Origin of the sequence: Martelella limonii, from assembly GCF_013344475.1 — a bacterium.
GTDB lineage: Bacteria > Pseudomonadota > Alphaproteobacteria > Rhizobiales > Rhizobiaceae > Martelella > Martelella limonii.
Genome location: NZ_JABUOU010000009.1, coordinates 109,741 through 205,816, shown reverse-complemented (window position 1 = coordinate 205,816; position 96,076 = coordinate 109,741). Strand labels below are relative to the sequence as shown.

The following is a 96,076-nucleotide window of genomic DNA, read 5'->3' as shown; positions in this document are numbered from 1 at the left end:
CGTAGGCGCGGAACTCGCCGAAGAACTTCGTGATCGCAGCCGTCAGCGACGTCTTGCCATGGTCAACGTGGCCGATCGTGCCGATGTTTACGTGCGGTTTGCTCCGCTCAAACTTTGCTTTTGCCATGTGAAATGCTTCCTGTAACTGGTAACACGGATGCCCCGGCGAACCGGTTTAGTGCCGCCGTTTAAGGCTTTCGGACGCAATAAGCAAGAGCTAAGTGGAAAGAGGCCGATCTTAGGGAGCGCTACGTCCGGCCGGTGCCCGCGCTTGGTTTTCAAGGAAGCGAAGCGCGACGTGTGCCGCGCCATATTCCATTGTTTTCATTCGGGAAACACTATCTCGCGGACTAGACGGCACGTTCGATGCCCGGACCCCTGTTTCCGGAAACCACCCGGTTGCGGCCAAGGCGCTTGGCGGAGTAGAGCGCGCTGTCGGTCAGGGCGTAAAGCGCCTCATAGCCTCGCTCCACGCGCATCGTCGCAACGCCCGCGCTGCAGGTGAACGGCGTGTCCCCTCCAAGCGCTGACATCGCGTTCTCTCGAAAATGCGCGCTGATCCGCTCCGCCATGGCGAGCGCCCCGAGATTGTCGAGGCCGACCGAAAAGATGGCGAATTCGTCCCCGCCGATCCGGCCAACCACATCGGTTCCACGCGACTGGTTCAGCAGGATCTGCCCGAAGGTCATCAGCACGCGGTCTCCCGCAGGATGCCCGCGGCTGTCGTTGATCGTCTTGAAATTATCGATATCGAGCAGCGTCAGCGAGAGGACCGTGTCCGTCCGCTCGTGATAGAACGACGACACGGCCCGGTCGAAGCCTGCACGGTTCAACACCCCCGTCAGATGATCCCTGTCCCGCAGCGAGTTGAGATTATTGAGCGACTCGACGAAGTGCGCTGCCAGTACCTCGAGCGCCAGCACCATTGCCAGAAGCAGGCTGTACATCTGCAGGAACTGCCAGAAAATCGAGCCCGGCGCGGTGATCTGGTTGGTGTAGAGCAGGCCGAGCGTCCGCACGATATGCATCACGCCGAGCACCACCAGTGTGCAGAATATCATCTTGTCATGGATGGTGTCTTCACGATGGATCCAGAATCGCGAGATGACGATCAGCATGTACAGGAAAAGACCCGTATTGATTGCAATCGTCCGGATTTCGACGGAGGCCAGGAAATAGGGAATGCAATAGACTGCCAGCAGAATGACAAAGGCGATCGCGTTTCCTGCGAGCCCGAAAGACTTGCCGCGCCGCTCCAGCAGCGCCTCCCCAAGCAACACCTGGCAAAGGATGAAAGTGCCGTTTGCGAGAGGCAGGATCAGATCATCCGAGAACCGGCCGCGCAGCAGCATCAAGCAAAAGCCGATCGCGAGTGCGATATAGGCTGCAGACAGCACGAGAAGGTAGAAACGGCGCGCGCCGGTGAGCCAAGCGACGATAAAGCTGACTGCCAGGATCAGGACCCCGCCTGGCACGATGATACCCTGCATGATTGTCATCGGCTCAACTCCGAAAGCGATCCACCCCTGTCGCAATCCATGCATTGCAGGTCAACGCACGACCACGAAACTCCGACGCTTCAGAAAAGCGCGACTTACCACTACGCAGCCATAAGTGGAAAATCTAAAAATTTCCACGGCGCGATACAAATAAGGCTAGAATATTCGAAAAATCTGGAGCGGGTAGCGGGAATCGAACCCGCGTATTCAGCTTGGAAGGCTGCTGCTCTACCATTGAGCTATACCCGCGGAACTCAACAGGCCCGGTGGTGGAGGAGGTTGGATTCGAACCAACGTAGACTAAGTCAACGGATTTACAGTCCGTCCGTTTTAACCACTCACGCACTCCTCCAGTACCAGCCTGGATGGCGGCCATGCCGCCGATCGTCGCTTGCAGTTTCCAGCGCGCTTCGATCTGCGCCGCGTATATGACCGGCGGATGACGCTCTGTCAACACGGCGTCCCAGAAAAATCTGCTGAAAAATCATCTTGCCGGAAAAGCGTGCGCGCGGCAGTGCAAAACCGGCGCAATTGACCTAGCCGCAAGCCATCCCCCGCTCTATAAAAAGACCATGACCAAAAAACACGACCGCGACGGCTCTGCCAAAGACACCCATTACGCCAAACTCAGACGCGCCCATCGCGATGCGAAGCGCACGCGCGGCGAATTGCCTGCAATGCCGGAAAAACGCGGCAGGAAAGGCCCTGCCGGCCCGTTGCCGGTCGAGGACAACGAGGTCCTGCTCTATGGCCTCCACACCGTACGCGCGGCGATTGAAAATCCGGAACGCAGGCTGATTGCGCTGAAGATCACCCAGAATGCACATGCCCGTCTCACCGACGGACTTGAGCTGCCGGAAAGCCTGCCGGTCGAATTCGTCCGCCCGAAGGAGATCGACGACATTCTCGGCGAGGACGCGATCCATCAGGGTGTGATGCTGAAGGCGGAGGCGCTGCCCGTGCGCAAGCTCGATGCGCTGGACGAAAGCCCCCTCCTCCTTGTGCTCGACCAGGTCACCGATCCGCACAATGTCGGCGCGATCCTGCGTTCGGCTGTCGCCTTTGCCGCAGGCGCGGTAATCACCACCATGCGCCACAGCCCCGCCGAATCGGGCGTGCTCGCCAAATCCGCATCCGGCGCGCTCGAACATATTCCCTACATCCAGATCACCAATCTGGCGAAGGCGCTGGAAGAGCTGCACGCGATGGGCTTCATCACCATCGGCCTCGATTCGGAAGGGCCGGCCGTACTCGAGGAAAGCCTCAGCGGCCAGAAGATCGCGCTCGTTCTTGGCGCCGAGGGCAAGGGTCTGCGCCAGAAGACGCGCGAAACCGTGACCACGCTCGCCCGCCTCGACATGCCGGGTGAAATCAAGTCGCTCAATGTCTCCAACGCATCTGCAATCTCGCTTTACGCCGCCCGCCAGTTTCTTGCCCGCAGCTGAGAGAGAGCGCCGATGCATATCGTCTTTACCGATCTCGACGGCACATTGCTCGATCACGAGACCTATTCCTTCGAGCCCGCGCGGCCCGCGCTGGAACGTTTGAAGATGCTTGAAATTCCGCTTGTTCTTGCCAGCAGCAAGACCGAGGCGGAGATGCGCCCGCTGGCAGCCGCCATCGGCATCGACTATCCGATGATCGTCGAAAACGGCGCAGGCATCGTCAACATGCCGGACGGGAACACCGAACAGGACGGTGTTTATGATCGTCTGCGCGGCCTGCTTGCGGCGATGGATCCGGCGCTCTCCCGCCACTATCAGGGCTTTGGCGACTGGAGCGACGAGGACGTGGCGGACAAGACAGGCATGACGCTTGCAAATGCGTGCCTTGCCCGCAAGCGCCGTTTTTCCGAGCCAGGGCTCTGGTCGGGAAGCGAGGAAGAACGCGAAGCCTTTGCAGCGGTTCTCGAAGAGCACGGTTTTCAGGCGGTCCAGGGCGGGCGCTTCTTCACACTGATGCCGAAGACATCAAAGGCCGAGGCGATGGCGCGGATCGCCAAAAGCTACACCGGGCAGTCTGACGCTTCGGTGGTGACCGTCGCGCTCGGCGATGCGCCGAATGATGCAGCGATGCTGGAGCAGGCAGATATCGGCTTCATCATCGCCAATCCGGCGCATGCGGAGATGCCGGTCTCGGCGCGCGAAAAGGCCGGTTTCATCAAGCGCTCCAGCCGTCCGGGCCCTGCCGGCTGGAACGACATGATATTGCAATTATTCACATAATATAGTCGTAATCGAAGAAGTGACACCCAATCGGCACTCCCGATTCCCGGAGACGCCGCAAGCACAAAATCAGGAGCGTCGCCTTGGCTGACTTTCATCAAAATGGCGTTGTCGCAACGCTCCATAATCTGCGTGAACGTTCGCTTCATCGCGTCGAACGCGAACTGACCAGTTTTTCGGCGACCCGCCCCATCACGCTGATCCTGCCCTCGCTGTTTTCCGAGCTGGAAGCCGAAGCGCTCGACAACATCGTCAAGCACCTTTCCGAAGTTCCCTATATCTCGAACATCATCATCGGCCTCGACCGGGCGGACGAGGCGCAGTATCGCTATGCGCTGAAATATTTCAGCCGCCTGCCGCAGAACCATGTCGTGCTCTGGAATGATGGTCCGCGGCTGAAGGCGATCCACGAACGCCTCGATGAGGCAGCACTTGCGCCGAAGGAACCCGGCAAGGGCCGCAATGTCTGGTATTGCATCGGCCATGTGCTCGGCGCGCGCAACTCTTCCGTGGTGGCGCTGCATGATTGCGACATTGTCACCTATTCCCGCGAGATGCTGGCCCGTCTGGTCTACCCTGTCACCAACCCCGCCTTCCCTTACGTCTTCTCCAAGGGGTACTATCCCCGTATCGCGGACGGATCGCTGAATGGCCGGGTGACCCGCCTTCTGGTGACGCCGCTGCTGCTGGCGCTGGAAAAGACCATCGGCCATCAGCCCTACATCGATTACCTGAAGGCCTTCCGCTATCCGCTTGCGGGCGAATTCGCGATGCGCACCCATATCCTTCCCGACCTTCGTATTCCGTGGGACTGGGGACTGGAAATCGGCGTGCTTTCCGAACTCTGGCGCAATTATTCAAACACGGCGATCTGTCAGGTCGATATCTCGGATGCCTATGACCACAAGCATCAGCCGCTTTCTGCCGACGATGCCAAGGCGGGGCTGTCGCGCATGTCGACCGATATCTGCAAGGCGGTGATCCGCAAGCTTGCGACCGATGGCGTCGTCTTTTCCCAGGAAACGCTGCGCACGACCAAGGCGGCCTATTATCGCACCGCGCTCGATCTCGTGGAAATCTACCACAATGACGCCCGCATGAACGGTCTTTCGACCGACCGCCACAAGGAAGAACAGGCCGTCGAGCTGTTTGCAACCAATCTGATCGAGGCCGGAAACTCCTTCCTGGAGGAGCCGGACAAGACGCCGCTGATGCCGCGGTGGAACCGCGTGCTGAGCGCGCTGCCCGACATTCTGGACGACATCCAGTCGGCCGTTGACGCCGACATGAAGGAATATTCCTGACCGGACGTCCGGATAAGGTCTCCGTCATTCCGGAATGGAAGGACGGGTGAGGCCTTAGCCGAGGCTTCAACGCATCGAAATGACGGGAGTGGCCGAGCCGCAGGCAGTCGCCAGCGCCGGCTTTTCAACGCGCATGCCTTGCGCACACAAACAGGTTGTAAGCTACACCCATACCAGTCTAGAGATATATTCCACCAGCCGGTTTGTGTGCTGGTGAATATCAGGACCTTTGTTCGTTATGTCTGATCTCTGGTGGATGCCGTGGTAACGCGCACAATCCTGTCTTTGACCGGTCCCGGGATCGTGCTCGCATTCAGTTGCGCCTTTGCCATGTTCTGGCTGGTCGAAAGACGTCTGCATTATCTGCCGGTGCTGGCGCTTGCCTGCCTGCTGTTCTCGCTGGGTTCGCTCTCTCAGATTCTCTACTGGCCGGATGATGTCGGCTTGAACACGCTCGTTTCCGGCGCACTCTACACCATTGCTGTGTTGCTCAGCGTTCAGGGCATGCTGCTCCGCGCGGGAAAGCCATTCGCATGGTGGCTTTGCATTGCCGTCGTCGCAGTCATGACCGGCCTGCTGTGGTACTATTTCTACGTCGACCGGAACCTTGTCGCCAGGGTCTACATCCAGAATTTCGGCTATGGCCTGATCATGCTTCTGACGGCGGTTCGCCTCGGCGGACCGGCCGCTATCCGCGGCGTGGATCGGGTCTTGTTCTGGGTCCTTCTGCTGTTTTCGCTCCACTTCTTTCCCCGAACCATCCTGACCTCAAGTGCCGGAAAGGCGCCGGGCGCCGAAGTCTTTGCGAATACGATGTTCTGGCAGGCAATGCTGTTTTCGATCGGCATTCTGGCTGCCATGTTAGCGCTTACACTCCTTTTTGCCGCCTTTGCCGATGTTCTGGGCGATGTGCGGCATGAGCGCGACTACGACGCCCTGACCGGAGTCCTGAACAGGCGCGGCTTCGGCGACCGGATCAACACGCAACTGGCCGATCTCGGTGCCCCTGTCTCGCTTGTTCTGTGTGACATCGATCATTTCAAAAGCATCAACGACCTTTACGGCCACGATATGGGCGATGCGGTGTTGGAAGATGTGGGCATGGTTCTCAGCCAGAATGCCCGCAGGCACGATATTATCGGCCGTCTGGGCGGCGAGGAGTTCGCCATTCTGATGCCGGAAACCGACGATCAGGCCGCGCGTCAATTCGCGGAACGGCTTCGGCTTGCTGTAGAAAGCCACCAGTATCGGCTTCCGACTTTCGCAACCCGCGTCACGGCAAGCTTCGGCGTCGCAACGCATGGGCCAAGCTGCAACTGGGACGCCTTGTTCAAAAGCGCAGATGCGCGCCTCTACATCGCCAAGAGAGGCGGTCGCAACCGCGTGATCGACACAGACGGCGAGATCGTGGACGCCCCTGCAAGAAGCCTGCAGAACAAGGCCGTCTGAACCTCCATCGATCCGGTTCTAGACAAGCGGCTGTCGCGGGCTGGACGCCCCAGGGAACACGCTAATGGCGGGAATCGGCGTTCTTCCATTCCGGCAGCGGAAAGATCGCGTCATAGGCCCAGTTGAAGCCGAGCGCATAGACCATGTAGAAAAGCGCGAAAGACACGTCCATCAGCAGCGCGTGCCACAGCGAGATGCCCAGATACCAGGCGATGAACGGCATCAGCACGACGAGCAGGCCCAGTTCGAACAACACGGCATGCACGATCCGGGAAGGCAGGGCCTTTTCGGTCGAGCCGTAAAGGCCCTGCATGCCGCGGTCGAAGGCATAATTATAGACCATGTTCCAGAGTGCAGCGAGGATTGCGCTGGCGACGCTCACCACGCCGATATCCTGCATCGGCATATGAAACACCAGCGCCCCGAGCGGGACGACCAGAATCAGCGCGATGATTTCGAAGCTGAGGGCGTGACGAAGACGGTCGAGAGGGGAGCGCATGGGGAACCTCAAAACAGGCGCCGGGTCGTCCCGGCAATTTACCACTTCGGAGAGGTCGTCCTCACGGCCACTCAGATAAAGGCCGAATCGCCGTTTTTCAAGCTTGCCGGCATGATGGAGGATCAGGCCGGAGCACGCGCCATCAATCCCCTCGCCCGATCGGCTTCAGCCACAAGCCTGGCGAAGCATCAACAGCAAGGTGGTGACTTTGGCAATGCGCTCTCGAACCGCAAGCGCAAGCCAGCAAAACCCGGTTTCTGTTTTGCCTCGGTCAAATATAGTTGAGAAGAAAATGGCGCGCTCGAAGAGATTCGAACTCCTGACCCCCAGATTCGTAGTCTGGTGCTCTATCCAGCTGAGCTACGAGCGCTTGCCTTTTCGCGGCGCCGCAAGTTGTCTGCGGCGTGCGAATGGGCTTCTAGAACCTTGCGATTTGGATTGCAAGCGGATTTCGGAAAATTGTTGTCATTTTCCTGAAACAGTTGTCGCCGTCACGGCTTGAAGCCTTGTGGAACGGTTATCCGCCGGCCGCATTTTCTTCGCGGAAGCGCCCCAGATTCGCGGGCCTGTCGGGGATTTCGATCCGGAACAGCGTGCCCTGCCCCGCCTTTTCCACAAGCCCGATCGTACCGCCATGAGCCAGCACGAGTTCGCGCGCGATCGCAAGTCCGAGACCCGTTCCGCCGCTGCGCGCCGATCCGCGAAAGGCGGCGAACAGGTTTTCGCGCGCCTTCTGCGGCATGCCGGGCCCGGTATCGTCGATCGTCAGCGAAACGACGCTGCCATGGCGCTGGGCGGACACGGTGAGGCAGTTGAGCGATGATTCGGCCCGGGCCTGCTGGGCGAGCGCCTCCACGCTGTTGCGGCAGATGTTGAAGACCACCCGGAAGAGCTGCTCGGGATCGGCGTCGATCGAGAGCCCTTCGGGAACCCTGTTGATCCACTCGATCGCGGTATCGGCGGACAGGTCGAGATAGTCGTGCACATCATTGATAAGCAGCTGGAGGTCGACCATGCGGCGGCTGGGCTCGGCTTCGGCAACCTGCCCGTAGCTCAGCACCGAGCGCGAATAGGCCGCCGCCCGGTCGATGGCGCGCAGAAGCTTCGGGGCCACACGCTTGACGACGGGGTCATCGATCCCGGCAATGCGGTCCGACATCAGTTGCGCGGACGAGAGGATGTTGCGCATGTCGTGATTGATCTTGGAGACGGCGAGACCGAGCTCGGCCATCCGCTGCTGCTGGCGCAGCGTCTTCTGCAGTTCTTTCTGCATCGTCGCCAGATGACGCCCGGCGATTGCAAGTTCGTCACCCTCCTCGGAAGGGCGAAATACGCTTTCGGGTCTGTCGGGATGCTCGGAAAACGCCTGCATGTTGGCGATCTGCCGACGCAGCGGGCGCACCAGCATCGAATTCAGACGGAAGAAGATCAGCATCGCCGTCACGGAAGATAACAGGATGCTGAGCAGAAAGATGTTGCGCGCATAGATCAGCTGGGCATGCCGCAGCGCATCGTCCGACATCACAAGTTCGATGATCGCATCGCTGTCGCCAATGTGACCGAGCACGCGGATGGCCCTGCCGCCGCCGAACAACAGTTCGTCGAAGGCATCGATGACCGCCTCGACCGGGCCGACATCGTCGAGATCGTAGGTCGCGCTGATTTCTGGCGGCATGTCGGCGATCGCGAGCAACTGCGACATGCCGTCCTTGCGCAGCACGATCGCCTTCGTGCCGGTCGCCATCAGCGTGTCGTTCTGGAGTTCGCGCGGCAGCGCCAGCGGCTGGAGGCCGTCGATCACGGTCACGGCGGCAGCAGCCGTGTTCAGGCGGTCATCGAGCCATCTGAGCCGCATGCTGGCAAGCGAGGGCACGAAGAACACGATTTCGGCAAACATGATGATGGCAACGGTCAGCGTCAGGATCCGGCCTTTCAGACCGTCGAGGAAGCGCGGCATGGCAATGCCGGGCGCATCTGCATCGCCTGCTGCCTTCTGCCTGCCCAAAGGACGGTATTCGGACCGCATCCGCGCTCTCCGGTTCGACGAGGTCGCATTTCAGGCGCCCGGCGCCCGAATGCGAAAACCTTTCGCAGCACTGAAATTCGCCGCGTGATTGACAATTCGCGCCGCTTTCCCTTATAAGCCGCGCAGTTTCGGCTCTGCGGCCTTCTAGTTTGCGGGGCGGACTGACATCAACCACACGCTTAACCGGCTTCGGCCGGTTTCCAAGAAGGGCCGCACACCGCGGTATTAAAACAAATGTCTACCAAGCGTACATATCAGCCTTCCAAACTCGTTCGCAAGCGCCGCCACGGCTTCCGTTCGCGCATGGCAACCAAGGGCGGCCGCAAGGTTCTCTCGGCTCGCCGCGCACGCGGCCGCAAGCGTCTTTCGGCTTAAGGGCTTTACGCCCTTATGTCCGGGCCCGATGAAAAGGCCGATGCCGGACGGCTCAAGACCCGTCCCCAGTTTCTCGCCGTACAAAAGGGCGAGCGGCGCAAGGGTCCACTTTTTCTGCTGGAAGTTCTAGACCGACGCGAGCCCGATGAGGCGCCTCGCGTCGGTTTTACTGTTACCAAACGGCAGGGGAATGCCGTCAAACGCAACCGCATCCGAAGACGGCTGAAAGAGGCGGTTCGCCTCAAGGCTCAGTTTGCAATGCAGCCCGGTTGCGATTATGTCATCGTGGGCCGCAGCGAAGTGCTGGACGCATCGTTTGCGCGGCTTGTCGACACGCTGGAATCGCGGATCTCGAACCCGCCTCAAATCCGACGGAGCCGCACGGCTTCCGCACCAGGAAATAAAGATGGAAAATAACCGCAATTCTATGATCGCGATCGGCTTGACGGTCCTGATCGTCATTGCCTGGCAGTTCTTCTACATGGGACCGCGCCTGGAAGCCCAGCGCCAGGCCCGTGAGGAAGCAGCGCTTCAGCAGCAGCAGACCCAGGAGCAGACGGTCACCACCGATGGAACGGCGCCTGCCGTCACCGGCGGCGCCCAGACCGGCGACGCGGTTTTTTCCCAGGCGGGCGCCCAGCAGGCCACGGCGCCTCGGGTCAAGATCGATACGCCTTCGCTCGAAGGCTCGATCAACCTTGCCGGCGCGCGCATCGACGACATCAAGCTCAAGGACTATCACGTCACCGTCGACCCCACGAGCCCGATCGTCACCCTTTTCTCTCCGGCAAATACGGAGAACGCCTATTTTGCAGAACTGGGCTTCGTCCAGGGCGACAATTCCGGCAACGTGCCTGGCCCGCAGACAGTCTGGACGCTTGAAGATGGCGATCAGCTGACGCCGTCGACGCCCGTCGTGCTGTCCTATACCAACGAATCGGGACTGAAGTTCACGCGTACCCTTTCGATCGACGACAAGTACATGATCACCGTCGACGACAAGGTGACCAACAATGCCGACAAGCAGGCATCGGTCACGCCCTATGGCCGGATCACCCGCTTCAGCCTTCCCGACGAGCCCTCGGCCTGGGTTCTGCATGAAGGCTTCCTCGGCGTTTTCGGCGCGGATGCCGGATTGACCGAAAACACCTACAAGGCGATCGGCAAGGAAAACGAGAGCTACGACAATGTGACCGGTGGCTGGTTTGGCGTCACCGACAAATATTGGGGCACGGCCGTCATTCCGCAGGCCAACGTCAATTACGATGCCCGCTTCTCGCACTTCAATGACGGCCGCCCGCGCTATCAGGCGGATTATTCCGACAACAATCCGCTGGTGATCGCGCCCGGCCAGTCCGCCGACCTGAAGACCATGGTGTTTGCCGGCGCCAAGGAAACCAACACGCTGACGGCCTACGAGAAGCAGTACAGCATTCCGCTTTTCGACCGCATGATCGACTGGGGATGGCTGTGGTTCATCACCAAGCCGCTGTTCCAGCTGATGGACTTCATCTACCATCAGGTCGGCAATTTCGGCGTCGCGATCCTGATCACCACGGTCATCATCAAGCTGATCTTCTTCCCGCTCGCCTCCAAGCAGTATGCCTCCATGGCCAACATGAAGCGCATGCAGCCCAAGATGAACGAGCTGAAGGAGCAGTATGGCGACGACCGCATGGGCCTGCAGAAGGCGATGATGGAACTCTACAAGAAGGAGAAGATCAATCCGGTCGCCGGCTGCTGGCCGATGCTGATCCAGATCCCGATCTTCTTCGCGCTCTACAAGGTTCTCTACGTCACCATCGAAATGCGGCATGCCCCGTTCTTCGGCTGGATTCATGACCTTTCCGCGCCAGATCCGACCACCATCTTCAACCTGTTCGGCCTGCTGCCCTGGTCCGTGCCTGCAATGCTGATGATCGGCGCATGGCCCATCATCATGGGCATCACCATGTGGATGCAGATGCGCATGAACCCGACGCCGCCCGACAAGACCCAGGCGATGATCTTCAACTGGATGCCGGTGGTCTTCACCTTCATGCTGGCGAAGTTCCCGGCTGGTCTGGTGATCTACTACGCCTGGAACAACTCGCTCTCGATCCTTCAGCAGTCGATCATCATGAAGCGCCACGGCGTGAAGATCGAACTGTTCGACAACCTGAAGGGCGTCTTCCGCAAGAAGAAAGCCGCCTCGGAATAAGACGAAGCGGGCCGGCCGCAAGGTCCCGGCCCGCCGTCATGCCCGGCTGAAGGCGGGATGGCGGAGGAAATCACGGTTGAGCCGGAAATGAAGCCGGTTTGGCCCGAAAGTGCGCCCGGCAGTCTTGCCGGGCTTTTTGTTGATGGTAAGTATCGGGACATGACCCAGCCAATCGCTCAAGACGTATCGCTCTTCGCACGCCCCTGGATTTTCATCCGCGGTGTCCCGTCGATGAAATTCCTGCCGCCGGAAGGCCCGGCGGAGGTGGCGTTCGCAGGCCGCTCCAATGTCGGCAAGTCCTCACTGATCAACGCCCTGGTCACCCAGAAGGGTCTGGCGCGCACATCGAACACGCCGGGACGCACCCAGGAGCTCAACTATTTCGTTCCCGACGGCTATTCCGGCGAAGGCGAGGATCTGCCGCCCATGGCGCTCGTGGACATGCCGGGTTACGGCTACGCGCAGGCGCCGAAGGACCAGGTCGAGCAATGGACCAAGCTGGTCTTCGATTACCTGCGCGGCCGCGCCACGCTGAAGCGCGTCTATGTGCTGATCGACGCCCGCCACGGCATCAAGAAGAACGACGAGGAGGTGCTCGACCTTCTCGACAAGGCAGCCGTTTCCTATCAGATCGTGCTGACCAAGGCGGACAAGATCAAGCCGCCGGCCGTTGCCAAGCTGATGACCGCGACGCTCGAGAAGATCCGCAAGCGCCCGGCGGCCTATCCCTTCGTGCTGGCGACCTCATCCGAAAAGCACGCGGGGCTTGATGATCTGCGCAACGCGATCACCGAGACGATCAACACCTGAAAAGCGGAGACATGCCGCCCCAGCGGGCGGCTTCGTTTACACCTGCTAGGATGGTTTTCGGCGATCCTGAGGCCTGCCGTTTCAGGCGTACCAGGATGTATCCGGAACTTGCCGACGGGAAAAAATGTGCCGCCCGCGTCCGTCGGAATCACGACGGTATCCTTGGCTGCGCAATGACCGTGCAAAACTTCATCAAACGGTAATGTTGAGAGCCCATTTCAGGGTGATGCCAGCGCGATATGAAGCGCGAGAAGAGTTTCCTCTCCGGAAACTTTGCGCTAAAAGGCGGCTCAGCGAAGTGCACCGGGGAATTTCATGTCACAGTCGGAAAGCGAACATCAGGCGCGGCTTCTGGTTCAGGCCCTGCCCTATATGCAGAAATACGAGAACAAGACGATTGTCGTGAAATATGGCGGCCATGCCATGGGCGACAGCGAGCTTGGCCAGGCCTTTGCCAGCGATATTGCGCTGTTGAAGCAGTCGGGCGTCAACCCGATCGTGGTGCATGGCGGCGGCCCGCAGATCGGCAGCATGCTGAAGCGGATGGGCATTGAATCGAAATTCGAAGGCGGCCTGCGCGTGACTGACCAGGCGACGGTCGAGATCGTCGAAATGGTGCTCGCCGGCTCGATCAACAAGGAAATCGTCGCGCTGATCAACCAGACCGGCGAATGGGCGATCGGCCTTTGCGGCAAGGACGGCAACATGGTGTTCGCCGAAAAGGCCAAGAAGACCGTGGTCGATCCCGATTCCAACATCGAGCGCGTCCTCGATCTCGGTTTCGTGGGAGAAGTCGTCACTGTCGACACCACGCTTCTGGACCTTCTCGCCAAGTCCGAGATGATCCCGGTGATCGCGCCTGTTGCCCCCGGGCGTCAAGGCGAGACCTATAACATCAACGCCGATACCTTTGCCGGCGCAATTGCCGGCGCGCTTCGCGCCACGCGCCTGCTGTTCCTGACGGACGTTCCCGGCGTTCTCGACAAGAATGGCGAACTGATCAAGGAACTCTCGGTCTCCGAAGCGCGCAATCTCATTCTGGACGGCACGGTCTCGGGCGGCATGATCCCGAAGGTGGAAACCTGCATCGAGGCGATCGAGGCCGGTGTCGAGGGCGTCGTCATCCTCAACGGCAAGACCAAGCACTCGGTGCTTCTGGAAATCCTGACCAAGGGCGGGGCCGGCACGCTGATCGTGCCCTGATCTAAGCTTCGATCAATCGCCTACAAGATGAATGCCGCGCTCGCCCTGCAAGCGCGGCATTTCTCATTCAGGCGATATGGGGTTCGTCGCTGATCGCTTCGGCTGGCCCGCTCTGGCCGGGAAGAAGCAAGGTCAGCCCCACCACGATGACATAGGCGATCAGATTGTAGATCATCGCCCCGGCAAAGGCATCGACATAGGCCGCATGCTGTGCAGTCCCGGCTTTAAGCAGGCTGGCCAGATGGGAAAAGAAAATCTCGCTGATGATCGCGATGCCGAAGGCACCACCGAGCTGCTGCACCGCCTGAAGCGCGCCGGAGGCAGACCCGGCCTCCCGATGCGGTACGCCTGCGAGCACAAGCTGGAAGATCGAGGCGATCGCCATGCCGAGACCGAGCCCCGCCGTCAGCAGCGGTCCGAACACCGCCCAGTGTGAAATCGTATCCTGCACCGAAAGCACATAGAGACGAAGCCAGAATATGCCGGCCGCCAGCATGATCATGCCGGCGATCATCCTCAGCTTCAGCGCGTGATGGCCGAAGCGGCCATTGGCGAACGACGCCACCAGCACGCCGAGCGAGAACGGCACCGTCGTCAAACCGGATTTGAGCGGATCGAAACCGAAACCGACCTGCAGAAAGATCGCTAAGCAGAGAAAGAAACCAGGCAGCGTGGAGAAGAACACCAGCGCCAGCAAACCACCGGTCATGAAGTTGCGGTTTGAGATCAGGCCGTAGGAGAGAAGCTGCGGCCTTGCCAACCGGTTCTGCCGCCGCTCCCAGAACACGAACAGGCCGAGCACCGGCATGGCGGCGATCATCATGGCAAAGCACCATGCAGGCCATCCGAAAGTGCGCCCCTCGACCAGCGGAAAGATCAGCAGGAACATGGCCGATGCGATCAACGCGATCCCGCCATAGTCGTTGCGCTCTCCCGCATGACCTGCGGTGGAAGGCACAAGCTTCCATCCGGCGAAGACGGCGAACACGCCGATCGGCAGATTGATCAGGAAGATCGCGCGCCAGCCGAGGCCGAAGACATCATGATCGATCAGAAGGCCGCCGATGATGGGCCCGCTGACGGTGGCGATGCCCGCCATCATGCCGAAGAAGGAGAAGGCGCGCGCCCTTTCCTTCGGCGAGAACATCACCTGCGCCAGGGCCAGCACCTGCGGCGTCATCATCGCGGCCGAAAAGCCCTGGAACAGACGGGCGCCGATCAGCATCACGATGTTGGTCGACAGGCCGCAAAGCGCCGAGCCGATGGTAAAGCAGGTCACCCCGATCATGAACATCCGCTTGCGCCCGACGATATCGCCGAGCCTGCCGAAGGGAAGCAGGGCAAGGGCGAACATCAGCACATAGCCCGCCACCACCCATTCGATATCGGAGTTCGACGCGCCGAGGCTCCGCTGGATCGAGGGCAGCGCCACGTTGACGATGGTGACGTCGAGCATGTTCATGAAGACGGCGCACAAAAGCACCGCAAGCGCCACCCAGCGTTCCGGATATGGCTCGTCCTTGGCTTCGGTCGTTGCGGTATTCACGGAAAAGCCTCCTTCACGCATGGCGTGCGCTGCGACGCTTCATCCGGGACGCGGATGGCGTCATTTCTGCCGCACCAATCTGTGGTTACCACAAGCATCGCGCGTGGCAAGAATGATATCGGCAAAAGCACCCGGAACAGAATAGGACCGGCCTTGCACTCACACAGACAAATGCCTCCATGAGAGCCTGATTTTCCTTTAAAAAAGCCGCAAATAGCCTATTTTATAAGGCAATCAGCATGCAACATGACGATGCAAGCGCCGACCGCCGCCGGAAGGATGCAGTTTGACGACATATTATCTCGCGGTGATGGTCTTTTCCGGCCTCATTCTCCTCGCCGCTCTTTCCAGTGCACTTGCATTCCGCTTCGGCGCACCGCTGCTGCTTCTCTTCCTGGGCGTCGGCGTTCTCGCCGGTACGGATGGCTTCGGCATCGAGTTCGACAACAACGCGCTGACCTTTTATGTCGGCTCGCTCGCGCTTGCGGTCATTCTGTTCGATTCCGGCTTCGGGACATCTCTCAAGACCTTCAAGACCAGTCTTGTGCCAGCCCTGCTGCTTGCGACCGTCGGCGTGTTGGTGACCGCCGGCCTTGTGGCGCTTGCCGCCACCGTGATCCTGAAGCTGACGCTTCTGGAAGGCTTCCTGCTCGGCGCGATTGTCGCCTCGACCGATGCGGCGGCGGTGTTCTTCCTGATGCGGATCGGCGGCATCCGGGTGATCGACCGGGTCAGCGCCACGCTCGAGGTCGAGTCCGGCATCAACGATCCGATGGCGATCTTTCTCACGATGTCGCTGGTCTCGCTGCTTTCGGTCAAGTCCAGCGGTCATGCCGATGCGCTTTCGATGGCGCTCGATTTCGCGCAGCAGATCGGCTTCGGTCTCTTCTTCGGCCTGATCGGCGGCGCGATCACCGTGCTGATCGCCAACAAGTTCAGCCTCAACCGCGGCCTGGCGCCGATTCTCGTGCTGGCGGCAGCGCTGCTGATCTTCTCGGCAACGGGTGCTGCAGGCGGCAGCGGGTTCATGGCGGTCTATGTCGCGGGCCTGGTCGCCGGCAACCGCCATATCCGCTTCGATGGCGCCATCAGGCGTTTCCAGGAGGGGATGACCTGGCTTGCGCAGATCATCATGTTCCTGCTGCTCGGACTTCTCGCAACCCCGCGCAACTTCCCGGAGATATTCCTGCCGGCCTTTGCGATGGCGCTGTTTCTGGTGTTCGTCGCCCGCCCCGTCGCGGTCTGGCTGTGTCTCTGGATGTTCAACTATCGCCCTCGGGAGACCAACTTCATCGCCTGGATCGGCCTCAGGGGCGCCGCCTCCATTCTGCTTGCCATCCTGCCAAGCCTATACGGGGTGGAAAATGCCGGGCGCATCTTCAATCTCGTCTTTATCATGGTGGTGGTATCGCTGATCCTGCAGGGCTGGATGCTGGCGCCTTTCGCGCGCTTCCTGAAGCTGGTGCAGCCGAAGAAGAGCGGCGCGCTGGAAACCGTCGATATCGAACTCCATGCCAAAGCCAAGCACGAATTGCTGGTCTACCGCCTTGCCGAAGGCGCGCCGGTGCTGAAGGGCGCATCGATACCGCGCTGGGCGATCCCGTCGCTCGTCGTGCGCGACGGGATTTCGATGCGTTACTTCTATGTCGGAAACCTCAAGGCAGGGGATTATCTCTACCTCTTCGTCATTCCGGGCATGTCCTATCTGCTGGACCAGCTTTTTGCCGACGCCTCAGTGACTGAGGGCGGAAGCGAAGAGCCGCTGCTCGGCACGGATATCCTTTTGCCCGATCGACCGCTGAAGGAGCTGCGCGCCATCGATCCCGCCGTCGACATCCCCGACGACAAGGAGGACATGCGGCTTGCCGACTACATGAAGCACGAGCTGGGCGGCAAGCCGGTGATCGCCGACCGCCTTCATATCGGACCGCTGGCGCTGATCGTGCGCGATGCCGACGCCGAGCACAATATCATCTCGATCGGCGTCTGGCGGGAGCCTGCGGGAGAGCGGACGAGGCCGCTGCTGCATGGACTGTTCCGCTTCCTTGGCAGAATGCGCAGAAAGATGCGGCGGTAGTCCGTTTTCGCGGCTGCCGCATTGCCGAGTGGGCGGTTTTTGACTAGGTATCAAACCGTCATTTCACGATCCCCCTGCCGGAAGCGCGATCTTCCGGCGGGCAAATCCTGGCCCTCTCCAAGGGCCACCGCAAACATGCAAGAGGATGCCCATGCCAGCCTTCAAGACCCTCGACGACCTGCCAGACCTTACCGGCAAGCGCGTCCTTGTGCGCGTCGATCTGAACGTTCCCTTCGCAGATGGCCGGGTGACCGACACCACCCGCATCGAGCGCGTCGCGCCGACGATCCAGGAGCTTTCCCGCAAGGGCGCGAAGGTCATCCTGATGGCCCATTTCGGCCGCCCGAAGGGCGAAGTCGTTGCGGACATGTCGCTGAGGCCGATCGTTCACGCCGTCGAGGAGGTTCTCGACCACGCCGTGAGTTTCGCCGATGACTGCATCGGAGAAGCCGCTGAAAAGGCGATCGCCGAGATGCGTACCGGCGACGTGCTGCTGCTCGAAAACACCCGCTTCCACAAGGGTGAGGAAAAGAACGATCCGGCCTTCGTCGAAGCGCTCGCCAAAAATGGCGACATCTATGTCAACGATGCGTTTTCCGCAGCGCATCGTGCCCACGCCTCCACCGAAGGCCTTGCCCACCACATGCCGGCCTATGCCGGGCGCACCATGCAGGCAGAGCTTGAGGCGCTGGAAAGCGGCCTCGGCGATCCCAAGCGCCCCGTGGTCGCAATCGTCGGCGGCGCCAAGGTGTCCACCAAGATCGACCTTCTCGAAAATCTGCTCGACAAGGTCGATGCGCTCGTGATCGGTGGCGGCATGGCCAACACCTTCGTTGCGGCCAAGGGCATCGATGTCGGCAAATCGCTTTGCGAGCACGACCTCGCCGATACCGCGCGCACCATCATGGCGAAGGCTGAGAAGACCGGCTGCGCCATCGTGCTGCCGGAAGACGGCGTCGTTGCCAGCGAGTTCAAGGCCAATGCCGCCAACGAAACCGTGGCGATCGATGCCATTCTCGCCGACCAGATGATGCTCGATATCGGACCGGAATCGGTCAAGGCTATCAATGGGTGGATCGAAAAGGCGGAAACGCTGGTGTGGAACGGCCCGCTCGGCGCATTCGAGATCGAACCCTTTGACCAGGCAACCGTGTCCGCCGCGAAATTTGCGGCCGAGCGCACCAGGGCCGGCAAGCTGGTTTCCGTTGCCGGCGGCGGCGACACGGTTTCGGCGCTCAACCACGCTGGCGTCAAGGATGACTTCAGCTATGTCTCCACCGCAGGCGGCGCCTTCCTCGAATGGATGGAAGGCAAGGTCTTGCCGGGCGTTGCGGTCCTGAAGAAGTAAGCGCTTCGAGCCTTGCAGGAAAATAAAAAGCCGGACCCGCAAGGGCCCGGCTCAGAATGTTGACGAACCTGTCCCTAAGCTCTGCGTCATCCTCGTGCTTGACAAGAGGATCCAGGCGGCAAGGTCAATCACCGTATTAACACTTGGGAAAGTCACTCACTTTGAGCCGCCTGGATGCTCGGATCAAGTCCGAGCATGACCCCTGTGGATGAAACTGGCCTGAGTGGGCTCTCAGAAGTAATGGCTTTGTCGGCAGTCTGAGCCGGACCCGCAAGGGCCCGGCTTTTTCTTTTTTGAACAATCTCAGAAGGTCTGGGTCAGCGATATCTTGAACGTGCGTCCCGGCTCCGAATAGAACCGTTCGGGCTGGGTCATGGTCGTATCCTGCAGATCGAGGGCGTTATAGTAGGTCTGGTCGAACAGGTTGTAGACGCCTGCCTGCACCAGAAGACCATCGAAGCGCTCGGGGGACCACCAGCCGGTGACATCCACGATGCCATAGCCCGGAGCCTTGAAGGTGGCCGTCGAGCCATCCGGCACCTTGGCCGACAGGATCCAGTTTGCGTTGGCACCCCAGGTATCGACATTGTAGCCGCCGCCGATCACCGCCTTCAGCGGCGCCACAGAACCGAGGATCTCGTTGGTATCCATGTTGAAACCGCGCGCGAAAGCGAGCGAGGCGTGCATATCGAAACCGTTGACGAAGGACTTCTGATAGCTTGCCTCCACGCCCGCAATCTCGACATTGTCGATATTGACGGTCTGGGTGATTCCGAGCGGATAGAGCCCGGCGTCAAAGCCGAGATCAAGGGGGTCGACCGACTGGGTGTCGATGAAATCCTTGTAACGGCTGTAGAAGGCGGAAAGCCGGCCGCCATCATCGTCATCGCCGAAATTGGCGCCGATTTCGACGCCCCAGCTCGTTTCCGGCTCGAGGTCGGGATTGCCGATCCTCAGATAGCTGCCCGGAGAACCGTAGTCGACATAGAGTTCGCCCGGCGTCGGCGCGCGGAAGGCGGTCGAAATCTGACCATAGAGCTGGGTAAAGCCGTTGAGGTCATAGGTGGCCAGGAGCTTCGGCGAGATATGCCAGTCGCTCTGGCCTTCGGGGAGTCCGTTGTAATTCGGATTCCGGGTGTAGCTCTCGGTCTCCTGCGGGTCGTACTTATACCAGTCGAAACGCACGCCCGGCGTCAGCGCAAATCCGCTGTCGCCGAAGACGATTTCATCCTGCGCATAAACGCCCAGAACATAGCCGTTCACGTCGGGGGTGTCGGACTGGTTGGTGTGCAGGAAGCTGCAGGTGCTGAACGGGCGGAAAGGACCCGGGCCGCAATTGTCGACGCCGCTCGAATACTGGCTGGTCTGCGAGTAATAGAAATCGCCGCCAAGGGTGAAGGTATGGTCGAGCGCGCCGGTGTCGAAGCTCTTTTCCGCCCAGCCGGACCAGCCATAGCGCTCGTCCTCCGTATTGGATGTACGCGCATATTCGCCGAAGGGCGCAGTGCCGCGTGAGGAAAGGCGGGTGCCGGAGGTGCCGCTTTCGCGTTCGCTCCTGAGCCAGTAGAACGTGCTGAAGGCCTGATCGATCAGACCGTCATCGGCAATGGCTTCGTAATTGTAGTCGATCGAGACACGGTCGCGATGCGTGTCTTCCGTGCCATCCCAGTTGTCGAGCGCATATGTCGTGCCCTGGTCCGTCAGGAGTTCGATGTCCTTGTTGCGGTCGTAGCGCTCGACCGTGAGGCCGATCGTGTGGGCCTCCAGGATGTTCTGACGGATCTTGAACAGCAGGTTGTTTTCGTCGAAGGTCGCCGGGTTGGGCTCGCTGCGCGTTGCGCCGTAACCGCCGACGGTACCCTGGTTCTGCATCTCATGGCCGGTCGCGATATCGCCCTGGAACAGGAGTGCGGTATTGCCGGACTGGACCGCAAAAGCGCCTTCGCCGTCAACGCTGTTATCGGCACTGTCATAGGTAAAGCCGACGCGCCCGCCATATCCCTTTTCCGGGTCGATCAGATCTTCCGGCTCAAGCGTCCGCAGCACGACCGTGCCGCCCAGCGAACCGCTGCCGGAACGCGAGCTGTCCGAGCCGCGCACGATATCAATCGTCGCGATCGAATCAAAACTGAATGCATTTCCGCCGCCATTGGCATCGGAGCGCGCGGTGTCATCGAGATAGGGCATCTGGATGCCATCGATCACGGTGGAAACGCGCGGTCCCTGCATGCCGCGAATATTGACCGAACCCGCATCATCGCCAACGAAGGTGACGCCCGGCTCGAGCACACGGGTGAAATCGCCGAAATCGCTGACGATATTGCGGTCGAGATCCTCACGGGTGTTTTCAGTGGCAAGCGGCGTATCGGCAATGCCCTGCTTGCCGGCCGACGTCGTCACCGTGACCTTCGGCAGGACCGTCGTCGAAGTGTCCGCGCTCTCCTGAGCGGGAGTAGCCGTTGCAAGGCCAAGCGTCGCCAGAGCCGTGAACGATGCCAGTATATGCGAAATACGCATCACCAATTCCTCTTGTTCGTGAAAGAACCTGGCTGGCTGGCGAACGGCTGTGCGTACTGGCTGGCTGGGCATGTATCCCGGCGCGCGGCCGGTGCTGGATCAGTCGCTATTAAACATGACTTTTATTGTCAAGATATATCGCCCGGCTTTTGACACATTTGTGCATGCATCAGCGGTCCCGGCTGCCGGAAACCTGTATCTCTTCGCAAAATCGGGCTATGCTCGGCCGCACTATTTGCAGGGATGAAAAGAATGCGTATCGCCCGTCGGGTTCTGTCTGTTTTCGCGATAGCCGCTGCAGGCAGTGCGCTTTATCTTGGCGCATTGCAGCTCACGGGCAACTTCCACGAGGTGAAGGCTGGCGAACTCTACCGCTCGGCCCAGCCGGATGCCGCCGCCCTCGCCGGCTATATCGAGCGGTACGGCATCAAGACGGTGATCAACCTGCGCGGTGCCAAACCGGGCAAGGCCTGGTACGACACCGAGGTCGCGACCGCCGGGCAAGCCGGTATCACCCATATCGATTTCGCGATGTCCGACCGAAGAGCCCTTGAGCCCGAGCGCAGCATGGAACTGCTGGCGCTGATGCGCGATGCCGAAAAGCCGATCCTGATCCACTGCAAGGCAGGCGCGGACCGCACCGGTCTCGCCTCCGTCCTCTATCTGCAGCAGCTGGGCGGCATCGACGAGGAGACCGCCGAATGGCAGCTCTCGCCGCTATACGGCCACGTCGCCCTTCCCGGCATCGGGCCTTACGCGATGGACAGCACATGGGAAGGGCTCGAGAAAATTTTCGGGCTGGACAGCTAGACCATTCGAGGACGTGGATACCGGTCAACCACTCGGAAGTGCGTAAAACAAAGAGCCTCCGCGAAAAGCGGAATTTCAGAATACCGACAGATCCATCATGCCTCACTGGAGTCATCCTCGGGTTTGACCCGAGGATCCAGGCAGATTGGCGCAGCGTCCGAAAATACCTTGAACATCCAATGGTCAGCTCACTATGGATGCTCGGCTCAAGCCCGAGCAGGACACCTTGGTTCAGGGTTGGCAGTAGTCAAAACCTCTGCGATCCCGGCTTTGAGACACGCCGAGGCTCCTCGAAAAGCGGAATCCTTCTACACCGCAAACCGGCCGCGCTCTTCCCTGAAACGCCGCGCGAGAAACCCGCGAATGAGCGCTATGCGGGCGAGATTGCCGGTGTCTGGATGCGACAGAAGGTGATAGGCGCGGCGAAATCCGACCGCTGGCAGGATGCGCACCAGCCCCTTGATATCGCGCGCCACGAAATCATGCAGGATGCCAAGGCCAACCCCGGCCCGCACCGCCTCCATCTGGCCGGCAACGCCTGCGCAGCGAAACTGCCGTCCGGCAAAGCGGGCCAGATGCCCGGCATAATTCAGCGATGAAGCATAGGCATAATCTTCCACGCCCGTGACGACAGCGTGGTCGGCGAGCGCCTCCTCCGATTCAGGAATACCGAAGCGCGCGAGATAGTCCTCGGACGCGTAGACGCCGAGCGTGTAGTCCGCAAGCCGTGAAACCACCAGCCGCCCCTCCCCCGGCGGATCGAGCGTGATCGCAAGATCGGCCTCCCGCTTGGAGAGCGAGAATGTGCGCGGCAACGGCACCAACTCGACGATCAGGCCGGGATGTTCATCCATCAGCTGCCCAAGTTCGGCTGCCAGGAAATAGGTGCCGAGCCCGTCGGGCGCACCGACGCGCACTGTGCCGGAAAGGCTCGCGCCGCGCGCGCGGGTATCCTCGGCGATGCCCAGTATCTCGGTTTCCACCCGCTCCGCCACCGCAAGCAGCCGTTCGCCCGCCTCCGTCAGCGTCGAACCGGACGGTCGCCGTTCGAACAGCGGCTCGCCGAGCGTCTCCTCCAGCGCGTTGAGCCGCCGGGCAACCGTTGCATGGTTGAGCGCAAGCGCCTGCGCCGCCGCGAGAATTTGCCCGCGCCGCGCCACTGCCAGAAATACCCGCAAATGATCCCAATCCATTCGCGGACTTTAATTTTCGCACAATGGATTTGTCAATTATCCTGTTTCTTTGCGAAAATTAATAAGCGAAGCTGAAAACATCATATTCATGCCGTTCCCCTATCGTGAACGGCAAGACACAGGAGGATCATTTCATGAAGGCCATTCAGCATTTTGTCGGCGGCAAGCCCTTTGCAGGAACCAGCACCCGCACCGTGCCGACCTACAACCCCGCAACCGGCGAGCAGAGCGGCGAACTGTCGCTTGCCAGCACCGCCGATGTCCGCGCTGCCGTGGAGACCGCAAAGGCTGCCTTTCCGGAGTGGTCGGCAACGACGCCGCTTCGCCGCGCCCGCATTCTCAACAAGTTCCTCTCGATCATGGAAGACCGGATCGAGGAAATGGCTGCCGTCATCACCGCCGAACACGGCAAGGTGCATTCCGACGCGCTGGGCGAAATCCAGCGCGGCATGGAAGTCGTGGAATTCGCGACCGGCGCCCCCCAGCTTCTGAAGAGCGAATACACCGAAAATGTCGGCACGGGCGTCGACAGCTATGCGATCCGCCAGCCGCTCGGCGTCGTTGCCGGCATCACGCCGTTCAACTTCCCGGCCATGGTGCCGATGTGGATGTTCCCGATCGCGCTTGCCGCCGGCAACTGCTTCGTGCTGAAGCCGTCGGAACGCGACCCGTCCGCCTCTCTGCTGATCGCCGCGTGGCTGAAGGAAGCGGGCCTGCCGGATGGCGTCTTCAACGTGGTGCAGGGCGACAAGGAAGCCGTCGACGCGCTGTTGAATGATCCCGATATCGAGGCCGTCTCCTTCGTCGGCTCGACCCCGATCGCCCGCTACATCTACACCACCGCAACCGCCAACGGCAAACGCTGCCAGGCGCTCGGCGGCGCCAAGAACCACATGATCGTGATGCCCGACGCCGACATGGACCAGGCCGCCGACGCGCTGATGGGCGCCGCCTTCGGTTCCGCCGGCGAACGCTGCATGGCGATCTCGGTTGCGGTTCCGGTCGGCGACGAGACGGCCGACAAGCTGATCGATAAGCTGAAACCCCGCATCGCAGCGCTGAAGGTCGGCCCCGGCACCGATCCGGACGCCGATATGGGTCCGCTGGTGACGGCGGCAGCCCTCGAGCGCGTGACCGGCTACATCGATTCGGGCGTCGAGGAAGGCGCCGAACTGGTGGTCGACGGCCGCGATCTGAAGCTCCAGGGCTACGAGAACGGCTATTTCGTCGGCGCGACGCTTTTCGACAAGGTCACCACCGACATGAAGATCTACAAGGAAGAGATTTTCGGCCCGGTTCTCTCCGTCGCCCGCGCCAAGAGCTATGACGAGGCCGCCGAGTGGATCAACGACCACGAATTCGGCAACGGCACCGCGATCTTCACCCGCGACGGCGACGCTGCCCGTGAATTCGCCCACAAGATCAAGGTCGGCATGGTCGGCGTCAACGTGCCGATCCCGGTCCCGATGGCGTTCCACTCCTTCGGCGGCTGGAAGGCATCGCTCTTCGGCGACCATCATATGCACGGCCCCGAGGGTCTGCGCTTCTACACCCGCCTGAAGACCATCACCCAGCGCTGGCCCAAGGGAATCCGCGCCGGCGCCGAATTCTCGATGCCGACGATGAAATGATCAGGTAGTCGCGGAAGTCATTCGCGCGACTTCATGAAAACGAGGATCGGCCGGGGTGCAAGACGTGCCCCGGCCGATCACTGCTTCCGAGACGCATCCTCGTACTTTACGGCGACAATGACGTTTTCCGCCGAGGTATGGGTGTTCGATGTCGCGGATATGCCGAAGCCGACATTTCCGGTGACCTTCGTCACAGCCTCGGCAACGGCACTCAGGCTTGTATCCACGCCAGCCTTCAATTCTACCGAAACATCGATGTCCGCCATGATGGCCTGCGTAATGATAACGCCGTGTTCAAGTGTATTCGGGCAGAATTCACGCGCCAGAGACTGCGCAAGGCTGATATCCTCGGACCCGATCAGGATGTGCCGCGCGTCCACTGTCATGGTGACGCTCTTGACATATTGATTAACACTTTTCTCGGATCTCAAGGACGCCACACCGGGGATCTCTATATCCGAACTTCCCTGCCCGCTGATATTCTGGGTGAAAACCCTGTTAAACGTGCTGTTGACTTCACTGTTGACCTTCGGTCTGCACGGGGCGGGAAAAACGACGCGTTCAAGTCCGCCGCGTTTCACCGGCGGTAGTTTCACGATCCCATCGGAGAGATATATCCGTCCGGGCGCATATGCAGAAGATGCAGGCGCCGTTTCCAGATAGGTTGGATAGTTCTCGGCAAGTGTATCATGCAGGCTTTTGCCGCATCCACTCAATGTTAGGACGCAAGCCGTCGCTGCGAATAGTCCAATCTTCCCCATAATGCCCCCGCTTTGAGAAAAGAAAACTGCCAATGTTTGCTGCCAATGTTTGCTGGAAGACAATTTAAGCATCAATGGCACTGAATAGAAACCCTGCCCATCTCCGGCATATCGCCTGTTCGGATAAGGGAATAAATTTCACGGACATTTTGACCTCCCGATTTTTATGCTATCAGGATGCCACTAGAGCGACAGGGGCGTCTGCGAAAGCGGGCTGAGATGAACCCTTGGAACCTGATCCGGATCATACCGGCGGAGGGAGTCACTCGGGCCTTTCCGCAACCGGCGCCCGGGTTTCCTCCGCAACACAAGGAGGAACGCATTGGCCGATCTCGCCCCCATCCTGAAGAAGATGCGCGACGATGCGCCGCTCGTGCAGTGCATCACCAATTACGTCGCGATGAACGTGACTGCCAATGTGCTGCTCGCAGCCGGCGCCTCGCCCGCCATGGTGCACGCCGAGGAGGAGGCCGGTGACTTTGCCGGCATCGCCGCGGCGCTTCTGGTCAATATCGGCACGCTGTCCCCGCAATGGCTTGCCGGGATGAAAGCCGCAATTGCGACCGCCAACCGCCTGAACACCCCATGGGTGCTCGATCCCGTTGCCCATTTCGCGACACCGTTTCGCAGTGCGGCCGCGCGCGAGATCCTCGACCTCGGTCCAACCATCCTGCGCGGCAATGCATCCGAAATCCTGGCCTTTTCGGGCGCGACCAGCGCCGGCAAGGGCGTGGATGCAGGAGACAGCGTCGCCGCTGCGGAAGAGACGGCCATCGCCCTTGCCCGCGAGCGCGGCATGGTGGTGGCGGTCACCGGTGCGCGCGACTTCGTCACCGATGGCACACGCCACGTCCGCATTGGCGGCGGATCGGCGCTGATGCCCAGGGTGACGGCCCTTGGCTGTGCGTTGAGCGGTCTCGTCGGCGCATATGCCGGAAGCTTGCGCGACGACGCCTTCATGGCGACAGTGGCAGCCCTCTGCCAATACGGCATAGCCGGCGCCCGGGCCGCGTCGGAAGCTGACGGGCCAGGTTCGTTTCAGGTCCGCTTCCTCGACGCACTCGCAGCCGTAACCCCCGACGATCTTGCACGTGAAGCGGAGCTGGAAACACTGTGACCTTCGATCTTTCCCTATATCTCGTGCTCGATCCGGAGCTTTGCGGCGAATACGGCATGGTCGTCACCACCCGCGATGCGATCGAAGGCGGCGCGACCATCGTGCAACTCCGGATGAAGCACGCCACCACCCGGGAGCGCATCGACATGGGCCTTGCGCTGAAGGAGATCACTGCCGGAAGTCCGGCGAAGCTGATCATCAATGATGATGTCGAGGCGGCGATCGCGGTTGGCGCCGATGGCGTTCATGTGGGCCAGGAAGACGGCGACCCGAAGGAGGTTCGCGCGCGCATCGGTCCGGACATGATCCTCGGCGTTTCGGTCAACGGTCTTGCCGTCGCGAAGGCCTTCGATCCGGCGGGCATCGATTATGTCGGCGCCGGGCCGGTCTTCGCCACCGGCACCAAACCCGACCACGCGCTCCCCGTCGGCTTCGACGGCCTTGCCGAGATGATTACGATCTGCGGCCTGCCGGCGGTCGCGATCGGCGGGCTCAAGGCCGAGCATGCCGCAGCCACATTCGCCGCTGGCGCAGACGGCATCGCCGTCGTTTCCGCCGTTTGCGGCAGACCCGACCCCAGACAGGCGACCGCAGAGCTCGCCGCTGCCATCCGGAAGGCAAGACAATGATTGCTAACATTCTTACGATCGCCGGCTCGGACCCCTCCGGCGGCGCCGGCATCCAGGCCGACCTCAAGGCGTTTTCGGCGCGCGGCACCTATGGCATGGCCGCCCTGACGGCGCTGACGGCGCAGAACACCCGGGGCGTCACCAGCGTCCACCAGGTGCCGGCGACCTTTGTTGCCGAACAGATCGCGGCAATATTCGAAGACGTCAGGGTAGACGCCATCAAAATCGGCATGATTGCCAATGCCGGGATTGCAATGGCGATCGCGGACAGCCTGCGCCCGCATGTCTCTGTCCCGGTCGTGCTCGATCCGGTGATGGTCGCCAAGGGTGGACACCGCTTGCTGCCGGAAGACGCGGTGAGCGCCCTGAAGGAACATCTGTTAACGCTTTCAGCCCTGTTGACGCCGAACCTTCCCGAGGCGGCGGCGCTGCTTGACGAGGATGTTGCGACCGACCGCGAGCAGATGATCGCGCAAGGCAAGGCGCTGCGCTTGCTCGGACCACAGGCGGTGCTGATGAAGGGCGGCCATCTTGAGGGTGCCGAAAGTCCGGACCTGTTGGTGACGGCCGCAGGCCATCAATGGATCGAGGGCGCGCGCATCGAAACCGCCAATACCCATGGCACAGGCTGCACGCTTTCAAGCGCGATCGCCGCCGAAATCGGCAAGGGCGCCACGCTCCCCGATGCCGTCATGACCGCCAAGGCCTATGTTGCAGACGCGATCGCCGCCTCAGGCCATCTCGAGGTCGGCAGCGGACATGGGCCGACCCATCACTTTCATGCACTGTGGGGCGATGTCACCAAAACGTGATGACCGGAAGCCCCGCTCAGGGCGCATCCCATCTTTCCTCCGTCAGTCTTGGCTCTAGCTTCCGACCGGTGGCTGCGTATACTGCAGTCAGATCAACAATGGAGGCTGTGGATGAAAAAGGGTTTCATGATTGCCGGCGCTGTCGCGCTCTGTCTGAGCGCGGGGTTTGCGGTTGCCGAGGACGCACCGCAGATGCTGCGCCAGGACGACATGAAGGCGATCGGCAAGGCGATGGGACAGCTCGGCGCCATCGCAAAGGGGCAGAACGCCTACGATCCGGTCGTCGTTCAGGGCGCGCTTTCGTCCATCTCCGACAATATCCGCGATTTCCCGACGCATTTTCCCGACGATTCGATGACCGGCGAAGGCAGCGAGGCAAGCCCCGCGATCTGGGAAAACATGGATGATTTCAAGGCGCAGGCACAGAAGCTCGCAGACGAGGCAGACACGCTTCTCGCCGACCTGCCTGCTGATCAGGCCGAAGTGGGCGCTGCGATGAAGACGCTCGGCGCAAGCTGCGCGGCCTGTCACAAGCTTTATCGCGTTCAGAACTGATAGAGCGCCTTCGCGGCGGAGACTGGGGGAACCGGCATGAAGAAGCTGACGATCATCGTGCTGGTTGTCGCCGCCCTGTTCATGGGGGCGGCCTTTGCGGTCGCCCTCACGCCGCCCAAGCTTGATGCTGAAGACGTCCAGAATCTTGCCGAGGGCGATCCGGTGAATGGCGAGCGGATGTTCTGGGCCGGCGGTTGCGCCGGCTGCCACGCCGCTCCCGGCACGACCGGCGATGACCGTCTCGCCCTTGCGGGCGGATATGCCATTCAAAGCGATTTCGGAACGTTCTATGCTCCCAACATCTCGCCCGACAAGGAGCATGGCATAGGCGACTGGTCGTTCCTCGATTTCGCGAATGCGGTGCGCAAGGGCGTCGATCCGCATGGCAAGAACCTTTACCCGTCCTTCCCCTACCCGTCCTATGTGCGCATGAGCGACCAGGACGTGAAGGACCTGCACAGCTACATCATGACGCTGCCGGAGAGCGCCACGCCGAGCAAACCGCATGACGTGGACTTCCCCTTCAACATCCGCATGGCGGTGTCATTCTGGAAGAAGCTGTTTTTCTCCAACGAACCGCGCGTTGCGCTTGCCGATGCCTCGCCAGAAATCATGCGCGGGCAATATCTCGTGGAAGGCCCCGGCCATTGCGGCGAATGCCATACGCCGCGCGACAGCCTGGGCGGACCCGAATACGACAAATGGCTGGCCGGCGGGCCGAATCCGGATGGCGAGGGCACGATCCCAGACATCACGCCCGGCTCCAAGGAAATCGGCAACTGGACGGAGGCTGAAATCGCCGACTATCTCGAAACCGGCTTCACCCCGGATTTCGACACGGTCGGCGGCTCCATGGTCGAGGTTCAGCAGAACCTCTCCCACCTGCCCCGTTCCGATCTCGAAGCCATCGCCGCCTATCTTAAGGCCATACCGGCGCGCTGACCGGCTCAATCGGCCAGAAGCTGCGTATAGCGCATGCCGGTGACGGGCCGGGCGATGAAGTCCATCTGCTGGTAGAAACGATGTGCGCCGAGATTGCCGGTTGCCGCGCTTACCGACAGGTAGCTGCAGCCCGCAGCCTTTGCGAAATCGCGCGCACGGGCGATGAGGTGCTGGCCAACGCCGTGGTTGCGGTGGCCGTCACGTACGAACAGGTGGTGCAGGTCCATGCCGCGCCGGCCCTGTTGCGCGCGGTAGAGCGGCGTCAGCAGAGCGTAGCCCAGAAGCTCGGCGCCGGCATCTGCAACGAGTGCGCTCACCCACGGCATCGGGCCGAACAGGTCGCGGCGCAGGCTCTCCGCCGTCATTTCCGACGGATCGTCGTGGAATGCGGCGAGCAGGCCGATCATGTCGAGAAGTTGCGGAATATCGGATTCGACAGCCTTCCTGATGGTCATCAGGGCTGGTCGCTCGAGTTCGATTTTGTCGTGATCGTCAGTCATTGTCGTCCCTTGGCCTTCGTTTTGCCGCCGGGGGGACGTTTTCTTCAACACCTTGCCGCCCCCAGGCGGCCGGTGATGAACATGATCAATCGGCCGCTCCTATTGGAACAGCCAAAAATATACGCAAGTGTGGTTCACGGTCTTGATCATGGAAAAATGGATGCTCCGAATCGGAGACCTTGTCAATCAAAAACCGGCGGCAACCTGCTATTTGCAGGTCGCGCGCGCCCAGTCCATGTAAAGGCTCATCGCCTGCGCAGCCATCGGCCCCGGCTCGAAGTCGCGTCCATCGAGTTTGATCACCGGCACGACCTTGTTGTAGTTGCCGGTCAGAAACAGCTCGTCCGCTTCCATGAAATCCTTGACCGTCAGCGTCTTTTCCTTTGCCGCTATGCCGTTGTCGCGGAAGAGCTTCAAAATGCGCTTGCGGGTGATGCCGGCGAGAAAGCAGCCATTTTCGGCAGGCGTCATCGGAATGCCGTCCTTGACCAGGAAGATATTGGCGGACGCCGTTTCGGCGACATTGCCGTTCATGTCGAGCGCCAGCGCATTGTCGAAGCCGCGGCTTCTCGCCTCCAGCATCATGCGGCCGGAATTGGGATAGAGGCTGCCGGTCTTGGCATAGGTCATCGCGACCTCCGGCGACGGCCGGCGGAACGGCGATACCGTGAGCTTGACCGGAATGGTGGAGCGCATCGGCGTCTCGAACAGGCAAAGCGCAAACCGCGTCGACGCCGGATCCGCGGGCACCAGACCGGCCAGGCCATGCTCGGCCCAGTACATCGGCTTGATATAGACCGCCTCGGCGCCCTTGAACTTCTTCAGCCCGTCCCAGACCAGCGCCTCGATCTCCTCGGGCGTCTTCGTCGGCTCAAGGCCGAGTGCCCGGGCGGAGCGGTTGATGCGCTTGCAATGCTCGTCAAGATCGGGCGCCATGCCTTCGAAGAAACGTGCACCATCGAACACCGTCGAGCCCAGCCACATGGCGTGGGAAACGGGGCCGATCAGCGGCGGATTGCCCGGCAGCCATTCGCCATCCACAAAAGTCCAGGTTTCGGAAGCGGGGGTGGTGTCGACGGCGGCCATGTCATTCTCCTTCAAATCACCGCATAGCGCTTTTCGAAGCGTCTGCGGATGCAACGGCGACAATCAAGACGTCCGGCTCCTGAAGGTCAAGCTTTAAAATCATGACCTGCGGGCCCGTGGAAGTCTATGTTGCACCCTGCCGGTGAAAGGCCTAAGGATTGGGGCCGCTAACAAACCCATTCAAGGGCGTATTCATGGCATCTTCCGCTTACATCTTCGACGCCTACGGCACGCTGTTCGACATTCATGCCGCTGCCCGCAAGCATCAGGATCGCTGTGGCGGACACTACCGGCTGATGTCGAATATCTGGCGTGCGAAGCAGCTGGAATATTCCTGGGTCCTGACGCTGGCGGGCGCCCATGAGGATTTCTGGACCCTGACCGAGCGGGCGCTCGATTTTGCCATGCATTCGGTCGGCCTCGTCGACAAGAAGCTCCGCGCCGATCTGCTGGCCGCCTACTGGACGCTCGACTGCTACCACGAAGTGCCAGGCGTTCTCGCCAGCCTGAAGAAACGCGGCGTCAAGCTCGCCATCCTTTCCAACGGCAGCCGCGCCATGCTCGAGGCGGCGGTGAAAAATGCAAAGATCGCCGATCTTCTTGACGATATCTTCTCGGTGGAAGACGTCAGGCTGTTCAAGCCGGCGCGACAAACTTACGAGATCGTGACCCGGGCCTATGGCGTCGAACCGAGGACGATCTCGTTCCAGTCCTCCAACCGATGGGACATTGCAGGCGCGACCAGCTTCGGCTTCCGCACCGTCTGGATCAACCGCTACAAGACGCCGAACGAATACGAGGACATGGAGCCGAGCCTGGTGCTCCCGACGCTTGAGGGACTTTGACGATGGAATGGTCGGCCGCCCAATATCTGAAATTTGAAGGCGAGCGCAGCCGCCCTGCCCGTGACCTGATCAATGCACTGCCCGACATTCGCCCGCAGACGGTTCTCGATCTCGGCTGCGGTCCGGCAAACTCGACGCGATTGCTGCGCGCACGCTTTCCGGCATCCCACCTGACGGGTATCGAGCTCGATGACGACATGCTCGAAAAGGCCCGCGCCAGCATGCCTGACACCGCTTTCGAAAAAGCCGATATCGGCACATGGCAACCGCCGCGCCCACCCGACCTTATGTTTTCCAATGCTGTGTTCCAGTGGGTGCCCGGCCACATCGCCGTGCTCGAGCGGCTGGCGGAGAGGCTTGCAAGAGGCGGGGTTCTGGCGGTCCAGATGCCCGACAATCTGTCCGAGCCAAGCCATCTCGCCATGGCCGAAACCGCAGCGCACGGTCCGTGGTCGGCGGCCTTCACAGATCGTCCGGTGGAGCGGGAGAGGATCGACACGCCCTCGACCTATTACGATGCCTTGAGGAAACACTGCGCCACGGTCGACATCTTCCACATTGCCTACCAGCATCCGCTGAAGGACGCGTCAGCGATCGTCGAATGGGTGAAGGGGACGGGGCTCAGGCCCTATCTTGACCGGGTGGCGCCGGAACAGCGTGACGACTTCATCGAAGCCTATGGAGCGCGGATTGCGGACTGCTACCCGCCGACTTCAACCGGCGAGGTGCTCCTGCGGTTCCCGCGGATCTTCATCGTGGCGCAGTCGCAGGGCGGATAGCCTCAGGCCATCCGGGATGCTTCACCCCCGGCAACAACCGGGAGCGAAGCTTTCGGGATTGATCTATTCGGTCACCGATACCGGCACTTCATAGTTTACCCGCAGCGCGTGGCTGTAGGGGCAGACGACATGGGCGGTCTTGACCAGATCTTCCGCCGTTTCACGGTCGAGACCGGGAATGGAAACCTCGAGCGAGACCTCAATGCCGAAACCCTGACCATCATCGCGCGGGCCGACGCCGACCGTTGCGCTGACGCGCGTTTCTTCCGGAAGCTTCACCTTCTTCTTGCCGGCAACATTGAACAGCGCCGAAGTGAAGCAGGCCGAATATCCTGCGGCGAAAAGCTGCTCGGGATTGGTGCCCTCACCGCCGGGGCCGCCCATTTCCTTCGGCGGCGTCAGCTTGACTTCCAGCGCGCCGTCTTCGCTGCGGGCCGTGCCCTCACGTCCGCCGGTGGAGGTGGCCTTTGTGGTGTAAAGGGTCTTGATCATCGTGCTTCTCCTTCGCGCCTGATGCGCAGTTCGATATCAAAATGACGTTTGACAGACGGGTTCTGTTCCCGACTGCCTGTTCCGAATAACATAGTGCACGATTATATCGTGCACAATACATATTGATGAAATTATCTTTTGGTGTATAAAAAGGCCCATGACTACCACCGAAAACGCCCTCTCCGACGATCTTCTGAGCCTTGAAAAGCAGCTCTGCTTTGCGGTCTACGCAACGGAGCACGCCTTCCAGAAGGCCTACAAGCCGCTGCTCGCCGAGCTTGGGCTCACCTACCCGCAATATCTGGCAATGATGGTGCTGTGGGAAGGCAAGCCGCTGACGGTCAACGACATCGGACGGCGGCTTGGCCTTGATTCCGGCACGCTCTCGCCGCTCCTGAAGCGGCTGGAGACGGCAGGCTTCATCAACCGCCAGCGCGCCCGTGATGACGAACGCCGCGTCGAGGTCGCACTCACCGACAAGGGCCGTCAGGCGAAGGAAAACGCGCAGAACGTCGCCGCCTCGATCGCCATAAAGACGGGATGCAGCATGGAAGAGGCCGGCATGCTGCTGAACGAACTGAACGATCTGCGCCGCCGCCTTCTGGCCGCAGACTGAAGCCAGCCCGGAATTCCGACGGACACAACCCTGCCAGCCGCGCTCAAGCAATGGCCGGCATTGAAGCACGCGCAGGCTTTCTATCGGATCAGGACTGGCGGCGGAACGCGATCAGCGCGGCAGCACCGGGCGAACCTTGCCAACCTCGGTTCCGTTCCAGTTCTTCAGCGAGGTGACCGCCATCGCCTCGAGCTCCTGCGACAGCGCGGCATCATCGATGAAGCGGGCAAGAACGGATGCCACCATTGCTTCGGCGGCGCGAGTTGTGCCGTCATCGCATTTGAGCGCGATGCCAAGCCCCTTCTCCGGCAGCACGGCGCAGAAGACGCCCTCCGCACCGGTCTTTGCGAAAATCCGGCCCGGCGCAAGCGACATCAGTTCGGTGCAGGCGCGATTGCTGCCTGCCACATAATAGGGTTCCGCCATGCAGGCCGACAGGATGCGCCTGGCGGCATTTGCCCGCGACTGCGAGAGCCCCTCGCCCGTCCAGAGCCGGGCAAACCCTCTGGCAAGCGCCTTCAGCGGCAGGGCATAGGTCGGAATGTTGCAGCCATCGGTACCGCAGAGATCGCTGCCGACCGCAGACCCGGTGACATCTTCCATCACGGCCCGGATCTCCGCCTGCAGCGGATGATCGTAGCCGGAATAGCCCCTGGTATCGATGCCCTGATGCACGCAGGCGCAGATGAAACCCGAATGCTTGCCGGAGCAATTGTTGCAAAGCGCATCCGGCATGTCGCGGGTACGGGCCTGATGGATCAGCACCGGCTGCTGGAACGACCAGTGCGCGCCGCATTCGAGATCGTCAACGCTACGCCCTGCCCGCGCCAGCATCTCGCCGGCAAGTGCTGCATGGGCGTCCTCGCCGGAATGGGAGGAGGCCGACAACGCGATTTCCCTGTCGCCGAAGCCGAAGGCGTCTGCCGCACCGCTCTCGACGAAGGGGAGCGCCTGGATCGCCTTGCAGGCCGAGCGCGGAAACACGACGTTATCGATGTCGCCCGCCTGATAGGCAACGCGACCCGACCCATCGACCACCGCGATCATGCCGCGATGGCGGCTTTCAACGACATTGCCCCGCGTGACTTCCACCAGAACCGGATTGGCCATTGTCTTTTCCTAATGGTCGAATGTGAGGATGATCTTGCCGATGTGGTCGCCCTCCTCCATCCGGCGGTGGGCGTCAACCACATTCTCGAACGCGAAAACCTTGTCGATGACCGGCTTGACGGTACCGCGGGCAACCAGCGGCCAGACCTTATCCAGAAGTTCGTCGCGGATCTCGCGCTTTTCCGCATCGGTGCGCGGCCGCATCGTCGAACCGATGACGCGCAGGCGCTTTCTCATGATCGGCATCAGATTGGCTTCTTCGACCTTGGGACCGCCGAGGAAGGCGATGATCGACAGGCAGCCATCCTTGGCAAGCGACGACAGATTGCGCTGGAAATAGCGCCCGCCGATCATGTCGAGAATGACATCGACGCCGTCGGATTGCGCCTTGATGATTTCGGCGAAATCCTGCTCGCGGTAATTGATCGCGACATCCGCGCCGAGCGCTTCTGCAGCGGCACATTTTTCGGCGGACCCCGCCGTGGTGAAGATACGGGAAGCGCCAAACGCCCGGGCAAGCTGGATCGCCGTGGTGCCGATCCCGCTGGTGCCGCCATGGATCAGCACGCTCTTGCCCTCTCCCATGCCGGCCATCATGAACAGATTGGCCCAGACCGTGAAGAACGTCTCGGGAAGCCCGGCGGCGCTGACATCATCAAGTCCATCCGGAACGGCAAGCGTCTGGCCTTCCGGCAGGACGCAATATTCGGCATAGCCGCCGCCATTGGCGAGACCGCAGACGCGGTCGCCAACGGCAAACGCCGTCACGCCCTCGCCGATTTCGGCAATGATGCCGGCAACTTCGAGGCCCAGAATGGGGCTTGCGCCGGGCGGTGGCGGATAGTTTCCCAGTCGCTGGGCCACATCCGGCCGGTTGACGCCGGCGGCTGCGACCTTCACCAGAACCTGCCCCGGCCCCGGTGCGGGACGTGGACCGGTTGCGATCGACATCACATCCGGCGCGCCAAATCCATCGAGCGCGACGTGGCGCATTGTCTCATTGCCGCTCATGTCAGGCGACTTTGCGCGGCTTCAGCGCAAGTGCGAACACCACCAGCGAAAATCCGTAGACCAGGAAGTCGGCGGCGACGAACAGGCCGAGCAGCCACAGGCTGTTCTGCGGAAAGTTGGAGGCGATCATGACGGCGGCCAGGATCAGCACCAGACCGGAGAAGATCATCCAGCCCCAACCTTTGACAGGCCGCATGGTCATGCCGAGATAGATGCGGAAACCGCCGGCGATCGCCAGCGAGATGCCGACGATGATGGTGAAGACGCCGGATGCGAGCATCGGGTTGCGCATCACGAAAATGCCGGCGAGCACGTAAAGCAGGCCGGAGAGCAGCCAGAAGGCGACATGGCCGGTGCGCCGGTTGTAAAACAGCTGCGACAGGTGGATCACGCCGCCGACGATCAGCATGGCGCCGAAGAACACCACCGAAGCAACGGTCGCCACAACGAGGTTGCCAAGAAGGATCAGGCTGAGTGCGATCAGCAGAATGCCGAAGGCCAGCACCCAGCCCCAGCGCCCGCGTACCTTGTCGACATTCATGTCGTCCTGTTCAAGAATCGTCATCCGTCATCCCCTTCCAAACGGTCCAATTTTCCGCGACGATAGTGAGGAAGGAAGCCATAAGCAACTGTTGATGTCGCACCGCGCGCATCGGCGCGTCGCAACAACCGAAAATGATCCCGGGAGGAAGAAAGCATGCTGAAAGTTTGGGGACGCAAGAACTCGTTGAACGTCCAGATCGTGATGTGGACGATTGCCGAGCTTGGCCTCGATTACGAGCGCTACGACATCGGCCACAGGTTTGGCGGCAATGATACGCCGGAATATCTTGCGATGAACCCCAACGGCCTCGTGCCGGTCATCACCGATGGCGGCGACCCGATCTTCGAATCCGCCGCCATCTGCCGCTATCTCGCCGCCCGCTATGGCGACGACGCCTTCTGGTCGGAGGATCCCGCACGCCGGGCGCAGATCGACAAATGGGCAGAATGGGCAAAGGCAACGCTCTACCCGGTGATCGGCATGCAGATCTTCTGGCCGCTGGTCCGCATGACCGAGGAAGAACGCGATATGGAAGCCGTGGGACGCGGGGTCGTCACCTATGACCGGCTGCTCGGCATCGCCGAGAGCCAGCTCGAGGGCCATGCCTATCTGGCGGGCGACGTGCTGACGCTTTCAGACATTGCCTTCGGCCATCAGCTCTTCCGCTATTACACGCTGCCCATCGACCGCCCTGCGCGGCCGCGGGTCGAAGCCTATTACGAAAGGCTTTCCAGGCGTCCCGCCTATGCCGAGCATGTGATGGTGTCCTACGATTCGCTGCGGCCATGAGGAGATGGAATCACGCTTCGAAAACCTCGTAACATAAAGTGCGCATCATCAATTCTTTTTGGCCGGGCCTGCCTTGAAATCGTGATGGAGCAAGCGGATAACGGATCAACTTCAGCCCATACCCTGCTGCCGGAGGTGGCAGGTTTTCTTTAAACTGTCACCGCCCCGAAAGCCGATCCATGCGCCCCTACTACAAGAACGTGAAGATGGTCCGCCGAACACGCGTGATGTGGGGCTCGTGGCGGATCTGGCAGCCGCGTCTGGTGTTCTGGCTCGGTGCGCTGATGATCGGCGTCATCAGCGTCGGCTTCGCGCGCGCCGCCGACGAGGCCTATGAACTGTTCGAGGCGATGCGCCAGTCGAGCGCATGGTCGCCCTTCCTGCCGCTGGTGCTGACGCCCCTCGGCTTCATGTTCTGCTCCTACATGTCGACACGGTGGTTTCCGCACACCCAGGGCTCCGGCATTCCGCAGGCCATTGCCGCGCGCCACCTGCATGATGTCGAAAGCCAGCACCGGCTGCTCAATCTGCGCGTTGCAACCGGCAAGCTGCTGCTCACGGTCGTCGGCCTGTTCTGCGGCGCCTCGATCGGCCGCGAGGGACCGACCGCGCAGGTCGGCGCCTCGATCATGATCCAGACCGCGCGCTGGGGAAAGATGATCCAGACCCGCGGCCTGATCGTCGCGGGTTCCGCCGCGGGCATTTCAGCGGCCTTCAACACGCCGCTTGCGGGCATCGTCTTCGCGATCGAGGAAATGAGCCGCGCTTACGAATCGCGCGCCAACGGGCTGGTGGTTTCGGCGATCATCCTCTCGGGCCTCGCCGCGATCGGCCTTGCCGGCAACTACACCTATTTCGGACATGCGTCGGCGATTGCGGTCAAGCCGGGCGAATGGGTCGCCGTGTTCGTCTGCGGCATCGGCGGCGGCATTCTCGGCGCGCTGTTCTCGCTCTATTCGCTGCGCACCGCGCGGCGGATCAAGCGCTGGGCGCAGGCGACACCGGTCAAGCGCATGGCGCTGTTTGCGGGCGCCTGCGGGCTTGCGGTCGCCGTCATCGGCATCATCTTCGACGGCGCGACCTTTGGCACCGGCTACGAACAGGCCCGCACGGTGATCGAAGGCGGCAGCATGAACCCGCTGTTCTTCATCGGCAAGCTTGCGGCAACATTCCTGTCGATGGCGTCCGGCATTCCCGGCGGCATCTTCGCGCCGTCGCTTTCGGTGGGTGCAGCCCTCGGCTCGTCGATCGCTGACGTGCTCGGCATCAGCATCGGTCTTGGCGCGATCCTCGGCATGGCGGGCTATTTCGCAGGCGTCGTGCAGTCCCCGATGACGGCCTTCGTCATCATTCTGGAGATGACCGACAACCATGATGGCATCATCACGCTGATGGCCACATCAATGCTCGGCTATGTCGCCTCGCGTCTGATTTCGCGCGAGCCGCTCTATCACGGGCTCTCCCGCGCCTTCCTCGCCGACAGCATCAAGTTCCAGCGGGCGCGCAACCGCGAGATCGACGAATATGATCGCCGCACGATTGGCGAGATGCAGGAGGAGACCCGGCGATTCGATGAAAAGGGCAGCGTCTGACGCCGGCTTTTCTAAACAGGCCTCGTCCTGCGCCAAGCTTTTGCCCGATCGCAGCGTTCTTCGAAATCACGGTTGCTCGTTCCAAGCCCTCCGTTTCGGCATACTTGCCCAAACAGGAAAGAGGCGAGTGAGATGACCACAACCGCAGCGGCACTCAGCCGGACACTCGAACAGACCGACCTTGCAGGCCGGCTTGAACTGATTGCCAGGACCGGCCGGAAGGCCGTGTTCACGACCAGCCTCGGCATCGAGGATCAGGTCATTACCGAAGCGATCGCCACGGCGCGGCTCGACATCGGCATCGTCACCCTCGACACCGGGCGCCTGTTTGAAGAGACGGAGGCTCTGATCGGAAGGACCGAGGCCCGATACGGCATCAAGATCCAGCGCTTCCGGCCGGATGCGGATGCCGTCAACGCCTATGTGAAGGCGAACGGCCGCAACGGTTTCTACGACAGCATAGAGAACCGGCACGCCTGCTGTCACATCCGAAAGCTGGAGCCGCTCGCCCGCGCGCTCGATGGCGCGGCGTTCTGGATCACCGGCCTTCGCCGCGGCCAGTCCGGCAACCGGGCAACGACGCCTTATGCGGAAAGCGATGCGGCGCGCGGCCTCATCAAGATCAATCCGCTTGCCGACTGGAGCCTTGCCGATATCCAAGCGCATGTCGCGAAACGGGATATCCCGATCAATCCGCTCCATGCCCGCGGCTATCCCTCGATCGGCTGCGAACCCTGCACCCGCGCCATCAAGCCCGGGGAGCCCGAGCGCGCCGGACGCTGGTGGTGGGAAAATGACGTGAAGCGCGAGTGCGGCCTGCATGTCGCGGAGCCCGTGGGCTGAACCATCGCGGAAAGTATGGCAGAGCCCGTCCGCGCCCGCAAAACACCTGGAGCCTCTAGCGCCGGGTTGATGCGCCTTCGATAAGCTCGAAGGGCAGTTCAACGGCCTTCTTGGGGCGCTCGCCCTCGGTCAGGCAACGCATGATGAGATCGGCCGCCTTGTAGCCGATATCGTAGAGCGGCACATAGACCGAGGTCAGGGGCGAGTCTTCCATATCGACAAAATCGACGCCGTTGTAGCCGCATATGCCGAGATCGTCGGGCACTTTCAGGCCCACCTGCTGGGCACCGAAATAGACGCCATGGGCAAGCCGGTCATTGTGGCAGAAGACCGCATCGATTTCCGGCAGGCGCTTTCCGAGATCATGAACGAGTTTCATGCCCTGTTCGAGCGGGCTGCCGCCGCTTGCCTCGAAGACATAATCGGGGTCGTAAAGCCCGGCGCTTGCAAGCGCATCCTGATACCCCTCGAACCGGCGCCGCGACCGGATATCCTTGCCGCCGCCAAGAAGCGCAATGCGGCGATAGCCCTTTGCGAGCAGATGCTCGACGGCGGCCCTTGCGGCTGCGCGATTGGGAATGCCGACGCCCATGTCCAGCGGCGTGATGCTGGTGTCCATCATCTGCACGACAGGACAGCCAAGCTCGGTGATCAGCGGCTTGTTGACCGGGAATTCGGCAACGCTTTCAAGAATGATGCCCGCCGGGTTCTGGGCCATGAACAGGTTGATCAGCTTCGCCTCTTCCACGGCGTCGAGGCCGATATTGGCGAACTGGGTCGTCACATCGCTGGAGTTGAACCGGTCCTCGATCCCGTGCGCGGCATGAAAGAAGCCGCTCATTTCGAGGATCGGCGCGAGCACCGCGATCGTGCCGCTATGGCGGCTGGCAAGCGCACGGGCCGCGAAATTCGGCACATATCCGATGTCTTCGACGACTTCGAGAATCTGCTCGCGCAGCTTGTCGCTGACCTTGTGCGGCTCCCTGAGCGCCCGCGACACCGTAATCGGGCTTACGCCTGCAATACGGGCAACATCACTCAAGGTTGTGCGCGATTTTGGCCCACCCCGTACCCTCATGGATCGTCACCGTTCCCCTGATCGTTGCAAACGCGCCCGTCGGTTCTTTATGTTTTCCGGAGCACAATCCTACTTTGCACATGATTGCAGCAATTTCAAACGCGTTATGTGACAACATCACAGATGTTGTCACATGCGGCTCACTGCGCGGCGAGCGCCTTCAGATCGGTTTCAGGGTTTGCGATGACGTCCGGCGCGGGGCTGACCCCTGATGCAAGAAGCTTCTTTGCGCAGACATAGGCGCGCGCATCGTTGATGGCATCAACGGCCACGAGTTCGGAACCGAGGAAATACCAGACCGAGGCGGCACCTTCGCGCGCGCCCGCGCGCACTATCGTGCGGTCGTAGCCGGCATTGTAACCCGCGATCTGCAGCTTCACGTCATACTGGTCGGACCAGAACCATGGCTCAGGCACATAGGGTTCTTCCGAACCCGCGATGACAGCCGCAACCGCCTCGCCCTGATCGACGGCATTCGGGACCGATTCCAGCCGGATATTTTTCCCGCGGAAAGGCAGCTCGGTGCAATCGCCGACCGCGAAGATCTGCGGATCCGAGGTGCGTCCGAAAGCGTCTACCGAGATGCCGTTGCCAACGGCAAGGCCTGCTTCCTTGGCAAGCTGATCATTGGGCGTGACCCCGATCCCGACCACGACCATGTCGACATCGATCGTGCTGCCATCGGCGAGGACGGCCCTCGTAACCCGGCCCTCTTCACCCTCAAGGCGCGTCAGGCCGCAATTCTCACGGATATCGACGCCATGGGCGCCATGAATCCTGCGCATGATGTCCGCCGTTTCCGCTGCGGCGACCCGCTTCAGGATACGATCCGCCATCTCGATCACGGTCACGCCGACCTCGAACTTGGTGGCGACCGCTGCCGCTTCCAGCCCGACATAGCCGCCGCCCACGACCAGTAGCTTGGCGCCCGGACGCATGGCCTTCGCCAGACGATCGGCATCATGCTTGTCGCGCATCACATAAACGCCGTCGAGATCGCCGCCGATCGCCTCGGGCAATGTGCGGGGCGTCGCCCCCGTCGCCAGCACGAGCGTGCCGTATTCGACGGCCGAGCCATCCTGGAGCACGACCTGCCGGCTGTCGCGCTCGACCCGTTCGACGAAGCCGCCGAGATGCAGTTCGACGTCGTTTTCGGCGTACCAGCTCTCCGGCCGGAACAGCAGCCGCTCGAACGCCATCTCGCCCAGAAGGTATTTCTTTGAAAGCGGCGGGCGCTGGTAGGGCGCGACCTGCTCGGCACCGATCATGGTAATCGGCCGCTGATCCTTCAGGGCACGCAACTTTGCGGCGACGGCAAAACCGCCCTGCCCGCCGCCAACGATTACAATCCGATCCGTCACGTCTTCGCATTCCCCATTTTTAACGTCTTGCTGCAAACGGCTTAAGGATTTGCAGCGAAAGCGTCAATTCCATGAAAAAGGCCCGGGATTGCGCCCGGGCCTCATCCGCTGCCAATCGGATGGCCTGCGCGCCAGGGCGCATGGCCGGATCCGCTACCGTTTCCCGATCAGAGATTGCCCTTGCGCTGCTGGACCATCATGTACTTGTCGAACGAGAATTCGGCGAGCTGCATCCAGAGATAGGCGTCCTTCTTGAAGTTCTGCTGGCTGTCGTAGATCTTCTTGAACCAGGCATTCTCGGCCGAAATTTCGGCGAAGGTTTCCTGCGATGCGGCATAGCATGCATCGAGGATTTCTTCGCTGAACGGCTTCAGCACGGCGCCATCGGCAACGAGCTGGCGCAGCGCCTTCGGGTTTTCGGCGTCGTAGCGTGCCAGCATGTTGAGGTTGGCGACATCGCATGCATCGGTCAGGATCTGCTGGTAGTTTGCCGGCAGAGCGTTGAACTTTTCGAGATTGGAGAAGGCGTGGATGACCGGGCCGCCTTCCCACCATGCCGGGTAGTAGTAGTATTTCGCGACCTTGACGAGGCCGAGCGCCAGATCGTCATAGGGACCGACAAACTCGGTGGCGTCGATGGTGCCGCGCTCCAGCGCAGAATAGACGTCGCCGGCTGCGATCTGCTGCGGGGTGACGCCGAGCTTGGCCATGACCTGCCCTGCCAGACCCGCAATGCGCATCTTCAGGCCCTTCATGTCCTCAACCGAGTTGATCTCCTTGGCGAACCATCCGCCCATCTGCGCGCCGGTATTGCCGGCGGGACGGCCCCAGACGCCCTTTTCGGCGAAGAACTCGTCGAACAGCTCATTGCCGCCGCCCTGGTAAAGCCAGGAATTCTTCAGGCGCGCGTTCATGCCGAAAGGCACCGCCGTGCCGAGACCGTAGGCCATGTCCTGACCGATATAGTAGTAGGACGGCGTGTGGCACATTTCGATCGTGCCGTCGCGCACGGCGTCAAGCACCTGCAGCGGCGGAACGATCTCGCCGCCGGCATAGACCTGGATGTCGAAATTGCCATCGGTCGCTTCGCGAACATTGTCTGCAATGCCGGTTGCGGCGGAGTAGAGCACATCGAGCGACTGCGGGAAGGCAGACGACAGGCGCCAGTTGATTTTCGGGTTTTCCTGCGCAATGGCGGGAGCGGCAAGCGCTGCGGGGGCCAGGGCGCCGGCCGAAGCGACACCCGCCTTCTTGAAGAATGTACGGCGATCCATTGGGGTATTTCCTGCTAGAAGCTTCAGGCCCGGCGGGTTCTCTGCGAAACGGGTCCGCTGGCCTGCCGGTCGATACGCGTGCGCCCTAGCCGTTTTTGCCCCCTTCTGCAAGCCCGCCACCCGGCGCCTGCGTTCGGTGCGACACCAGGCGCTTTCGATCGTGTCGCACGCCGGAGTGCATCGATCGGTGAGAGATGTTTGTTCAGGGCGCGCACCGAAGTCGGATATGCGCGCTCTCTTCAACACTTTAGGCTCAACCGACGGAAGGATCGGCACCGTCCCGATCACTTCTGAATCACCAATTGCATCCAAGACGCGATTGGTATATGACTGACTGGTCAGTCATATCATTAAAGGCCTGCTCATGACCAATCCTCCCAAGCGCAAGGCAATGCCGCCGCAAGAACGCAGGCGCGTCATTCTCGACGCCGCGCTTTCGGTGTTTTCCGAGCGCGGTTTCGCGAGCGCCCGCATCGAGGACATTGCGCGCCGGGCCGGGATCGGCAAGGGCACGGTCTATCTCTACTTCCAGGACAAGGAGAGCCTGTTTGCAGGTCTGGTCAACACCGACCTCGGGCCGGTGATCACGCAGGCGCGAAACCTGATCGCGCTCTCCGACCTGCCCTCCCGCACACTGGTAGCGAGCCTGTTTGCGATCGTGGAGCAGGACATCCTGAATTCCCCCAAGCGAGACCTTCTGCGACTGATGATCACGGAACTGAGCGCCTTCCCGGCGGTCACCGAACAATATTACCGCGATCTCGTCGAACCGGGCATCGCACTGATCAGAAGCATTCTCGAACGCGCCGAAAGCCGGGGCGAGTTGCGTTCGCGCACCGTCCTCGACGTCCCCCAGTTCGTCATGGCGCCCGTGGTGATGTCCGTGCTCTGGAACATCCTGTTCTCGAAATTCGGTCCGTTCAAGCTCGACGCCGCCTTCGCGTTCTTTCTGGAGTCGCTGTTCACCACTGCGGAAGGAGAGGCATCATGAAAAGGCTTGTGGCAATCGTCATCATTCTTTCGGCCTTGATTGGCGCTGCAATCTCCATATTCCGCCCTGAGCAGGAAAAAGGCTGGCTCGGCTGGGTCGAGGGCGAAATGCTCTATCTCGGCGGCACGGGCACTGCCCGCCTCGTGGAACTCTCCGTTGCCGAGGGCGATGCGGCAAAGCCTGGCGAACCCCTGTTTGCCTTCGAGGCCGACGCCGAAGCGGCAAGGCTTCAGGCGGCCGAGGCAAACCTTGCTCGCGCCGAAGCTGCCCTCGCCCTTGCGAAATCGCCCCAGAGCCGCAAGGAGGAGATCGACGCGTTGCAGGCGACCCGCAGCCAGGCTGAAGCCGAGGAAACCTACACCCGCGAGACGCTTGAGCGCGCGAAGAACCTCTACCGCCAGCAGACCGGCACGAAGGCCGATCTCGACAGTGCCGTCAGCGCCTATGCCCGCGCCCGCGCCGCACTCGACAAGATCGATGCCCAGATCACGCTCGGTCAACTGCCGCAGCGGCCGGAACAGATTGCCGAGGCCGAGCAGGCGGTCGCCGCCGCAAAAGCAGACGCGGCCGCAGCCAGGGCCGTTCTGGCGCTCGCAAGCGTCGCAGCGCCTGCGGCGGGAAGCGTGGAGGAGGTCTATTACCGCAGCGGTGAAGTCGTGCCGGCCGGACGGCCGGTGGTCGCCCTCTTGCCGCCGGAAAATGTGAAGGTCGAATTTTTCGTCCCGGAAAAGGACCGCGCCGGACTGGCCGTCGGCGGCATGGTCACGTTTACCTGCGACGGCTGCACGCCCCGCGACGCGAAGGTGGACTTCATCGCCATAGACGCCGAATACACGCCGCCCGAAATCTTCTCGCTCGAAGAGCGGGCAAAGATGGTCTACCGCGTCACGGCCATGCCGCAGGATCGCAGCGATCTGCCGGTCGGCCTCCCGGTCACGGTCAGAGCCGGGAGCGGCCAATGACCGAAAACGTCATCTCGGTCGAAAACCTCACCAAGAGCTTTGGCGGCCGCACCGTCGTCGATCATCTGACCATGAGCGTGAAAAAGGGTGCGATCCATGGCTTTCTCGGGCCGAACGGGTCGGGAAAGACGACCACCATCCGCATGCTCTGCGGGCTTCTGACGCCCGACAGCGGCTCGGGCACATGCCTCGGCTATGACATCACCCGCGAAGGCGAACGTCTGCGCCGCCATGTCGGCTACATGACCCAGCGGTTCTCGCTCTACCAGGACCTCACCATCCGCGAGAACCTCGATTTCGTCGCACGCATCCATGGGCTTTCCAACCCGCGCCAGAAGGTATCGGACGCCATCGAGCGGCTGGGGCTCGGCGGGCGCGAGAAACAGCTGGCCGGCAATCTCTCCGGCGGCTGGAAACAGCGGCTTGCGCTCGGCGCCTGCACGCTTCCAGGCCCCGACCTTCTGCTGCTCGACGAGCCGACCGCCGGCGTCGACCCCAAGGCGCGGCGCGAGTTCTGGACCGAGATCCATGCGCTTGCCGCAGACGGTCTCTCCGTGCTCGTGTCCACCCACTACATGGATGAGGCCGAGCGCTGCCACGAGATCGCGTACATGGCCTATGGAAAGCTGGTGGTCACCGGAACGGTCGATGATGTGGTGGCAGCATCCAGACTTCACAGCTATCTGATCACCGGTCCAGACGTTCACCAGTTGCAGACAGCGCTTGAACTGACCGAGGGCGTTGACCTTGTGGCCCCGTTCGGCGCATCGCTCCATGTCTGCGGTCATGACGAGGCGGCGCTCGAACGCGCAGTCGAGCCATACCGCGCGCGGGCTAGAACCAAGATCAGCCGCAGCGAGGCGACGCTCGAGGACGCCTTCATCCATCTCATGAATGCATCGAAGGACAATTTCGATGACGGCTGAGAACCCTGTCCGCTTCGCCGCCCTTCACCGGTTCTGGGCGATGACCGTCAAGGAGTTCATCCAGATGGTCCGCGACCGGCTGACCATGGTGATGATGGTGACCCTTCCGCTGATGCAGCTTCTGCTGTTCGGCTTCGCAATCAACACCACGCCTCACCACCTGCCGACCGCCGTGATGCTCGGCGAGAGCTCGGACGCCGCGCGCGCCGTGGTGGCAGCCCTCGAAAACACCGATTTCTTCGACATCGAGGCCGTCGTCACGCGCGCCGGGGACATGGACCGGCTGCTGCAATCGGGTGACGTGCTGTTCGTGGTAGAGATTCCGCTGAACTTCGAACGCGATCTCCGGCGCGGCGACACCCCGCAGGTTCTGGTCGCTGCCGACGCCACCGATCCGGTCGCCTCCTCCTCGGCGCTCGGCGCGCTTTCGGGCGTCGTCGCCTCGGCGCTGAAGGGCCTGCCGCATATCCGCATCGACATCGAGCAGCCGCCACCCTTCGAATTCGTCACCCACCGGCGCTACAATCCGGCCGGAAAGTCGACCTTCAACATCATCCCGGGCCTGCTTGGAACCATCCTGACGATGACGCTCCTGGTCTTCACCGCGCTTGCAGTGACGCGGGAAATCGAGCGCGGCACGATGGAGAACCTGCTCGCCATGCCGATCCGCCCGATCGAGATCATGATGGGCAAGATCATGCCCTATGTGTTTGTCGGCCTGTTTCAGGCGGCGCTGATCATCATCGCAGGCCTGTTTGTCTTCCGCGTGCCGATCCTCGGCGATCCCTGGTCGCTGATCGGCCTGACGCTGCTGTTCGTCGTCACCAACCTGTCGATCGGCTACACCTTCTCGACAATCGCGCAGAACCAGTTGCAGGCGGTACAGATGTCGATGCTGTTCTTCCTGCCGAGCATCCTCCTGTCGGGTTTCATGTTTCCCTTCGAGGGCATGCCGCGGTGGGCGCAGCTTCTGGGTGAAGCACTGCCGCTCACCCATTACATCCGGATCGTGCGCGCCATCATGCTGAAGGGTGCCGACATCACGGTACTGGGCTTCGACAGCCTGATGCTTGCCGTCATCGCGCTCGCGGCAATCGTCATCGCGGTTTCCCGTTTCAACCAGACGCTGGACTGAAGCCAGGCTTGCGAAATCTCGCCCTGAAGTTTCAAAGCCGCTTGCTTTCTCGCGAAGCTTTGCCCACACTCCCCTCAATAATTAGGGGAACGGCTCAGAGCCGCAAGGACTTTTATGTCAATCAAAGCAGCAATTTACCACCTCACCCATTACAAATACGACAACCCCGTCAATCTCGGGCCTCAGATCATCAGACTGAAACCCGCCTCCCATTCGAAGACCAAGGTCATCAGCCATTCGCTGAAGGTCACGCCGGAAAATCACTTCGTCAATCTGCAGCAGGATCCTTACGGCAACTACCAGGCTCGTTTCGTCTTTCCCGACCCGGTGACCGAGTTCAAGATCGAGGTCGATCTCGTCGCCGACATGACGGTCTATAACCCGTTCGACTTCTTCGTCGAGGAACAGGCGACCAAATACCCCTTCGACTATGACGAGGCGATCCGCGAGGATCTGTCGATCTATCGCACGCCCGAGCCGATGGGGCCGTTGCTGAAGGCCTATATGGAGAAGCTCGACCTCTCTGAAGGTCAGGGCACAGTCGATTTGATCGTCGGCATCAATGCGCGCCTCCAGAACGACGTCAACTACATCATCCGTATGGAGCCCGGCGTGCAGACGCCGGAAGAGACGCTGGAGCGCAAGTCCGGTTCGTGCCGGGATTCTGCATGGCTTCTGGTGCAGATCCTGCGCAATATGGGCCTCGCCGCCCGCTTCGTTTCCGGCTACCTGATCCAGCTCGAGCCGGACCTGAAGGCGATCGACGGGCCTTCCGGCACCGATCACGATTTCACCGACCTTCACGCCTGGGCCGAGGTCTTCCTGCCGGGCGCCGGCTGGATCGGACTTGATGCGACCTCTGGGCTTCTGACCGGCGAAAGCCATATCCCGCTTGCCGCGACCCCGCATTATCGCAACGCAGCGCCGATCACCGGCGGCTATTCGGGCAAGGCCGAAACCTCCTTCGATTTCGACATGTCGATCTCGCGCGTGTCCGAGCATCCGCGCATCACCAAGCCGTTTTCCGACGATAGCTGGGAGGCGCTGAACGCGCTCGGCGAGAAGGTCGACAAGCTGCTCGAAGAGACCGACATGCGGCTCACCATGGGCGGCGAACCGACCTTCGTCTCGATCGACGATTTCGAATCCGACGAATGGAACACGGGCGCTGTCGGCCCCACCAAGCGCGGGCTCGCCGACGAGCTGATCCGGCGCCTGCGCGGACGCTTCGCGCCGGGCGGCTTCCTGCATTACGGCCAGGGCAAATGGTATCCGGGCGAAAGCCTGCCGCGCTGGACCTTCTCGCTCTACTGGCGCAAGGACGGGGTTCCGATCTGGAACAACCAGGACCTTGTCGCCGAGGAAACGACCGATACCAAAGTCGATGAAAACGACGCGGGCAGGTTGCTGCAGGCAATTGCCAGCGAACTCGACATCAACCCGGACATGGTGACGCCCGCCTTCGAGGACCCGGCCGAATGGATGATCCGCGAGGGCAATCTGCCGGAAAATGTCGACCCGTCGAATTCGAAGCTGAAGAATGCGGAAGACCGCGCGCGCATATCCAAGGTGTTCGAGCGCGGCCTGACGCGGCCGACCGGCTATGTTCTGCCGGTTCAGGCCTGGCAGGGCCGCGCTTCCGGCCTGCGCTGGGTTTCCGAAAAATGGACCACCAGGCGCGGCCGGATCTTCCTGATCCCCGGCGACAGCCCGGTCGGCTTCCGCCTGCCGCTCGATGCCCTGGCATGGATCCCGCAGGCGCAGTATCCGTTCATCAATCCGCTCGATCCGTCGGTAAAGCGCGAGCCGCTGCCGGATTTCCGGCATGATGAGGGAAGGCCGCTGCCGCAGGCAAGCTTCAAGCCGTTCGAGGAAAGCGCCCAGCCGGCGCGCCCCTCCTCCGGCCCGTCGATCGGCGGCTTCGTGCGCACCGCAATCTCCGTCGAGCCGCGCGATGGCAGGCTCTGCGTGTTCATGCCGCCGACGGTCACCCTCGAGGAATATCTCGATCTCGTCGCCTCTGCCGAACGCGCTGCCGAAAAGGTCGGCATGCCGGTTCATATCGAGGGCTATCCGCCACCGCATGACGAGCGCATCAACGTGATCCGCGTCGCGCCGGATCCGGGCGTCATCGAGGTCAACATCCATCCGGCCGCCAACTGGAAGGAATGCGTCGAGACCACCACAGCGATCTACGAGGAAGCGCGGCTGACCCGTCTTGGCGCCGACAAGTTCATGATCGACGGGCGCCACACCGGCACCGGCGGCGGCAACCACGTCGTGGTTGGCGGCGCCAACCCCGGCGACAGCCCGTTCCTGCGCCGGCCAGACCTCCTGAAGAGCGTGGTGCTGCACTGGCAGCGTCATCCCTCGCTCTCCTACATGTTCTCGAGCCTCTTCATCGGCCCGACCTCGCAGGCCCCGCGCATCGACGAGGCCCGCCACGACTCGCTCTACGAACTCGAGATCGCGATGGCGCAGATCCCGCATCCGCAGTCGGGCTATCTGCCCCCGTTGCCATGGATGGTCGATCGCCTGTTCCGCAACCTTCTGATCGACGTCACCGGCAACACCCACCGCGCGGAAATCTGCATCGACAAGCTGTTTTCGCCGGACGGGCCGACCGGCAGGCTGGGCTTGGTCGAATTCCGCGGCTTCGAGATGCCGCCGAATGCGCGCATGAACCTTGCCCAGCAGCTTCTGGTGCGCGCGCTGCTGGCGCGGTTCTGGAAGAACCCGCTCGAGGGCAAGTTCGTCCGCTGGGGCACCGCGCTGTCCGACCGCTTCATGCTGCCGCACTACATCTGGCAGGACTTCATGGATGTGCTGCAGGACCTTAAGGAAAACGGGCTGGAGCTCAGGCCGGAATGGTTCGAGGCGCAGCTCCAGTTCCGCTTCCCCTTCGTCGGCGAGGTCGAATATGAGGGCAACCGGCTGGAACTCAGGCAGGCGCTCGAACAGTGGAACGTGATGGGCGAACAGGGGGCCGCGGGCGGCACCGTGCGCTACGTCGACTCCTCCGTCGAGCGGCTGCAGGTGCTTCTCGAAACCAAGGCGCCGGAGCGCTACATCGTCACCTGCAACGGCCGCAAGGTCCCGCTCAGGCCGACCGAAAAGTCCGGCGTTTCGGTTGCAGGCGTGCGCTTCAAGGCGTGGCAGCCGGCCTCCGGCCTTCACCCGGTCCTGCCGGTCAACACGCCGCTGACATTTGACATTTACGACACATGGTCGGCAAGATCGGTGGGCGGGTGCATATATCATGTTGCGCATCCGGGCGGGCGCAATTATGAGACCTTCCCGGTCAACGGAAACGAGGCGGAGGCGCGCCGACTGGCGCGGTTCGAAGGCTCGGGCCACACAGCCGGGGGCTATGCGGTCATCAACGAGGTGCCGTCTCCGGAATTTCCGCTGACGCTTGACCTCAGAAGACCGGCCGGATTGTAAAAATTGCAGAGTGCGCACCCTTTCCGGTGCGCCCGACAGCCGGCAAAGGCCGGCACCACGGCGGAAGGCCTCAGCTCTTCCGCCGCAATAATGGTTTCTTTGGCGAGGGATCGCTTCGACTGAGACGAAGCGTTCATCAGGGCGGGCGGCAATCACGTGGCAGAGGCGAAGGCGGAACAAACCGCCGAAAGGCAAAGAGCCGGCAGGACCAGCGAAGCGGAACCCGCTATCGCGTGGAATGCCGGCAATTATAAGCCGCTGCCCGGCGTGCCCGATGAAATGGTTGATGCCTCGGGCAAGGTAAGGCCCATCTGGCAACCCTTCGTCAACGCGCTCTCGGGCATGACCGCCGACGAGCTTGCCGAACGCTTCTCCCGCGCTGACCGCTATCTGCGCGATGCTGGCGTGTTCTACCGGGCCTATGACGGCCAGGACGACACGCGGGCATGGCCCTTTTCCCATATTCCCGTCATCATCGACGACAATGAGTGGCAGGAACTTGCCGAAGGGCTGAAGCAGCGCGCCGATCTGCTGGAAGCGATGATGGCGGACTTTTACGGCGACAACAGGCTGGTCGCCGAAGGCTTCATCCCGCCGGCGCTCGTCGCATCCAACAGCGAGTTCCTGCGTCCGCTGGTGGGCGTTCCGCCTGCCGGCGGGCATTTCCTGCACTTCGTCTCCTTCGAAGTGGGTCGCGGACCGGAAGGCAAGTGGTGGGTTCTGTCGGACCGCACCCAGGCCCCGTCAGGCGCAGGCTTTGCGCTGGAAAACCGGGTGGCCGCCTCGCGCGCCTTTTCCGGCATCTACAGCGACATGCATGTCCGCCGCGTTGCCTCCTTCTTCGGTGCGTTCCGCGATGCGCTGCAAAGCGAGCCGGTGGGCGGCGAAGGCAGGTTTGCTGTCCTGACCCCCGGACCCGCCAACGAGACCTATTACGAGCACGCCTATATCGCCCGCTATCTCGGCATCTCTTTGCTCGAAGGCGAGGATCTGGTCGTCGTCAACGACAAGCTGATGGTGCGCACGGTCGCCGGCCCGATGCCCGTCAGCGTGCTGTGGCGGCGTCTCGATTCCGACTTCACCGATCCGCTGGAGCTGAACCCCAATTCGCGCATCGGCACACCCGGCATCGTCAGCGCCATCCGCGCCGGCAATCTCACCATGGTCAACGCGCTTGGCTCGGGCATTGTCGAAACCCGCGCGCTGCTCGCCTTCCTGCCGGCCCTCTCCCGGCGGCTGCTGAATGAAGACCTGAAGATCCCCTCGATCGCCACATGGTGGTGCGGGCAGCCGAACGAACGCGCCCATGTCGCGGCCAATATCGACCAGATGCTGCTTGGCCCGGCCTATTCGCGCCAGCCATTCTTTGACGATTCCGGCTTGTCCTTTTCGGGAAAACGCCTGTCCGAGCGCCTGCCCGGCGCGGTCTCGCGCTGGCTTGAAAAGCGCGGTCAGTGGCTGGTCGGCCAGGAAGCGGTCAAGCTGTCAACGGCGCCCGCCTTCTTCAACGGCAGGCTGGAGCCGCACCCGTTCTCGCTGCGCGTCTTTGCGGCACGCACCCGTGACGGCTGGCGGCTGATGCCCGGCGGTTTCGCCCGTATCGGCTCTTCCGACGATGTTGCCGCGATCGCAATGCAATCCGGTGGACGCGCCGCCGATGTCTGGGTCGTCAGCCAGACCCCGGTCGCCCGCCCGACGCTTCTGACCCGCGAAAGCCGGGTGCCGCGCAACCAGCCGGCAAACCTGCCGAGCCGGGCTGCCGACAATTTGTTCTGGCTCGGGCGCTACATCGAGCGGGCGGAAGGCAATCTGCGTATTCTCAGGGCCTGGCACGGGCGCTTTGCCGAGGTTGATGACCGCGGCCAGGCGCTTTTGACCCGCGTGGAAGACTATCTCGAGCAAGCGGGCCACGAACTTTCCGAAGCAGCGCTTCCTCCAAGCCTGATGCGCGATATCGATAGCGCCGTCTATTCCGCCGGCAATATTCGCGACCGGTTCTCGCCCGATGGCTGGCTTGCGCTGAACGACCTGTCCAAGACCGCGCGCCGCTTCGTCAACAGCGTCCGGCCGGGCGATGACGCCGCCCATGCGATCACCATCCTGCTGCGCAAGCTCGCGGGCTTTGCCGGTCTCGTGCACGAAAACATGTACCGCTCGACCGGTTGGCGCTTCCTGTCGATCGGTCGCTATCTCGAGCGCGGCCTGCACATGACGCGCCTTCTCGGCGAGCTTTCCGGCGAAGACGCGCCCGACGGGGCCTTCGATATCCTGCTCGAGATCGGCGACAACGTCATGACCCACCGGCGTCATTACAATGTCGACACCAACCGCCTGACGATCACCGATCTTCTGGCGCTCGATCCGCAGAACCCGCGCTCGGTGCTGTTCCAGCTGAACGAGATGCTCGCTGAAGTGAAGAAACTGCCGAGCCAGGACAACATGATGCAGATGTCGCCGCTGCACCGCGAGACGATGCGGGTGCAATCCGGCCTCGCCGTGATGACGGCCTACTCGATCTCCAACGAATATTACGAGACGCTCGAGCGCGACTTCGAGGCGCTCTCCGACTGTCTCGCGCAAAGCTATCTGTGAGGGATGATGCTGTACGATCTCTCGCTGAAGATGGAATATCACTACGACACGCCGGCCTCGCTGGCGCGCCACATCACCCGCGTCCTGCCGCTTGCGGCAACCCAGCGCCAGCGGCTGATTGCGGGCCATGTGAAATTCGATCCCCACCCGAGCGAGCAGCGCGGCTTTACCGATTTTTTCGGCCACCCGGCGATTGCCACGCTGATCGAGCCGCCGCACCAGACATTCGCGATCACCATGAAGGCGCGGGTCAATGTCGATGCCGCGCGCGTGGCGGACGGCGCATTTCCGGATCTTCCGCGCCTGCGCGAGGAATATGCCGCAATCCTCAGCCTCGGCAGGGAATCGCCGCACCACTTCCTGAGCCCCAGCCCGCGCATACCGCATGACCGGCAGATCGCCGCCTATGGCCGGGAAAGCGTGGAGCATGGCATGAGCGTTCATCAGATCGCGACATCGATCTGCGCCCGCATTTTCACCGATTTCGCCTATGATGGCGAGGCGACCACGGTCGACAGCAGCCCGATGGAGGCGTTCAAGCTGAAGCGCGGCGTGTGCCAGGATTTCTCGCATGTGATGATCTCGGCGCTGCGCGCGATCGGCATTCCCGCCGGCTATGTCAGCGGCTATCTGCGCACCATTCCGCCGCCGGGCAAGCCGCGTCTCGAAGGCGCCGACGCCATGCACGCCTGGGTCAGGGTGTGGTGCGGGGAAGCATCCGGCTGGCTGGAATTCGATCCGACCAACAATATCCAGGCGGGATCCGATCATATCGTCGTCGGCTATGGCCGCGACTATGCCGATGTTGCACCGGTGCTCGGCGTGATGAAAACCTATGGCGATCACCAGGCAACCCAGGCGGTCGATGTCGTGCCCGTCCCCGAGACTGTGCGCTGATTGCGCAATCCCCGTTTTCCCGTCGCTTTCATGCACACGATTTCGACAGTGCGTTGAGGCTGCGGAATAATTTCCCGCCAGCCGCGAACGCTTTGTTGCAAGTGCGTCATATCAGTGCATAAATTGCAGGAAAGAATACGCATATAAGGTCCCTCTGCGTCGGAGGGCCAGAATTTCAGACGGCCACGCTCTCAATTTTCCAGCCTTTTATTGACGGAAAAAGCCAATGAACAAAGCGACCAATCCCGACCTCCCATTGCCGACCCCGCGCTCTCACGACGCTGACGAACTTGCCGCCAGCATTCTGGAAAAGCTGATCTATCAGGTCGGCAAGGACACGATCGTCGCCAAGCCGCATGACTGGCTGCGCGCCGTGATCCTCGCGATCCGCGACCGGATCACCGACAAGTGGATGGAATCCACCCGCAACACCTATCAGTCGGGCGACAAGCGCGTTTACTATCTTTCGCTGGAATTCCTGATTGGCCGGCTTTTGCGCGATGCAATATCGAACCTCGAAATGATCGATGCCGTGAACCAGGCGCTCGCCAAGCTCGATGTCGATCTGGTGGAGATTGCGGGCCTGGAGCCCGATGCGGCGCTCGGCAATGGCGGCCTCGGCCGGTTGGCCGCCTGCTTCATGGAATCGATGGCGACGGTCGATGTTCCCGCCTATGGCTACGGCATCCGCTACGTCAACGGCCTGTTCCGCCAGGAGATCGCCGACGGCTGGCAGGTCGAACTGCCGGAAACCTGGCTTGCCCACGGCAACCCCTGGGAGTTTCACCGCCGCGAAAGCACCTACGAGATCAATTTCGGCGGCAAGGTGGATATCGTCGAGCAAGGGGGCGCGGAGGCGCGCTATATCTGGAAACCTGCCGAACGGATGATGGCGGAAGCCTATGACACGCCGGTTGTCGGCTGGCGGGCCAAACGCGTCAATACGCTGCGCCTCTGGTCGGCGGATGCCATCGACCCGATCCTGCTCGACAAGTTCAACGCCGGCGATCACATCGGCGCGCTGCAGGAAAGCACCAAGGCGGAAACGCTGACCCGCGTGCTCTATCCCGCCGACGCCAACCCCGCCGGTCAGGAGCTCCGCCTCAGGCAGGAATATTTCTTCTCCTCCGCCTCGCTGCAGGACATTCTGCGCCGCCACATGCAGCAGTTCGGCGACATTTCGAACCTGCCAGACAAGGTCGCGATCCACCTCAACGACACCCATCCGGCGATTGCCGTCATCGAAATGATGCGGCTCCTGATCGACATCTACCAGGTCGATTTCGACACCGCCTGGGAGATGACGGTCAAGACCTTTGCCTATACCAACCACACGCTTCTGCCGGAAGCGCTGGAAAGCTGGCCGGTTCCGCTGTTCGAGCGACTGTTCCCGCGCCACATGCAGCTGATCTACCAGATCAACGCCAAGATCCTGCTCGACGCGCGCAAGCAGAAGGGCGCCAGCGACGAGGCCATCCGCCAGATCTCGCTTATCGACGAGGGCGGCGAGCGCCGGGTGCGCATGGGCAATATCGCCTTCCTCGGCTCCCACTCGATCAACGGCGTTTCGGCGCTGCATACGGAACTGATGAAGGAGACGGTGTTCTACAACCTGCACCGCATCCATCCGAACCGGATCAACAACAAGACCAACGGCATCACACCGCGCCGCTGGCTGAAGGAGTGCAACCCGAAGCTCACCCGCCTGATCCGCGACGCGATCGGCGACGAGTTCCTGGACGATGCCGAAAAGCTGAAGGCGCTCGATGCCTTTGCCGAGGATGCCGGCTTCCAGGAGAAGTTCGACGCCGTCAAGCGCGAGAACAAGGTGCGGCTTTCCAACCTGATCGGCGAGCGGCTCGGCACGCGCATCGATCCGTCGGCAATGTTCGACATCCAGATCAAGCGCATCCACGAATACAAGCGCCAGCTTCTCAACATCATCGAAGCTGTGGCGCTTTACGACCAGATCCGCTCCCATCCCGAAATGGACTGGGTGCCGCGGGTGAAGCTCTTTGCCGGCAAGGCGGCGCCGAGCTATCACAATGCCAAGCTGGTCATCAAGCTTGCCAATGACGTTGCCCGCGTCATCAACAATGATCCGGCCGTGCGCGGTCTGCTGAAGATCGTCTTCGTTCCCAACTACAATGTCTCGACCGCCGAGGTGATGATCCCCGCTGCCGATCTGTCCGAGCAGATCTCGACGGCCGGCATGGAAGCATCCGGCACCGGCAACATGAAGTTCGGCATCAACGGCGCGCTCACCATCGGCACGCTCGATGGCGCCAATGTCGAGATGCGCGACTGGGTCGGCGCCGACAATATCGTCATCTTCGGCATGACGGCCGACGAAGTCGAGAAGACCCGCTCCGGCGGTTACAATCCGCGCGAGGTTATCGAGGGCTCCAAGGAACTGTCGCAGGCGCTGTCGGCGATCTCGTCCGGCGTGTTCTCCCACGACGACCCGAACCGCTATGCCGAACTCATGGGCGGCATTTACGACCATGACTGGTTCATGGTCGCCGCAGATTTCGATGCCTATGCCGCAGCCCAGCGCGAAGTTGACGCGATATGGAACGATCGCGCCTCATGGAACGTTAAAGCTATCAGGAATACTGCGCGTATGGGGTGGTTCTCTTCCGACCGGACCATCAGGGAGTATGCGCGCGACATCTGGAGCGTTCTATGAAACAACCGGAGCAAGCCGATCCGGAGACCATTGCGGAGGAAACGCCGCATCGGGGGGATATCGAAGGCATTCTGAACGCCACGCACGGAGATGCCTTCTCCGTGCTTGGCATCCAGAAGATCAATGGCAAGATGGTAGCACGCTGTTTTCTGCCCGGAGCGGAAAGCGTCGAAGCCTTCGATCTTGACGGAAAGGCGCTCGGCAAGCTCAAACGCATCGACGATTCCGGCTTCTTCAGCGGCCGTCTTTCCCTCGATATCTTTGTGCCCGTCAGCTACCGCGCCAGGCGCGGCGGCACTGAATGGACGGTTGTCGATCCCTACAGCTTCTGGCCGGTGCTTGGCCCGATGGACGATTACTTCGTGCGCGAGGGATCGCATCTGAGGCTGTTCGACAAGCTCGGCGCACACCCGATCAGCCATCAGGGTGTGAAGGGCTTCCACTTCGCCGTCTGGGCACCCAATGCCAGGCGCGTGTCGGTGGTCGGCAGCTTCAATGACTGGGACGGGCGCCGCCACATGATGCGGTTCCGGCGCGATTCCGGCGTCTGGGAAATCTTTGCGCCCGGTGTCGAGCCCGGCACGCCCTACAAGTTCGAGATCATCGGCGCCGATGGCAATCTCCTGCCGCTGAAGGCCGATCCCTTTGCCCGCCGCAGCGAACTGCGCCCTCAGACCGCCTCGGTGACCACCGCCGAAATGGATCAGGTCTGGGACGATGACGATCACCGCGAACACTGGGCAAGTCTCGACAAGCGCCGCCAGCCGATCTCGATCTATGAGGTTCACGCCGGCTCCTGGCAGCGCCGCGACGATGGCACTTACCTTTCATGGGACGAGCTTGCCGACCGGCTGATCCCCTACTGCGCCGATATGGGCTTTACCCATATCGAGTTCCTGCCGATTTCCGAATACCCCTACGACCCTTCCTGGGGCTACCAGACGACCGGGCTCTATGCGCCGACCGCACGCTTCGGCGAGCCGGAAGGCTTTGCCCGTTTCGTCAACGGCTGCCACAAGGTCGGCATCGGGGTTCTGCTCGACTGGGTGCCCGCGCATTTTCCGACGGACGAGCATGGCCTGCGCAATTTCGACGGCACGTTTCTTTACGAGCACGCCGACCCGCGCAAGGGCTTCCACCCCGACTGGAATACCGCGATCTACAATTTCGACCGCACCGAAGTCGCCTCCTTCCTCCTGAACAACGCGCTCTACTGGGGCGAGAAGTTTCATATCGACGGGCTTCGCGTCGATGCTGTGGCCTCGATGCTCTACCTCGATTATTCGCGCAATTACGGCGAATGGATCCCGAATGAATATGGCGGCAACGCCAATCTCGGCGCGGTCCGCTTCATCCAGGAAATGAACAAGGCGGTCTATGGCCAGCATGCGGAGATGATGACGATCGCCGAGGAATCGACGACCTGGTCGAAGGTCTCCCAGCCGGTCCATGAGGGCGGACTCGGTTTCGGCTTCAAGTGGAACATGGGCTTCATGAACGACACGCTGAACTATTTCAGCCGCGAGTCCGTGCACCGCAAGCATCACCACCAGGAAATCACCTTCGGCCTGACATACGCCTTCACCGAAAACTTCGTGCTGCCGCTGTCCCATGACGAGGTCGTGCACGGCAAGGGTTCGCTGATTGCCAAGATGTCGGGCGACGACTGGCAGAAATTCGCAAATCTCAGGGCCTATTATGCATTCATGTGGGGCTATCCCGGCAAGAAGCTGCTGTTCATGGGGCAGGAATTTGCGCAGTGGAGCGAGTGGAGCGAGGCCCGCGCGCTCGACTGGAACCTGCTCGACTATCACACCCATGAGGGCGTGCGCCGGCTGGTGCGCGATCTCAACTTCACCTATCGCGCCAAACCTGCGCTTCATGCCCGCGATTGCGAGCCGGAAGGCTTTGAATGGACGATCGTCGACGACCACGACAATTCGGTGTTCGCATGGCAGCGCAAGGCGCCGGGCGAAAAACCGGTCATCGTCGTCTGCAATCTCACGCCCGTGCCACGCGACGGCTATCATGTGCCGCTGCCCAAGGCCGGTTACTGGCGCGAGATCCTGAATACCGACGCCGAGATCTACGGCGGCAGCGGGCTTGGCAATGGCGGACGCGTGCGCGCCGTCACCCACGGGCATGGCGGCATTTCCGCCGCGCTGATGCTGCCGCCGCTTGCGACCATCATGCTGGAACCGGAAGAATAGTGGGAGGGAAGGATGAGCAATCGAATGGGGCAACCGCTCGCACGTGATGCGATGGCCTATGTACTGGCCGGCGGCCGCGGAAGCCGTCTGAAGGAATTGACGGACACACGCGCCAAGCCGGCCGTCTATTTCGGCGGCAAGACCCGCATTATCGACTTTGCGTTGTCGAACGCGCTGAATTCCGGCATCCGCCGCATAGGGGTCGCGACCCAGTACAAGGCGCACTCGCTGATCCGCCATTTGCACCAGGGCTGGAACTTCTTCAGACCCGAGCGAAACGAGAGTTTCGACGTTCTGCCCGCCTCCCAGCGCGTTTCGGAAACGCAGTGGTATGAAGGCACGGCCGATGCGGTCTACCAGAACATCGACATCATCGATTCCTACAATCCGGAATACATGATCATCCTGGCCGGCGACCATATCTACAAGATGGACTACGAGATGATGCTGCGCCAGCACGTCAACGAAGGCGCCGACATCACCATCGGCTGCCTCGAAGTGCCGGTCGAGGAAGCCAAGGGCTTCGGCGTCATGCATGTCGACGAGAACGACCGCATCGTCGATTTCGTTGAAAAGCCTGCCAATCCGCCGGGCATTCCCGGCAATGAGTCGATGGCGCTCGCCTCGATGGGCATCTACGTCTTCAAGACCAAGTTCCTGTTCGATTGCCTCTACCGCGATGCCGCCGATCCGACGTCGAGCCGCGATTTCGGCAAGGATATCGTTCCCTATATCGTCAAGAACGGCAAGGCGCTCGCCCACCGCTTCTCCAAGAGCTGCGTGCGCTCGAGCTTCGAAGACCAGGCCTACTGGCGCGATGTCGGCACGCTCGACGCCTACTGGCAGGCCAATATCGACCTGACCGGCGTGGTGCCCGAACTCGACATCTACGACAAGTCCTGGCCGATCTGGTCCTATTCGGAAGTGACGCCGCCGGCGAAATTCGTCCATGACGATGAAAACCGCCGGGGTTCGGCGGTGTCGTCGGTGGTCTCTGGCGACTGCATCATTTCCGGTTCGCAGCTCTACAAGAGCCTGCTCTTCACCGGCGTGCGCGCCAACTCCTATTCCCGCCTCGAAGGCGCGGTGGTTCTGCCGCGCGTTCATGTCGGACGTCACGCCCATCTGCGCAATGTCATCATCGACCACGGCGTGCATATCCCCGAAGGGCTCGTCGTTGGCGAGGATCCGGAGCTCGACGCTCGCCGGTTCCGCCGTTCCGAAAGCGGGATTTGCCTGATTACCCAATCGATGATTGACAGACTGGACAGTTAAGACATGAAGGTTCTTTCCGTTGCTTCGGAAATCTACCCGCTGATCAAGACGGGAGGGCTTGCCGACGTCGCCGGCGCTCTCCCGCTTGCTCTTTCTGCTTTTGGCATGGAAACGAAGACGCTGATCCCGGGCTACCCGGCGGTCATGAAGGCCATCGGCGACAAGGCCGAGAAGCTGCACACATTCGACAACCTGTTCGGCGAAAGGGCGGATGTGCTGTCTGCCCGGCACGCAGGGCTGGACCTTCTCGTCCTCGATGCGCCGGCGTTCTTCAACCGCTTCGGCAATCCCTATAACGCGCCGCATGGCGAGGGCTATTCGGACAACTGGCGGCGTTTTGGCGCGCTGTGCAAGGCAGCAGCCGAGATTGCCTCCGGTGCCCTTCCCGGATGGGAGCCCGACCTCGTCCACTGCCATGACTGGCAGGCGGCGCTGACGCCGGTCTATATGCGGTTTGCCGAAACGCCGGAAAAGCCGTCGATCCTCACCATTCACAACATCGCCTTCCAGGGCAATTTCGGCATCGACATCTTTCCCTGGCTTGGCCTTCCGCCGCACGCGCTTGCCGTCGACGGCATCGAATATTACGGCAATGTCAGCTTCCTCAAGGGCGGGCTGCAGACCGCCTGGAGCGTGACCACGGTCAGCCCCACCTATGCGCGCGAAATCCAGACGGCGCAGTATGGCATGGGCCTTGAGGGGCTCATCTCGGCGCGCGCCCACACCGTGACCGGCATCGTCAACGGCATCGACACCGATGTCTGGAACCCCGCGACGGACGACTCGCTTGTCAGCCGTTACTCGGCCCACAAGCCCCGCGCCCGCGAACCGAACCGGCAGGCGCTGAGCGAGCGCTTCGGCCTCGACAATGACGATTCACCGATCTTCTGCGTGGTCTCGCGCCTCACCTGGCAGAAAGGCATGGATATCCTTGCCGAAGTCGTCGGCGATCTGGTGGCCATGGGCGGCAAGCTTGCCGTGCTCGGCACCGGCGAACCGGGCCTTGAGGAAGGCTTCCGCAACATGGTCCGGTTCTATCCGGGCCGCGTCGGCACCATCATCGGCTATGACGAGACACTGTCGCATATCCAGCAGGCCGGCGCCGACGCGATCCTCATCCCGTCGCGTTTCGAGCCTTGCGGCCTGACCCAACTCTATGGCCTGCGTTACGGGTGCGTGCCCGTGGTGGCGCGCACCGGCGGGCTTGCCGATACCGTGATCGACGCCAATCCGGCAGCCCTTGCGGTGAACGCCGCGACCGGCATCCAGTTTTCGCCGGTGGAGCCATGGGCGCTCTCCCACGCCATCCGCCGCACGATCAGCCTCTACAACAACAAGAAAGCCTGGCTTGGCCTTCAGAAACAGGGCATGAAGAGCGACGTGTCTTGGAAGGCAAGCGCCGGCCTTTACGCAGATCTTTACAGGAAACTCGATTTGATGGTGTCGAAACCATGAGCGTCACGATTACGACCACGCCCTTCAAGGACCAGAAGCCCGGCACGTCGGGCCTTCGCAAGAAGGTGCCGGTATTCGCCGAGCCGCATTATGCCGAGAATTTCATCCAAGCGATCCTCGATTCGATCGGCGACTACAAGGGCAAGACGCTGGTGATCGGCGGCGATGGCCGCTACCTCAACCGCGAGGTGATCCAGACCACGATCAAGATGGCCGCGGCCAACGGTTTCGGCAAGGTCATGGTCGGCAAGGGCGGTATCCTGTCGACGCCGGCCGCCTCCAACATGATCCGCAAATATCAGGCCTTCGGCGGCATCATTCTTTCGGCGAGCCACAATCCCGGCGGTCCGGACGAGGATTTCGGCATCAAGTACAACACCGCCAATGGCGGCCCGGCGCCTGAAAAGATCACCGATGCGATCTACGAGCGCACCAAGCTGATCGACCGGTACCGGATATCCGAAGCTCCCGACGTCTCGCTCGACGAGATCGGGGTCAGCAAGGTCGATGACATGGAGGTCGAGGTCTTCGATCCGGTCGCCGACTACGCCGAGCTGATGGAACAGCTTTTCGATTTCGACGCGATCCGCTCCCATATCGCCTCCGGCTTCAAGCTCTCCTTCGATGCGATGAGTGCCGTCACCGGCCCTTATGCCAAGGAGATCCTCGAAAACCGCCTCGGCGCGCCCGAGGGTTCGGTGATGAATTTCGAGCCGAAGGAAGATTTCGGCGGCCACCATCCGGACCCCAATCTGGTTCACGCCAAGACGCTGTACGACGCCGTGATGAGCGAAGGCGGACCGGATTTCGGCGCGGCCTCCGATGGCGACGGCGACCGCAACATGGTGGTCGGTCATGGCGTGTTCATCACGCCCTCCGACAGCCTCGCCATTCTGGCCGCCAATGCCCATCTGGCACCGGCCTACAAGACAGGTCTCGCCGGCATTGCCCGCTCGATGCCGACCAGCCAGGCGGCCGACCGGGTGGCGGAGAAGCTCGGCATCGGCGCCTATGAGACGCCCACCGGCTGGAAGTTCTTCGGCAATCTGCTCGATGCCGGCAAGGCGACGCTCTGCGGCGAGGAAAGCTTCGGCACCGGCTCCAACCATGTGCGCGAGAAGGACGGGCTCTGGGCGGTTCTGCTGTGGCTGAACATTCTGGCGGTGCGCGGCGAGAGCGCGCTCGACATCGTCAAGAAGCACTGGGCCGAATATGGCCGCAACTACTATTCCCGTCACGACTATGAAGGCATCGACACCGAAGCCGCAAACGGACTGATGGATGCGCTGCGCGAAAAGCTTGAAACGCTTCCCGGCACCACCTTCCGCGGCCTGACTGTGGCCGAAGCGGACGATTTCGCCTATCACGATCCGGTCGACGGTTCGGTAAGCCGCAGGCAGGGCATTCGCATCCTGTTCGAAAACGGCTCGCGCGTGGTGTTCCGTCTCTCCGGCACGGGTACGTCCGGCGCGACGCTGCGCGTCTATCTTGAACATTACGAGCCCGATCCGGCAAAGCACGACGCCGACACCCAGGAAACCCTTTCCGATCTGATCGCCTATGCCGAGGACGTGGCCGGGATTGCGGAACGCACCGGTCGCACCGAGCCGACCGTGATCACCTGAGTTTTCGATGTCCGAGCCTTCCAAAACGCCCGGCGTCCGGGTTCTGGACCGGGGCGTGGAATTTTCCGTCTATTCGGAAAGTGCAGCCGGCATGGAGCTCTGCCTCTTTGACGAGGCAGGGCGCCAGACCGCCAAGCTGCCCATGGCCCATGCCGGCGGCAACTTGTTCCGGCTGATGGTCGACGGACTGAAGCCGGGCCAGCGCTATGGCTACCGTGCCTTTGGTGACTGGGACCCGATGCAGGGGCTGTGGTTCGATCCGTCCAAGCTTCTGACCGACCCCTACGCCCGCGAGATCGACCGCCCCTACCGGTTCGACACGGATCTGACCGAGTTCGGCGTCGATACGGCGGACCTGGTGCCGAAGAGCATCGTCGTCGCCGATTGCGGCGAAGCGATCGAACATGTCGATTTTCCATCCGGCGGATTGATCTACGAGGCAGGCGTACGGTCACTGACGATGCTCCACCCCGATGTGCCGGAAGCGATCCGCGGCACCGTGGCAGCCCTTGGCCATCCCGCCATCATCGCGCATCTGAAAAAGCTCGGCGTCGATGCGATCGAGCTTCTGCCGGTGACCGCATGGATGGACGAACGCCATCTTCTGCCGCTCGGACTTTCCAATGCCTGGGGCTACAATCCGGTCACCTTCATGGCGCTCGAACCGCGCATCTGCCCCGGTGGCCCGGCGGAGCTCCGGGCTGCGGTCAAGGCGCTCCATGCAGCGGGCATCGCGGTGATCCTTGATCTCGTTTTCAACCATAGCGGCGAGAGCGACCAGTTCGGCGGCACGCTGAGCTTTCGCGGCCTCGACAACGCGACCTATTACCGCCTCGCCCACGACGACCCTTCTGTGCTCATCAACGACACCGGCTGCGGCAATACGATTGCCTGCGACCACCCGATGGTGCGACGCTATATCATCGACAGCCTGCGTTACTTCGTGAGCGAGATCGGCATTGACGGTTTCCGGTTCGATCTGGCGCCGGTTCTAGGCCGCGCCTATGAGGGCTTTGATCCCAACTCCGAAACCCTTTCGGCAATTCTCACCGATCCGGTTTTGCAGAACCGCACGATGATTGCCGAGCCATGGGACATCGGCCCCGGCGGCTATCACCTCGGCAATTTTCCTGCACCATTTCTTGAATGGAACGATCGCGCCCGCGACGACATCCGCAAGTTCTGGCGTGGCGATGCATCGATGACCGGATCGCTTGCCGATGCGCTGTCGGGCTCCTCTGACGTATTTACCGAAAGCCCGCGCACCCGATCCGTGAATTTCATCGCGGCCCATGACGGGTTTTCGCTCTACGATCTGACGGCCTATGTGCACAAGCATAACGGGCCGAATGGCGAGCACAATCGCGACGGCCACGATGAAAACTATTCCTGGAACAACGGCGTCGAGGGTGAAAGCGAAAACGCGCTTGTCAATGAGCGCCGCAGGCAGGATGTGCGCGCTCTGCTCGGCACCCTGTTTGCAAGCCGCGGCGCGATCATGCTGAAGGCGGGCGATGAAGGCGGTTGCAGCCAGAAGGGCAACAACAATGCCTATTGCCAGGACAACGAAACCACCTGGCTGGACTGGCCGGGCATGGATGCCGCGCTGGTGGCGCATACGGCGGCGCTCTCGGCGCTCCGCAAGCGTTTCGACGTCTTTGGCGAAACCGCATTTTTCACCGGCGATGACGTGCAGTGGCTCAGGCCGGATGGCAGGCCAATGGAGGTTGCGGACTGGGAGAGCCCGCAATGCCAATGCCTGAGCATGGTGCTGTCGACCGTGGAGACCGATACGGGCGAACCCTCGCGCCTTGCCGTACTCATCAATCGGGGCCATGAAGAAGCGGTTTTCAAGCTGCCTGAAACCGACGAGCATGGCTGGCACAGCCTTGCCGGCGAAAGCGCGGGAACCGTAGAGATCGCGCTTGCACCCCGCTCTGTATCGTTTTATGCCGAGAGGCTTCCCGAAGGCCAGTCAAGGCGCCTTCCCTGACGAAAGAAGACCAGATGGTTGTCGAAATCTCGCTCGCTGATGTCAAAGGACTGATCGGACAGGAAGTGGGCCTTTCGCGGTGGTTCACCGTCGACCAGTCGATGATCGACACGTTCGCCGATGCGACACACGACCATCAGTTCATCCACACGGATCCCGAACGCGCCAAGGAAACGCCTTTCGGCGGCACCATCGCGCATGGTTTCCTGACGCTTTCACTCCTTTCGGCCATGAATTTCGACTGCGTGCCGAAAGTGCGCGAGCAGACGATGGGCATCAATTTCGGCTTCGAGAAAGTCCGCTTCATGACCCCGGTGAAGAGTGGCGCGAAGGTGCGCGGCCGGTTTCTCTTGAAGAATGCCCGTTTCCGCGGCGCCCAACTTCTGGCGATCAACTACACCGTCACCGTCGAGATCGAGGGCGAGCGCAAGCCCGCGCTCTCCGCCGAGTGGATCACTTTGATCCAGTTCGACGCAGCCGACCGGCCTGAAACGGTGTGAACCATGAGCCCAAACCCGGCCATTGCTGCGGGGTTTGAAAGTCAGGCCCGGGCCTGTGATGAGCTTGGCTCGCCATTTACCGCAAGGCTTTGCAGGCTCGCCGCCCAAAGGCTTGGGTATCAAGGCACAATCCCGTCGCTGATTGATGCATGGCCGGAAGACCGCATTCGGCCGGATGCTTTGGCGCTGCGCTTCTGCGGGGCCTTGCATGCCTTAAAGCGGCGCGGCTTTAGCCCGCTCGCCACCGTCTATCCGCCGGAACACGTCCGGGATGACGCGCTCTGGCAGGCTGTCGATCAGGCCCTCGTCGAGGAAGCGGACTTCATCGCCGAGCGGATGCAATCCGCGCCCCAGACCAATGAAGTCCGACGTTCCGCCGCCCTGTTCCCGGCATTTCAATTGATTGCAGCACGCTTTCCGGGCAAGGCTCTGGTGCTCTCCGAAGTCGGAGCATCGGCCGGGCTCAACCTGATGTGGGATCGTTACGGCTATCGACTGGGAGACCGGTCTTTTCCGCCTTCAGGAAGCGAGCCGCCCTTTGAAATCGCACCTGACTGGCAAGGTCCGCTGCCGCCGGATGCCGCGATCACCGTCAGCGAGCGGGCCGGCTGCGATCTCAATCCGCTCCAGGCTTCGAACCAGGACGATTGCGAACGGCTGCTGTCCTATATCTGGGCCGACCAGACCGACCGGCTGGAGCGCACGGAAAAGGCGCTGGCGCTCGCGCGTTCAACAGGACTCACGGTCGAAAAGGCCGATGCAGTGGAATGGCTTGCCGAAAGGCTTTCCTTGCAGCGCCCGGGCAAGGTGCACATCGTCTACCACACCATCGCCTGGCAATATCTGCCGTTTGCGGCGCGCGCGGAGGGCGAGCGGCTGTTGGCCGAGGCAGGCGCACGCGCGGACGCGAATGCGCCTCTTTGCCGCCTTGCGATGGAGGCAGACAGCGAAGCGCCCGGAGCCGGCCTGACGCTGACCATCTGGCCCGACGGCGAAACGCTGAAACTCGGCCGGGCGGATTTCCACGGCAGATGGATCGACTGGGCCGGTCAGTAGGCCGCATCCTTCGCGCCCTGATCGAGCAGACCGAAGACGTAGGGCGCAAACGAGCGCCAGCACTCCACCCGGAAGGTCTGTTCGTCCTTGCGGAACAGCACGATTTCCGCCTTGCCGAGGATCGTCCGGGTGACCTTTCCCACGGGGAAACTCTCGAGCCTCAGATCGAGCGGGCAGGCCGCGTTCAGCGTTGCGGCAGCGCCTGGACCATCGACCATGATCGCGATGTTGCGCTGGGAAACATCGACCGCCGAATAGGCCCCTGCGGCGGGGCCGAGACGGCCGGCGAGATCGTCCTCGTATTCGTCGATCACCAGCCATTCATCGGGGCCGAGCCAGAAGGCATAGCGCCCCTCCCCGCCTGATGCGGAAAGCGGCTTTACCGGCAGATCGAGTTCCAGCATGCCGTTGAGGCCGGGTATGGCAGCCTCTTCGGCCCGCAGCGAGAGCCGCGTGGCAGGCCGGGCGACGACAAGGCGGGCAAGTCCCGAGCCGCCATAGGCGCCGGCAAGCGGCAGATCACGGGCAGCCGTCATATGCTCAACCATGGATGCGCGCTCCTTCAGGATCGTAGAAAACGGTATCGACCACCTCGATGGCGATCGTGCGCTCCGGCATCGGCACGAAGAGCGTCTGGCCCTTCAGCGCATGGCCGTTCTTGACAACGGCCATGGCAATGCCGCTCTGCAGCGCTTCCGACCAATAGGCCGACGTCACATGGCCAAGCGTCGGCAACGGCTTTGCTGCATTGGGATCGGCGACCACATGGGCGCCCTCCTCCAGCACAAGCCGGGGATTGTTCTTCACGATCAGGCCGACGAGTTGCTTGCGGCCTTCGGCAACGAGATCTGGCCGCTTCAGCCCGCGCATGCCGACGAAGTCCTTCTTCTTCTTCGACACGGCCCAGCCCATGCCGACATCGTAGGGCGTGACCGTCCCGTCCGTATCCTGGCCGACGACGATGTAACCCTTCTCGGCGCGCAGCACATGCATGGTCTCGGTGCCATAGGCGCAGGCGCCGAGGCTTTCGGCCCGCGCGAAGATCGCCTTCCAGACATCGAGACCGAAATCGGCGGGCACGTTGATCTCGTAGCCAAGCTCGCCGGTAAACGACACCCGGAACAGCCGCGCCGGGACGCCGCAGACCGTGCATTCGGCAAGGCTCATATGCGGCAGCGCTTCGTTGGAAATATCCGCACCTTCAACGAAGGGCTGGATGATCTCCCGCGCCATCGGGCCCTGCACCGCGATCACCGCCCATTGCTCGGTGGTCGAGGTCAGCCAGACCTTCAGATGCGGAAACTCGGTCTGGAGGTAATCCTCCATCATGTTCAGCACGCGCGGCGCACCGCCTGTCGTCGTGGTCACATGGAAGCGGTCATGGGCGAGCCTGCCGACGACGCCGTCATCATAGACGTAGCCGTCCTCACGCAGCATCAGCCCGTAGCGGCACTTGCCGGGCTTCAGCGTCGACCAGGCATTGGAATACATCATATCCATGAAGGCTTCGGCGTCGGGGCCCACGACCTCGATCTTGCCGAGCGTCGAGGCATCGAACACACCGGCGGCTTCGCGCACCGTCCGGCATTCGCGGTTGACCGCATCATGCTTGGTCTCGCCGGCGCGCGGAAAATACCAGGCGCGCTTCCAGTTGCCGACATCCTCGAAGGCAGCGCCCGCGCCTTCGGCCCAGGCATGGATCGGCGTCTTGCGGGCCGGATCGAACAACGCATCGCGCGAATGATTGATCAGCGTGCCGAAGGTGACAGGCGTGAACGGCTGGCGGAAGGTGGTAAGGCCCACCTGCGGGATCGGCCGGTCCAGCACCTCGGCGGCGATCGCCAGGCCGTGCATGTTGGAAAGCTTGCCCTGGTCGGACGCCATGCCATTGGTGGTGAAGCGCTTGATATGCTCGATTGAGGCCATGCCCTCATGGACCGCCTGGCGGATATCCTTGGCGCAGACATCGTGCTGATAGTCGATGAAGGCCTTGGCATAGGGGTCGGCCTCATCGTCCTCGCCCAGCATGCCGCCGGTCCAGGCATGCGCCGTCGTGGCCTCGATATCGGCAATGCCGCCGCCCGCCGCAATGGACTCGGCGATCAGATCGGCAACCGCATCCGTGCCATTGCAGGTCCCGGCCGAAACCGCGTTCTGCGCGTAGGCGCCAGGCAGGAATCGCTCGTTCTCCGCATCGAAGACGAGCTTGCCGCGCGACTGCGAGAACAGATGCACCGACGGCGTCCAGCCGGCGGAGGTGATCAGCGCGTCGATATCGTAATCGCGGGCCTTCCCGGCCCCCTTCACGCGCATCGACCTGACGCGAAGCCGGCCTTTCGTTCCAGTGATCCTGTGCGCTTGAAGCACCTTGATGCCGAGAGCTGCGGCCTCCTCGGCAAGGCCCGGGCCCGCTTCAGGGCGGCTGTCGATGATCGCCACCACCGTGACACCGGCGCGCTTCAGATCGAACGCCGCCTCATAGGCCGAATCATGGGCGCAGTAGACGCCAACCTTCGAACCGACGGCGACGCCGTAGTGATTGAGATAGCTGCGCGCGGCGGACGCCAGCATGATGCCCGGACGGTCATTGTCGGGAAACACCATCGGCCGATCGATCGCGCCGGTGGCAAGCACCACCTTTTCCGCCCTCACCTGCCACAGCCGCTCGCGCGGACCGTCTGCCTTGGCATTTGGCAAATGGTCGGTGAGCCGCTCGCAGAGACCGAGGAAATTGTGGTTGTAATAGCCAAACGCCGTGGTGCGCGGCAGATAGCGGACATTGTCCATGGCGGCGAGTTCGGCTGCGGCTTCGAGCGCCCAGTCGTGACCGGGCTTGCCGTTGACCGTGGTGCCGCTCTCATATTGCAGCGCGCCACCCGGCTCCGGCTTTTCGTCGCATATGATGACGTCCTTTCCGGTGCGCGCGGCAGAAAGGGCTGCGGTCAGGCCTGCAAGCCCGGCACCCACCACCAGCACGTCGCAGTGGACGTAGCGGCTTGCATAGGTGTCCGGATCCTCTTCCGTCGGCGCCACCCCGAGGCCGGCCGCCTTTCGGATCGCCGGTTCATAGAGCTTGTGCCAGGCGCTGAACGGCCACATGAAGGTCTTGTAGTAGAAGCCAGCAATCAGCATCGGCGAGACGATGTCGTTGATCGCACCGACATCGAAGGAAAGCGACGGCCAGCGGTTCTGCGAACCGGCCTTCATGCCGTCGAACACCTCCTGCACCGTGCCGCGCACATTGGGCTGACGCCGGGCGCTGTCGCGGGCAATATCGAACAGCGCGTTCGGTTCCTCGGAGCCCGCCGTCAGGAAACCGCGCGGGCGGTGATACTTGTAGGATCGGCCGACGAGATGGACGCCGTTTGCAAGAAGCGCGGATGCCAGCGTATCGCCTTCAAGCGCCGAATAGGTCTTGCCGTCGAAGGTGAACCGGACGGTTCTGGCAGGCGTCAGCCGGCCCTTTCCGGCGATCCGAAATGCGCCGCTCATTGGCCGTCTCCTGCGACAAGCGTTTCGGCGTCGGGTCTCGGCTCGCCTGCCTTGTAGGTTTTCAGGAAACGATCAGATACGGTATCGCGAGCGGCATTGAAGAACCGGCCGCAGCCGCGGATATGCCGCCAGCGCTCGAAATGGAGCCCCTTGGGATTGGTGCGCATGAAGAAGAACGCGGCAAATTCCGCATCGGAAAGTTCGGCCATGTTTTCAGGCCGCGCGATATGCGCCTCGCCCGCGCCGGCAAACTCGAGCTCGCTGCGCGCTTCCTCGCAATAGGGACAGTAGATCAGGAGCATGTTCAGTTTCCCTCCAGTTCGGGCAAGGCGTCGGGAAGTTCTGTCAGCAGCGCGACGAGTTCTCGCGGGACTTCCAGCTGAGGCAGGTGGCCGGCGCCCTTCAGCGGGTGAAGCGGCACGCCGATCCTGCTAGCCAGCAATCTGCCGCGCTCGATCGGTATCCACGGGTCCCGCTCGCCCCAGATGATGCTGACCGGGCAGGCGATCAATTTCAGCCGGTCTGCAAATTCATCGGTGAAGGCGTCATCGGCCTGGGCGAACTGGCGGTAGAAGCTCTGATGCCCGTCCGGCGTGAGCCAGGGGCTGACCAGTTCGTGCAGATCGTGGGCGTCGATCTCGTTGACGAGCGCGCCCCGGATATAGGCTTCCACGATCGCGCCATGAATATGCGGCGGCAGCGGCGTGAAGGCATCGACATGGCGTCCGACATGATCGAAGAATTCCGAGCCCCAGGGACTGAGCGCCACCACATTCATCAGCGTCAGGCTCGCATAGGCAACGTCATGCAGCAGATGCGCGCGCAGCGTCACCGCGCCGCCGAAATCATGGGCAAGGACATGCGGCGCATCGAGCCCCCAATGGGCAACCATCTCCTTGAAGATGCGGCCCTGAACATCGAGCCCGGTCGCCTGGTCCGGCGCCTTTGAAGACCGTCCGAATCCCGGCATGTCGTACCAGTAGACCGTATATGAACGAGACAGCGACAGCAGGATCCGGTGCCAGGAAAAGGACGACCACGGCCAGCCATGGGCGAGCACGAGCGCCGGCCCCTTGCCGGTGCTGCCCCAGGCCACCTTGCCGGCGCTGGTCTCGACCTTGCTGTTGACGTTCCAGAGCATGGCGTTTCCTAGTGCGCGACCGCGGCAGCCGCGGCTTCATCGATCAGCCGGCCGGTATTGTAGCGCTCAAGCGTGAGGCCTGCGGCAAGCTTGTGCGGTTCGCCCTTTGCGATCAGATGGGCGAAGAGATGAGCGGAGCCCGGCGTTGCCTTGAAGCCGCCCGTGCCCCAGCCGCAATTGACGAACAGATTCGGCACCGGAGTGACGCTCTGGATCGGCGAGCGGTCCGGGGTGTTGTCGGTGATCCCGCCCCACTGGCGCATCATCTTGACGCGACGGAAGATCGGAAACAGCTCGCAGATGGCATCCAGCGTGTGGGTGATGATCTGCAACCCGCCGGTCTGGGAATAGGAATTATACTGGTCGGTGCCCGCTCCGATGACCAGTTCACCCTTGTCGGACTGGGATATATAGGCGTGGACCGAATTCGACATCACCACGCAGGGAAAGATCGGCTTCAGCGGCTCTGAAACCAGCGCCTGCAGCGGCTGGCTTTCAAGCGGCAGGCGCACATCGGCCATTGCCATGACGACCGAATTGTGGCCCGAGGCCGAAACGCCGATCTTCTTGGCGCCGATGAAGCCGCGATTGGTCTCCACACCGGTTACCGCACCGTCGGCGCCTCTCCGGATCGCCTTGACCTCACAGTTCTGGATGATGTGGACGCCGCGATCGGAGGCGGCGCGGCCATAACCCCAGACCACCGCATCGTGACGGGCGGTGCCTGCGCGCCGCTGCAGGGCCGCGCCGTTCACGGGATAGCGCGCGGTCGCCGAAATATCGAGCGGCGGGCAGTATTCCTTGGCCTGAACCGGGGTCAGCCACTCGTTGTCGATGCCATAAAGCCGGTTGGCATGCACATGGCGCTTGAAGGACTGGCGGTCATGTTCGTTGTGCGACAGCATCATCACGCCGCGTGGGGAGAACATCACATTGTAATTGAGATCGAGCGACAGGCCTTCCCACATCTTCAGCGAATGCTCGTAGATGTCCATGCTCTCGTCATAGAGATAGTTGGAGCGCACGATGGTGGTGTTGCGCCCGGTATTGCCGCCGCCGACCCAGCCCTTTTCCAGCACCGCGATATTGGTGATGCCATGTTCCTTGGCAAGGTAGTAGGCAGCCCCCATGCCATGGCCGCCGCCGCCGATGATGATGACGTCGTATTCGCTCCTCGGCTCCGGCGAGGTCCAGTGCTTTTCCCAGCCCTTGTGGTGGCGCATGGCCTCGCGCGCGAGAGCGAAAACGGAATATTTGCGCATTCTGAGGCTCCATCGGGTTCGCCGGCATTGCCCTATACCAATCGCAAATCGAAATACGGCGCAACGTCCTTTTTGCGACGCTTTCTTGGCCCGCATTCGACATTGCCTGCGTCGGCCCGGATACGCGGGCAATAGCCGATTGCATTTGTCCGCGAATCCTGCCAATCAGCACGCGGATTTCCACCGATCGGCATGTGAAATGCGAGAAGGGCTGGACTTCCGGCGCGCGATCTGATATTCGCGGCGCCAGATATGGGCGGGTTGTACCGTCTGAAGACCAATCAACGCCTGAACGTGCAAGTATTTGCCAGGCTCAGACACAACGATTAAGGAACGGGATACACGTGCAAGTACTTGTCCGCGACAACAATGTTGACCAGGCCCTCCGCGCTCTGAAGAAGAAAATGCAGCGCGAAGGCATCTTCCGCGAAATGAAGATGCGCGACCACTACGAAAAGCCGTCGCAGAAGCGTGCGCGCGAAAAGGCAGAAGCCATCCGCCGCGTTCGCAAGCTGGCCCGCAAGCGCGCCATCCGCGAAGGTCTGGTATCGCGCTGATTGTCGCCTTTTTGGCACATTGATACGTTCTTAAGGCGGGAGCAGCTGATCCCGCCTTTTTGTTTGACGTTTTTTAACGCAGATCGGTTAATCTGACAGACAAACTCGACCTCGGTGTCCGGCGTGGAACAAAACTGCCTGCCGGCTGTTGTCGCTCAAGGGCATGCATTTATGGGGATGGATATGACGAAGATCACCGGCGCGCTTTCGGGCGGCTCGTTTCAGGCAGGCAATACCGTCAGGAACGTTCTCCTGGCGGGCACACTCGCACTGCTTGCAAGCTGCCAGAGCAGCCAGGTCATGAACCAGAACGTGGTGAGCATCGATGCCACCCAGGGTTCCGAACAGAACATCGCCTCGCTCTCCAGTGTGATTGCCGCCAACCCTAACGATCCGGGCGCCTATAATGTCCGTGGCTCCGCCTATGGCCGCGCCGGCGACGACCGCCGCGCGATCGACGATTTCAACAAGGCGATCGCGCTCAATCCGAATTATTACCAGGCCTATGCCAACCGGGCGCTGATCGAACGCAGCCTTGGCCGCCAGATGGATGCGCTCAACGATTATAACCGCGCCGTCCAGATCAATCCGGATTACGACGTCGCCTATATCGGCCGCGGCAATCTGTACCGCGAATCGGGCCAGCTCGACGACGCCTTCAACGACTACAATCGCGCGATCCAGCTCAACACCACCGATCCGCGCGCCTATCACAATCGTGGCCTGATCTATCAGCAGCGCGGCCAGCAGGAACTCGCGATCGCCGACTTCTCGAAGTCGATCTCGCTGTCGCCCAATTCTCCGCAGCCCTATAATGGCCGTGGCGTCTCGTATCTGGCGCTGAACGACGACCAGAATGCGCGCGCGGATTTCGAAAAGGCACTGGCGCTCGATCAGCGCAATGCTGAAAGCTGGGCAAACATGGGTCTGGTGCTCGAGCGCTCGGGTGATACGGCCAAGGCGGTCACCTATTACCAGAAGGCAAAGTCGCTCAACCCCAACTATCAGCCCGCACTCCAGGGCCTGCAGCGCACGATGGGCTCCTGATCACGGCATATGGGGGGCGGCCGCGAAGTCTGCCCCTCGCCGATCTGATCATATCGCGATCATATGCCGTGCTGCGCCGCGCGGCAGCCTTTTCCCAGCATGAAGACATTTTGGGTACGCGTTTACCGTCCGCGCGAGCGCGTCCCATACCCGTCGCCCTTCGAGATGACGCGGGGCGCAACACCAGCCAGCCGCTGCCGGTTCACCCCGTCAGCGTCTGAGGTTGAGCTGGATCGGAAGGGAAAACCGGTGACTGGCTGCGCTGAAACTTGCCGGGAAGGGCCCGAAGGGGCCGGCAGCCCGCGCGCGCTGCAGCACGATGGCGTCCACCTTGCTGTTGCCCGAAGACTTGCCCAATGAGACCGACGCGATAGAACCCGACCGATTGAGGGTCACGTTGACAGTGACGTTCGCCTGGAGCGGTCCATTGCCGTGATAGTACCGCTCGACCGCAACCGAGCGCCGCAATTTCGCGCTCAGCCTGCCGGTATAGTTCGCCATCTCGGCAGCGCCGTTGCCGCTTTTGCCCGCCTGCGCCTTTGCTGCGGAAACCGCGCCCTTTTCAGCCGTTCCGGAGCTGACGCCCTTGCGCTGGTCGCGGCTTGCCTGGCCGGAAGAGCCTGCTGGTGGCCGCTTGGCGACCGGCTTCGGGCGCTCTGCAGCCTTTTGTTCGACCACCTTTCGCTCGGCGGCCTTGTGCGCGGCGACCTGATCTTCGGGCAGAGGCTCTGTCTTCCACGGAGATTGTACCGGCACCGGCGCATCGATATCGAAAGCCGGGTCATCAAGTGTTGCAGTGATTGTCTCGGTGGGCACGGCCGTTGGGGTCAGGGGCTCCGTCTGTTCGACCGGCGGAGCGGAGGGCTGCGGGGTCACGGCTTCTGCAGCGAGCGGGCTTGCCGCCTGTGCGGGCACGGCCTCGGGCGCGGACACCGCTGGCGCCGGAGCGACAGCATCGGGGGAAACAGCCTGCGTCGGCGCTGCGGCAAGGACCGGCGGTGTTGGCGCAGCGGGCGCGGGGACAGCGTCTGCAACGCTTGCGGCTGGAACCGCTTCAGGCGCCGGACTCGCCGGCGTCACGGGTTCGGCTGCCTGCAGCGGCACTGCCTCCGGTACGGAGGCCTTCAGCGGCTCCGCCGAAGCGGCCGTTGCGGTTTCGACCGGTACGGGTTCGGCATGGATCTCTTCCGGTTCGCGCCCGCTTGCCGCCGCGTCGACATCGCCATTGCCGACCATGATGACGCTGACGACCGTACTGCCCTCCTCGACGGGCGCTTCCGGCAGGATCCGCGCGACATGAAGCGCCATGGCGAATGCGGCGCAATGGACCATCACCGATGCGAGCGTTGCCAGCGGCAGCCGCTTTCCGCCGCCCGTTGCGCCGGCTGCGCTGGCGGCCATGGCCATGGGCGGAGCAAAGCCAAGCTCGGCCTCTTCGGCAGGCAGCTGCGGGGCATCATCCGCCGCGATCATATCGGCCGCCGGGCGGCTCGACGCGGCATTGGCAGCGGCCCTCAACTCGATCACGACGGCATCGAGATCGACCGAGGAGCCGACCGAAATCTCGGGCGCATCGGCGCCGTCATGCACGGTCTCATCGACGGGCGCAAGCTCCCGCATCCCGCCCGGCAGGCCCATCGCAAACATTGCGCCTTCACTCGTCATTCGTGCCTTGAGTCCATCAAGAGGCGTTCCGCGCCTTCAAAAGGCGCGAACACGCTTCATTCATCCGTTGCGGCACTGATCAGCCGGGGCGTGGATATGACGCCCTGACGTCAAAGCGCCAATGTCCTCGCTCAGCCGTCGAAGGGGATATCCGCCTTCGAACCGGTCTCAAGCGCGCCCATGCAATCCACGCCTTCGGCATCGCAGACCTTGATGTCGTTGAGCAGCAGACCGCCAAGGGCATCGCAGCTTGCGCCGGGCAGTTCGAACTGGCGAACCCGCTTCTTGCCTTCCGGCAGCGTCAGGAAGTCGAGCATGGTCAGCCGGTCGACAACGCCCTCGCTGTCAAACAGCGCAACCTCGGCCTGCAGGCTTTCGATATCCGCCGGCAGATCATTCTCGACGAGGAATGTCAGCTTGCAGCCATTGTCGGTGCTTTCAAGTGCATTCAGAGAAATCATCAGTCCCGCCGTTTTCGGCGCATCATCGGTGGTCGTCTCAGGGGCCGCATCCTGCGCCAGTGCCGGCTGGCAGAGGGCAAGGGCGAGCAGAGCGGTGCAGAGCGGTAATCTCATCGCGAAAATTCTCCGGAATGTGAAAGGGTCCCAAATCTCGATCGGCCCATCCTATCCCTCATCTGGCAAAACGTCTATTGCGTGGATAGCCAAAGGTGACTAATAGAGTCAACTTATAAAACATGATTTCTAGAATCAAGTTATAGGCAAAGACAGACCGAGCCAAGATGAACCAGCAAAGAGAAGCCGCAAAGACCGGCCCGCACCATGATCCGGGCGACCGGCGGGTGATCGAGAGCGAAGACCTGTTCAAGGGTCGCAGCGAGATCGTCATCCGCCACCAGGGCGCCGACTACCGCATGAAGATTACCCGCCAGGGCAAGCTGATCCTGAACAAATAGGCATGAGAGCAATGACGACACCCGAACAGATCCGTACATTCCGCCGCGAGAACCCGAAAATGCGCGAGCGCGATATCGCAGCCCGCCTCGACATCAGCGAAGCCGCGCTCGTTGCCGCGGAAGTGGGATTGACCGCCACAAGGATTGCGCCTGAACCCTCGCACCTGCTCGACCATGCCGAAAGCTTCGGGGAAATCATGGCGCTGTCGCGCAATGAAAGCGCGGTGCACGAGAAGATCGGCGTCTTCGAAAACATCAAGAACGGCAAGAATTCCGCGATCGTGCTGGGCGAGAACATCGACCTGCGCATCTTTCCAAGCCGCTGGGCGCATGGCTTTGCCGTCACCAAGACCGGACCGGACGGCGACCGGAAGCTGAGCCTGCAGTATTTCGACGTCACCGGAACGGCGGTCTTCAAGCTTCATCTGCGCCCCGCCTCCAATGTCGAGGCCTATCACGCATTCGTCGAGAAATACCGGCTGGAAGACCAGAGCCAGACCGTTGCCACCGGCACCTTCACCGCCCATGACGCCGAACATGCCCGCGACCGCGATGCCGTTGATGTCGAACTGTTGCGCGACCGCTGGAGCGCGATGACCGATACGCATCAGTTCTTCGGCATTCTGAACGATCTGAAGGTCCACCGGCGCACAGCCCTTGCCTCCGTCGGCGACGATTATGCCTACCGCCTTGCCGATGATGCGGTGTCGACGATGTTCCACAACGCCGCCGAGGCGAGCGACCTGCCGCTGATGGTGTTCGTCGCAAACAACGGCATCGTGCAGATCCATTCCGGACCGGTGTCGAACATTGCCGAGATGGGCCCCTGGATCAATGTGATGGATCCGACCTTCCACCTGCATCTGCGTCGCGACCAGATCGCCGAAACCTGGCTGGTGCGCAAGCCCACGCGTGACGGCCATGTAACCTCGATCGAGGCCTATAATGGTGAAGGCGAGATGATCATCCAGTTCTTCGGCAAGCGTCTGGAAGGCTATGCCGAGCGCCCGGTCTGGCGCGCGCTTTGCGAAGCGCTGCCGCGCCATGAACAATCCGCAGCCGCATGAGGACGATGATGACCTTCCGCATTCCGCGCAGAACGCTTGGGGCACTGGGAACACTTGCCGCCCTGCTTGCCCTTTCCAGCCAGACGATCGCGGCTGAGCCGATTGCCGATCCGTCCCGCCTCGTCACCATTGGCGGCTCGGTGACCGAGATCGTCTACGCGCTCGGATCAGGCGATGAGATTGTCGGCCGCGACACGACCAGCACCTATCCGCCGGAAGCAGCCGCAAAACCCGATATCGGCTACATGCGCCAGCTTTCGCCCGAGGGCGTGCTCTCCATCGACCCGAGCGCGATCATTGCCATTGAAGGCGCCGGTCCGCCCGAAACGATGGATGTGCTCGGCAATGCCGGGGTCGAGATGGCGGTCGTACCCGAAGACTACAGCCGCGACGGCATTCTCGAAAAGGTCCGCGTCATCGGCACGCTTCTCGGCAAGGATGCCGAAGCCGAAACGCTCGCGTCCGGCATCGCATCGCGCCTTGATCCGCTGCTTGCCAAAAATCAGAGCCGGCCGGCAGATGAGCGCAAGAGCGCGCTTTTCATCCTCAGCCTCAACGGCGGCAAGGTGATGGGATCGGGCACCGGTACGGCTGCCAACGGCATGATCGAGGCGGCCGGTCTCGACAATGCCATCGGCGACTTTCCGGGCTACAAGGCGCTGTCCGACGAGGCGATCATCAAGGCGGCGCCGGATACGATCATCCTGATGGATGGCGCTGCCGGCAGCCATGTGCCGAGCACCGAGCAGATCATCGCCAATCCGGCGCTCGCGCTCACGCCTGCAGCCAAGGCCGGGGCGATCTACCGGATCGATCCGGTCGGCATGCTGAATTTCGGCCCGCGCTTTGCCGAGAACCTCGAACAACTCGTGACTGAAATCTACGGGAACTGAGCGCCATGACAGTGCTGGATGCCTTGTCGGCAGATCGCTTCCGCAGGAGCGGCGACCGATCTGAAATCGCGGTGATGGTGATCTTAGCACTGGCGATCGCGTCGGCGCTCGCCATGCTGATTTCCGTTGGCATCGGCGCCTCCAACGCTTCGCTGATCGATCTCGCGCGCGGACTTTTCACCGGCAGCGATGCGCTGTCTGCGCGCGACCGGATCATTATCCTCGACATCCGCCTTCCCCGCGCCATCATGGGCTTCATGGTCGGCGCATCGCTTGCCGTCTGCGGGGCGGCGATGCAGGGCCTGTTCCGCAACCCGCTTGCCGATCCGGGCCTTGTCGGCGTTTCGGCGGGTGCGGGGCTCGGGGCCGTGGTGATGATCGTGCTCGGCGGCAGTTTCGCGGCGCCCCTCTACAATCTTCTCGGCTTCTACGCCTTGCCGGCGGCAGCCTTTGCCGGCGGGCTGGTGACGACGCTTCTGCTCTACCGGATCGCAACCCGCCACGGGCAGACCTCGGTTGCAACCATGCTCCTCGCCGGTATCGCGCTTTCGGCCCTGGCGGGGGCTGCGACCGGCTTCCTGGTCTATCTTGCCGACGACCGGCAATTGCGCGACCTCACATTCTGGTCGATGGGGTCGCTTGCCGGCGCCACATGGACGAAGATTGCGGCCATCAGCCCGATCATGCTCGTCGCTTTCGCGGTGCTGCCCTTCATGGCGCGCGGGCTCAACGCCATCACGCTCGGTGAAGCGACGGCCTATCACATCGGCATTCCGGTGCAGCGGCTGAAGAACATCACCATCGTTGCCGTGGCCGCAGCCACCGGCGCGGGTGTCGCGGTCTCCGGCGGGATCGGCTTCGTGGGCATCGTCGTGCCGCATCTGCTGCGGCTCGTCATCGGCCCCGACCATCGCTACCTTTTGCCCGCCTCCGCCCTTCTCGGCGGCGCGCTTCTGGTGCTGGCCGACCTGTTCGCCCGTACAGTGGTCGCCCCCGCGGAACTGCCGATCGGCATCATCACCGCCATTGCCGGCGGTCCGTTCTTCCTCTGGATCCTTCTCAAGAACCGCTCGCGGCTCAACCTTTAGACCATGATCGAAATCCGAAACATGAGCGTGACGCTCTCCGGCCGCGCTGTCCTCAAGGAGATTGCCTTCGAGGCGAGGCCCGGTGCGCTGACAGCGATCTGCGGTCCGAACGGCTGCGGCAAGACCACGACGCTGAAGACAATTGCAGGCGATCTGCGCCCGGACCGGGGCGAGGTCGTGCTGAATGGCGCGCGCGTCTCGGAGCTGCAACCCTGGCAGCTTGCCGAAATGCGCGGCGTGCTGCCGCAGGCGTCGAACCTTGCCTTCCCCTTCACCGTGACGGAAGTGTTGCGCATGGGGCTTTCCGGCAGGAGCAACAGAAAGGCGGAGGCAGACCGCGCCGTCATGGAAAAGGCGCTTGCCGCTGTCGACCTTCAGGGCTTTGCGGGACGGTTCTACCAGGAACTGTCGGGCGGGGAACAGCAGCGCGTCCAGCTTGCCCGCGTCCTGTGTCAGATCGACGCGCCCGTTGCAGGCGGCCAACCGCGCTGGCTGCTTCTGGACGAGCCTGTCGCCAGCCTCGATATCCTCCATCAGCTTGCGATCATGCGGCTTGCCAAGGCGTTTTGCCGCGATGGCGGCGGCGTGGTGGCGGTCATGCATGACCTGAACCTGACGGCGCTTTACGCCGATCAGGTGATCCTGATGCGCGAAGGCCGGCTGGTGGCAAAGGGCAGCCCCAAGGACACCATCACCGACGACAATCTCCTGAAAGCCTTTTCCACCCGCCTCTCCGTCAGCACCCCGCCTGCGGATGATACCCCGTTCGTATTGCCGCATGCGGCTGCATAGAGGATGCCGGCCCAATCGGGCCGCGCATTCAAGCAGGTATTTTCTGGAAAAGACCGGTTTGCCCCGGCACGCGGATCAACCGCGATAGCGGTAGAAGTGCATGCGGGTATCGCCGAATTCGCGGGCTTCGAGCAGGCTGTAGTCGGCCGGAATGTCCGGCGTCACGTCGGCGCGCTCTTCCAGTATCGCAAGTGCGCCCGGCTTCAGCCAGCCGCCCTCATGGGCCGCCGCAAGGGCCTGATCGCCAAGCGTCTTGCCATAGGGCGGATCCGCGAACAGGAATTCATAGGGTTCAATCCGGTTGGCAGGACCGAGCCTTGTGGCATCGCGCCGCATGATCCGGGTGCGCCCGGCAAGGCCGAGCGCTTCGATATTCGACCACAGCAGACCCCTGCCCTCAATGCTGTTTTCGACAAACAGCACGCTTTTCACGCCGCGCGACAGGGCCTCGAGCCCCATCGCACCGGTGCCCGCAAAAAGATCGAGCATGCGGGTGCCTTGAAGCGCCTCCGGATAGGCGTGGTTCAGGATATTGAACAGGCTCTCGCGGGTGCGATCGGTGGTGGGGCGGATGTCGGAAGATTTCGGTGTCGCGAGCTGGCGCCCGCGAAACTCACCGCCGACGATCCGCATTGCCGCCCCTGCCCTTCGGGCCGCCACGATTGCCGTCGCCGCCCCTGTTGCCGCCATTATCACCGCTTCTGCCGCCGCCAGCGCCACCGCGCGGACGATCGCTGCCGGATGGCTTGCCGCCATCGGCCCGTCCGCCACGCTTGTCGCCGGAAAACCGCTTGTCGCCGCCAGCGGGACGTCCGCTGCGTTCGCCATCCTTCTTCGGGCCGCCGAAACGCTTGCCGCCTTCCGGACGATCGCCGCCGGGACGTCCTTCGCCACGCGGGCGCTTGGGACCGTCGAAGCGCTTGCCCTCGCCGGATGCATCCGCACCGAAAGCCTTGCGCGGACCGCCGGGCTTTCCGAAGGACTTGCCGCCGGCCGGGCGCGGGCTTCTGCGCTCGGTTGCGTCACCACCGGCTGAACGGCCACGTTCGCTGCCCTCGGCTCCAGCCGGGCGCGGACCCCTGCGTTCGCCCGCTGCCGGACGAGCGCTCCTGCGCTCGGCACCGTCGGCGCTCGGGGCCGACCTGCGGCGCTCGTCGCGCCGTGCATCGCGGCGGGCATCCTCGCGCTCGCGATCCTCCGCCTTCTTCTTGGCCTTGGGCCCGAGCGGGCGCGCGCCCGGTGCCATCCACACATTGGTGGCGCGGTTGCGGGTTTCGATATCCTTGAAGACCTTCTCTTCGCTGCCCTTGCGCTTGGTATCGAGCCGGTCGCGGCCGCGTTCGGCGCGTTCACCCCGGTCAAGCTTGTCCGGGCGCCGCTTGTGGCCCTCAGGCTTGCGCCCATCGGCGCCGCGCGCATCAGGCTTGCGCGCATCAGGCTTGCGCGCATCAGGCTTCTTGCTGTCGCGCGCGGGCGCGGCTTCGCCATCGCTTTCATTATAGATCGGCGCATCGAAATTGGCGCCGGCCTCTTCGATGAGGCGTGGGCCGAGCTGATCACGCAGAGTGCGGCCGCGCACTTCCATGACGTGACCCTCGGGGATTTCGCCGAGCTGGAACGGGCCGTAGGAGATGCGGATCAGACGGCCGACTTCGAGCCCGAGCGCGCCAAGTACGTTCTTGATCTCGCGGTTCTTGCCTTCGCGCAGACCCATGGTGATCCAGACATTGGAGCCCTGCACCCGGTCGAGCGTCGCATCGATCGCGCCATAGAGGACGCCGTCGACGGCAATGCCGTCCTTCAGCTTGTCGAGATCCGCCTGCTCGATCTTGCCATGGGCGCGCACCCGGTACCGGCGCAGCCAGCCGGTGGCCGGAAGTTCGAGCACCCGCGCCAGACCGCCATCATTGGTGAGCAGCAGCAGGCCTTCGGTGTTGATGTCCAGACGCCCGATCGAGATGACCCGCGGCAATTCGCCCGGCAGGTTGTCGAACACGGTCGGCCGGCCTTCCGGATCGGAATTGGTGGTCACGAGGCCCGAGGGCTTGTGGTAGATCCACAGCCTGGTCCGCTCGATACCCCGGATCTCCTCGCCATCGACCTCGATCTTGTCATCGAGGGTGACATTGTGGGCCGGGGTGTCCAGCAGCTTGCCGTTGACCTTGACGCGGCCTTCGAGGATCATCCGCTCGGCATCGCGCCTGGAGGCGACGCCGGCGCGGGCGAGAATTTTGGAAATCCGCTCGGCGGGCTTTTCCTCGCCGGCAGCCGCGGGCGTATCAGCCTTCAACGGCTTCTTGCCGCCGGCAGGTTTGCTGCCGCGTTTTGGAAACTTGTCTTTTTGGGTCATTTTGCTTTGCCTGTTTGTCCCGATCCTCTATCAGGTCGGGTCAAGGCCGTTAAGAGGAAAGTTAACAAAATGCCGTCAGGCAGCGATTTCATGGCGCTGGCCCTCGAAGAGGCCGAAGCGGCGGCCGCGCGCGGCGAGGTTCCGATCGGCGCTGTGGTGAGCCTGAACGGCAAGGTGCTTTCCAGCGCGGGAAACCGCACGCGCGAACTTTTTGACCCCACGGCCCATGCCGAGGTGCTGGCGCTGCGCGAGGCTTGCCGGAAGATCGGCTCAGAGCGGCTGCCCGGCGCGCATCTTCATGTCACGCTGGAGCCCTGCGCCATGTGCGCTGCGGCCATTTCCTTTGCCAGGATCGAACGGCTCTACTACGGCGCGGCTGACCCGAAGGGCGGCGGGGTGGATCACGGCGGCCGGTTTTACGCCCAGCCCACCTGCCACCACCGGCCCGATGTCTATTCCGGATTTTCCGAAAGCCGTTCCGCCGCATTGCTGAAGGCATTCTTCGGCGCGCGGCGGGAGGATTGAGGGCCTATTTGCCCGCGACCTTTTCAAGCGCCGCGCCTTCAAGGCGGTAGCGTATCCACTCGGTCTGCGGCTTGCCGCCGATCCCGTCATACACGCGGATCGCGCCCTCATTCCAGTCGAGCACGCTCCACTCCATCCGGCCGCAGTTGTTTTCGACGCCGATCGCGGCCACTGCCTGCATCAAGGCGCGGCCAAGGCCGCTGCCGCGATGTTCGGGCGTGACATAGAGATCTTCCAGATAGATGCCGTTGCGGCCCTGCCAGGTGGAAAAGTTGAAGAAATAGACCGCAAAGCCCGCGGCCTCGCCATCCTTCTCGGCAATCAGGCCGCCGGTGACGGCGTTCTCGCCGAAGATCGCTTCAGCCAGGCCTTCCTCGGTGGTCTCGACCTGATCCAGTGCTTTCTCGAACGCGGCGAGCTCGCAGACGAAACGAAAGATCGTTCCGGCGTCGCTGCGCGTCGCCGGCCTGATAACAAAATCCATGATAACCTCAGACTATTCCTGACCGGCGTTCTTGGATGATTGCAAGAATTCGTCGGTCGCGCCGCTGTTGCAGTTGAAGAACAGGAAGCAGGCATCCGGGTCCTTGCCCTGGGCAAGCTTCTTGCGACGCCGTTCCTTGGCGCGCTCGGACTCGCCGAGATTGTTCAACGCGGCGGGATCGGAAGCCTGACGATATTCCTCCGGCGGATCGATGAGATAGCGGCGCTGGGTAATATCGATCGTGGTCGCTTCCTTCTTCGCGGCACGGAAGGCCTCAAGCTGCTGCTTCTCGGTCATCTGCGTCGGATTGTCGGCGGCCAAAAGCGGCGACCGGTAGAACGGGTTGTCCTTGTTGTCTTCCGCTTCGGCATAGAGACGGTCGCGCTGCTCTTCAGGCGATTCGACCCAATTGGGATTGTCGGCAGAGGCCAGCGACTTCTGCGGCGGGACCAGCGTTGCCGTCGATGTGCCCTTGGTGGGCTTTACCAGCGAGGGGCGCGGCTCGTAATCGATATCGGGCGTCTCGGGATTGACCACCAGCACAGCCTGGCCGAGGTCTTCCACGAGCTGGGTTGTCGCGGTCGTGCCGGTGCCATAGGTCGGCGCGCCAAGGCAGGAGGAAAGCGAGGCTACGCCCGCGAGCGCGATTGCGATCTTCATCGAACGGAAAACAAAAGTCATGCGCTTGTCTACCAAACCTCCGCGCCGGTGGCGCTTCTTGTTATTAAGGTCATCAACCACACTGTGGCGATGAATCCGGCGAAACCGCGTCATTCCTAACGTAGAACCGCCGTTTTCGCAATTAAGCTTGATAAGGCAGCCGAAATGCGAGGTCAAATACCGGCTCAACCGTTTCATCCGATGGCTTGAGCGAAAACTCTCCGGCCCGTTGGCACCAGTTTCCCCCAAAGCCCCGCCACCAATCTCCCCCTTGAGGGGAAGATTGGTTGGTGCAAGCCCCTCACTCCGCCAGCGCGGCAAGCTCCCTGAGCGCTGCGGCGTCGCGCGCCGAAACGTCGGGGTATTCCGGATCGGAGCCGACATCTTCGGTCACGCGCCAGGAGCGTGCGCATTTGGTGCCGGCTGCAAGCGCCGGGACGACGGCAACGCCATCGACCTCGCGCAGGCGGAAGGCGTCTTCCGGGCCCTTGCCCGCTTCGATCACGATGCCCGAGGTGATGCAGATCTCCTCGAAATCACGACCGTCGAGCGCTGCCAGCAGCGCCTCATCGTCAACATAGACGACAGGTGCCGCTTCAAGCGACGAGCCGATCCGCTTTTCGCGGCGTTCGATTTCGAGCGCGCCGGTGACGACGGTTCGGACCGCGCGGATCTTCTCCCACTTTTCAGCGAGCGCATCGTTCTTCCACGTAGCAGGAACGTCGGGGAACTGTTCCAGATGGACCGAAACCGCCTCCGGATTGCGCGACAGCCATGCCTCTTCCATGGTGAAGGGCAGCATCGGCGCAAGCCAGGTCACGACGCAATCGAAGATCTTGCGGATCACATGCAGGGCGGCCCGGCGGCGCAGCGACGACGGGGCATCGCAGTAGAGCGCATCCTTGCGAACGTCGAAATAGAAGGCCGACAGTTCGATATTGGCGAAATCGTTCAGCGCGCGGGCAATCCGCTTGAAGTCGAAATCGTCATAGCCCTTGCGGACCAGCTGGTCGAGTTCGGCCAGCCGGTGCAGCATCAGCTGCTCCAGTTCCGGCATGTCGGCAAGCGCGATCTCCTCGCCCTTGTCATGGGCAAGCGTGCCGAGCATCCAGCGCAGCGTATTGCGGAGCTTGCGGTAGCTGTCGATGTTGGTCTTGATGATCTGGTCGCCGAGGCGCTGGTCATCCCAGTAATCGGTGGTCATCACCCAAAGACGCAGGATATCGGCGCCCGACTTCTTCATCACGTCCTGCGGCAATACGGTATTGCCGAGCGATTTCGACATCTTCCGGCCCTGCTCGTCCATCGTGAACCCGTGAGTAACGACGGCTTTATAGGGCGCGCGGCCGCGCGTGGCGCAGCCTTCCAGAAGCGAGGAATGGAACCAGCCGCGATGCTGGTCGGAGCCTTCGAGATAGACATCCGCCGGCCACTTCAGATCCGGGCGGTCTTCGAGCGTGAAGGTGTGGGTCGAACCACTGTCGAACCAGACATCGAGAATGTCGGTGACCATGTCCCAGTCTTCGCTGGCCTTTTCGCCAAGGAAGCGCTCGCGTGCGCCTTCGGCAAACCAGGCGTCCGCCCCTTCCGCCTCGAAGGCTTCCAGGATACGGGCGTTGACGGTCTCGTCGACCAGCACATTGCCGGCCTTGTCGGCAAACACACAGATCGGCACGCCCCAGGCGCGCTGGCGCGACAGCACCCAGTCCGGACGGTTTTCGATCATGCCGCGCAACCGGTTCTTGCCGCCGGCGGGCACGAAGCGCGTATCGTCAATGGCGGACAGCGCACGCGAACGCAGCGTGGTGCCGTCCGCGAGGTCCTTATCCATATAGACGAACCACTGCGGCGTGTTGCGGAAGATCACCGGCTTCTTGGAGCGCCAGGAATGCGGATAGTCGTGCTTGATCCGGCCGCGGGCAAACAGCATGTCGGCCGCGATCAGCGCCTTGATGACGCGGTCATTGGCATCGCCCTTCTTGCCATTGTCATCCATGACGCGGGCAGCCCCGCCTTCAGCCGACGGGCCAAAGCCATAAGCATCCTCGGTGTAATAGCCGTCATCGCCGACGGTGAACGGGATCTTCGCCGAGATGCCGCGCGCCTCAAGCTCGCGCGCCTTTTCCATCCACGCGTCAAAGTCCTCGCGACCATGGCCGGGCGCGGTGTGGACAAAACCGGTACCGGCGTCATCGGTGACGTGGTCGCCATCGAGGAGCGGGACATCAAAAAGATATCCGTCACCCAAATTTCTCAATGGATGATAGCACACGACGGTTTCGAGTTCAGAAGCGGCAACGTCACGTACAAGCTTCAGCGCCACCTTGGCTTTGGCAGCACATTCTTCAGCCAAGTTTTTAGCAAAGAGTAGCTTTTCTCCGGGTTGCGGCCCGAAATCATTCATCGCCTCAGTGACTTCATACAAGCCGTAAGCAAGACGAGAGGAAAATGAGACCGCACGGTTACCAGGGATCGTCCAAGGCGTGGTGGTCCAGATAACAACAAACGCTTCTTCTTCAACCAGTGCCGGATTCACATGTTCCGGGCTCGGCGCTGATCGGCCACCTTCGGTGACCCCTCTCACCACAGGAAACTTCACCCAGATCGTATCCGACTGAACCTCGTGATACTCCACCTCGGCTTCAGCCAGCGCCGTGCGCTCGACGACCGACCACATCACCGGCTTCGAGCCACGGTAAAGCTGGCCGGAGGCGGCGATCTTCAGCAGTTCGCCGGCGATCCGCGCCTCGGCGTGGAAATTCATCGTGGTGTAGGGATTTTCGAAATCGCCCTCGATGCCGAGCCGCTGGAATTCCTTTGTCTGGACGTCGATCCACCCTTGCGCGAATTCGCGGCACTGGCGGCGGAATTCGTTGATCTCGACCTCGTCCTTGTTCTGGCCCTTGGCGCGGTAGGCTTCCTCGATCTTCCATTCGATCGGCAGGCCGTGGCAGTCCCAGCCGGGCACGTAGTTGGCGTCAAACCCACGCATCTGGAACGAGCGGGTGATGACATCCTTCAGGATCTTGTTCAGCGCGTGGCCGATATGGATATTGCCGTTGGCATAGGGCGGGCCGTCATGGAGCACGAATTTCTCGCGGCCCTTGGCGTCCTCGCGCAGCTTCTTGTAGAGCCCCATCTCCTGCCAGCGGGCAACCGTTTCCGGCTCCTTCTCGGGCAGGCCCGCGCGCATCGGAAAATCGGTTTCGGGCAGGTAGAGGGTCTTGGAATAGTCGATCGTATCTTTGGTATCGGTCATGGCTTCGCGGCCTTCTGGCGGCGCGTATTTCGCGCGCAAATCATCGTAAAAAAGGAGAGTTGGGGCGGTGAAAACGCCGAAATCCCGGACCTTCCGGCGCTCAGTGATCAAGCTGCGCGGAAAGCCGGGCCAATAATTCGTATGATGCGAAACCGGTATCCAGTCATCATGCGCCGTCTTTACGGTCTTTTCGGCGGGAAAGAAAGGGCCATGTGCGAGAAACTGCCTGAGGCAAAACGAGGAGAGCGTGAGCCGGGTCTCCATCCTCTGCCGATGCCGGCTATCCTCCCTATCCCCTCTCCCGGTGTCACCCTCGAGCTTGACCCGAGGGTTCAGGCGGCGTTCTCCGTCTGGGCTGGCTGCTCGGTTCACGCCCGAGCATGAGTCATGAGGGAAAGAAGCGCTTAATAACGCAGAGCAGCGCCTATCGAAGAGCCATGCGGCGCGATCGTCAAAAGGCGATCTTGCCGTCAAGCTCCGAGAACGGCTTCACGCCGGATAGCAGCGCGCGCGCCTGATCGCTGTCGCGGTGCATCTGGGCAACCAGCGCTTCGAGGCCGTCGAATTTCAGCTCGTCGCGCAGCCGGCCGAACAGCGATACCGCGCCGATCTCGCCGTAGAGATCGCCCTTGAAGTCGAAGATATAGGTTTCGAGCAGCGGACGGCCGTCTTCCACCACGGTCGGGCGGCGGCCGAAGCTTGCGACGCCGTCATGCAGCGTGCCGCAGGGGCGGCGATAGCGCACCGCATAAATGCCGGGCCTGAGCTTGGCATCGGGGTCGAAAGCCATGTTGGCAGTCGGGAAACCGAGCGTGCGGCCGAGCTTTTCACCGTGGATCACCTCGCCCATCACGGTATAGCGATAGCCCAGCAGGCCGGAGGCGGCGACCACCTCTCCGCGCGTCAGCAGATCGCGGATGCGGCTCGAGGACACGACCTCGGCCCCTTCGTCGCGGAATGCATCCATCAGCGTGACGCCGAAACCATGGCGCTTGCCGGCGGCCATCAGATAGGCCGGGCCGCCTTCGCGGTTGCGACCGAAATGAAAATCGAAGCCGGTGACGACCTCACTGGCACCGAGCCAATCGATGAGCACCGTCGTCACGAACTCTTCCGGCGAGCGCTGCGAAAAGGTGCGGTCGAACGGATATTCGATAACCGCCTGATAGCCCATGGCTTCCAGAAGCTTCGCCTTCATCGGTGCGGGCGTCAGCCGAAAGACGGGGGCCTGCGGGTTGAAGACCGAGCGCGGATGCGGCTCGAAGGTCAGCGCCAGGGCCGGCACGCCGCGCTCTTCGGCAAGGGCGCGGGCTTCGGCCAGCACGCTTTGATGCCCGCGATGCACGCCGTCGAAATTGCCGATCGCGACCACGCCGCCCTTCAGCGCTTCGGGCAGCGGTTCGCGAAATTCATTGCGATGGAATACGGTCATCAGGTTCGTCCGGCACGTGTTCAGGCGAGTTTCGGCATCCAGTATTTCGGATCTGCCTCATGTTCCGTCAAGAACCGATCCAGCAACTGAGCGTCAACGATCCCGTCACGGGCATAGTCATCCTCATGGATGCCTTCGGCCACGAACAGCAGGTCGAGGCCATAATCGAGCGCGCCCTTCACATCCGTCGGCATGCCGTCGCCGATGGCGAGCACGCGCGCGGGATCGACATCGCCGCGCAGTTCCCGCGCCTTTGCAAGCGCAGCCTCATAGATCGGACGGTGGGGCTTGCCGGCAATGCGGGTCTCGCCGCCAAGATCGGCATAAAGGGCGGCAAGCGCGCCGGCGCAGGGCACAAGCCGGTCGCCGCGCGAGACCACGAGATCGGGATTGGCGCAGATCAGCGGCAGGCCGCGCGCGGCAAAGCGGGTGAGGATGTCGCGGTAGTCCTCGGGGGTTTCGGTCTCGTCATCCTCGAAGCCGCTGCACAGAATGCCCTCGGCCTCTGCTTCATCGACACGCTTCACGCCGGTATCCTTGTAGAGATCGGTATCGCGCTGCGGGCCCATGTAATAGAGCTTTCGCGGGCCTTCGGCGACCAGCGTGCGGGTCACATCGCCGGATGTCACGATCGCGTCGAAGCTCTCCGGCGTCACGGAATAGCCTGCAAGCTGTTCCTTCACCGATGGCGAAAGCCTTGGCGAATTGGTGAGAAGGATCACCGTCTTGCCTGCCCGCCGGGCTTCGGCGAGCGCCAGTTTCGGGGTATCGAAAGAGTTCACGCCATTGTGGAGAACGCCCCAGACATCGCAGAGCACCACATCATAATCGCTGTGGAGCGTGCTGAGAGCATCGATCTGTTTCGGCATGGACTGTCCTCTTTTGGTTCGGCTTTTAGGCGCCGACACATGGTCACAACAGGCTGCCGATGGCAAGCCCTGCGAGGGAAGCGGCGGCAAGGAGCGGCAGCACGCCTACGCGGAACCGGAAGAGCGCGACAATGCCTGCGATGCTGATGGCAAGCGGGCCAAGCGCAAGGCTCGACCACTCCGGAACCGTCAGGCCCGCGCGCATCAAGGGCGGCAGCGAGAACAGTTCGACCCGATCGACCGAACCGAACAGGACGTGAAGCGCAAACCAGAGCGAGAGATTGGCAATCACCCCGACGATCGCCGCGCCGATGCCCGCAAGCGCGCCGGTAAGCGCGGCGCTGCGGCGCAGATCTTCGACATAGGGCGCACCGGCAAAGATGAACAGGAAGCTCGGCACGAAGATCGCCCAGGCGGTCACGATTGCGCCGGCAATGCCGGAGATCATCGGCGCGCCGGAAAACGGTGCTGCGCTCGACGCCAGGAAACCGACGAAGCAGAGCACCAGCACCAGCGGCCCCGGCGTGGTTTCGGCAAGCGCCAGCCCGTCCATCATCTCGGCCGGCGTCAGCCAGTGATAGGTCGAGACCGCTTCCTGCGCCACATAGGTCAGCACCGCATAGGCGCCGCCGAAGGAAGACAGCGCGACCCTGACGAAGAAGCCGAAGATGGCGCGCAATGTCTGAAGTTCGGCGAAGGGTGCGAGCACCAGAAGCGGCAGCAGCCAGATTGCCGCCCAGACGGCAAGCGTTGCCGCCGTGCCAAGCCCGCGCTTTCGCCATCCCCGCGGATGAGCAATAGTGCCGGCTGCAGAAACCGGGCGGCGCATGAAAAAGAAGCCCGCAAGGCCTGCCGACAGCACGACGACCGGAAAGGCCACGCCAAAGACGAAGAGCGCCACGAAGGCAGCCATTGCGAGCGTGGCGGCGACGGGGCCTTTCAACGACCGCCCTGCCATGCGCCAGAGCGCCTGCACCACAATGGCAAGGACCGCCGCCTTCAGACCCATGAAAAGCGGTTCCACGAATGCCGCGTCACCGAGCGCGGCATAGAGCGCGGCGAGCACGACGATCAAAGCGAACCCCGGCAGAAAGAACAGCGTTCCCGCGACAAGCCCGCCGCGCACCCCGTGGAGCAACCACCCGACATAGGTCGCAAGCTGCTGCGCTTCCGGGCCCGGCAGCAGCATGCAGTAATTCAGCGCGTGCAGATAACGCTCCTCCGGCAGCCAGCGCTTCTCGTCGACGACGATCCGGTGCATCAGCGCGATCTGACCGGCGGGACCGCCGAAGGAAAGAACGCCGATGCGGGCGAACACGGCGACGACTTCCCTGAAACTCGCTGTCTGCACGTCTTCGCTCGCCGGCGTCACAATGTCCTCTTAATCTGCGTAGAGATAGTGGCCGGGGTTACGCTCCGGACGTAAAGCCTGTATGAAACCCGTGATTTCGGGGCCCGAAAAGTTCCGGCGGCGCGCAAAAAAACTTTGGCGCTTTTCTTGACACCACTATCCGCCACACCTAAATCACGGTCATTAGCACTCTCCAATGAGGAGTGCTAACACTGATCCATGTGGCCGTGAAAGCGGTCGCGAATGTCATTTGATCGAGGGTATAGACAATGGCAAGCATTTCTTTCCGCCCCCTGCACGACCGCGTCGTCGTACGTCGCGTCGAGTCTGAAGCAAAGACCAAGGGTGGCATCATCATCCCCGACACCGCCAAGGAAAAGCCGCAGGAAGGCGAAATCGTCGCCATCGGCTCCGGCGCACGTGACGAAAGCGGCAAGGTTGTCGCGCTCGACGTCAAGGTTGGCGATCGCGTTCTGTTCGGCAAGTGGTCGGGCACCGAAGTCAAGCTCGACGGCGAAGACCTTCTGATCATGAAGGAAGCCGACATCATGGGCATCGTCGCCTGATCCAGGCGCTTTTCCCAGCATTCACCCATCCCATTCAGCCGGGCTTATTGCCCATAAGGTTTTGATAAACCAGGAGTTTACAAATGGCTGCGAAAGATATCAAATTCGGCCGCTCTGCGCGCGAAAAGATGATGCACGGTGTTGACGTGCTCGCCGACGCCGTCAAGGTCACGCTCGGTCCCAAGGGCCGCAACGTCGTTATCGAAAAGTCCTTCGGCGCTCCGCGCATCACCAAGGACGGTGTTTCGGTCGCCAAGGAAATCGAACTGGAAGACAAGTTCGAGAACATGGGCGCCCAGATGGTCCGCGAAGTTGCTTCGAAGACCAACGACATCGCCGGTGACGGCACCACGACGGCAACCGTTCTCGCTTCCTCGATCATCCGCGAAGGCAACAAGGCTGTTGCTGCCGGCATGAACCCGATGGACCTGAAGCGCGGTATCGACCTCGCCGTCGCCGAAGTCGTGAAGGATCTCCAGGCCAAGGCCAAGAAGATCAACACCTCTGCAGAAGTTGCCCAGGTCGGCACCATCTCCGCCAATGGCGAAAAGCAGATCGGTGAAGACATTGCCGCTGCCATGCAGAAGGTCGGCAATGAAGGCGTCATCACGGTTGAAGAAGCCAAGACCGCCGAAACCGAACTCGAAGTCGTTGAAGGCATGCAGTTCGACCGCGGCTACCTGTCGCCCTACTTCGTGACCAACTCCGAGAAGATGGTTGCCGAGCTGGAAGACGCCTACATCCTGCTGCACGAAAAGAAGCTCTCGAACCTTCAGGCCATGCTGCCGGTTCTGGAATCGGTCGTTCAGTCCAACAAGCCGCTGATCATCATTGCTGAAGACGTCGAAGGCGAAGCCCTGGCAACGCTCGTTGTCAACAAGCTGCGTGGCGGCCTCAAGATCGCTGCCGTCAAGGCGCCTGGCTTCGGCGACCGCCGCAAGGCCATGCTCGAAGACATCGCGATCCTGACCGGTGGCACCGTGATCTCCGAAGACCTCGGCATCAAGCTCGAAAATGTCACCCTCGACATGCTCGGCACCGCCAAGAAGGTCTCGATCACCAAGGAAAACACCACGATCGTTGATGGCGCTGGCCAGAAGTCCGACATCGAGGCACGCGTTGCCCAGATCAAGGCTCAGATCGAGGAAACCACTTCCGATTACGACCGCGAAAAGCTGCAGGAACGTCTTGCCAAGCTCGCTGGCGGCGTTGCCGTGATCCGCGTTGGCGGCTCGACGGAAGTCGAAGTGAAGGAAAAGAAGGACCGCATCGACGACGCTCTGAACGCGACCCGCGCGGCCGTTCAGGAAGGCATCGTGCCCGGCGGTGGCGTAGCCCTGCTGCGTTCCTCCACCAAGATCACCGCCAAGGGTGAAAACGACGACCAGGAAGCCGGCATCAACATCATCCGCCGCGCTCTCCAGTCGCTGGTTCGCCAGATCGCGACCAATGCTGGTGACGAAGCTTCGATCGTTGTCGGCAAGATCCTCGACAAGAACGACGACAATTACGGCTACAACGCCCAGACCGGTGAATATGGCGACATGATCACCATGGGTATCGTTGACCCGGTCAAGGTTGTCCGCACGGCTCTGCAGAACGCAGCTTCGGTTGCCTCGCTGCTGATCACCACCGAAGCCATGATCGCCGACGCTCCGAAGAAGGAATCCGGCGGCATGCCCGACATGGGCGGCATGGGCGGAATGGGCGGCATGGGCGGCATGATGTAATCAGGCGATAAAGCCTGATTGCAGAAATGCTCCCGGACCCAAATCCGGAATGTGAGGGCGGTGCTTCGGCGCCGCCCTTATTTGTTTGACAAACTTGCCCCCCAATCCCGGGTCATCCTCGGACTTGATCCGAGGATCCAGGCAACACGACAAGTGCCCGCGACGGAATTTAGGAAATCAATAGATTGATTTGCCTGGATGCTCGGATCAAGTCCGAGCATGACGCGTGGGGGTGAGGTCGGCGCGCGTAAATCGCTCTGAAACCATGGCTTTGTCAGCAGCCTGAGCGCGGTGCTTCGGCGCCGCCCTTCTTTTTTTTGACAAACCTGCCCTTCAATCCCGGTCATCCTCGGACTTGATCCGAGCATCCAGGCAACACGACAAGTGCTCGCGATGGAATTTAGGAAAATCAATGGCTTGATTTGCCTGGATGCTCGGATCAAGTCCGAGCATGACACGTGGGGGTGAGGTCGGCGCGCGTAAATCGCTCTGAAACCGTGGTTTTATCAGCAGCCTCAGGGCGGCGTTTGCGCGCCGCCCCTTCGTCAGTTGAGCAGTACAGCCATCGGGTCAGACGCGTTCGAGCACCACCGAAATGCCCTGGCCGACGCCGATGCACATGGTCGAGAGCGACTTCTCGCCGGGTTTCAGGTCGAGCATTGCCGTGCCGGTGATGCGGGCGCCGGACATGCCGAGCGGATGGCCGAGGGCGATCGCGCCCCCATTGCGGTTCACGCGCGGATCGTCATCGGCGATCTTGAGGTCGCGCAGCGTCGCAAGGCCCTGCGAGGCAAAGGCCTCGTTGAGCTCGATCACCGCAAAATCATCCACCGTGAGGCCGAGGCGCGCCATCAGCTTCTTGGACGACACTGCCGGGCCGAACCCCATGATGCGAGGGGCAACGCCCGCCGTTGCGCCGCCGAGCACACGGGCAATCGGCGTCAGTCCATGGCGCTTTGCCGCCTCTGCACTTGCGAGCACCAGCGCCGCCGCACCGTCATTGACGCCGGATGCATTGCCGGCCGTCACGGTTCCGCCTTCGCGGAACGGTGCACGCAGCTTCGCCAGCGCCTCGATCGTGGTGTCGGGACGGGGATGCTCATCGGTATCGACGATCACCGGATCGCCCTTGCGGCGCGGGATCGAGACGGGGGTGATCTCCTGCGCCAGACGGCCGGATTCGATCGCCTTGCCGGCCTTCTGCTGGGAGGCGAGCGCGAAGCGGTCCTGATCCTCGCGATTGACGGAGAAATCCTCGGCCACGTTCTCGGCGGTTTCCGGCATCGAGTCGATGCCGTATTGGGCCTTCATGGCTGGATTGACGAAACGCCAGCCGATCGTGGTATCGAAAATCTCGGCAGACCGCGAAAACGCGCTGTCAGCCTTGCCCATGACGAAGGGCGCGCGCGACATCGACTCGACGCCGCCGGCAATCATCAGCTCCGCTTCTCCCGCAACGATCGACCGGGCTGCGAAGATGACGGCGTCCATGCCGGAACCGCAGAGCCGGTTGATGGTGGTGCCGGAGACCGCCTCAGGCAGACCCGCGAGCAGCGACGACATGCGCGCGACGTTGCGGTTGTCCTCGCCCGCCTGGTTGGCGCAGCCGTAGATGACGTCATCGACGGCAGCCCAGTCCACGCCCTGATTGCGCTCCATCAGGGCCTTGAGCGGGATTGCGCCCAGATCGTCGGTCCTGACCGAAGACAGCGCGCCGCCATAGCGGCCGATC

At 62.0% G+C, this 96,076-nt stretch carries 83 protein-coding genes, 3 tRNA genes and 1 riboswitch (1 of these 87 cut by a window edge); of the genes, 50 read left to right on the top strand and 36 right to left on the bottom strand.

The window, feature by feature from the left end:
* The 4 genes from HPQ62_RS17515 to HPQ62_RS17500 form a co-directional block, all read right to left on the bottom strand.
* The coding region (locus HPQ62_RS17515; RefSeq protein WP_244629740.1) for a GTP-binding protein at positions 1-127 on the bottom strand (127 nt) is incomplete at its 3' end.
* A gap of 223 nt (positions 128-350) precedes the next feature.
* Positions 351-1,499, bottom strand: coding sequence for a GGDEF domain-containing protein (locus HPQ62_RS17510; RefSeq protein ID WP_174803869.1), 1,149 nt, complete (start codon positions 1,497-1,499; stop codon positions 351-353).
* Positions 1,500-1,674: 175 nt separating this feature from the next.
* A tRNA-Gly gene (locus HPQ62_RS17505) sits at positions 1,675-1,748 on the bottom strand.
* An 18-nt stretch (positions 1,749-1,766) separates the two neighbouring features.
* Positions 1,767-1,851 (bottom strand) — tRNA-Tyr (locus HPQ62_RS17500).
* A 220-nt stretch (positions 1,852-2,071) separates the two neighbouring features.
* Here HPQ62_RS17500 and HPQ62_RS17495 point away from each other — a divergent pair.
* The 4 genes from HPQ62_RS17495 to HPQ62_RS17480 all read left to right on the top strand — a co-directional run bounded on the left by HPQ62_RS17495 (position 2,072) and on the right by HPQ62_RS17480 (position 6,477).
* The gene (locus HPQ62_RS17495) at positions 2,072-2,944 is read left to right on the top strand and encodes a TrmH family RNA methyltransferase (protein WP_174803868.1); all 873 of its coding nucleotides are present in this window, start codon (positions 2,072-2,074) and stop codon (positions 2,942-2,944) included.
* 12 nt (positions 2,945-2,956) lie between these two features.
* On the top strand, positions 2,957-3,724 hold the full coding sequence (locus HPQ62_RS17490) for an HAD-IIB family hydrolase (protein ID WP_174803867.1): 768 nt from the start codon (positions 2,957-2,959) through the stop codon (positions 3,722-3,724).
* An 83-nt stretch (positions 3,725-3,807) separates the two neighbouring features.
* A complete protein-coding gene (locus HPQ62_RS17485; protein ID WP_174803866.1) occupies positions 3,808-5,028 on the top strand; it encodes a glycosyltransferase family protein in 1,221 nt (406 codons plus the stop codon).
* Between the two features lie 261 nt (positions 5,029-5,289).
* Positions 5,290-6,477, top strand: coding sequence for a GGDEF domain-containing protein (locus tag HPQ62_RS17480; protein WP_342343729.1), 1,188 nt, complete (start codon positions 5,290-5,292; stop codon positions 6,475-6,477).
* 61 nt (positions 6,478-6,538) lie between these two features.
* On the opposite strand, the gene HPQ62_RS17475 is transcribed toward HPQ62_RS17480, so the two are convergent.
* The gene (locus HPQ62_RS17475; protein ID WP_174803865.1) at positions 6,539-6,976 is read right to left on the bottom strand and encodes a PACE efflux transporter; all 438 of its coding nucleotides are present in this window, start codon (positions 6,974-6,976) and stop codon (positions 6,539-6,541) included.
* Here HPQ62_RS17475 and HPQ62_RS17470 point away from each other — a divergent pair.
* The gene (locus tag HPQ62_RS17470) at positions 6,947-7,261 is read left to right on the top strand and encodes a hypothetical protein (RefSeq protein ID WP_174803864.1); all 315 of its coding nucleotides are present in this window, start codon (positions 6,947-6,949) and stop codon (positions 7,259-7,261) included. The genes HPQ62_RS17475 and HPQ62_RS17470 overlap by 30 nt on opposite strands.
* An 8-nt stretch (positions 7,262-7,269) precedes the next feature.
* Here HPQ62_RS17470 and HPQ62_RS17465 read toward each other — a convergent pair.
* Positions 7,270-7,346, bottom strand: a tRNA-Arg gene (locus HPQ62_RS17465).
* 147 nt (positions 7,347-7,493) lie between these two features.
* On the bottom strand, positions 7,494-9,002 hold the full coding sequence (locus tag HPQ62_RS17460; RefSeq protein ID WP_425312641.1) for a sensor histidine kinase: 1,509 nt from the start codon (positions 9,000-9,002) through the stop codon (positions 7,494-7,496).
* A gap of 234 nt (positions 9,003-9,236) precedes the next feature.
* Here HPQ62_RS17460 and rpmH point away from each other — a divergent pair, with 234 nt between their 5' ends.
* The 5 genes from rpmH to argB all read left to right on the top strand — a co-directional run bounded on the left by rpmH (position 9,237) and on the right by argB (position 13,590).
* Positions 9,237-9,377, top strand: coding sequence for a 50S ribosomal protein L34 (gene rpmH, locus HPQ62_RS17455; RefSeq protein ID WP_174803863.1), 141 nt, complete (start codon positions 9,237-9,239; stop codon positions 9,375-9,377).
* A gap of 15 nt (positions 9,378-9,392) precedes the next feature.
* Entirely contained in the window at positions 9,393-9,794 is a 402-nt protein-coding gene (gene rnpA, locus HPQ62_RS17450) for a ribonuclease P protein component (protein WP_174803862.1), read from the top strand.
* Positions 9,784-11,577 carry a membrane protein insertase YidC gene (gene yidC / locus HPQ62_RS17445; RefSeq protein WP_174803861.1) on the top strand — a complete coding sequence of 598 codons (1,794 nt, stop codon included), beginning with the start codon at positions 9,784-9,786 and terminating at the stop codon, positions 11,575-11,577. Before rnpA ends, yidC begins: the two co-directional genes overlap by 11 nt.
* A gap of 159 nt (positions 11,578-11,736) precedes the next feature.
* Complete coding sequence (gene yihA / locus HPQ62_RS17440) at positions 11,737-12,387, top strand: ribosome biogenesis GTP-binding protein YihA/YsxC (protein ID WP_174803880.1); 651 nt, start codon at positions 11,737-11,739, stop codon at positions 12,385-12,387.
* Positions 12,388-12,702: 315 nt separating this feature from the next.
* Complete coding sequence (gene argB, locus HPQ62_RS17435; protein WP_174803860.1) at positions 12,703-13,590, top strand: acetylglutamate kinase; 888 nt, start codon at positions 12,703-12,705, stop codon at positions 13,588-13,590.
* A gap of 67 nt (positions 13,591-13,657) precedes the next feature.
* On the opposite strand, the gene HPQ62_RS17430 is transcribed toward argB, so the two are convergent.
* The gene (locus tag HPQ62_RS17430; RefSeq protein ID WP_174803859.1) at positions 13,658-15,136 is read right to left on the bottom strand and encodes a DHA2 family efflux MFS transporter permease subunit; all 1,479 of its coding nucleotides are present in this window, start codon (positions 15,134-15,136) and stop codon (positions 13,658-13,660) included.
* Between the two features lie 286 nt (positions 15,137-15,422).
* Between HPQ62_RS17430 and HPQ62_RS17425 the strand changes: the two genes are divergently transcribed.
* On the top strand, positions 15,423-17,213 hold the full coding sequence (locus tag HPQ62_RS17425; protein ID WP_174803858.1) for a potassium/proton antiporter: 1,791 nt from the start codon (positions 15,423-15,425) through the stop codon (positions 17,211-17,213).
* Between the two features lie 151 nt (positions 17,214-17,364).
* Positions 17,365-18,561, top strand: a complete 1,197-nt coding sequence (locus HPQ62_RS17420) for a phosphoglycerate kinase (RefSeq protein ID WP_174803857.1) — start codon at positions 17,365-17,367, stop codon at positions 18,559-18,561.
* Positions 18,562-18,864: 303 nt separating this feature from the next.
* Here HPQ62_RS17420 and HPQ62_RS17415 read toward each other — a convergent pair whose 3' ends face one another.
* Entirely contained in the window at positions 18,865-21,078 is a 2,214-nt protein-coding gene (locus HPQ62_RS17415) for a TonB-dependent hemoglobin/transferrin/lactoferrin family receptor (protein WP_194246373.1), read from the bottom strand.
* Between the two features lie 252 nt (positions 21,079-21,330).
* On the opposite strand from HPQ62_RS17415, the gene HPQ62_RS17410 reads away from it, so the two are divergent.
* Complete coding sequence (locus HPQ62_RS17410; RefSeq protein WP_174803855.1) at positions 21,331-21,888, top strand: dual specificity protein phosphatase family protein; 558 nt, start codon at positions 21,331-21,333, stop codon at positions 21,886-21,888.
* A gap of 308 nt (positions 21,889-22,196) precedes the next feature.
* Here the strand turns inward: HPQ62_RS17410 and HPQ62_RS17405 are convergent, their stop codons facing one another.
* A complete protein-coding gene (locus tag HPQ62_RS17405; RefSeq protein ID WP_174803854.1) occupies positions 22,197-23,081 on the bottom strand; it encodes a LysR family transcriptional regulator in 885 nt (294 codons plus the stop codon).
* A 134-nt stretch (positions 23,082-23,215) separates the two neighbouring features.
* On the opposite strand from HPQ62_RS17405, the gene HPQ62_RS17400 reads away from it, so the two are divergent.
* Positions 23,216-24,712 (top strand): CoA-acylating methylmalonate-semialdehyde dehydrogenase, encoded by a 1,497-nt coding sequence (locus HPQ62_RS17400; RefSeq protein ID WP_174803853.1) that lies wholly within the window; start codon positions 23,216-23,218, stop codon positions 24,710-24,712.
* Positions 24,713-24,789: 77 nt separating this feature from the next.
* On the opposite strand, the gene HPQ62_RS17395 is transcribed toward HPQ62_RS17400, so the two are convergent.
* Positions 24,790-25,536, bottom strand: coding sequence for a hypothetical protein (locus HPQ62_RS17395; protein ID WP_174803852.1), 747 nt, complete (start codon positions 25,534-25,536; stop codon positions 24,790-24,792).
* Positions 25,537-25,656: 120 nt separating this feature from the next.
* A riboswitch (TPP riboswitch) is annotated at positions 25,657-25,751 on the top strand.
* Positions 25,752-25,795: 44 nt separating this feature from the next.
* On the opposite strand from HPQ62_RS17395, the gene thiM reads away from it, so the two are divergent.
* From thiM to HPQ62_RS17370, 5 genes are all read left to right on the top strand, one after another.
* Positions 25,796-26,590: a hydroxyethylthiazole kinase gene (thiM, locus tag HPQ62_RS17390; protein ID WP_174803851.1), complete on the top strand. Its 795-nt coding sequence runs from the start codon at positions 25,796-25,798 to the stop codon at positions 26,588-26,590.
* Positions 26,587-27,219 carry a thiamine phosphate synthase gene (thiE, locus tag HPQ62_RS17385; protein WP_342343728.1) on the top strand — a complete coding sequence of 211 codons (633 nt, stop codon included), beginning with the start codon at positions 26,587-26,589 and terminating at the stop codon, positions 27,217-27,219. The genes thiM and thiE overlap by 4 nt, the downstream gene beginning before the upstream one ends.
* On the top strand, positions 27,216-28,031 hold the full coding sequence (gene thiD, locus HPQ62_RS17380) for a bifunctional hydroxymethylpyrimidine kinase/phosphomethylpyrimidine kinase (RefSeq protein WP_174803850.1): 816 nt from the start codon (positions 27,216-27,218) through the stop codon (positions 28,029-28,031). Before thiE ends, thiD begins: the two co-directional genes overlap by 4 nt.
* 111 nt (positions 28,032-28,142) lie before the next feature.
* Positions 28,143-28,586 carry a c-type cytochrome gene (locus HPQ62_RS17375; RefSeq protein WP_174803849.1) on the top strand — a complete coding sequence of 148 codons (444 nt, stop codon included), beginning with the start codon at positions 28,143-28,145 and terminating at the stop codon, positions 28,584-28,586.
* 36 nt (positions 28,587-28,622) lie between these two features.
* Entirely contained in the window at positions 28,623-29,528 is a 906-nt protein-coding gene (locus tag HPQ62_RS17370) for a c-type cytochrome (protein WP_174803848.1), read from the top strand.
* Positions 29,529-29,533: 5 nt separating this feature from the next.
* Here the strand turns inward: HPQ62_RS17370 and HPQ62_RS17365 are convergent, their stop codons facing one another.
* Both HPQ62_RS17365 and HPQ62_RS17360 read right to left on the bottom strand, forming a co-directional pair.
* Complete coding sequence (locus HPQ62_RS17365; protein ID WP_174803847.1) at positions 29,534-30,028, bottom strand: GNAT family N-acetyltransferase; 495 nt, start codon at positions 30,026-30,028, stop codon at positions 29,534-29,536.
* A gap of 207 nt (positions 30,029-30,235) precedes the next feature.
* Positions 30,236-31,114: a branched-chain amino acid aminotransferase gene (locus HPQ62_RS17360; RefSeq protein WP_174803846.1), complete on the bottom strand. Its 879-nt coding sequence runs from the start codon at positions 31,112-31,114 to the stop codon at positions 30,236-30,238.
* Positions 31,115-31,308: 194 nt separating this feature from the next.
* Here HPQ62_RS17360 and HPQ62_RS17355 point away from each other — a divergent pair, with 194 nt between their 5' ends.
* Positions 31,309-31,959 carry a haloacid dehalogenase type II gene (locus tag HPQ62_RS17355; protein ID WP_174803845.1) on the top strand — a complete coding sequence of 217 codons (651 nt, stop codon included), beginning with the start codon at positions 31,309-31,311 and terminating at the stop codon, positions 31,957-31,959.
* A gap of 2 nt (positions 31,960-31,961) precedes the next feature.
* Positions 31,962-32,738: a trans-aconitate 2-methyltransferase gene (tam, locus tag HPQ62_RS17350; RefSeq protein ID WP_174803844.1), complete on the top strand. Its 777-nt coding sequence runs from the start codon at positions 31,962-31,964 to the stop codon at positions 32,736-32,738.
* Positions 32,739-32,801: 63 nt separating this feature from the next.
* On the opposite strand, the gene HPQ62_RS17345 is transcribed toward tam, so the two are convergent.
* Positions 32,802-33,227: an Ohr family peroxiredoxin gene (locus HPQ62_RS17345; RefSeq protein WP_174803878.1), complete on the bottom strand. Its 426-nt coding sequence runs from the start codon at positions 33,225-33,227 to the stop codon at positions 32,802-32,804.
* 160 nt (positions 33,228-33,387) lie between these two features.
* On the opposite strand from HPQ62_RS17345, the gene HPQ62_RS17340 reads away from it, so the two are divergent.
* Positions 33,388-33,846, top strand: coding sequence for a MarR family winged helix-turn-helix transcriptional regulator (locus tag HPQ62_RS17340; protein WP_174803843.1), 459 nt, complete (start codon positions 33,388-33,390; stop codon positions 33,844-33,846).
* 111 nt (positions 33,847-33,957) lie between these two features.
* Here the strand turns inward: HPQ62_RS17340 and HPQ62_RS17335 are convergent, their stop codons facing one another.
* From HPQ62_RS17335 to HPQ62_RS17325, 3 genes are read right to left on the bottom strand one after another with little or no spacing between them, the layout of a single operon-like run.
* Positions 33,958-34,956 carry an asparaginase gene (locus HPQ62_RS17335; RefSeq protein ID WP_174803842.1) on the bottom strand — a complete coding sequence of 333 codons (999 nt, stop codon included), beginning with the start codon at positions 34,954-34,956 and terminating at the stop codon, positions 33,958-33,960.
* A 9-nt stretch (positions 34,957-34,965) separates the two neighbouring features.
* Positions 34,966-35,967: an NAD(P)H-quinone oxidoreductase gene (locus HPQ62_RS17330; RefSeq protein ID WP_174803841.1), complete on the bottom strand. Its 1,002-nt coding sequence runs from the start codon at positions 35,965-35,967 to the stop codon at positions 34,966-34,968.
* 1 nt (position 35,968) lies between these two features.
* Positions 35,969-36,532, bottom strand: a complete 564-nt coding sequence (locus HPQ62_RS17325) for an HdeD family acid-resistance protein (protein WP_174803840.1) — start codon at positions 36,530-36,532, stop codon at positions 35,969-35,971.
* A 132-nt stretch (positions 36,533-36,664) separates the two neighbouring features.
* On the opposite strand from HPQ62_RS17325, the gene HPQ62_RS17320 reads away from it, so the two are divergent.
* From HPQ62_RS17320 to HPQ62_RS17310, 3 genes are all read left to right on the top strand, one after another.
* On the top strand, positions 36,665-37,300 hold the full coding sequence (locus HPQ62_RS17320) for a glutathione S-transferase family protein (protein WP_174803839.1): 636 nt from the start codon (positions 36,665-36,667) through the stop codon (positions 37,298-37,300).
* A 179-nt stretch (positions 37,301-37,479) separates the two neighbouring features.
* A complete protein-coding gene (locus HPQ62_RS17315; protein WP_174803838.1) occupies positions 37,480-38,892 on the top strand; it encodes a chloride channel protein in 1,413 nt (470 codons plus the stop codon).
* Positions 38,893-38,964: 72 nt separating this feature from the next.
* On the top strand, positions 38,965-39,735 hold the full coding sequence (locus HPQ62_RS17310) for a phosphoadenylyl-sulfate reductase (protein WP_280516302.1): 771 nt from the start codon (positions 38,965-38,967) through the stop codon (positions 39,733-39,735).
* A gap of 55 nt (positions 39,736-39,790) precedes the next feature.
* Here the strand turns inward: HPQ62_RS17310 and HPQ62_RS17305 are convergent, their stop codons facing one another.
* From HPQ62_RS17305 to HPQ62_RS17295, 3 genes are all read right to left on the bottom strand, one after another.
* The gene (locus HPQ62_RS17305) at positions 39,791-40,777 is read right to left on the bottom strand and encodes a LacI family DNA-binding transcriptional regulator (protein WP_174803834.1); all 987 of its coding nucleotides are present in this window, start codon (positions 40,775-40,777) and stop codon (positions 39,791-39,793) included.
* 176 nt (positions 40,778-40,953) lie between these two features.
* Complete coding sequence (locus tag HPQ62_RS17300) at positions 40,954-42,174, bottom strand: FAD-dependent oxidoreductase (protein WP_174803833.1); 1,221 nt, start codon at positions 42,172-42,174, stop codon at positions 40,954-40,956.
* Between the two features lie 167 nt (positions 42,175-42,341).
* A complete protein-coding gene (locus HPQ62_RS17295) occupies positions 42,342-43,448 on the bottom strand; it encodes a TRAP transporter substrate-binding protein (RefSeq protein ID WP_174803831.1) in 1,107 nt (368 codons plus the stop codon).
* A gap of 364 nt (positions 43,449-43,812) precedes the next feature.
* Here HPQ62_RS17295 and HPQ62_RS17290 point away from each other — a divergent pair, with 364 nt between their 5' ends.
* The 15 genes from HPQ62_RS17290 to HPQ62_RS17220 all read left to right on the top strand — a co-directional run bounded on the left by HPQ62_RS17290 (position 43,813) and on the right by HPQ62_RS17220 (position 67,198).
* Positions 43,813-44,439, top strand: a complete 627-nt coding sequence (locus HPQ62_RS17290; protein ID WP_174803830.1) for a TetR/AcrR family transcriptional regulator — start codon at positions 43,813-43,815, stop codon at positions 44,437-44,439.
* Positions 44,436-45,401, top strand: coding sequence for an HlyD family secretion protein (locus HPQ62_RS17285; protein WP_174803829.1), 966 nt, complete (start codon positions 44,436-44,438; stop codon positions 45,399-45,401). The genes HPQ62_RS17290 and HPQ62_RS17285 overlap by 4 nt, the downstream gene beginning before the upstream one ends.
* The gene (locus HPQ62_RS17280) at positions 45,398-46,327 is read left to right on the top strand and encodes an ABC transporter ATP-binding protein (protein ID WP_174803827.1); all 930 of its coding nucleotides are present in this window, start codon (positions 45,398-45,400) and stop codon (positions 46,325-46,327) included. The genes HPQ62_RS17285 and HPQ62_RS17280 overlap by 4 nt, the downstream gene beginning before the upstream one ends.
* Entirely contained in the window at positions 46,317-47,462 is a 1,146-nt protein-coding gene (locus tag HPQ62_RS17275) for an ABC transporter permease (protein ID WP_174803826.1), read from the top strand. The genes HPQ62_RS17280 and HPQ62_RS17275 overlap by 11 nt, the downstream gene beginning before the upstream one ends.
* Before the next feature lie 114 nt (positions 47,463-47,576).
* Complete coding sequence (locus HPQ62_RS17270) at positions 47,577-50,906, top strand: transglutaminase family protein (RefSeq protein ID WP_174803825.1); 3,330 nt, start codon at positions 47,577-47,579, stop codon at positions 50,904-50,906.
* Positions 50,907-51,134: 228 nt separating this feature from the next.
* On the top strand, positions 51,135-53,498 hold the full coding sequence (locus tag HPQ62_RS17265; protein ID WP_174803877.1) for a circularly permuted type 2 ATP-grasp protein: 2,364 nt from the start codon (positions 51,135-51,137) through the stop codon (positions 53,496-53,498).
* Between the two features lie 6 nt (positions 53,499-53,504).
* A complete protein-coding gene (locus HPQ62_RS17260) occupies positions 53,505-54,395 on the top strand; it encodes a transglutaminase family protein (protein ID WP_174803823.1) in 891 nt (296 codons plus the stop codon).
* A 226-nt stretch (positions 54,396-54,621) separates the two neighbouring features.
* Positions 54,622-57,084 carry a glycogen/starch/alpha-glucan phosphorylase gene (locus tag HPQ62_RS17255; protein ID WP_174803822.1) on the top strand — a complete coding sequence of 821 codons (2,463 nt, stop codon included), beginning with the start codon at positions 54,622-54,624 and terminating at the stop codon, positions 57,082-57,084.
* Positions 57,081-59,294 carry a 1,4-alpha-glucan branching protein GlgB gene (gene glgB / locus HPQ62_RS17250; RefSeq protein WP_174803821.1) on the top strand — a complete coding sequence of 738 codons (2,214 nt, stop codon included), beginning with the start codon at positions 57,081-57,083 and terminating at the stop codon, positions 59,292-59,294. The genes HPQ62_RS17255 and glgB overlap by 4 nt, the downstream gene beginning before the upstream one ends.
* Before the next feature lie 12 nt (positions 59,295-59,306).
* The gene (gene glgC, locus HPQ62_RS17245) at positions 59,307-60,569 is read left to right on the top strand and encodes a glucose-1-phosphate adenylyltransferase (RefSeq protein ID WP_174803819.1); all 1,263 of its coding nucleotides are present in this window, start codon (positions 59,307-59,309) and stop codon (positions 60,567-60,569) included.
* 3 nt (positions 60,570-60,572) lie between these two features.
* The gene (gene glgA, locus HPQ62_RS17240) at positions 60,573-62,024 is read left to right on the top strand and encodes a glycogen synthase GlgA (protein ID WP_174803818.1); all 1,452 of its coding nucleotides are present in this window, start codon (positions 60,573-60,575) and stop codon (positions 62,022-62,024) included.
* Positions 62,021-63,649, top strand: coding sequence for an alpha-D-glucose phosphate-specific phosphoglucomutase (locus HPQ62_RS17235; protein WP_174803817.1), 1,629 nt, complete (start codon positions 62,021-62,023; stop codon positions 63,647-63,649). The genes glgA and HPQ62_RS17235 overlap by 4 nt, the downstream gene beginning before the upstream one ends.
* A gap of 7 nt (positions 63,650-63,656) precedes the next feature.
* Positions 63,657-65,642, top strand: coding sequence for a glycogen debranching protein GlgX (gene glgX / locus HPQ62_RS17230; protein WP_174803816.1), 1,986 nt, complete (start codon positions 63,657-63,659; stop codon positions 65,640-65,642).
* A 14-nt stretch (positions 65,643-65,656) separates the two neighbouring features.
* On the top strand, positions 65,657-66,142 hold the full coding sequence (locus HPQ62_RS17225; protein ID WP_174803815.1) for a MaoC family dehydratase: 486 nt from the start codon (positions 65,657-65,659) through the stop codon (positions 66,140-66,142).
* A 3-nt stretch (positions 66,143-66,145) separates the two neighbouring features.
* Positions 66,146-67,198, top strand: coding sequence for a DUF2332 domain-containing protein (locus HPQ62_RS17220; RefSeq protein WP_174803814.1), 1,053 nt, complete (start codon positions 66,146-66,148; stop codon positions 67,196-67,198).
* Here the strand turns inward: HPQ62_RS17220 and HPQ62_RS17215 are convergent.
* The 5 genes from HPQ62_RS17215 to HPQ62_RS17195 are packed head-to-tail and all read right to left on the bottom strand — an operon-like array spanning position 67,192 to position 73,093.
* On the bottom strand, positions 67,192-67,746 hold the full coding sequence (locus HPQ62_RS17215) for a sarcosine oxidase subunit gamma (protein WP_174803813.1): 555 nt from the start codon (positions 67,744-67,746) through the stop codon (positions 67,192-67,194). The genes HPQ62_RS17220 and HPQ62_RS17215 overlap by 7 nt on opposite strands.
* Positions 67,739-70,690, bottom strand: a complete 2,952-nt coding sequence (locus HPQ62_RS17210; protein ID WP_174803812.1) for a sarcosine oxidase subunit alpha — start codon at positions 70,688-70,690, stop codon at positions 67,739-67,741. The genes HPQ62_RS17215 and HPQ62_RS17210 overlap by 8 nt, the downstream gene beginning before the upstream one ends.
* Positions 70,687-70,992 (bottom strand): sarcosine oxidase subunit delta, encoded by a 306-nt coding sequence (locus HPQ62_RS17205; protein ID WP_174803811.1) that lies wholly within the window; start codon positions 70,990-70,992, stop codon positions 70,687-70,689. Before HPQ62_RS17205 ends, HPQ62_RS17210 begins: the two co-directional genes overlap by 4 nt.
* A gap of 2 nt (positions 70,993-70,994) precedes the next feature.
* On the bottom strand, positions 70,995-71,831 hold the full coding sequence (locus HPQ62_RS17200; RefSeq protein ID WP_174803809.1) for an alpha/beta fold hydrolase: 837 nt from the start codon (positions 71,829-71,831) through the stop codon (positions 70,995-70,997).
* A gap of 8 nt (positions 71,832-71,839) precedes the next feature.
* Positions 71,840-73,093: a sarcosine oxidase subunit beta family protein gene (locus HPQ62_RS17195; RefSeq protein ID WP_174803808.1), complete on the bottom strand. Its 1,254-nt coding sequence runs from the start codon at positions 73,091-73,093 to the stop codon at positions 71,840-71,842.
* 344 nt (positions 73,094-73,437) lie between these two features.
* Between HPQ62_RS17195 and rpsU the strand changes: the two genes are divergently transcribed.
* Together rpsU and HPQ62_RS17185 are read left to right on the top strand one after the other, a co-directional pair.
* On the top strand, positions 73,438-73,650 hold the full coding sequence (rpsU, locus tag HPQ62_RS17190) for a 30S ribosomal protein S21 (RefSeq protein ID WP_174803807.1): 213 nt from the start codon (positions 73,438-73,440) through the stop codon (positions 73,648-73,650).
* A gap of 177 nt (positions 73,651-73,827) precedes the next feature.
* On the top strand, positions 73,828-74,697 hold the full coding sequence (locus tag HPQ62_RS17185) for a tetratricopeptide repeat protein (protein ID WP_174803805.1): 870 nt from the start codon (positions 73,828-73,830) through the stop codon (positions 74,695-74,697).
* Positions 74,698-74,907: 210 nt separating this feature from the next.
* Here the strand turns inward: HPQ62_RS17185 and HPQ62_RS17180 are convergent, their stop codons facing one another.
* Positions 74,908-76,362 carry a TonB family protein gene (locus HPQ62_RS17180; protein WP_174803803.1) on the bottom strand — a complete coding sequence of 485 codons (1,455 nt, stop codon included), beginning with the start codon at positions 76,360-76,362 and terminating at the stop codon, positions 74,908-74,910.
* 131 nt (positions 76,363-76,493) lie between these two features.
* Positions 76,494-76,937, bottom strand: coding sequence for a hypothetical protein (locus HPQ62_RS17175; protein ID WP_174803802.1), 444 nt, complete (start codon positions 76,935-76,937; stop codon positions 76,494-76,496).
* 167 nt (positions 76,938-77,104) lie between these two features.
* On the opposite strand from HPQ62_RS17175, the gene hemP reads away from it, so the two are divergent.
* The 5 genes from hemP to HPQ62_RS17150 are packed head-to-tail and all read left to right on the top strand — an operon-like array spanning position 77,105 to position 81,118.
* Entirely contained in the window at positions 77,105-77,278 is a 174-nt protein-coding gene (gene hemP / locus HPQ62_RS17170) for a hemin uptake protein HemP (RefSeq protein WP_174803800.1), read from the top strand.
* A gap of 2 nt (positions 77,279-77,280) precedes the next feature.
* Positions 77,281-78,345, top strand: coding sequence for a hemin-degrading factor (locus HPQ62_RS17165; protein ID WP_174803798.1), 1,065 nt, complete (start codon positions 77,281-77,283; stop codon positions 78,343-78,345).
* 8 nt (positions 78,346-78,353) lie between these two features.
* Positions 78,354-79,238, top strand: coding sequence for a heme/hemin ABC transporter substrate-binding protein (locus tag HPQ62_RS17160; protein ID WP_174803797.1), 885 nt, complete (start codon positions 78,354-78,356; stop codon positions 79,236-79,238).
* A gap of 5 nt (positions 79,239-79,243) precedes the next feature.
* Positions 79,244-80,326 carry a FecCD family ABC transporter permease gene (locus HPQ62_RS17155; protein WP_174803796.1) on the top strand — a complete coding sequence of 361 codons (1,083 nt, stop codon included), beginning with the start codon at positions 79,244-79,246 and terminating at the stop codon, positions 80,324-80,326.
* Between the two features lie 3 nt (positions 80,327-80,329).
* Positions 80,330-81,118, top strand: coding sequence for a heme ABC transporter ATP-binding protein (locus HPQ62_RS17150; protein ID WP_174803794.1), 789 nt, complete (start codon positions 80,330-80,332; stop codon positions 81,116-81,118).
* A 75-nt stretch (positions 81,119-81,193) separates the two neighbouring features.
* On the opposite strand, the gene rsmD is transcribed toward HPQ62_RS17150, so the two are convergent.
* Positions 81,194-81,751 carry a 16S rRNA (guanine(966)-N(2))-methyltransferase RsmD gene (gene rsmD / locus HPQ62_RS17145; RefSeq protein WP_174803792.1) on the bottom strand — a complete coding sequence of 186 codons (558 nt, stop codon included), beginning with the start codon at positions 81,749-81,751 and terminating at the stop codon, positions 81,194-81,196.
* The gene (locus tag HPQ62_RS17140) at positions 81,732-83,468 is read right to left on the bottom strand and encodes a pseudouridine synthase (RefSeq protein ID WP_174803791.1); all 1,737 of its coding nucleotides are present in this window, start codon (positions 83,466-83,468) and stop codon (positions 81,732-81,734) included. The genes rsmD and HPQ62_RS17140 overlap by 20 nt, the downstream gene beginning before the upstream one ends.
* A gap of 69 nt (positions 83,469-83,537) precedes the next feature.
* On the opposite strand from HPQ62_RS17140, the gene HPQ62_RS17135 reads away from it, so the two are divergent.
* A complete protein-coding gene (locus tag HPQ62_RS17135) occupies positions 83,538-83,993 on the top strand; it encodes a nucleoside deaminase (RefSeq protein WP_206678100.1) in 456 nt (151 codons plus the stop codon).
* Between the two features lie 4 nt (positions 83,994-83,997).
* Here HPQ62_RS17135 and HPQ62_RS17130 read toward each other — a convergent pair whose 3' ends face one another.
* From HPQ62_RS17130 to chrA, 6 genes are all read right to left on the bottom strand, one after another.
* On the bottom strand, positions 83,998-84,477 hold the full coding sequence (locus tag HPQ62_RS17130; RefSeq protein ID WP_174803789.1) for a GNAT family N-acetyltransferase: 480 nt from the start codon (positions 84,475-84,477) through the stop codon (positions 83,998-84,000).
* 12 nt (positions 84,478-84,489) lie between these two features.
* Positions 84,490-85,158: a hypothetical protein gene (locus HPQ62_RS17125; RefSeq protein ID WP_174803788.1), complete on the bottom strand. Its 669-nt coding sequence runs from the start codon at positions 85,156-85,158 to the stop codon at positions 84,490-84,492.
* 280 nt (positions 85,159-85,438) lie between these two features.
* The gene (gene ileS / locus HPQ62_RS17120) at positions 85,439-88,396 is read right to left on the bottom strand and encodes an isoleucine--tRNA ligase (RefSeq protein WP_174803787.1); all 2,958 of its coding nucleotides are present in this window, start codon (positions 88,394-88,396) and stop codon (positions 85,439-85,441) included.
* A 451-nt stretch (positions 88,397-88,847) separates the two neighbouring features.
* Positions 88,848-89,828 (bottom strand): bifunctional riboflavin kinase/FAD synthetase, encoded by a 981-nt coding sequence (locus HPQ62_RS17115; RefSeq protein WP_174803785.1) that lies wholly within the window; start codon positions 89,826-89,828, stop codon positions 88,848-88,850.
* A gap of 20 nt (positions 89,829-89,848) precedes the next feature.
* Complete coding sequence (locus HPQ62_RS17110; protein WP_174803784.1) at positions 89,849-90,697, bottom strand: TIGR01459 family HAD-type hydrolase; 849 nt, start codon at positions 90,695-90,697, stop codon at positions 89,849-89,851.
* Positions 90,698-90,740: 43 nt separating this feature from the next.
* Positions 90,741-92,069, bottom strand: coding sequence for a chromate efflux transporter (gene chrA, locus HPQ62_RS17105; protein ID WP_342343727.1), 1,329 nt, complete (start codon positions 92,067-92,069; stop codon positions 90,741-90,743).
* 248 nt (positions 92,070-92,317) lie between these two features.
* On the opposite strand from chrA, the gene groES reads away from it, so the two are divergent.
* Both groES and groL read left to right on the top strand, forming a co-directional pair.
* Positions 92,318-92,614 (top strand): co-chaperone GroES, encoded by a 297-nt coding sequence (gene groES / locus HPQ62_RS17100; protein WP_174803783.1) that lies wholly within the window; start codon positions 92,318-92,320, stop codon positions 92,612-92,614.
* An 83-nt stretch (positions 92,615-92,697) separates the two neighbouring features.
* Complete coding sequence (gene groL, locus HPQ62_RS17095) at positions 92,698-94,344, top strand: chaperonin GroEL (protein WP_174803782.1); 1,647 nt, start codon at positions 92,698-92,700, stop codon at positions 94,342-94,344.
* A gap of 570 nt (positions 94,345-94,914) precedes the next feature.
* Here groL and pcaF read toward each other — a convergent pair.
* On the bottom strand, positions 94,915-96,076 hold the 3' portion of the coding sequence (gene pcaF, locus HPQ62_RS17090) for a 3-oxoadipyl-CoA thiolase (RefSeq protein ID WP_174803781.1). The gene runs 38 nt beyond the window's last position; 1,162 of the gene's 1,200 nt are visible here — the last part of the coding sequence; its start codon lies beyond the right edge, outside the window — the gene reads right to left on this strand; the stop codon is at positions 94,915-94,917.

Bases quoted from the DNA above. Each gene is read 5' to 3' on its own strand.
- tam (WP_174803844.1), top strand. From the start codon at position 31,962: ATGGAATGGTCGGCCGCCCAATATCTGAAATTTGAAGGCGAGCGCAGC.
- HPQ62_RS17220 (WP_174803814.1), top strand. From the start codon at position 66,146: ATGAGCCCAAACCCGGCCATTGCTGCGGGGTTTGAAAGTCAGGCCCGG.
- HPQ62_RS17210 (WP_174803812.1), bottom strand. From the start codon at position 70,690: ATGAGCGGCGCATTTCGGATCGCCGGAAAGGGCCGGCTGACGCCTGCC.
- HPQ62_RS17200 (WP_174803809.1), bottom strand. From the start codon at position 71,831: ATGCTCTGGAACGTCAACAGCAAGGTCGAGACCAGCGCCGGCAAGGTG.
- HPQ62_RS17420 (WP_174803857.1), top strand. From the start codon at position 17,365: ATGCCAGCCTTCAAGACCCTCGACGACCTGCCAGACCTTACCGGCAAG.
- HPQ62_RS17165 (WP_174803798.1), top strand. From the start codon at position 77,281: ATGAGAGCAATGACGACACCCGAACAGATCCGTACATTCCGCCGCGAG.
- HPQ62_RS17150 (WP_174803794.1), top strand. From the start codon at position 80,330: ATGATCGAAATCCGAAACATGAGCGTGACGCTCTCCGGCCGCGCTGTC.
- HPQ62_RS17180 (WP_174803803.1), bottom strand. From the start codon at position 76,362: ATGACGAGTGAAGGCGCAATGTTTGCGATGGGCCTGCCGGGCGGGATG.
- HPQ62_RS17185 (WP_174803805.1), top strand. From the start codon at position 73,828: ATGGATATGACGAAGATCACCGGCGCGCTTTCGGGCGGCTCGTTTCAG.
- HPQ62_RS17335 (WP_174803842.1), bottom strand. From the start codon at position 34,956: ATGGCCAATCCGGTTCTGGTGGAAGTCACGCGGGGCAATGTCGTTGAA.
- HPQ62_RS17460 (WP_425312641.1), bottom strand. From the start codon at position 9,002: ATGCGGTCCGAATACCGTCCTTTGGGCAGGCAGAAGGCAGCAGGCGAT.
- HPQ62_RS17285 (WP_174803829.1), top strand. From the start codon at position 44,436: ATGAAAAGGCTTGTGGCAATCGTCATCATTCTTTCGGCCTTGATTGGC.
- HPQ62_RS17415 (WP_194246373.1), bottom strand. From the start codon at position 21,078: ATGCGTATTTCGCATATACTGGCATCGTTCACGGCTCTGGCGACGCTT.
- glgC (WP_174803819.1), top strand. From the start codon at position 59,307: ATGAGCAATCGAATGGGGCAACCGCTCGCACGTGATGCGATGGCCTAT.
- rsmD (WP_174803792.1), bottom strand. From the start codon at position 81,751: ATGCGGATCGTCGGCGGTGAGTTTCGCGGGCGCCAGCTCGCGACACCG.
- HPQ62_RS17280 (WP_174803827.1), top strand. From the start codon at position 45,398: ATGACCGAAAACGTCATCTCGGTCGAAAACCTCACCAAGAGCTTTGGC.
- argB (WP_174803860.1), top strand. From the start codon at position 12,703: ATGTCACAGTCGGAAAGCGAACATCAGGCGCGGCTTCTGGTTCAGGCC.
- HPQ62_RS17320 (WP_174803839.1), top strand. From the start codon at position 36,665: ATGCTGAAAGTTTGGGGACGCAAGAACTCGTTGAACGTCCAGATCGTG.
- HPQ62_RS17510 (WP_174803869.1), bottom strand. From the start codon at position 1,499: ATGACAATCATGCAGGGTATCATCGTGCCAGGCGGGGTCCTGATCCTG.
- HPQ62_RS17405 (WP_174803854.1), bottom strand. From the start codon at position 23,081: ATGGATTGGGATCATTTGCGGGTATTTCTGGCAGTGGCGCGGCGCGGG.
- HPQ62_RS17235 (WP_174803817.1), top strand. From the start codon at position 62,021: ATGAGCGTCACGATTACGACCACGCCCTTCAAGGACCAGAAGCCCGGC.
- HPQ62_RS17295 (WP_174803831.1), bottom strand. From the start codon at position 43,448: ATGGATCGCCGTACATTCTTCAAGAAGGCGGGTGTCGCTTCGGCCGGC.
- HPQ62_RS17140 (WP_174803791.1), bottom strand. From the start codon at position 83,468: ATGACCCAAAAAGACAAGTTTCCAAAACGCGGCAGCAAACCTGCCGGC.
- rnpA (WP_174803862.1), top strand. From the start codon at position 9,393: ATGTCCGGGCCCGATGAAAAGGCCGATGCCGGACGGCTCAAGACCCGT.
- HPQ62_RS17110 (WP_174803784.1), bottom strand. From the start codon at position 90,697: ATGCCGAAACAGATCGATGCTCTCAGCACGCTCCACAGCGATTATGAT.
- HPQ62_RS17360 (WP_174803846.1), bottom strand. From the start codon at position 31,114: ATGGCCGCCGTCGACACCACCCCCGCTTCCGAAACCTGGACTTTTGTG.
- glgB (WP_174803821.1), top strand. From the start codon at position 57,081: ATGAAACAACCGGAGCAAGCCGATCCGGAGACCATTGCGGAGGAAACG.
- glgX (WP_174803816.1), top strand. From the start codon at position 63,657: ATGTCCGAGCCTTCCAAAACGCCCGGCGTCCGGGTTCTGGACCGGGGC.
- HPQ62_RS17400 (WP_174803853.1), top strand. From the start codon at position 23,216: ATGAAGGCCATTCAGCATTTTGTCGGCGGCAAGCCCTTTGCAGGAACC.
- rpmH (WP_174803863.1), top strand. From the start codon at position 9,237: ATGTCTACCAAGCGTACATATCAGCCTTCCAAACTCGTTCGCAAGCGC.
- HPQ62_RS17275 (WP_174803826.1), top strand. From the start codon at position 46,317: ATGACGGCTGAGAACCCTGTCCGCTTCGCCGCCCTTCACCGGTTCTGG.
- HPQ62_RS17160 (WP_174803797.1), top strand. From the start codon at position 78,354: ATGACCTTCCGCATTCCGCGCAGAACGCTTGGGGCACTGGGAACACTT.
- thiD (WP_174803850.1), top strand. From the start codon at position 27,216: ATGATTGCTAACATTCTTACGATCGCCGGCTCGGACCCCTCCGGCGGC.
- HPQ62_RS17175 (WP_174803802.1), bottom strand. From the start codon at position 76,937: ATGAGATTACCGCTCTGCACCGCTCTGCTCGCCCTTGCCCTCTGCCAG.
- HPQ62_RS17475 (WP_174803865.1), bottom strand. From the start codon at position 6,976: ATGCGCTCCCCTCTCGACCGTCTTCGTCACGCCCTCAGCTTCGAAATC.
- HPQ62_RS17315 (WP_174803838.1), top strand. From the start codon at position 37,480: ATGCGCCCCTACTACAAGAACGTGAAGATGGTCCGCCGAACACGCGTG.
- HPQ62_RS17135 (WP_206678100.1), top strand. From the start codon at position 83,538: ATGCCGTCAGGCAGCGATTTCATGGCGCTGGCCCTCGAAGAGGCCGAA.
- HPQ62_RS17125 (WP_174803788.1), bottom strand. From the start codon at position 85,158: ATGACTTTTGTTTTCCGTTCGATGAAGATCGCAATCGCGCTCGCGGGC.
- glgA (WP_174803818.1), top strand. From the start codon at position 60,573: ATGAAGGTTCTTTCCGTTGCTTCGGAAATCTACCCGCTGATCAAGACG.
- HPQ62_RS17365 (WP_174803847.1), bottom strand. From the start codon at position 30,028: ATGACTGACGATCACGACAAAATCGAACTCGAGCGACCAGCCCTGATG.
- HPQ62_RS17375 (WP_174803849.1), top strand. From the start codon at position 28,143: ATGAAAAAGGGTTTCATGATTGCCGGCGCTGTCGCGCTCTGTCTGAGC.
- HPQ62_RS17355 (WP_174803845.1), top strand. From the start codon at position 31,309: ATGGCATCTTCCGCTTACATCTTCGACGCCTACGGCACGCTGTTCGAC.
- HPQ62_RS17215 (WP_174803813.1), bottom strand. From the start codon at position 67,746: ATGGTTGAGCATATGACGGCTGCCCGTGATCTGCCGCTTGCCGGCGCC.
- HPQ62_RS17205 (WP_174803811.1), bottom strand. From the start codon at position 70,992: ATGCTCCTGATCTACTGTCCCTATTGCGAGGAAGCGCGCAGCGAGCTC.
- HPQ62_RS17490 (WP_174803867.1), top strand. From the start codon at position 2,957: ATGCATATCGTCTTTACCGATCTCGACGGCACATTGCTCGATCACGAG.
- groES (WP_174803783.1), top strand. From the start codon at position 92,318: ATGGCAAGCATTTCTTTCCGCCCCCTGCACGACCGCGTCGTCGTACGT.
- hemP (WP_174803800.1), top strand. From the start codon at position 77,105: ATGAACCAGCAAAGAGAAGCCGCAAAGACCGGCCCGCACCATGATCCG.
- HPQ62_RS17195 (WP_174803808.1), bottom strand. From the start codon at position 73,093: ATGCGCAAATATTCCGTTTTCGCTCTCGCGCGCGAGGCCATGCGCCAC.
- HPQ62_RS17330 (WP_174803841.1), bottom strand. From the start codon at position 35,967: ATGAGCGGCAATGAGACAATGCGCCACGTCGCGCTCGATGGATTTGGC.
- groL (WP_174803782.1), top strand. From the start codon at position 92,698: ATGGCTGCGAAAGATATCAAATTCGGCCGCTCTGCGCGCGAAAAGATG.
- ileS (WP_174803787.1), bottom strand. From the start codon at position 88,396: ATGACCGATACCAAAGATACGATCGACTATTCCAAGACCCTCTACCTG.
- HPQ62_RS17225 (WP_174803815.1), top strand. From the start codon at position 65,657: ATGGTTGTCGAAATCTCGCTCGCTGATGTCAAAGGACTGATCGGACAG.
- HPQ62_RS17495 (WP_174803868.1), top strand. From the start codon at position 2,072: ATGACCAAAAAACACGACCGCGACGGCTCTGCCAAAGACACCCATTAC.
- HPQ62_RS17270 (WP_174803825.1), top strand. From the start codon at position 47,577: ATGTCAATCAAAGCAGCAATTTACCACCTCACCCATTACAAATACGAC.
- HPQ62_RS17340 (WP_174803843.1), top strand. From the start codon at position 33,388: ATGACTACCACCGAAAACGCCCTCTCCGACGATCTTCTGAGCCTTGAA.
- HPQ62_RS17370 (WP_174803848.1), top strand. From the start codon at position 28,623: ATGAAGAAGCTGACGATCATCGTGCTGGTTGTCGCCGCCCTGTTCATG.
- yidC (WP_174803861.1), top strand. From the start codon at position 9,784: ATGGAAAATAACCGCAATTCTATGATCGCGATCGGCTTGACGGTCCTG.
- HPQ62_RS17290 (WP_174803830.1), top strand. From the start codon at position 43,813: ATGACCAATCCTCCCAAGCGCAAGGCAATGCCGCCGCAAGAACGCAGG.
- HPQ62_RS17130 (WP_174803789.1), bottom strand. From the start codon at position 84,477: ATGGATTTTGTTATCAGGCCGGCGACGCGCAGCGACGCCGGAACGATC.
- HPQ62_RS17260 (WP_174803823.1), top strand. From the start codon at position 53,505: ATGCTGTACGATCTCTCGCTGAAGATGGAATATCACTACGACACGCCG.
- HPQ62_RS17325 (WP_174803840.1), bottom strand. From the start codon at position 36,532: ATGACGATTCTTGAACAGGACGACATGAATGTCGACAAGGTACGCGGG.
- HPQ62_RS17255 (WP_174803822.1), top strand. From the start codon at position 54,622: ATGAACAAAGCGACCAATCCCGACCTCCCATTGCCGACCCCGCGCTCT.
- HPQ62_RS17155 (WP_174803796.1), top strand. From the start codon at position 79,244: ATGACAGTGCTGGATGCCTTGTCGGCAGATCGCTTCCGCAGGAGCGGC.
- HPQ62_RS17115 (WP_174803785.1), bottom strand. From the start codon at position 89,828: ATGACCGTATTCCATCGCAATGAATTTCGCGAACCGCTGCCCGAAGCG.
- yihA (WP_174803880.1), top strand. From the start codon at position 11,737: ATGACCCAGCCAATCGCTCAAGACGTATCGCTCTTCGCACGCCCCTGG.
- HPQ62_RS17410 (WP_174803855.1), top strand. From the start codon at position 21,331: ATGCGTATCGCCCGTCGGGTTCTGTCTGTTTTCGCGATAGCCGCTGCA.